Origin of the sequence: Paraburkholderia guartelaensis (genome assembly GCF_004353905.1) — a bacterium.
Lineage (GTDB): Bacteria > Pseudomonadota > Gammaproteobacteria > Burkholderiales > Burkholderiaceae > Paraburkholderia > Paraburkholderia guartelaensis.
The window spans coordinates 171,189-279,851 of sequence record NZ_SMOD01000010.1; the positions used below are offsets into that span (position 1 = coordinate 171,189).

At 65.5% G+C, this 108,663-nt stretch carries 104 protein-coding genes, 2 tRNA genes and 1 other RNA gene (1 of these 107 cut by a window edge); 47 read left to right on the forward strand and 60 right to left on the reverse strand.

What is annotated here, in order from left to right:
• From fabF to E1N52_RS15460, 8 genes are all read right to left on the reverse strand, one after another.
• Positions 1-764: the 5' portion of a beta-ketoacyl-ACP synthase II gene (fabF, locus tag E1N52_RS15425; RefSeq protein WP_133183606.1), read on the reverse strand. The gene continues 478 nt to the left of window position 1, outside the view; the window shows 764 of its 1,242 coding nt (coding positions 1-764); it begins with the start codon at positions 762-764; its stop codon lies off the left edge, out of view.
• A gap of 191 nt (positions 765-955) precedes the next feature.
• The gene (acpP, locus tag E1N52_RS15430; RefSeq protein ID WP_004197638.1) at positions 956-1,195 is read right to left on the reverse strand and encodes an acyl carrier protein; all 240 of its coding nucleotides are present in this window, start codon (positions 1,193-1,195) and stop codon (positions 956-958) included.
• Positions 1,196-1,362: 167 nt separating this feature from the next.
• Positions 1,363-2,112, reverse strand: coding sequence for a 3-oxoacyl-ACP reductase FabG (gene fabG / locus E1N52_RS15435; protein ID WP_133183608.1), 750 nt, complete (start codon positions 2,110-2,112; stop codon positions 1,363-1,365).
• A gap of 34 nt (positions 2,113-2,146) precedes the next feature.
• The gene (fabD, locus tag E1N52_RS15440; RefSeq protein WP_133183610.1) at positions 2,147-3,085 is read right to left on the reverse strand and encodes an ACP S-malonyltransferase; all 939 of its coding nucleotides are present in this window, start codon (positions 3,083-3,085) and stop codon (positions 2,147-2,149) included.
• A gap of 124 nt (positions 3,086-3,209) precedes the next feature.
• The gene (locus tag E1N52_RS15445) at positions 3,210-4,199 is read right to left on the reverse strand and encodes a beta-ketoacyl-ACP synthase III (protein ID WP_133183611.1); all 990 of its coding nucleotides are present in this window, start codon (positions 4,197-4,199) and stop codon (positions 3,210-3,212) included.
• The gene (gene plsX / locus E1N52_RS15450; protein WP_069262574.1) at positions 4,199-5,338 is read right to left on the reverse strand and encodes a phosphate acyltransferase PlsX; all 1,140 of its coding nucleotides are present in this window, start codon (positions 5,336-5,338) and stop codon (positions 4,199-4,201) included. The genes E1N52_RS15445 and plsX overlap by 1 nt, the downstream gene beginning before the upstream one ends.
• A gap of 134 nt (positions 5,339-5,472) precedes the next feature.
• Positions 5,473-5,652 (reverse strand): 50S ribosomal protein L32, encoded by a 180-nt coding sequence (gene rpmF, locus E1N52_RS15455; protein ID WP_018441573.1) that lies wholly within the window; start codon positions 5,650-5,652, stop codon positions 5,473-5,475.
• A 134-nt stretch (positions 5,653-5,786) separates the two neighbouring features.
• Positions 5,787-6,428, reverse strand: coding sequence for a DUF177 domain-containing protein (locus E1N52_RS15460; RefSeq protein WP_133183613.1), 642 nt, complete (start codon positions 6,426-6,428; stop codon positions 5,787-5,789).
• 445 nt (positions 6,429-6,873) lie between these two features.
• Between E1N52_RS15460 and E1N52_RS15465 the strand changes: the two genes are divergently transcribed.
• Entirely contained in the window at positions 6,874-7,512 is a 639-nt protein-coding gene (locus E1N52_RS15465) for a Maf-like protein (protein ID WP_133183615.1), read from the forward strand.
• Complete coding sequence (locus E1N52_RS15470) at positions 7,509-8,231, forward strand: SAM-dependent methyltransferase (protein ID WP_133183616.1); 723 nt, start codon at positions 7,509-7,511, stop codon at positions 8,229-8,231. Before E1N52_RS15465 ends, E1N52_RS15470 begins: the two co-directional genes overlap by 4 nt.
• A gap of 97 nt (positions 8,232-8,328) precedes the next feature.
• Here the strand turns inward: E1N52_RS15470 and E1N52_RS15475 are convergent, their stop codons facing one another.
• Genes E1N52_RS15475 through E1N52_RS15490 form a run of 4 tightly spaced genes read right to left on the reverse strand, consistent with a single transcriptional unit; the run spans position 8,329 to position 11,525 of the window.
• Positions 8,329-9,333: a S49 family peptidase gene (locus E1N52_RS15475; protein WP_133183618.1), complete on the reverse strand. Its 1,005-nt coding sequence runs from the start codon at positions 9,331-9,333 to the stop codon at positions 8,329-8,331.
• 39 nt (positions 9,334-9,372) lie between these two features.
• Positions 9,373-9,777, reverse strand: a complete 405-nt coding sequence (locus E1N52_RS15480) for a Rieske (2Fe-2S) protein (protein WP_133183620.1) — start codon at positions 9,775-9,777, stop codon at positions 9,373-9,375.
• Positions 9,774-10,433, reverse strand: coding sequence for an HAD-IA family hydrolase (locus E1N52_RS15485; RefSeq protein ID WP_133183621.1), 660 nt, complete (start codon positions 10,431-10,433; stop codon positions 9,774-9,776). Before E1N52_RS15485 ends, E1N52_RS15480 begins: the two co-directional genes overlap by 4 nt.
• Before the next feature lie 33 nt (positions 10,434-10,466).
• Entirely contained in the window at positions 10,467-11,525 is a 1,059-nt protein-coding gene (locus E1N52_RS15490) for an RluA family pseudouridine synthase (protein ID WP_133183622.1), read from the reverse strand.
• Positions 11,526-12,403: 878 nt separating this feature from the next.
• Here E1N52_RS15490 and E1N52_RS15495 point away from each other — a divergent pair.
• The 6 genes from E1N52_RS15495 (at position 12,404) to E1N52_RS15520 (ending at position 19,838) form a co-directional block, all read left to right on the forward strand.
• The gene (locus E1N52_RS15495; RefSeq protein ID WP_133183624.1) at positions 12,404-15,664 is read left to right on the forward strand and encodes an Rne/Rng family ribonuclease; all 3,261 of its coding nucleotides are present in this window, start codon (positions 12,404-12,406) and stop codon (positions 15,662-15,664) included.
• A 160-nt stretch (positions 15,665-15,824) separates the two neighbouring features.
• Positions 15,825-16,946: a GTP 3',8-cyclase MoaA gene (moaA, locus tag E1N52_RS15500; protein WP_133183625.1), complete on the forward strand. Its 1,122-nt coding sequence runs from the start codon at positions 15,825-15,827 to the stop codon at positions 16,944-16,946.
• Between the two features lie 7 nt (positions 16,947-16,953).
• Positions 16,954-17,586, forward strand: a complete 633-nt coding sequence (gene mobA, locus E1N52_RS15505) for a molybdenum cofactor guanylyltransferase MobA (protein ID WP_133183626.1) — start codon at positions 16,954-16,956, stop codon at positions 17,584-17,586.
• A gap of 107 nt (positions 17,587-17,693) precedes the next feature.
• On the forward strand, positions 17,694-18,998 hold the full coding sequence (moeA, locus tag E1N52_RS15510; RefSeq protein ID WP_133183627.1) for a molybdopterin molybdotransferase MoeA: 1,305 nt from the start codon (positions 17,694-17,696) through the stop codon (positions 18,996-18,998).
• Positions 18,999-19,065: 67 nt separating this feature from the next.
• Positions 19,066-19,341: a hypothetical protein gene (locus E1N52_RS15515; RefSeq protein ID WP_028212919.1), complete on the forward strand. Its 276-nt coding sequence runs from the start codon at positions 19,066-19,068 to the stop codon at positions 19,339-19,341.
• Positions 19,341-19,838: a GNAT family N-acetyltransferase gene (locus E1N52_RS15520; protein WP_133183629.1), complete on the forward strand. Its 498-nt coding sequence runs from the start codon at positions 19,341-19,343 to the stop codon at positions 19,836-19,838. The genes E1N52_RS15515 and E1N52_RS15520 overlap by 1 nt, the downstream gene beginning before the upstream one ends.
• 80 nt (positions 19,839-19,918) lie before the next feature.
• Here the strand turns inward: E1N52_RS15520 and E1N52_RS15525 are convergent, their stop codons facing one another.
• The 5 genes from E1N52_RS15525 to pncB form a co-directional block, all read right to left on the reverse strand.
• Positions 19,919-21,433: a DNA recombination protein RmuC gene (locus E1N52_RS15525; RefSeq protein WP_425468070.1), complete on the reverse strand. Its 1,515-nt coding sequence runs from the start codon at positions 21,431-21,433 to the stop codon at positions 19,919-19,921.
• A 14-nt stretch (positions 21,434-21,447) separates the two neighbouring features.
• On the reverse strand, positions 21,448-22,437 hold the full coding sequence (locus tag E1N52_RS15530; protein ID WP_133183632.1) for a 2-hydroxyacid dehydrogenase: 990 nt from the start codon (positions 22,435-22,437) through the stop codon (positions 21,448-21,450).
• A 104-nt stretch (positions 22,438-22,541) separates the two neighbouring features.
• Entirely contained in the window at positions 22,542-23,978 is a 1,437-nt protein-coding gene (locus E1N52_RS15535; protein ID WP_133183634.1) for a sodium:proton antiporter, read from the reverse strand.
• The gene (locus E1N52_RS15540; RefSeq protein ID WP_133183635.1) at positions 23,968-24,630 is read right to left on the reverse strand and encodes a LutC/YkgG family protein; all 663 of its coding nucleotides are present in this window, start codon (positions 24,628-24,630) and stop codon (positions 23,968-23,970) included. Before E1N52_RS15540 ends, E1N52_RS15535 begins: the two co-directional genes overlap by 11 nt.
• Positions 24,631-24,723: 93 nt before the next feature.
• Positions 24,724-25,926 carry a nicotinate phosphoribosyltransferase gene (gene pncB, locus E1N52_RS15545; protein ID WP_133183636.1) on the reverse strand — a complete coding sequence of 401 codons (1,203 nt, stop codon included), beginning with the start codon at positions 25,924-25,926 and terminating at the stop codon, positions 24,724-24,726.
• Between the two features lie 326 nt (positions 25,927-26,252).
• Here pncB and fdxA point away from each other — a divergent pair, with 326 nt between their 5' ends.
• The 8 genes from fdxA to E1N52_RS15585 all read left to right on the forward strand — a co-directional run bounded on the left by fdxA (position 26,253) and on the right by E1N52_RS15585 (position 30,616).
• The gene (fdxA, locus tag E1N52_RS15550; RefSeq protein ID WP_028206706.1) at positions 26,253-26,576 is read left to right on the forward strand and encodes a ferredoxin FdxA; all 324 of its coding nucleotides are present in this window, start codon (positions 26,253-26,255) and stop codon (positions 26,574-26,576) included.
• 144 nt (positions 26,577-26,720) lie between these two features.
• Positions 26,721-26,796 (forward strand) — tRNA-Asn (locus E1N52_RS15555).
• A 78-nt stretch (positions 26,797-26,874) separates the two neighbouring features.
• Positions 26,875-26,950: transfer RNA gene (locus tag E1N52_RS15560), tRNA-Asn, on the forward strand.
• Between the two features lie 152 nt (positions 26,951-27,102).
• On the forward strand, positions 27,103-27,594 hold the full coding sequence (locus E1N52_RS15565; RefSeq protein ID WP_133183638.1) for a CreA family protein: 492 nt from the start codon (positions 27,103-27,105) through the stop codon (positions 27,592-27,594).
• 27 nt (positions 27,595-27,621) lie between these two features.
• On the forward strand, positions 27,622-28,533 hold the full coding sequence (locus tag E1N52_RS15570) for an AraC family transcriptional regulator (protein ID WP_133183640.1): 912 nt from the start codon (positions 27,622-27,624) through the stop codon (positions 28,531-28,533).
• Between the two features lie 69 nt (positions 28,534-28,602).
• Complete coding sequence (locus E1N52_RS15575; protein WP_133183642.1) at positions 28,603-29,400, forward strand: AzlC family ABC transporter permease; 798 nt, start codon at positions 28,603-28,605, stop codon at positions 29,398-29,400.
• Complete coding sequence (locus E1N52_RS15580; protein ID WP_133183643.1) at positions 29,397-29,720, forward strand: AzlD domain-containing protein; 324 nt, start codon at positions 29,397-29,399, stop codon at positions 29,718-29,720. The genes E1N52_RS15575 and E1N52_RS15580 overlap by 4 nt, the downstream gene beginning before the upstream one ends.
• A 134-nt stretch (positions 29,721-29,854) precedes the next feature.
• Entirely contained in the window at positions 29,855-30,616 is a 762-nt protein-coding gene (locus E1N52_RS15585) for a DUF4088 family protein (RefSeq protein WP_133183644.1), read from the forward strand.
• 46 nt (positions 30,617-30,662) lie between these two features.
• Here E1N52_RS15585 and E1N52_RS15590 read toward each other — a convergent pair whose 3' ends face one another.
• Positions 30,663-32,897 carry an ATP-dependent helicase gene (locus E1N52_RS15590; protein WP_133183727.1) on the reverse strand — a complete coding sequence of 745 codons (2,235 nt, stop codon included), beginning with the start codon at positions 32,895-32,897 and terminating at the stop codon, positions 30,663-30,665.
• A gap of 194 nt (positions 32,898-33,091) precedes the next feature.
• Positions 33,092-33,604, reverse strand: coding sequence for a hypothetical protein (locus E1N52_RS15595; RefSeq protein ID WP_133183646.1), 513 nt, complete (start codon positions 33,602-33,604; stop codon positions 33,092-33,094).
• Between the two features lie 307 nt (positions 33,605-33,911).
• Here E1N52_RS15595 and E1N52_RS15600 point away from each other — a divergent pair, with 307 nt between their 5' ends.
• The 5 genes from E1N52_RS15600 (at position 33,912) to fumC (ending at position 40,376) form a co-directional block, all read left to right on the forward strand.
• The gene (locus E1N52_RS15600; protein WP_028206712.1) at positions 33,912-34,133 is read left to right on the forward strand and encodes an RNA-binding S4 domain-containing protein; all 222 of its coding nucleotides are present in this window, start codon (positions 33,912-33,914) and stop codon (positions 34,131-34,133) included.
• Positions 34,134-34,278: 145 nt separating this feature from the next.
• Entirely contained in the window at positions 34,279-35,688 is a 1,410-nt protein-coding gene (locus tag E1N52_RS15605; protein ID WP_133183647.1) for an MATE family efflux transporter, read from the forward strand.
• A gap of 228 nt (positions 35,689-35,916) precedes the next feature.
• Positions 35,917-36,879, forward strand: a complete 963-nt coding sequence (panS, locus tag E1N52_RS15610) for a ketopantoate/pantoate/pantothenate transporter PanS (RefSeq protein ID WP_133183648.1) — start codon at positions 35,917-35,919, stop codon at positions 36,877-36,879.
• 172 nt (positions 36,880-37,051) lie between these two features.
• Positions 37,052-38,728, forward strand: coding sequence for a phospholipase D family protein (locus tag E1N52_RS15615; RefSeq protein WP_133183650.1), 1,677 nt, complete (start codon positions 37,052-37,054; stop codon positions 38,726-38,728).
• Between the two features lie 238 nt (positions 38,729-38,966).
• Positions 38,967-40,376, forward strand: a complete 1,410-nt coding sequence (gene fumC, locus E1N52_RS15620; protein WP_133183651.1) for a class II fumarate hydratase — start codon at positions 38,967-38,969, stop codon at positions 40,374-40,376.
• A gap of 103 nt (positions 40,377-40,479) precedes the next feature.
• Here fumC and E1N52_RS15625 read toward each other — a convergent pair whose 3' ends face one another.
• The 3 genes from E1N52_RS15625 to E1N52_RS15635 all read right to left on the reverse strand — a co-directional run bounded on the left by E1N52_RS15625 (position 40,480) and on the right by E1N52_RS15635 (position 42,468).
• Positions 40,480-40,983 (reverse strand): acyl-CoA thioesterase, encoded by a 504-nt coding sequence (locus tag E1N52_RS15625; RefSeq protein ID WP_069262939.1) that lies wholly within the window; start codon positions 40,981-40,983, stop codon positions 40,480-40,482.
• A gap of 126 nt (positions 40,984-41,109) precedes the next feature.
• A complete protein-coding gene (locus tag E1N52_RS15630; protein WP_133183652.1) occupies positions 41,110-42,147 on the reverse strand; it encodes a GlxA family transcriptional regulator in 1,038 nt (345 codons plus the stop codon).
• 117 nt (positions 42,148-42,264) lie between these two features.
• Entirely contained in the window at positions 42,265-42,468 is a 204-nt protein-coding gene (locus tag E1N52_RS15635; protein WP_133183654.1) for a hypothetical protein, read from the reverse strand.
• A 161-nt stretch (positions 42,469-42,629) separates the two neighbouring features.
• Here E1N52_RS15635 and E1N52_RS15640 point away from each other — a divergent pair, with 161 nt between their 5' ends.
• Positions 42,630-43,352, forward strand: coding sequence for an ArsR/SmtB family transcription factor (locus E1N52_RS15640; protein ID WP_133183655.1), 723 nt, complete (start codon positions 42,630-42,632; stop codon positions 43,350-43,352).
• A 222-nt stretch (positions 43,353-43,574) separates the two neighbouring features.
• Positions 43,575-46,118 (forward strand): DUF6600 domain-containing protein, encoded by a 2,544-nt coding sequence (locus E1N52_RS15645; RefSeq protein WP_133183656.1) that lies wholly within the window; start codon positions 43,575-43,577, stop codon positions 46,116-46,118.
• A gap of 109 nt (positions 46,119-46,227) precedes the next feature.
• Here E1N52_RS15645 and E1N52_RS15650 read toward each other — a convergent pair whose 3' ends face one another.
• Together E1N52_RS15650 and E1N52_RS15655 are read right to left on the reverse strand one after the other, a co-directional pair.
• On the reverse strand, positions 46,228-47,199 hold the full coding sequence (locus E1N52_RS15650) for a thymidylate synthase (protein ID WP_133183658.1): 972 nt from the start codon (positions 47,197-47,199) through the stop codon (positions 46,228-46,230).
• Between the two features lie 305 nt (positions 47,200-47,504).
• Positions 47,505-48,890 carry a sigma-54 dependent transcriptional regulator gene (locus tag E1N52_RS15655; protein WP_133183659.1) on the reverse strand — a complete coding sequence of 462 codons (1,386 nt, stop codon included), beginning with the start codon at positions 48,888-48,890 and terminating at the stop codon, positions 47,505-47,507.
• 251 nt (positions 48,891-49,141) lie between these two features.
• On the opposite strand from E1N52_RS15655, the gene E1N52_RS15660 reads away from it, so the two are divergent.
• The 10 genes from E1N52_RS15660 to E1N52_RS15705 all read left to right on the forward strand — a co-directional run bounded on the left by E1N52_RS15660 (position 49,142) and on the right by E1N52_RS15705 (position 58,341).
• Positions 49,142-49,360: a hypothetical protein gene (locus E1N52_RS15660; protein ID WP_133183661.1), complete on the forward strand. Its 219-nt coding sequence runs from the start codon at positions 49,142-49,144 to the stop codon at positions 49,358-49,360.
• A gap of 76 nt (positions 49,361-49,436) precedes the next feature.
• Complete coding sequence (locus E1N52_RS15665; RefSeq protein ID WP_133183662.1) at positions 49,437-49,994, forward strand: hypothetical protein; 558 nt, start codon at positions 49,437-49,439, stop codon at positions 49,992-49,994.
• 121 nt (positions 49,995-50,115) lie between these two features.
• Positions 50,116-50,628, forward strand: a complete 513-nt coding sequence (locus E1N52_RS15670) for a hypothetical protein (protein WP_133183663.1) — start codon at positions 50,116-50,118, stop codon at positions 50,626-50,628.
• Complete coding sequence (locus tag E1N52_RS15675; protein ID WP_133183665.1) at positions 50,625-51,254, forward strand: hypothetical protein; 630 nt, start codon at positions 50,625-50,627, stop codon at positions 51,252-51,254. The genes E1N52_RS15670 and E1N52_RS15675 overlap by 4 nt, the downstream gene beginning before the upstream one ends.
• 27 nt (positions 51,255-51,281) lie before the next feature.
• The gene (locus E1N52_RS15680; RefSeq protein WP_133183666.1) at positions 51,282-52,859 is read left to right on the forward strand and encodes a beta strand repeat-containing protein; all 1,578 of its coding nucleotides are present in this window, start codon (positions 51,282-51,284) and stop codon (positions 52,857-52,859) included.
• A gap of 115 nt (positions 52,860-52,974) precedes the next feature.
• Entirely contained in the window at positions 52,975-53,697 is a 723-nt protein-coding gene (locus tag E1N52_RS15685; protein ID WP_028206727.1) for a C39 family peptidase, read from the forward strand.
• A gap of 13 nt (positions 53,698-53,710) precedes the next feature.
• Positions 53,711-54,556, forward strand: a complete 846-nt coding sequence (locus tag E1N52_RS15690; protein ID WP_133183668.1) for a peptidase C39 — start codon at positions 53,711-53,713, stop codon at positions 54,554-54,556.
• Positions 54,557-54,720: 164 nt separating this feature from the next.
• A complete protein-coding gene (locus tag E1N52_RS15695; protein ID WP_133183729.1) occupies positions 54,721-56,202 on the forward strand; it encodes a hypothetical protein in 1,482 nt (493 codons plus the stop codon).
• Between the two features lie 166 nt (positions 56,203-56,368).
• On the forward strand, positions 56,369-57,748 hold the full coding sequence (locus E1N52_RS15700) for a sigma 54-interacting transcriptional regulator (protein ID WP_425468071.1): 1,380 nt from the start codon (positions 56,369-56,371) through the stop codon (positions 57,746-57,748).
• A 95-nt stretch (positions 57,749-57,843) separates the two neighbouring features.
• Positions 57,844-58,341 (forward strand): dihydrofolate reductase, encoded by a 498-nt coding sequence (locus E1N52_RS15705; RefSeq protein ID WP_028206731.1) that lies wholly within the window; start codon positions 57,844-57,846, stop codon positions 58,339-58,341.
• Positions 58,342-58,436: 95 nt separating this feature from the next.
• Here E1N52_RS15705 and pmbA read toward each other — a convergent pair whose 3' ends face one another.
• A complete protein-coding gene (pmbA, locus tag E1N52_RS15710) occupies positions 58,437-59,807 on the reverse strand; it encodes a metalloprotease PmbA (RefSeq protein ID WP_133183671.1) in 1,371 nt (456 codons plus the stop codon).
• 239 nt (positions 59,808-60,046) lie between these two features.
• Between pmbA and yjgA the strand changes: the two genes are divergently transcribed.
• Positions 60,047-60,661, forward strand: a complete 615-nt coding sequence (gene yjgA / locus E1N52_RS15715) for a ribosome biogenesis factor YjgA (protein ID WP_281282671.1) — start codon at positions 60,047-60,049, stop codon at positions 60,659-60,661.
• The gene (gene mog, locus E1N52_RS15720) at positions 60,648-61,271 is read left to right on the forward strand and encodes a molybdopterin adenylyltransferase (protein WP_133183672.1); all 624 of its coding nucleotides are present in this window, start codon (positions 60,648-60,650) and stop codon (positions 61,269-61,271) included. Before yjgA ends, mog begins: the two co-directional genes overlap by 14 nt.
• A 47-nt stretch (positions 61,272-61,318) precedes the next feature.
• On the opposite strand, the gene orn is transcribed toward mog, so the two are convergent.
• Complete coding sequence (orn, locus tag E1N52_RS15725) at positions 61,319-61,948, reverse strand: oligoribonuclease (RefSeq protein WP_133183674.1); 630 nt, start codon at positions 61,946-61,948, stop codon at positions 61,319-61,321.
• 112 nt (positions 61,949-62,060) lie between these two features.
• Here orn and E1N52_RS15730 point away from each other — a divergent pair, with 112 nt between their 5' ends.
• The 3 genes from E1N52_RS15730 to E1N52_RS15740 are packed head-to-tail and all read left to right on the forward strand — an operon-like array spanning position 62,061 to position 64,623.
• Complete coding sequence (locus E1N52_RS15730) at positions 62,061-63,338, forward strand: M48 family metallopeptidase (protein WP_133183675.1); 1,278 nt, start codon at positions 62,061-62,063, stop codon at positions 63,336-63,338.
• The gene (gene rsgA / locus E1N52_RS15735; RefSeq protein ID WP_133183677.1) at positions 63,335-64,276 is read left to right on the forward strand and encodes a ribosome small subunit-dependent GTPase A; all 942 of its coding nucleotides are present in this window, start codon (positions 63,335-63,337) and stop codon (positions 64,274-64,276) included. Before E1N52_RS15730 ends, rsgA begins: the two co-directional genes overlap by 4 nt.
• A gap of 23 nt (positions 64,277-64,299) precedes the next feature.
• The gene (locus E1N52_RS15740; RefSeq protein ID WP_028206738.1) at positions 64,300-64,623 is read left to right on the forward strand and encodes a putative signal transducing protein; all 324 of its coding nucleotides are present in this window, start codon (positions 64,300-64,302) and stop codon (positions 64,621-64,623) included.
• Between the two features lie 76 nt (positions 64,624-64,699).
• Here E1N52_RS15740 and E1N52_RS15745 read toward each other — a convergent pair whose 3' ends face one another.
• The 6 genes from E1N52_RS15745 to rpsP form a co-directional block, all read right to left on the reverse strand.
• A complete protein-coding gene (locus E1N52_RS15745) occupies positions 64,700-65,638 on the reverse strand; it encodes a CobD/CbiB family protein (RefSeq protein ID WP_133183679.1) in 939 nt (312 codons plus the stop codon).
• Positions 65,639-65,788: 150 nt separating this feature from the next.
• Positions 65,789-66,511: a CoA pyrophosphatase gene (locus tag E1N52_RS15750; RefSeq protein ID WP_133183681.1), complete on the reverse strand. Its 723-nt coding sequence runs from the start codon at positions 66,509-66,511 to the stop codon at positions 65,789-65,791.
• Positions 66,512-66,596: 85 nt separating this feature from the next.
• Entirely contained in the window at positions 66,597-66,992 is a 396-nt protein-coding gene (gene rplS, locus E1N52_RS15755) for a 50S ribosomal protein L19 (protein WP_028206741.1), read from the reverse strand.
• Positions 66,993-67,142: 150 nt separating this feature from the next.
• Positions 67,143-67,910: a tRNA (guanosine(37)-N1)-methyltransferase TrmD gene (trmD, locus tag E1N52_RS15760; protein WP_133183683.1), complete on the reverse strand. Its 768-nt coding sequence runs from the start codon at positions 67,908-67,910 to the stop codon at positions 67,143-67,145.
• 67 nt (positions 67,911-67,977) lie between these two features.
• On the reverse strand, positions 67,978-68,751 hold the full coding sequence (rimM, locus tag E1N52_RS15765) for a ribosome maturation factor RimM (protein ID WP_133183684.1): 774 nt from the start codon (positions 68,749-68,751) through the stop codon (positions 67,978-67,980).
• A 96-nt stretch (positions 68,752-68,847) separates the two neighbouring features.
• Positions 68,848-69,111, reverse strand: a complete 264-nt coding sequence (gene rpsP, locus E1N52_RS15770) for a 30S ribosomal protein S16 (protein WP_028206744.1) — start codon at positions 69,109-69,111, stop codon at positions 68,848-68,850.
• Positions 69,112-69,363: 252 nt separating this feature from the next.
• On the opposite strand from rpsP, the gene E1N52_RS15775 reads away from it, so the two are divergent.
• Positions 69,364-70,497 (forward strand): PQQ-dependent sugar dehydrogenase, encoded by a 1,134-nt coding sequence (locus tag E1N52_RS15775; protein ID WP_425468072.1) that lies wholly within the window; start codon positions 69,364-69,366, stop codon positions 70,495-70,497.
• A 153-nt stretch (positions 70,498-70,650) separates the two neighbouring features.
• A complete protein-coding gene (locus E1N52_RS15780; protein ID WP_133183686.1) occupies positions 70,651-71,124 on the forward strand; it encodes an NINE protein in 474 nt (157 codons plus the stop codon).
• Positions 71,125-71,152: 28 nt separating this feature from the next.
• On the opposite strand, the gene E1N52_RS15785 is transcribed toward E1N52_RS15780, so the two are convergent.
• Positions 71,153-72,307: a PA0069 family radical SAM protein gene (locus tag E1N52_RS15785; RefSeq protein ID WP_133183688.1), complete on the reverse strand. Its 1,155-nt coding sequence runs from the start codon at positions 72,305-72,307 to the stop codon at positions 71,153-71,155.
• 113 nt (positions 72,308-72,420) lie between these two features.
• Positions 72,421-72,909, reverse strand: coding sequence for an Lrp/AsnC ligand binding domain-containing protein (locus tag E1N52_RS15790; protein WP_042261052.1), 489 nt, complete (start codon positions 72,907-72,909; stop codon positions 72,421-72,423).
• A gap of 176 nt (positions 72,910-73,085) precedes the next feature.
• Here E1N52_RS15790 and E1N52_RS15795 point away from each other — a divergent pair, with 176 nt between their 5' ends.
• The gene (locus E1N52_RS15795) at positions 73,086-74,372 is read left to right on the forward strand and encodes a D-amino acid dehydrogenase (protein WP_133183690.1); all 1,287 of its coding nucleotides are present in this window, start codon (positions 73,086-73,088) and stop codon (positions 74,370-74,372) included.
• Between the two features lie 81 nt (positions 74,373-74,453).
• On the opposite strand, the gene E1N52_RS15800 is transcribed toward E1N52_RS15795, so the two are convergent.
• The 6 genes from E1N52_RS15800 to E1N52_RS15825 all read right to left on the reverse strand — a co-directional run bounded on the left by E1N52_RS15800 (position 74,454) and on the right by E1N52_RS15825 (position 80,814).
• A complete protein-coding gene (locus E1N52_RS15800; protein WP_133183691.1) occupies positions 74,454-76,241 on the reverse strand; it encodes an acyl-CoA dehydrogenase in 1,788 nt (595 codons plus the stop codon).
• Between the two features lie 132 nt (positions 76,242-76,373).
• Positions 76,374-77,309, reverse strand: a complete 936-nt coding sequence (locus E1N52_RS15805) for an electron transfer flavoprotein subunit alpha/FixB family protein (protein ID WP_133183692.1) — start codon at positions 77,307-77,309, stop codon at positions 76,374-76,376.
• Between the two features lie 14 nt (positions 77,310-77,323).
• On the reverse strand, positions 77,324-78,073 hold the full coding sequence (locus tag E1N52_RS15810) for an electron transfer flavoprotein subunit beta/FixA family protein (RefSeq protein WP_133183693.1): 750 nt from the start codon (positions 78,071-78,073) through the stop codon (positions 77,324-77,326).
• 210 nt (positions 78,074-78,283) lie between these two features.
• Positions 78,284-79,081: a MetQ/NlpA family ABC transporter substrate-binding protein gene (locus tag E1N52_RS15815; RefSeq protein WP_133183694.1), complete on the reverse strand. Its 798-nt coding sequence runs from the start codon at positions 79,079-79,081 to the stop codon at positions 78,284-78,286.
• A 55-nt stretch (positions 79,082-79,136) separates the two neighbouring features.
• Positions 79,137-79,790, reverse strand: a complete 654-nt coding sequence (locus E1N52_RS15820) for a methionine ABC transporter permease (RefSeq protein WP_069262628.1) — start codon at positions 79,788-79,790, stop codon at positions 79,137-79,139.
• Complete coding sequence (locus E1N52_RS15825; RefSeq protein WP_133183695.1) at positions 79,780-80,814, reverse strand: methionine ABC transporter ATP-binding protein; 1,035 nt, start codon at positions 80,812-80,814, stop codon at positions 79,780-79,782. The genes E1N52_RS15820 and E1N52_RS15825 overlap by 11 nt, the downstream gene beginning before the upstream one ends.
• Positions 80,815-81,114: 300 nt before the next feature.
• Here E1N52_RS15825 and E1N52_RS15830 point away from each other — a divergent pair, with 300 nt between their 5' ends.
• Positions 81,115-82,005, forward strand: a complete 891-nt coding sequence (locus E1N52_RS15830) for an alpha/beta hydrolase (RefSeq protein WP_133183696.1) — start codon at positions 81,115-81,117, stop codon at positions 82,003-82,005.
• Positions 82,006-82,018: 13 nt separating this feature from the next.
• Here E1N52_RS15830 and E1N52_RS15835 read toward each other — a convergent pair whose 3' ends face one another.
• Positions 82,019-82,813 carry an enoyl-CoA hydratase gene (locus tag E1N52_RS15835; protein ID WP_133183697.1) on the reverse strand — a complete coding sequence of 265 codons (795 nt, stop codon included), beginning with the start codon at positions 82,811-82,813 and terminating at the stop codon, positions 82,019-82,021.
• A 64-nt stretch (positions 82,814-82,877) separates the two neighbouring features.
• Positions 82,878-83,804, reverse strand: coding sequence for a histone deacetylase family protein (locus tag E1N52_RS15840; protein ID WP_133183698.1), 927 nt, complete (start codon positions 83,802-83,804; stop codon positions 82,878-82,880).
• 272 nt (positions 83,805-84,076) lie between these two features.
• Between E1N52_RS15840 and mltB the strand changes: the two genes are divergently transcribed.
• Positions 84,077-85,402 carry a lytic murein transglycosylase B gene (mltB, locus tag E1N52_RS15845; RefSeq protein WP_133183699.1) on the forward strand — a complete coding sequence of 442 codons (1,326 nt, stop codon included), beginning with the start codon at positions 84,077-84,079 and terminating at the stop codon, positions 85,400-85,402.
• A 68-nt stretch (positions 85,403-85,470) separates the two neighbouring features.
• Here the strand turns inward: mltB and cysM are convergent, their stop codons facing one another.
• The 17 genes from cysM to gyrA form a co-directional block, all read right to left on the reverse strand.
• Positions 85,471-86,373, reverse strand: a complete 903-nt coding sequence (gene cysM, locus E1N52_RS15850) for a cysteine synthase CysM (RefSeq protein ID WP_133183700.1) — start codon at positions 86,371-86,373, stop codon at positions 85,471-85,473.
• Positions 86,374-86,622: 249 nt separating this feature from the next.
• Entirely contained in the window at positions 86,623-86,970 is a 348-nt protein-coding gene (locus E1N52_RS15855; protein ID WP_133183701.1) for a ComEA family DNA-binding protein, read from the reverse strand.
• Between the two features lie 73 nt (positions 86,971-87,043).
• A complete protein-coding gene (gene rfaD, locus E1N52_RS15860) occupies positions 87,044-88,036 on the reverse strand; it encodes an ADP-glyceromanno-heptose 6-epimerase (protein WP_133183702.1) in 993 nt (330 codons plus the stop codon).
• A 105-nt stretch (positions 88,037-88,141) separates the two neighbouring features.
• Positions 88,142-89,146: a D-glycero-beta-D-manno-heptose-7-phosphate kinase gene (gene rfaE1 / locus E1N52_RS15865; protein WP_133183703.1), complete on the reverse strand. Its 1,005-nt coding sequence runs from the start codon at positions 89,144-89,146 to the stop codon at positions 88,142-88,144.
• Positions 89,118-90,515 (reverse strand): UDP-glucose dehydrogenase family protein, encoded by a 1,398-nt coding sequence (locus E1N52_RS15870; RefSeq protein ID WP_133183704.1) that lies wholly within the window; start codon positions 90,513-90,515, stop codon positions 89,118-89,120. The genes rfaE1 and E1N52_RS15870 overlap by 29 nt, the downstream gene beginning before the upstream one ends.
• Positions 90,516-90,599: 84 nt before the next feature.
• Entirely contained in the window at positions 90,600-91,775 is a 1,176-nt protein-coding gene (lapB, locus tag E1N52_RS15875; RefSeq protein WP_133183705.1) for a lipopolysaccharide assembly protein LapB, read from the reverse strand.
• Between the two features lie 64 nt (positions 91,776-91,839).
• Complete coding sequence (locus E1N52_RS15880; RefSeq protein WP_028208175.1) at positions 91,840-92,133, reverse strand: lipopolysaccharide assembly protein LapA domain-containing protein; 294 nt, start codon at positions 92,131-92,133, stop codon at positions 91,840-91,842.
• Positions 92,134-92,426: 293 nt separating this feature from the next.
• A complete protein-coding gene (locus E1N52_RS15885; protein ID WP_027817382.1) occupies positions 92,427-92,750 on the reverse strand; it encodes an integration host factor subunit beta in 324 nt (107 codons plus the stop codon).
• A gap of 25 nt (positions 92,751-92,775) precedes the next feature.
• A complete protein-coding gene (gene rpsA / locus E1N52_RS15890; protein WP_258365450.1) occupies positions 92,776-94,506 on the reverse strand; it encodes a 30S ribosomal protein S1 in 1,731 nt (576 codons plus the stop codon).
• Between the two features lie 181 nt (positions 94,507-94,687).
• Entirely contained in the window at positions 94,688-95,383 is a 696-nt protein-coding gene (gene cmk, locus E1N52_RS15895; protein ID WP_133183706.1) for a (d)CMP kinase, read from the reverse strand.
• A gap of 28 nt (positions 95,384-95,411) precedes the next feature.
• Entirely contained in the window at positions 95,412-96,716 is a 1,305-nt protein-coding gene (gene aroA, locus E1N52_RS15900) for a 3-phosphoshikimate 1-carboxyvinyltransferase (RefSeq protein WP_110387991.1), read from the reverse strand.
• 82 nt (positions 96,717-96,798) lie between these two features.
• On the reverse strand, positions 96,799-97,743 hold the full coding sequence (locus E1N52_RS15905; protein WP_133183707.1) for a prephenate dehydrogenase: 945 nt from the start codon (positions 97,741-97,743) through the stop codon (positions 96,799-96,801).
• 31 nt (positions 97,744-97,774) lie between these two features.
• Complete coding sequence (hisC, locus tag E1N52_RS15910) at positions 97,775-98,896, reverse strand: histidinol-phosphate transaminase (RefSeq protein WP_133183708.1); 1,122 nt, start codon at positions 98,894-98,896, stop codon at positions 97,775-97,777.
• 129 nt (positions 98,897-99,025) lie between these two features.
• Positions 99,026-100,111, reverse strand: coding sequence for a prephenate dehydratase (gene pheA / locus E1N52_RS15915; protein WP_133183709.1), 1,086 nt, complete (start codon positions 100,109-100,111; stop codon positions 99,026-99,028).
• A 62-nt stretch (positions 100,112-100,173) separates the two neighbouring features.
• Positions 100,174-101,256, reverse strand: a complete 1,083-nt coding sequence (gene serC, locus E1N52_RS15920; RefSeq protein ID WP_133183710.1) for a 3-phosphoserine/phosphohydroxythreonine transaminase — start codon at positions 101,254-101,256, stop codon at positions 100,174-100,176.
• 219 nt (positions 101,257-101,475) lie between these two features.
• Complete coding sequence (locus E1N52_RS15925; RefSeq protein WP_069262944.1) at positions 101,476-102,084, reverse strand: DUF2059 domain-containing protein; 609 nt, start codon at positions 102,082-102,084, stop codon at positions 101,476-101,478.
• A gap of 196 nt (positions 102,085-102,280) precedes the next feature.
• Positions 102,281-104,890 carry a DNA gyrase subunit A gene (gene gyrA / locus E1N52_RS15930; RefSeq protein WP_133183711.1) on the reverse strand — a complete coding sequence of 870 codons (2,610 nt, stop codon included), beginning with the start codon at positions 104,888-104,890 and terminating at the stop codon, positions 102,281-102,283.
• Between the two features lie 564 nt (positions 104,891-105,454).
• On the opposite strand from gyrA, the gene ompA reads away from it, so the two are divergent.
• From ompA to ssrA, 4 genes are all read left to right on the forward strand, one after another.
• The gene (gene ompA, locus E1N52_RS15935) at positions 105,455-106,099 is read left to right on the forward strand and encodes an outer membrane protein OmpA (RefSeq protein WP_042260999.1); all 645 of its coding nucleotides are present in this window, start codon (positions 105,455-105,457) and stop codon (positions 106,097-106,099) included.
• Between the two features lie 214 nt (positions 106,100-106,313).
• On the forward strand, positions 106,314-107,012 hold the full coding sequence (ubiG, locus tag E1N52_RS15940; protein ID WP_133183712.1) for a bifunctional 2-polyprenyl-6-hydroxyphenol methylase/3-demethylubiquinol 3-O-methyltransferase UbiG: 699 nt from the start codon (positions 106,314-106,316) through the stop codon (positions 107,010-107,012).
• 86 nt (positions 107,013-107,098) lie between these two features.
• Positions 107,099-107,821: a phosphoglycolate phosphatase gene (gene gph / locus E1N52_RS15945; RefSeq protein WP_133183713.1), complete on the forward strand. Its 723-nt coding sequence runs from the start codon at positions 107,099-107,101 to the stop codon at positions 107,819-107,821.
• Positions 107,822-107,922: 101 nt separating this feature from the next.
• Positions 107,923-108,292: a transfer-messenger RNA gene (ssrA, locus tag E1N52_RS15950) on the forward strand.
• Between the two features lie 141 nt (positions 108,293-108,433).
• Here the strand turns inward: ssrA and E1N52_RS15955 are convergent.
• Positions 108,434-108,663 (reverse strand): ATP-binding protein (locus E1N52_RS15955; RefSeq protein WP_165979312.1); only part of this gene is annotated, 230 nt, incomplete at its 5' end.

The window sequence follows — 108,663 nt, forward strand, 5'->3', positions numbered from 1 at the left end:
TAGATCTTCGCGCCGCGCGCCTTCGCGTGTTCGTACTCTTCGAGCACCATCACGCCAGCGCCTTCGCCGAGCACGAAGCCGTCACGGTCCTTGTCCCATGGACGGCTGGCCGTCGCCGGATCGTCGTTGCGCTGCGACAGAGCGCGCGCCGCCGCGAAGCCGCCGATACCGAGCGGCGACACGGTCGATTCCGCACCGCCCGCGATCATCACGTCGCAGTCGCCGTATTCAATCAGACGCGAGGCTTCGCCGATGCAGTGCAGGCCGGTCGTGCAGGCCGTGACCATCGCCAGATTCGGGCCTTTGAGGCCGTACTTGATCGACAGATGGCCCGAGATCATGTTGATGATCGAGGCCGGCACGAAGAACGGCGAGATGCGGCGCGGGCCGCGGTTGAGCAGTTCGGTTTGCGTGACTTCGATCATCGGCAGACCGCCGATGCCCGAGCCGACGTTCACGCCGATCCGTTCCGCGTTCGCTTCGGTGACTTCGAGACCGCTGTCCTTGATCGCCTGCATGCCCGCCGCGATGCCGTAATGGATGAACGTATCCATATGGCGCGCTTCTTTCGCCGGCATGTAGTCTTCGACGTTGAAGCCCTTCACTTCGCCGGCAAAACGGGTCGAGAAGTTCGTAGCGTCGAACTTCGTGATGTTGGCGATGCCGGACTTCCCGGCGACCAGATTGGCCCAGCCGTCGGCAACATTATTGCCAACAGGCGAAATCAGCCCCAGGCCTGTAACAACAACTCGACGACGGCTCACGGTAACCCCTTATCCATAGATGACAAAAACAAAAGCCACAGAGGCCACAGGAAATGCTCCTGTGAGCCCTGTGGCTAGTTGACCGGCAGATGCCCCGCAGCGAGTGCGGCAGGCGTATGCGGTTTCACGGGCGAGCGTCCTCGCGGGCCGCCAGCGCACTGCGTTGCGCGGCCCAGGCGGGAATCTGGCGCTTAAGCCTTGACGTTCGCGCGAGCGTAGTCGATCGCTTGCTGAACCGTCGTGATCTTCTCGGCTTCCTCGTCCGGGATTTCCATGCCGAACTCGTCTTCGAGAGCCATGACCAGTTCGACGGTGTCGAGCGAGTCGGCGCCCAGATCGTTCACGAACGAAGCTTCGTTCTTGATTTCAGCTTCGGCGACGCCCAGTTGCTCGGCGACGATCTTCTTGACGCGCTGTTCGATGTTGTCCATTACCCCTCCAAGGGAAAAAAGTTAGCTCATGAATGCGAGTGCGCGCATTTTATCAGGTTTGACCTGGCTGAAAAGCGGCGCTCAAGGTTCCGGAAGGCTATCCGCGACGGCGCTTGCGCAATGTTTTGCATCAAGCGCATCAAGGCGCGGATAGTACCTGAATCCGGTTAAGACATATACATGCCGCCGTTCACGTGCAACGTCGTGCCCGTGATATAGGCCGCCTGCGGCGACGCGAGGAACGCGACCGCATGCGCGATGTCGTCCGGGCTGCCGAGGCGGCCCAGCGGAATCTGCTGCTTGAGCGCGGCTTGCTGCTCCGCCGGCAGGTCCTTCGTCATGTCGGTGTCGATGAAACCGGGCGCGACGCAGTTCACGGTGATGCCGCGGCTGCCGATCTCGCGTGCGAGCGCGCGCGTCATGCCCGCCACGCCGGCCTTGGCGGCGGCGTAGTTGGCCTGGCCCGGGTTGCCCGACGAGCCCACCACCGAGGTGATGTTGATGATGCGGCCGCCCTTCGCCTTCATCATCGGGCGCAGCACGGCGCGCGAGAGGCGGAAGACCGACTTCAGGTTGGTGTCGATGACCGAGTCCCACTCGTCGTCCTTCATGCGCATCGCCAGGTTGTCCTGCGTGATGCCCGCATTATTGACGAGGATCGCAAGACCGCCGAATTCCTTGACCGTTGCGTCGATGAGCGCTTCCGCCGCTGCCGCGTCGTTCACGTTGAGCACTGCGCCGCGGCCCTTGAGGCCCGCTTCTTCGAAGGCGGCCGAGATGGCCTGCGCGCCGGCTTCGCTCGTTGCCGTGCCGATCACCGTCGCGCCCTGGCGCGCCAGTTCCAGCGCGATCGCGCGGCCGATGCCGCGCGTGGCGCCGGTGACGATCGCGGCTTGATTGTCGAGAGTCTTTTCCATCGTTTGAATCCGTTATCGGTGGTGGCGTATTCGCTCAGGCCTTCAGAAGCGCGAGCGCCTCGTCGAGCGACTTCGGATCGAGCACCGAGGCGCCGACCAGGTTGCCGTCGATACGCTTGGTGAGGCCCGCAAGCACCTTGCCCGGACCGCATTCGACCACGTGCGTCGCGCCTTGCGCCGCGATGGCCTGCACGCACTCGACCCAGCGCACGGCGCCCGCGGCCTGGCGCACGAGCGCGTCGCGGATCTTCGCGGGGTCGGTCTCGAATGCCACGTCGACGTTGTTCACCACCGGAATTTGCGGTGCGTTCAGCGTGACGTTCGCGAGGTAGTCGCGCAGCTGGTCCGAGGCGGGCTTGAGCAGCGACGAGTGGAACGGCGCCGAAACCGGCAGCGGCAGCGCGCGCTTGGCGCCCTTCGCCTTGGCGATTTCACAGGCCTTCTCGACCGCGCCCTTGTGGCCCGCGATCACGACCTGCGCCGGCGCGTTGAAGTTCACCGCTTCGACCACGCCGCCGCTCGCAGCAGCGGCTTCCGTGCAGACTGCGCGCACGGTGTCGTCGTCGAGACCGAGCACGGCGGCCATGCCGCCCTCGCCCACCGGCACCGCGCTTTGCATCGCCTGCGCACGAAAACGCACGAGCGGCACGGCGTCGCGGAATGCGAGCACGCCGGCGGCGACGAGCGCCGTGTATTCGCCGAGGCTGTGGCCCGCGACGATGGCAGGCAGAGGCCCGCCCGCCTGCTGCCACGCGCGATAAACGGCGTAGGCGGCGGTGAGCATGACCGGCTGGGTGTTGGTGGTGAGATTGAGTTCTTCAGCGGGGCCTTCGGCGATCAGCTTGCCGAGGTCCTGGCCCAGCGCGTCGGACGCTTCTTGCAGCGTCTCGCGCACGACGGCGTTATCGGCAAAGGCGTCGAGCATGCCGACGGCCTGCGAGCCTTGTCCGGGAAAAACGAACGCGAATTTCATAACGTCCCCAAATTCGATCAATACGGGTGGGCAATGCGCTCGGATGGACCGCCGCCGGCTGCGCGCGACGTGTTCGTCGTGCGCCAGGACCGGCTGCGGGAGCGCGAGAGCCCGCTCAGGATGTTTAGAAGCGGATGACGGAGGCGCCCCAGGTGAAGCCGCCGCCGACGCCTTCGATCAGCACGTTGTGGCCGCGCTTGATGCGGCCGTCGCGCACTGCAACATCGAAAGCGAGCGGAATCGAGGCCGCCGAGGTGTTGCCATGCTCGCCCACGGTCACCACCATGCGCTCCGCGGGCAGGCCGAGCTTGCGGCAGGTGCCCTGCATGATGCGGATGTTGGCCTGGTGCGGAATCAGCCAGTCGACCTGGTCGGCGGAGAGCTGCGCCTTGTCGAGCGCTTCGATCGCGACCTTTTCGAGCACGTTCACGGCCAGCTTGAACACCGCCTGGCCATCCATGTGCAGGAACGCGTTGCCCGCGATCACGCCGCCGTGCACGTTGCCCGGCGTGCACAGGATGTGCGCGTAGCTGCCGTCGGCGTGCAGCGCGCTCGAAAGCACGCCCGGTTCGTTCGACGCCTGCAGGATGATCGCGCCTGCGCCGTCGCCGAACAGCACACAGGTGGTGCGATCGTTGAAATCGAGAATACGCGAGAAGGTTTCTGCGCCGACCACGAGCGCCGTGCGATGCTGGCCGCTGCGGATCAGGCTGTCGGCCACCGAAACGGCGTACGCGAAGCCCGAGCACACGGCCTGCACGTCGAACGCCGCACCGTGATTGCGGACGCCGAGCTTGTTCTGCAAGAGGCAGGCCGTGCTCGGAAAGACGAAATCGGGCGTGGAAGTGGCGACGATGATGAGGTCGATCGATTGCGGATCGACGTCGGCTGCCGCAATCGCACGCTGCGATGCCGCAAGCGCGAGATCGCTCGTCGTGACGTCGGGCGCGGCGAAGTGGCGCGCGTGAATGCCCGTGCGGGCCACGATCCACTCGTCGCTCGTTTCGACGCCTTTTGCGGCGAGCCGTTCGGCCAGTTCCTGGTTGGTGACGCGATCAGGCGGAAGGTAGCTGCCCGTGCCGATCACGCGGGAATAGAGAGTCGATTGAGCCATTATGCCTTCGAGGATGATGCGGCGCCGGGCGGTACCTCGCCCGCTGCCTGGCTGGGCGCACTGGTAGCCTGCCCCGCCTGCGCGGCTTGCACGTTCTGGGCGCCGCCGGGCTCGTCTGCCGCCTGTTCGAGCGAACCGGCGTTTTCTTCCATGGCGTGCGCGAGGCGCTCCAGCACGCCATTTTTGACGGCATCATACCCGCGATTGATCGCACACTCAAACGCGTAGGCATCGGCCGAGCCGTGGCTCTTGATGACGAGGCTCTTCAGGCCGAGCAGCGCCGCGCCGTTGTACTGGCGATGGTCAACCCGCTTCTTGAAGCGCATGAGCACGGGCAGAGCGGCAATCGCCATGAGCTTGGTGAGCCACGAGCGGCCGAACTCTTCCTTGATCATGTCGTTGAGCATCTGCGCGAGGCCCTCCGACGTCTTGAGCGCGACATTCCCAACGAAACCGTCACAGACGATGACGTCGACGGTGCCCTTGTAAATGTCGTTGCCTTCAACGTTGCCGCGGAAGTTCAGCGTGCTCGCGCGCAGGAGCTCGCCAGCGCGCTTGATGGTGTCGTTGCCCTTGATGACTTCTTCGCCGATATTCAGGAGCCCGATGGTTGGGCGATCCTTGCCCTCGAGCGCCGCGACGAGCGCGTGGCCCATCTCCGCGAACTGCAGCAGGTGCTGCGGTTCGCAGTCGACGTTCGCGCCGAGGTCGAGCATCGTCGTGTAGCCGCGCGGGTTTGGCAGCGCGAAGGCGATAGCCGGGCGTTCGATGCCAGGCAACGTCTTGAGCACGTAGCGCGAAACGGCCATCAGCGCGCCGGTGTTGCCGGCCGAGATGCAGGCTTGCGCCTCGCCCTCTTTCACGCGATTGAGCGCGACGCGCATCGACGAGTCTTTTTTCTTGCGCAGGGCGACTTCGACCGGATCGTCCATTTCGACGACCTCGGTGGCGGGCACGACGGTAAGCGCGGGATGGTCCGACGCCTTCAGCTTCTTCAACTGGGCGCGAACCGCCGACTCGACGCCAACGAGCATGAGATGCGCGTCGGGGTGCGAGCGGACGAAATGGACTGCGGCAGGCACCGTCACAGACGGGCCGTGGTCGCCTCCCATGCAATCTATCGTGAGCGTAACAGTCATGGAATGCGACGGATTTCAGGCATAAAAAAGCGGCAGTTGAATGCCGCCTTTTTGCCGAGCCGAAATATGGTCAAGCGAACGGAATCGTCAGATGCGGCGCCAGGTGCCAAACACCGCGCCGCACGCTGAAACGATTAGTCGTTCTTGGTCTTGACGACTTTCTTGCCGCGGTAGTAGCCGTTCGGGCTGATGTGGTGACGCAGATGCACTTCACCCGTGCTCGGCTCGACGGCCAGCGGCGCGCCCGTGAGGAAATCGTGCGAGCGGTGCATACCGCGCTTCGACGGCGACTTCTTGTTTTGTTGAACTGCCATGATAACTCCTGAAAATTTTCCGAATTCTAACACAGCCCGATCCGGCCGCCGCCACCCTTGGGGGATGGCCGGACTCCGGGCTCAGGCCCACGCGTCTGGTACTGCCTGCCCCGCGCAGCCGCCTAAGGCTTACCTTAGTGCTTGCTGCCGGGACCGTCCTTCTTGAGCGATTCGAGCGCCGCAAACGGGTTGACGCGCTCTTCCGGCTCGATTTCCTGCTCCGGCACGTCGTCTACGGAATCCACGCCTTCCGCGCCGTCGGGACCCGAGGCGAGGCTTTCGTGAATTTCCGGACAGACTTCGTGCTTCGGCACCAGCGGCAGCGCGAGCAACAGCTCCTCTTCGATCAAGTCGACGAGATCGAAATGGCGCGAGCCCACGATCACTTCGACTTCATCGTCGTCGAGCGGAAACTCGTCCGCCTCTTCTTCCGTCTGGACGATACGGAAGGTCGCATCCGCATTGAATGCCTGCTCGTAGGGAGCGAGGCACCGCTGGCACGTGAGCCACGCGCCACCGTGAACAGCCAGCCGCAGGTATGGCTGCGGCCCTTCGGTACCGTTGTCCTGCAATTCCTGCTGGGTAAAGCCCGCAGCCTGCCAGGTAAACGCGGTGTCGCGATCTGGCGCCTCGGCCGGGACTTCGTTTAACATGCGCGGCAGTTGCGAGACGCGCACGACGCCCGCTGCTTCACGCTCGCTGCGCGCGAATTCGAAGATATCGAAGTCACGCGGATTCAGTTCAGCGCCAGCAGGCTTACCAGAATGTTCGGTCATGTGCGCTCCCCTGCTTCAAGGCTTAGGGCGGGGCAAGCGATGCGCGAAAGCCGACAGCGGCTCACAGCGATCCAGCTTGTTCCGGCCTACATTAGCCCGTTTTGCCCGCGGTATTTGCCTATATTGGCCATCGACACGCTACTGCCGGCAAGGTCTTTCAAGCCTTGACACCTGAAAATACAGGCGCCCGCACAAGACGTGCGACGAGAGCATACCGATGAAAAGCCCAAAATCATATCGCCTTTATCTTTGTGAGTCAAACACTTAAGCTCGCGTACGCAAGTGTCTGTGCAAACGCGGTTTTCGGGAGCCTCTAGCGACGTTTTGCGGGAAATCCGCCCCCGTTTTCGGCACCCGAGCACCCGAAAATCGCCAGACCACAACCGCCTTTTCGCCAGCCACATTCGTAGTCACATTCGCAGCCGCTTTCATACTCCGAACGAACATGCAGGATTCTCCCTCGCAGGCCCCACGCACGGGCCGCCCCGCCCTCATCCTCGCCTCCAGCTCGCGCTACCGGCGCGAGTTACTCGAACGTCTGCGCATTCCCTTCGACACGGCCGTGCCCGCCGTCGACGAAACGCCGCACCCCGGCGAAACGCCCGAAGCGACGGCGCTGCGCCTGGCTGCTGCGAAGGCCCGCGCCGTGGCCGCCGCCCTGCCCTCCGGCGCCGCGCGCACGCTCGTGATCGGCTCCGACCAGGTCGCCACCTTCGATGGCCGACAGATCGGCAAGCCCGGCACGCACGAACGCGCGCTCGAGCAACTGCAGGCCATGCGTGGCCGCGAGGTGTTGTTCCATAGTGCCCTGAGCGTGCTCGACACCGCTACTGGCCAAACGGATACCGTCGATGTCGTCACGAAGGTGCGCTTTCGCGACCTGCCCGACGCCGCGCTCGACGCCTATCTGCGCGCCGAAACGCCTTACGACTGCGCGGGCAGCGCGAAAGCGGAGGGGCTTGGCATCACGCTGCTCGAAGCGATCGAATCGGACGACCCCACCGCCCTGATCGGCCTGCCGCTCATCGCGCTCACGCGCATGCTGCTTGCCGCGGGCTATCCGTTGCTGGAGACGCAAGCATGAGCCTGGGCACCCTCTATCTGATTCCCAACACGCTCGGCGAAGGCGACGACGACGCGCTCAACGCCGTCTTGCCCGCGCCCGTGCGCGAACGCGCGGGCGCGCTCGCCAGCTACATCGGCGAAAACGCGAAGACCACGCGCGCCTTCCTCAAGCGCGTGGGCACGACGCGCCCGATCCAGGAAATCGAGATCAGCGAACTCAATGTCAACACGCCCGCGGGCCAAGTCGACAAGCTGCTCGCCCCACTGCTTGCGGGCATCGACACGGGGCTCGTTTCCGAAGCGGGCGTGCCCGCAGTCGCCGATCCGGGCGCGCTGCTCGTGCGGCGCGCGCACGAGCGCGGCATCAAGGTGGTGCCGCTCGTGGGTCCGAGTTCGATTCTGCTCGCGTTGATGGCATCGGGCCTGAACGGCCAGAGCTTCGCGTTTCACGGCTACCTGCCCGTCGACGCGAACGAGCGCGTGAAAAAGCTGCGCGATCTGGAGCAGACCTCGCGCAAGGGCAAGCAGACTCAGATCTTCATCGAGACGCCCTATCGCAACCGCACGCTGCTCGACGCGCTGCTCGCGACCTGCGCGCCCTCCACGCTCGTGTGCGTCGCCGCCGATCTCACGCTGCCAACCGAGACGATCGTGAGCCGCGCCGTGTCCGACTGGAAAAAGAAGCCCGCGCCCGAATTGCACAAGCGGCCGGCGATTTTCCTGCTGCTCGCGCACTGAACGCTTCGGCGCGCCAAAACGAATCGGCCGCTGCGCAACCCTCGCGCAGCGGCCGATTTTTCTTGAGGACGACCGGAAGCTAACGTGTCGCCAGTGCTCAGTGCACCGACAGCTTGCCGCCCATCAGCAGCGAATGCATGGCCGCCGAGCCAATGTTCGCGCCCACGCGCTTCGCGACGCGATCGGTGAGACTCTGCTTGACCGTGTAATCGACGACGTCCGGCGCCTTGATCACCTCGCGCGCCACGTAATCAGTGTCACCGTAGCCGTCAGCCAGACCGAGCTCCACGCTCTTCTGCCCGGTCCAGAACAGGCCCGAGAAGATATCCGGCGAGTCCTTCAGGCGCTTGCCGCGGCCGGCCTTCACGGCGTCGATGAACTGCTGGTGGATCTGGTCAAGCATCTCCTGGGCGTGTGCGTCCATTTTCGGCGTGTCGGGCGAGAACGGATCGAAGAAGCCCTTGTTTTCGCCGGAGGTGCGCAGGCGCCGCTGGACGCCGAGCTTGTCCATGAGGCCGGTAAAGCCGAATCCGTCCATCAGCACGCCGATCGAGCCCACGATGCTCGCCTTGTTGACATAGATCTTGTCGGCGGCGGCCGCGACGTAATAGCCGCCCGAAGCGCACATGTCGCCCACCACCACGTAAAGCGGGATGGCCGGGTACTTCGTGCGCAGACGGTGGATCTCATCGTTGATGATGCCGGCCTGCACCGGGCTGCCGCCGGGGCTGTCGATATGCAGGATCACGCCCGCGGTGCCGTCGTCGTCGAAGGCGCTGTCGAGCGCGCTGATGATGTCTTCGGCGTTCGCCGGCGTGTCGGAGCCGATTTCGCCGTCGAGCGAAACGAGCGCCGTGTGGCGCCCTTCACTCTCCACGCGCGCGCCCGACAGATCCAGGATCGCCCACGCGATCACCACGAACACGGCGAGAAACGCGAAGCGAAAGAAGATACGCCAGCGCCGCGCCGCGCGCTGCTCGGTGATGGCCGCGAGCGCGATGCGTTCGAGCGCCTCGCGCTCCCAGCCAGGCGCGGGCGCGCCGCGGTCTGACGAAGCCGCTCGGGGCGCTTCGTTCGAATCAGGGGTCGGATTGTCGGACATGCGGGCGGCTTACGTTCGAAAGGGGTCGAAAGTCAGGAATCAGGTTGGGGTCGGACGCAAAGCATCGTCCGGCAGCCAGAATACCGCACGCCCCTCAGGCGTGTCGCGTTCCTCGACTTGCACGGGGCGCAAACGCCCGCCACGGCATGGGCCGCCGACGCACTTGCCCGTGTCGGGCTGGTAGATCGCGCCGTGCGTGGCGCACATCAGATAGAGCCCCGACGACTCGAAGAACTGGCCCTCGACCCAGTCGAGTTCCATCGGCACGTGCGCGCAGCGGTTCAGGTAGCCGTAGACCTCCCCGCCGTAGCGCACGAAAAACACCACGGCGTCGCCGCCCGCGTAAGTCGCAGTCATGCGCCGACCCTCGCCGCCCTCGGCGAGTTCGTCGGACGCGCATACGCGCACCGGCTCGAGCGCCGCTGTCTCGGGCGCCGTGCTCATGCGTTCTCCCGCAGCCAGCCCGCAAGCGCGGCCACGTCGGGCGCGACGAAGCGCGGCTCGAGCTTTTCGAGTGCGCCGGACGCATGCGCGCCATACGCCACGCCGATGGCGGCCGCGCCCGCATTGATCGCCATCTGCAGATCGTGGGTCGTGTCGCCGATCATCACCGTACGGCCCAGATCCTGCCCCAGTTCGCGCGTGAGCTCCTGGAGCATGGCCGGATGCGGCTTCGAGAAGGTTTCATCGGCGCAGCGGGTGCCGTCGAAGAGGCTCGTGAGCCGCGAATCCGCCAGCGCGCGGTTCAGCCCCACGCGGCTCTTGCCGGTCGCCACGGCGAGCAGGTAGCCAGTGTCGCGCAGTTCCGTGAGCATCTCGCGCACGCCTGCGAACAGCTCAGTCTGCTGATCCTTCAGCAAATAGTGGATGCGATAGCGCTCGACGAGCCGCGGGTAGTCGGCCGGATCGAGCGTGGGCGCGGCAATCTGCAGCGCCTCGCGCAGGCCGAGGCCGATCACGTAGCTCGCCGCCTCGTCGCCGGGCACGGGTAGGCCCAGGTCGCGGCACGCCGCCTGGATGCTGCGCGTGATATGGGCGGTCGAGTCCATCAAGGTGCCGTCCCAGTCGAACACAATCAGGTCAAATAACTCTCGAGCCATGCAGGACTTCTCCAAACGCTGTCAGATTCGGTGTCATTCGGGACGTGCCGCGCCAGGTCGCGCCGCGCCAGGCCGGGCCGCGTCGGTCGCCGCGCCTTCCTCGCGCTGCGCGCGCAGCGCGTCGACGAAGCTGCGGCAATCCGCCGGCAACGGCGCCTCGAACTGCAACGGGGCGCCCGTAATCGGGTGTGCGAGCTTCAATCGGTGCGCATGCAGAAACATGCGCTTGATGCCCGGCTTCGCGCCCGTGCGCGCGAGGTCCTTGTTGAGCGCGAAGTCGCCGTACTTGGCGTCGCCGACGATCGGCAGGCCGAGGTGAGCGAGGTGCACGCGGATCTGGTGCGTGCGGCCCGTCTTCAGCTCGGCTTCGAGGAGCGCGTAGCCCGGCCAGCGCTCAACGAGGTTGAATACCGTATGCGAGGGCAAGCCGTCCGGCTGCACGCGCACGCGGCGTTCGCCTTCCGGGGTCAGATACTTATGGAGCGGCTCTTTCACTGCGCGCCGACGGCCCCAGTCGCTCGCCCATTCGCCGTGAACGCAGGCGAAATAGCGCTTGTCGGTCTGGTTATCGCGCATCTGCGCATGCAGACCCACGAGCGCGGCGCGCTTCTTGGCGAGCATCAGCACGCCCGACGTTTCGCGGTCGAGCCGGTGGACCAGCTCGAGGAACTTGCCCTGCGGGCGCGCCTCGCGCAACTGCTCGATCACGCCGAACGCCACGCCGCTGCCGCCGTGCACGGCCACGCCGGCGGGCTTGTCGATGACGAGCAGCGCGTCGTCCTCGTAGATGATGGGAAACTGGGCCGCCGGCACGGGCGCGGCGCCGGCCGGCGCGCTCGATTGCGACGTGCGGATGGGCGGCACGCGCACGATGTCGCCTTCCGCGAGCCGATATTGCGCATCTACCCGACCCTTATTTACGCGCACTTCCCCGCTGCGCAAAATGCGATAGATGTGGCTTTTCGGCACGCCTTTGCAGACGCGCACGAGAAAATTGTCGATGCGCTGACCGGCCGCGCCCTCGTCGATTTCGACGAACGAAACCTGGTCGCTTGCGACCTGATTCTGGGATGTTTTGCCTAACCCTTTCATTCTGAATATAATTTGCCCAGCGCCGACGCAACGGTAGGCCATACGGCCAAATGTTCTGCGAACCACCCAATGGACACCCCAAGGGGGTTATCCTGGACTTGGACCACGCGGCGAGCGCAGGCTGCAAGCGATAAACGGTTATTTTACTTGCGCCCGGGGCTGGTTGCTCACCCCGCTTGATGAGAAGCAACGAGTTGCACGCACGGATCACCACTCCGGCAGGGACGGCGCCCACAGGCACGTTCGGTCAGGGGCGGCTCCGACGGTAACGGAACATTGGTATAAAGAATTTATCCGGCGCGTCCCGCCGCGTGGTCGAAGTGACCGCCGCAGGAGGCGCTGGTGGCGAAAATACGGCGAGCGCCCGAAGCGTCCCGGCAATGTGCGGGACACGGCGACGTCAAAAGTGGCGAGACACCCCGAGGGGGAAGACGGGCGTTCCTGAAAAGCTTCCCGTGCGCGGCCCTGATTGAATCTTGAGGCCGCGAACCTGATCCAGTCGCAAGCGCGCGCGGTTCGCCGCTGCGGCCGGCGTCTGTCACGGTCAGTGCGATGTGCACACGATGAACACAACCATCGGCACATCGACGGCCACGGCAGCAGGTGGATTGGAAGCGCAGGAAAACGTTGCCGTCGCGAACCCGCGGCATGTCTCGTCGCTTCTTGAAGACGTATTTCGCATGTGCCCACGCGGCCCCGTCCACGGCAACGCAACGCCGGACCGGCGCCCAGAAAAGGCAATTCTCCCCGCCATCGTTCCCGCTCCAGCGTGCTTGTGACAACACAATAAGGCGCGGCTCGCCGCTGCCCGCACCGTGCTGCCTGGCGTCACCGCCGCGCACCGTGCGGCTCGCGCGCGAACGCACTGGAGTCGTTCAATGAAACGAATGCTGTTCAACGCGACACAGCAGGAAGAACTGCGTGTCGCCATCGTCGATGGACAAAAGCTCATCGACATCGACATCGAAACCGCCGGGCGCGAACAGCGCAAAGGCAACATCTACAAGGGGATCGTCACCCGTATCGAGCCTTCGCTCGAAGCGTGTTTCGTCAACTACGGCGAAGACCGCCACGGCTTCCTGCCGTTCAAGGAAGTCGCCCGCCAGTACTTCCGCGAAGGCATCGACATGCGCGGCGCGCGCATTCAGGACGCCCTCAAGGAAGGCCAGGAACTGATCGTCCAGGTCGAGAAGGAAGAGCGTGGCAACAAGGGCGCCGCCCTCACCACGTTCATCTCGCTCGCCGGCCGCTACCTCGTCCTCATGCCGAACAACCCGCGCGGCGGCGGCGTCTCGCGCCGCATCGAGGGTGACGACCGTCAGGAACTGCGCGAAACCATGGCGCAGCTGCAACTGCCGGACGGCATGAGCATCATCGCGCGCACGGCCGGCATCGGCCGCTCCGCCGAAGAACTCCAGTGGGACCTGAACTACCTGCTGCAACTGTGGCGCGCCATCGAAGCCGCGTCGCAGGCCGGCCAGTCCGGTCAGCCCATGCTGATCTACCTGGAATCGAGCCTCGTCATTCGCGCGATCCGCGACTACTTCCAGCCCGACATCGGCGAAATCCTCATCGACACCACCGAGATCTATGACCAGGCGCGCGCCTTCATGGATATCGTGATGCCGGACAATGTCAATAAGGTGAAGCGGTATCACGACGACGTGCCGCTTTTCTCGCGTTTCCAGATCGAGCACCAGATCGAGACGGCGTATTCGCGCACGGTGCCGCTGCCCTCGGGCGGCGCGATCGTGATCGACCACACCGAAGCGCTCGTCGCCATCGACGTGAACTCGGCGCGCGCCACCAAGGGCGCCGACATCGAGGAAACCGCCGCGCGCACCAACCTCGAAGCCGCCGACGAAGTGGCGCGCCAACTGCGTCTGCGCGACCTGGGCGGCCTGATCGTGATCGACTTCATCGACATGGAGTCGGCCAAGAGCCAGCGCGAAGTCGAGCAGCGCCTGAAAGACGCGCTGCGCCACGACCGCGCCCGCGTGCAGATGGGCAAGATCTCGCGCTTCGGCCTGATGGAACTGTCGCGTCAGCGCCTGCGCCCCGCCCTCTCGGAAGGCAGCCACGTGACGTGCCCGCGCTGTAACGGCACGGGTCATATCCGCGATACGGAATCGTCGGCGCTTCAGGTCCTGCGCATCATCCAGGAAGAGGCGATGAAGGAAAACACCGCGGCAATTCATTGCCAGGTGCCGGTCGAAGTGACCGCCTTCCTGCTCAACGAAAAGCGTTCGGAAATCAACAAGATCGAGTCGCGCTTCAAGGTTGCGGTCGTTCTGATCCCGAACAAGCACCTCGAAACGCCGCACTACAAGCTCGAGCGCCTGCGTCACGACGACGCGCGCCTCGACGATCCGCGCGCCTCGTGGAAGATGGCCGAGGAAGCGGCTCGCGAACTCGAGTCGGAAACCGGCTACAGCAAGCGCACCGCCGAAGCCAAGCCGAAGCAGGAAGCCGCGGTGAAGGGCATCACGCCGGAGCGTCCCGCGCCGAGCGCGCCGGTCAAGCCGGCCGAAACCGCACCCGTCGCGGCGCAACTGGCCGTCACCCCCGCGGGCGGCGGTTTCTTTGGCTGGGTCAAGCGCCTCTTCGGCGGCGCACCGGCTGCGGCGCCCGCACCGGCACCGGTCGCTCAACCCGAAAAGACTGCCCGTCCGACCCGCGAAGCGCGTACCGAGCGCGGTGAGAAGACCAGCGGCGACCGCAACCGCAATCGCCGTTCCGGCGGCCGCGACGCGGCAGGCCGCGGCGAAAGCGCAGGCGGCACCCGCACCGGCCAGCCGGCTGGCCGCCGCGAGGAACGCGAGCCGCGCGAACAGCGTGAGCCGCGTGAAGCACGCGAAGGCCGTGGCACCCGCGAGCCGCGTGAGCCGCGTGAACAACGCGAACCGCGCGAGCAACGTGAACCGCGTGAAACCCGCGAAGCACGCGGCGAGCGCGAACAGCGCATCGAACGCGTCGAGCGCGGCCAGGAACGTAGCGACGTAACGGCGGAAGCCGGCGCCGCACGCGGTGAGCGTCAGGAACGTGGCGAGCGCCGCGAACGCGGTGAACGTGGCGAGCGCGGTGAGTCGCGTCGCCGTCAGCAAGCCGAGGCCGCTGAAGCCCAGGAAGCGCGTCTTGACGCCGCATCGGCAGGTGCCGAAGGCATCGAAGCGCCGCAGACGGAAGAACTGCCCGAAGGCGTGAGCGCGGGTGTCGACGAAGACGGCGTGCCGCGTGAAGGCGAAGAACGCCGCCGCCGCCGCCGCGGCCGCCGTGGTGGTCGCCGCGAGCGCGAGACGGATGCAGCAGGCCTCACGCCGGGTGCAGACGCACCGGAAGGCGAAGAGCAAGCCGCACCCTCTCAACCGGCCATCGAGCAGCCTGCCATTGCAGCCCAGGTGCATGAAGCACCGGCCGTAGAAGCGCGCACCGAGGCGGCTGTCGAGACTGTCGTGACCGCACAGCCGGCCGCAGCCGTCGTCGCCGAAGCCGGGCACGTGCCCGCCGCTGCCGTGACGACTACGCCGGTCGAAACCGTCGCGCCCGCTGCAGAGCAAGCTCCGGCTCCGGCCGAGCCGGCTCCGGCGCCCGTCGAAGCCGCACCGGTGAGCGTCGAAACCGCGCATGTGGTCGAGCCGAAGGCCGAAGAACCTGTGACGCCCGTTGCGCCCGTAGCGCCTGTCGCTCCCGTTGCGCCCGCCGCAGCGGAAGAACAGGTCGTGCCGGCAGCCCCGGTCGAGCCGGTCCAGGCCGAAACGCATCCTGTCGTGCGGGAAGACCGCGTCGAAGCGCCGCGGACCGAAGAGCCGGCCGCAGCAGCGCCCGTCGCTCAACCGGAGCCCGCGCAAGAAGCGGTAGCAGCCGCACCGGCGGTCGTCGCGATCACCGAGCCGGCTGCACAGCATCCGGCCCCGGTGGCAACGGCGGCGCCCGCGCCTGCGGCCAGCGCAGACACGCTGCGTCCGATGCTGGAATCGGCGGGTCTCGTCTGGGTCAATACCGACGCCGACAAGCTGCGCGCCGCGCAGCAGGCCGCCGCGCAACTGGTGAAGCCCGCACGCGCGCCGCGCGAACGCAAACCGCTGCCGCCGGTCGACAGCACGCCGATGCAGCAGGTCGAAACCAGCCGCCAGCCGTAAGCGCTGCAAGCGCAACTGGCCGCGCGCCGGACCTCGCGTCCGGCGCGCTCCCGAAAAGCCCGCCCTTCCGGCGGGCTTTTTTGATATATCAGCGTTCTCCCTTGTCTGTAGGCCGTTGCTGGTTCGGCTAAAATCGAACTAACGCGAGAACGAAGAGACCATGACACGACGCATCATCCCTGTTGCCGACGTTCGATCGCTGCCGCCCGAACTGCCCAGGCCGGCCGCGGGAGCCGTGCGCGCGCCTTCTGGCGCGGTCTTCGACGCGCTCGCCAGACCGCTGCGCGACCTTCGCATCTCGGTCACGGACCGCTGCAATTTCCGCTGCGTGTACTGCATGCCGCGAGCCGTGTTCGACAAGGACTACCCGTTTTTGCCCCATTCCGCGCTGCTTTCGCTCGAAGAAATCGAGCGGCTCGCGCGGCTTTTCGTCGCGCATGGCGTCACCAAGATCCGCCTCACGGGTGGTGAACCGCTGCTGCGCAAGAACATCGAATTCCTGATCGAGCGCCTCGCCGCGCTGCGCACGCCCGCAGGCGAACCGCTCGACATCACGCTCACCACCAATGGCTCGCTGCTTGCCCGCAAGGCGCGCGCGCTGCGCGACGCGGGCCTCACACGCGTGACGGTGAGTCTCGACGCCCTCGATGACGCCCTCTTTCGCCGCATGAACGACGCCGATTTCGCGGTGGCCGACGTGCTCGACGGCATTGCGGCGGCACAAGCCGTGGGTCTCGCGCCGATCAAGGTCAACATGGTCGTCAAGCGCGGCACGAACGACGGCGAGATCGTGCCGCTTGCACGGCATTTCCGCGGCACGGATGTGACGCTACGCTTCATCGAGTACATGGACGTGGGCACGTCGAACGGCTGGAACATGGCCGAAGTGCTGCCGTCCGCGGAAGTCGTCGCGCGCATCACCGAGCACTGGCCGCTCGTGCCGCTGGAGCCCCACAACGCCGCCGAAACGGCGCAGCGCTGGGGCTACGCAGATGGCGCGGGCGAGATCGGCGCGATCTCCAGCGTGACGCGCGCGTTCTGCGGCGACTGCACGCGCGCGCGCCTTTCGACCGAAGGCAAGCTGTACCTGTGCCTGTTCGCCTCGATGGGTTACGACCTGCGCGCGCTGTTGCGCAACGGCGCCACCGACGCGGCTATCTCCGGTGCGATCGCACAGGTATGGGAGGGCCGTGCCGACCGCTACTCGCAGTTGCGAGGCAGCGCGCAGGCACCGGCGGCCTCCGACGAGCGTCGCATCGAAATGTCCTATATCGGCGGCTGAGCAGCCCATGACGCCGACGAGCGCCAACCCCATCCCCTCTGCATCGATCACGGGCCTCGTGCTCGCGGGCGGCCGCGGCCAGCGCATGGGCGGCGCGGACAAGGGCTTGCAGATGCTGCACGGCAAACCGCTTGCAGCGCACGTGCTCACGCGCCTCGCGCCACAGGTCGGCGCCCTCTCGATCAGCGCAAACCGCAACGGCGACGCTTATGCGGCACTCGGCGCGCCGTGGCGAGCGAGCGTGCTCGCCGATACGCTGCCCGACTTCCCCGGACCGCTCGCGGGGCTCCTCGCTGGATTGCGCGCGGCGCAAACCGAATGGCTCCTCACGGCGCCCTGCGATTCGCCCTGGCTGCCAGCCGATCTCGCCGAGCGCCTGGGCCACGCCGCGCTCGCAGAGCGCGCCGACATCCTGACCGCGACCACAACGAACGCCGATGGCGAGGTCTCGCTGCACCCCGTATTCGCGCTCGTACGCACCTCGCTCGCCGACGACCTCGCCGCCTTCCTCGCCGCCGGCGAGCGCAAAGTGCGTGCGTGGTACGCGCGCCACACGGCTGCCGAAGTCGCCTTTGCCGATGAACGTGCGTTTTACAATATCAATTCCTTACAGGAACTGGCCGAACTCGAACGCGCCTGAATTGCAATCGGGCGGCGCCCGGCCAGCCGCCGTCCCCGGCACACGGCCGGCACGCCCGCCTGGACGATCGCCGCACACGCCGTGCGGATGCGACGCTTCCTCACTCGATGACCACGCTTAACCATCCCTCCGGCAGCGCCGGCTGCATCAGCCAGTACGATCCGCAAGCTTTGCCCGTCAGCGCCGCGCAGGCCATCGTGCTGCAGTGGGTGACGCGTCTTGCGGCGAGCGAACGCGTGCCGCTGCGTGAGGCGCTTGCGCGTGTGCTGGCCGAAGACGTGATTTCGCCCATCGACGTCCCCGCGCACGACAACGCCGCGATGGACGGCTACGCGTTCGACGGCGCGGCCCTGGCCGGCGCCTCCGGCAACCTCTCGCTCACCGTGTGCGGCAAGGCCTTCGCCGGTCACGCCTATCCGGGCGAAGTGGCCGCGGGTGCATGCGTGCGCATCATGACCGGCGCGCCGATGCCCACGGGCTGCGACACCGTCGTGCCGCAAGAGCTTGTGTCTGCGCAGGGCGACGTCATCACTTTCGAAGCAAACGCCGTCAAGCGCGGCGCGAACGCCCGCCGCAAGGGCGAGGATCTCGCGCGCGGCGGCGTGGCGCTCGCGGCCGGCCGCGTGCTGCGCGCCTCCGACATTGGCTTGCTGGCCTCGCTCGGTCTCGTCGAGGCGAACGTGAAGCAGCGCCTGCGCGTGGCCTATTTCTCGACCGGCGACGAATTGCGCTCGCCGGGCGAGCCGCTCGAGGCGGGCTGCATCTATGACAGCAACCGCTACGTGCTCGGCGCGATGCTACAGCGCCTGAACGTCGAGGCGATCGACCTGGGCGTCGTGCGCGACGACCCCGCGGCGCTCGCTGCCATGCTGAAACTCGCTGCCGAAACCGCCGATGTCGTGCTAACCTCCGGCGGCGTCTCGGTCGGGGAAGCCGATTTCACGCGCACCCAGTTGCAAACGCTCGGCGACGTCTCGTTCTGGGGCCTCGCCATGCGCCCCGGCCGCCCGCTTGCGTTCGGCCGCATCTGGTCGGGCGGTCGCCCTGGCACTGGCCGCGCGGCACTCCTGTTCGGGCTTCCCGGCAACCCGGTCGCGACGATGGTCTCGTTCTACCAGATCGTGCGCCCCGCCCTCATGGCGATGGCGGGCGCGCAAGCGCAGCCGGTCCCGCTCGTGCCGGCATTGAGCGATCAGCCGATCAAAAAGCGCGAGGGCCGCACCGAATTCCAGCGCGGCCTCGCGCGCCGCGACGCGAGCGGCCAGTGGCGCGTCGCGCCGACCGGCTCGCAAAGCTCGGGCGCGCTCAGCACGATGAGCGAGGCGAACTGCTTCATCGTGCTCGCCCACGAAGCCGGCGATCTCGATGCCGGCGACGCCGTCGACATCATGCTGTTCGATGGACTCGTCTAGCGCGGCGGCGCCCGAGAGGCCATCAAACGTAACCACACGTCCACACCTGCATAACGGACCGACTACTATGAAAAAACAGATCTCGTTCATCGCTGCGGGCCAGACCGCCAAGGCGCTCATCCTCGTGTACCTGACGTTCAGCGTGCCTATCGTGCTGCTCGGCGTGCTCGTGGCGTTCGTGCGCTATGGCTCGGTCGAACTCTCGACCATCTTCAGCGCGCTGCTGCTCAATGCGATCGTCGGCTTCATCCTGCTGTGGATCGCCTGCCACGCGTACAACTGGGTGGCCTCGCGCTTCGGCGGCATCGAGATCCATCTGTCCGACGTGCCCGAGGAAGCGTGATGGCCGCGACGATCCGCGCCGCCACGGCCGCCGACGTCGGCGCGATGCACGCGCTGATGTATGAACTCGCGGAATTCGAGAAGCTCACGCATCTGTTTACGGGCACGGCCGATGGCCTCGCCGACGCCCTGTTCGGCACGCGCCCGGCCGCGGAAGCGCTGGTGGCGGAAGACGCCGGCCGCATCGTCGGCTACGCGCTCTTCTTCCACAACTACTCGACGTTCCTGAGCCGCCGCGGTCTCTATCTCGAAGACCTCTACGTGCAGCCGTCGCAGCGTGGCACCGGCCTCGGCACGGCGATGCTGCGCGCGCTCGCGGCCATTGCCGTCGAACGCGGCTGCGCCCGCTTCGAATGGACCGTGCTCGACTGGAACACGCCGGCCATCGGCTTTTATGAAAAGCTCGGCGCGACCGTGCTGCCCGACTGGCGCGTCGTGCGCATGACCGGCGACGCGCTCGAAAAGCTCGCCGCGCCTGGCGAAACGGTCAGCGGGTAAGCCAACGCACTACATACGCTCGAATGCAAACGGGCCGCCTGGATCAGGCGGCCCGTTTTCTTTTGGCGCGCAGGTTGCTGTCACTCGTCGCCGAATCCCGCTTCGCTTTCTGCGTCGCCATTGCCATTACGCAGCGCTTCGCCGAGAAGATTCGCGGCGGCCTCGCCCGGCAACGCCTCGACGTCGCGCAGCTTGCGGTTCATCGCACGTGTGCGCACCTCCGCCGCCTCGATGGAACGCGTGACCGTTTCGAGCTGCGACTTGGTGCGCGCGAGCACGTCGCCGAACTTGCCGAACTCCGTCTTCACCGCGCCCAGCACCTGCCACACCTCACTCGAGCGGCGTTCGATCGCGAGCGTGCGAAAACCCATCTGCAGGCTGTTGAGGAGCGCCGTGAGCGTGGTCGGACCCGCCACGCTCACGCGGTAGTCGCGCTGCAGGACATCGGTCAAGCCCGGACGGCGCAGGATCTCGGCGTAAAGGCCTTCGGTCGGCAGGAACAGCAGCGCGAAATCAGTCGTGTGCGGCGGCGCGACGTACTTCTCGGCGATGGTGCGCGCCTCCGCGCGGATGCGCACTTCCAGCGCGCGCCCGGCCTCCTCGATCGCGAGCACGTCCGCGCGCTCCTGCGCATCGATGAGACGCTCGTAGTCTTCGCGCGGGAATTTGGCGTCGATCGGCAGCCAGACCGGCTCGCCTTGTTCCGCACCGCCCACGCCGCGTCCAGGCAGGCGAATCGCGAATTCCACGCGCTCCGTGCTCTTTGGCACCGTCGCGACGTTCTTCGCGTACTGGTCGGGCGTGAGCATCTGTTCGAGCAGCGCTTCGAGCTGCACTTCGCCCCAGGTGCCGCGCGTCTTCACATTGGTGAGCACCTTCTTCAGGTCGCCCACGCCCGCGGCCAGCGTCTGCATCTCGCCGAGCCCTCGATGCACCTGCTCCAGCCGATCGGAAACGAGCTTGAACGATTCGCCAAGGCGCTGCTCGAGCGTGGCGTGCAGCTTCTCGTCGACCGTGCGGCGCATTTCCTCGAGCTTCGCCGCGTTGTTCGCCTCGATGTCCTTGAGGCGCTGTTCGAGCGTCGCGCGCACTTCGGCGAAACGCCGGTCGTTGACTTCGGTGAGCTGTCCGAGCTGCTGCGTGAGCAGCGCGCCGAAGTGGCGCAGTGCGGCGCCCTGCTCGTCACGCGCCTGCTGAGCCTGCTGATGCAGGCTCTGGCGCACGGCGTCGAGCTGTTGCGTGTTGGTCGCCGTGAGTTTGGCGAGCTGCTGGGCGAAGCCGTCGATCTGGCTGTTCTGCACGGTCGCGATGCTGCCGAGTTGTGCCGCCAGCGCCTGCTGAACCTGCGCGAAGCCGCCGCCGAACTCGCTGCGCGAGCTCTGCGCCGTGCGCGCGATCTCATTGCGCAGCTCGCGCTCGATGCGCTCGGCCGCGCGCGCCTGCGAGTCGGTCGACGCGGCGAGGCGGTCGCTCAGTTGATCGAGCGCGTCGAGCGTGGCCTCGGCGTCGCCATCGCCATGGCCTTGACGCGCACGCAGCAGCGCCACGAGCGTCACGACGAACGCGATCGCCAACGCAACAATCGCCAGCGACATGACTGCGAGCGGACTCATTGACGGGCTTGCCCCAGCACAGCGGGGTTGATCGGATTGGGCGGCTGCCCGGCGCGCGGTCCCTCGCCGAGCGCGGCGATGAGGTTGTCGGCGGCGAGGTTCGCCATGGCGCGGCGCGTGGCTTCGCTCGCACTCGCGATATGCGGCGTGAGCACGACGTTCTCCACTTCGAGCAACGCCGGATGCACGCGCGGCTCGCCCTCGAACACATCGAGGCCCGCCGCCGCGATCTGGCGCGTGCGCAGCGCATGCGCGAGCGCCGCGTCGTCGACGATGCCGCCGCGCGCGATGTTGGTGAGCGTGGCCGTGGGTTTCATCAGCGCGAATTCGGCTGCGCCGATCGTGTGATGGTTGTCCGCCGTATACGGCAGCACGAGCACGACGTGGTCGGCCTGCTTGAGCAGGTCTTCCTTCGACAGATATTCCGCATTCAGCTCGCGCTCGATCTCAGGCGCGACGCGCGAACGGTTGTGATACACCACGCGCATGTTGAAGCCGCGCGCACGGCGCGCGAGCGCCTGGCCGATACGGCCCATTCCGATCACCCCGAGCGTGGCGCCATGAATATCCGAGCCGAGAAACGCGTCGAACGACCACTTGTCCCACTTGCCCGCGCGCAGGAAGTGCTCCGATTCCGTCACGCGGCGCGCGGCCGCCATCATCAGCGCCCAGCCGAAGTCGGCCGTGGTTTCGTTGAGCACGTCGGGCGTGTTGGTACCGAGAACATTGGCCGCGTTGAAGGCGGCCATGTCGAAGTTGTTGTAGCCCACGGCCATGTTCGACACCACGCGCAGGCGCGGCGCGGCAGCGAGCGTCGCGGCGCCGATCGGGTCGCCCGCGGTGAGCGCGCCGTCCTTGTCGGCGAGACGCTGATGCAGCGCCTCGGGCGAAAGCGCTTCGCCGTTGTTCCAGTCCACGTCGAAATACTGCTTGAGCCGGTCGATCACGTCGGGAAAGATCGGGCGCGCCACGAGAATCTTTTGCATCGTTGCTCTCCACACTTCAGTCGTTGTCCGTCATTGTTGCGCGTGACGGGGCGCTCAGGGAAGTCTCGCGTGCTTTTCGCAAACCGGCCCGCAAGCGGCCTGCGCTAGACGAAAAAGAGCCAGGTGGCCGCGAGAAACACCGGCGCGAGCAGCACGCCCGACCAGCCAAGATAGCCGAAGAAGCCGGGCATGCGCACGCCGCGCGACTGCGCGATCGCCTTCACCATGAAGTTCGGTGCGTTGCCGATATAGGTGAGCGCGCCCATCCACACCGCGCCCGCCGAGATCGCGGCGAGCGTTTTCGCGCCGCCGGACATGAGCGCGTTGGCGTCGCCGCCCGCGAGATTGAAGAACACGAGATAGGTGGGCGCGTTGTCGAGGAACGACGACAAGAGACCCGTCGCCCAGAAGTACATCGCTTCGTTGGGGCGGCCCGGTGCGTCGTTCACGAACCGGATCAGCGCGGCGAACGCGCCCGCCTCGCCCGCGCGCAGCATCGCGATGACCGGCGTGATCGTCACGAAAATGCCCGCGAAGAGCTTGGCCACCTCGACAATCGGCGCCCACTCGAAACCGTTGTCGGCGCGCGCCGCTTTCGACGTGAACGCGAGCGAAATGAGTGCGAGCGCAACGAGTCCTGCATCGCGCACGAGGTTCTGCAACTGCAGGTGCGCGCCCGCGACCTCGAAAACGATACCCGGACGCCACACGCCGCTCATCAGCACGAGTGCGACGAGTAGCGCGAGCAGCACGAAATTCGCCTTGCCGCCGATGGAGAGCGCATCCGTGTCCGGCGTCGGGTCGAGCGCAGCGGCGTGCACTTCCCCGGCGCGGCTGAAGTACCAGCTATCGAGCGCGTAGAACACCGCGAGCAGCACGCCGCACACGAACAGCATCGGCAACGCGAGATGCTGCGCAGTCCAGAAGAATCCCACGCCGTTGAGAAAGCCGAGGAACAGCGGCGGATCGCCAAGCGGCGTGAGCAGGCCGCCCGCGTTCGCGACGAGAAAGATGAAGAACACGACCACGTGCACGTTGTGCCGGCGGTTGTCGTTCGCGCGCAGAAGCGGGCGGATCAGCAGCATCGCCGCGCCGGTCGTGCCCATCACGCTCGCGAGCACGGTGCCGAGCGTGAGAATCGCCGTGTTCATGCGCGGCGATCCGCGCAGATTCCCGTACACGCAGATGCCGCCCGCTATCGTATAAAGCGCGCCGAGCAACACGATGAAGGGCAGATATTCGTCGACGACAGCGTGCACGAAAAGCGGATACGTCACGCCGACACCATGCGTGGCCGCGAACGGCAGCAGGAACGCGAGCGCCCAGGCCGCCGAAATCTTGCCGAAGTGGTGATGCCAGAACGTGGCCGCGAACATCGGGAAGAACGCGATCGAGAGCAGCATGCCGGCGAACGGCAGCGCCCAGGCGACGCTGAGCGATGCGCCGTCGAAAGCCGCCGCGTGTGCGTTCGCGCTGAAGAGCGTTAGAGCGGCAAAGAGCGTCCCCGCGCAAGCGCTCGCCGCGTTGCGCTTACGCGCCATGCACGACGATCACATGCACGCGATACGGCCCATGTGCGCCAAGAATGATGGTCTGCTCGATGTCGCCGGTGCGCGAAGGTCCCGAAACGAAGTTGACCGCGCGCGGCAGCTCTCCGCGTTCGGCGCGCATGAGCGCGAAGGCGTCTTCGTGGCCCGCGACGATGCGCGAAGCGGGCACGACGGCGATATGCGTTTCGGGCAGCAGCGCGCCAGAGGCCCACGTCTGGGGGCTGGAGAGCAGGACCAGTGTGCCGGTTTCGGCCGTGGCGCAAAAGCAGCCCGTGAGGCCGACGAGATCGCGATCTTCGGGCTTGCGGAATTGAACGACGAGACCCGCACCGGCCCAGTCGAACGATTCGAGCGTTTGCCACGCGACGGCCTGCATCGGCAGGCTGCGCTCGGCGAGATAACGTTGCGCGGCGGCGGGCACGTCGGCGAGCTGCTGGACTTCGTCGACGGTGCTCGACATCTTGCGCGCCTCGCCAACGAAGCGCGCAACGAGATCGCCTTCCAGCGGCGGGCGCGGACCCTCGGGATGAAGCGCGAGGTAGTCGGCCACGGCTTGCCGCTCGTGCGCCGCGGGCGTGGCCTCGCGTCCCTGCGCCGCGCGAATGCGCGCGAGTATGCTGCGGCGGGCGGCCGTCGTGTCCATGAACGTCCTCGTCAGATGAAGAAAGGCGACGCGCCGATTATACCGGGGCGTCGCCTGCGATCTGCGGATCAACCGTGCGCGTTTTTCAGACGCCTAGTTGCCCCCGCACTCTTCCTCCACGGGCTGCTCGATGCCGAACACCTGGCGCAGATAGGCGAGATACGCCTTGTCGTCGCACATGTTCTTGCCGGGCGAATCGGAGAGCTTGGCGACGGGCTGGCCGTTGCAGCGGACCATCTTGATGACGATCTGCAGCGGCTGATAGCCCAGGTCGTTCGTGAGGTTCGTGCCCACGCCGAACGCGAGGCGGCAGCGCTCGCCGAAACGCTCGTACAGGCGCAGCACCTTCGGAATGTCGAGCGCGTCCGAGAAGATCATCGTCTTCGTGCGCGGATCGCAGCGATTGTCCTCGTAGTGCTTGAGCAGGCGCTCGCCCCACTCGAACGGATCGCCCGAGTCGTGCCGCGCGCCGTCGAAGAGCTTGCAGAAGTACATGTCGAAGTCGCGCAGAAAGGCCTGCATGCCGTAGACGTCCGAGAGCGCAATGCCCAGGTCGCCGCGGTATTCCTTCGCCCACATCTCGAAGCCGAAGATTTGCGAGTCACGCAGACGCGGCCCGAGCGCCTGGCACGCCTGCAGGTACTCATGCGCCATCGTGCCGAGCGGCGTGAGGTTGTGCTTCATCGCGTAGTAGACGTTGCTCGTGCCCGTGAACTGCTCGCCGAGATCGTCCTTGAGCGTGAGGATCACCTCCTCGTGCCAGCGCTTCGAGAAGCGGCGGCGCGTGCCGTAGTCGGCGATCTTGCAGTCGGCGAATTCGGGCTTCGCGCCGAGCAGTTCGATCTTGTGGCGCAGACGCTCGCGCCCCTCCTCGTACTGCGGATGATGCTGCGTGTTGCGGAAGTACACCTCGTTGACGATCGCGAGCACCGGGATCTCGAAGAGGATCGTGTGCAGCCACGGCCCCTTGATCGCGATGTCGATCTCGCCATTGGCCTTGGGCGACGGCGTGACCGAGATGTACTTTTCGTTGAGGTGAAAGAGCGCGAGAAAGTCGATGAAGTCGCTCTTGATGAAGCGCATCTTGCGCAGGTATTCGAGCTCGGTCTCGGCGAAGCGCAGCCTGCACAGCTTCTGGATCTCGCTGCGGATCTCGTCGACGTAGGGCACGAGATCGACGTTCGGCGTGCGGCAGCGGAAACGGTATTCCACATTGGCCGCGGGGAAATGATGCAGCACCACCTGCATCATGGTGAATTTGTAGAGATCGGTATCGAGCAGCGAAGTAATGATCATGATGGGCCAGCCGGACTGCAATCGGATAGCGCCCGCGAAGCGGGAACCGGACACGCTGCCGGGCAGATGCCCACAGCGGCTCCGGGCGGCAGGCGCCAGCGGTGCGCCCATGTTACCCGAATGCCTGCGCGCGCCGTGTGCCCGCCGGCACGTCCCCTCGCGCGCAATGGGTAAAACGTTGCGGATCACCCTATCTTATAAACTAATCACGAAACGATCTAAGGACCGTTGCGGGCCTGTGGTTGGGGTAATTCCTCATCAGTTACAATAGCGCTTTTGGCGAAGCGCCAACCCCCCGATACAAAAAGCTTGCAGGAGCTGCCTGAATGACTCACGTTGTGACCGAAAGCTGCATCAAGTGCCGCTATACCGACTGCGTCGATGTGTGCCCGGTGGACTGCTTTCGCGAAGGTCCCAACTTCCTCGCGATCGACCCGGACGAGTGCATCGACTGCGCCGTGTGCGTTGCCGAGTGCCCGGTGAACGCCATCTACGCCGAGGAAGACGTGCCTGGCGACCAGCAATCGTTCATCGAGCTGAACGCCGACCTCGCGAAGGGCTGGCCGAGCATCACCAAGACCAAGGCCCCGCTGCCGGAAGCCGACGAATTCAAGGACGTGAAGGACAAGCTCGCGCTGCTTGCACGCTAATCGCAGGCTGATCGCTTGTTCGGGGTGTCTTCCCCGTCGCATGCGTGGACAGTCCCTTGCAGCGGATTGTCCTTAAAGTGATAGCGACAGGGTATTGACAGGCCAAGCCAGACCCCATAGAATCTCGTTCTCTGCTTTTGTTGATCCCCGATAGCTCAGTCGGTAGAGCGCCGGACTGTTAATCCGTAGGTCCCTGGTTCGAGCCCAGGTCGGGGAGCCAAGATTCGCAAAAGCCCGTTCGTGTTGATCACAACGGGCTTTTTCATGACGTAAAGCATTGTTGTAGTGGTACTGCTGTTCCCCGATAGCTCAGTCGGTAGAGCGCCGGACTGTTAATCCGTAGGTCCCTGGTTCGAGCCCAGGTCGGGGAGCCAAGATTCGAGGGGTTGCGTGTTTGCACGCAACCCCTTTTTCTTTTGGTGCGCGTATTCAACGCATTTCCCTCGCCCGGCGCACGCAGCATCGCTGCGTTTCACATCGCCCCGCCCTCCCCGATAATGTCGCTTCGTCATCTTCGGGAATCCGCATGAAATCCACCCGCCTTGCCGCTCGCTTCGCGCGCCCGCTCCTCGCCGGCGCAGGCCTTGTCGTCTTCGTCGCCGCCCACGCCGAGCAGATCGGCAGCGTGAACACCAACTTCCGCGTGACCGGCTCGGACAAGGTCGTTGTCGAGGCCTACGACGATCCGCAGGTGCCGGGCGTCACCTGCTACGTCTCGCGCGCACGCACAGGCGGCGTGAAGGGCACGCTCGGCATTGCGGAAGATCCGACCGAGGCATCGATCGCGTGCCGGCAGGTCGGGCCGATCTCGTTCGCAGGCCCGCTCAAACAGCAAGACGACGTCTTCAACGAGCGTATGTCGTTCCTCTTCAAGACGCTGCACGTCGTGCGCGTGGTCGACGCGAAGCGCAACGCGCTCGTGTACCTGACCTACAGCGACCGCGTGGTGAGCGGCAGCGCCAAGAACAGCGTGACGGCCGTGCCAGTGCCGGCGGGCACGAAGATTCCGCTGCGCTAAACTGGGGATCTGCACAGGATCTTCACCGTGACCGATTCCCGTTTTCGAGACTCCGCCCGCTACTGGCGCACGCCGCTTCTGCCCGGCGCGGATCTCGTCACGGCCGAATACAACGAACACACGTTCGCGCCCCACTGGCACGAGGCCTATACGATCCCCGTGATCGAGGGCGGCGCGGAATGTTTTCGCTATCGCGGCACGCAGCATGTCGCCGAAACCGGCAGCGTGCCGGTCATCAACCCCGGTGAGCTGCACACGGGCTCGCGCGCTGTCGAAGAAGGCTGGAGCTATCGGGTGATGTACGTGCCGATCGACTTTCTGCACGAACTCGCCGGCGAAATCGCCGGGCGCACGCAGCCGCTGCCGTGGTTCGACGCCGAGGTGATCCACGATCTCGATCTCGCGCACCGGCTTTCGCGCGCCCATCGGCTGCTGGAAGCCGACGCCGACTGGCGGCGCGCCGCGGCTGCGCCGGAATCCAGCGCAAGCGCCGTTTTGGCCGGCGGGGCGCCACCTTCGGTGCCCCGCTCCGACCTCCTCGCCGTGGAAGGCTCGCTACTCGACGCGCTCTCGACGCTGCTCACGCGCTACGGCCGCACCCGCGAGGCGGCGCTCAAGCACGGCCCGAACGATCCTCGCGTGGAAACGATGAAGGCGCTCCTCGCCGCGGATCTCGCCACGCCGCTGCGCGTGGCCGATCTCGCCCAGGCAGTCGGCCTCTCGCCATTTCACGCCACACGGCTCTTTACGCAGGCGACCGGGCTGCCGCCGCACGCCTGGCGCACGCAGCTGCGCCTGCAACGCGCGCTCGCCCCGCTGCGCGAAGGCGCCACGGTCGCCGATGTCGCCGCGGCGAGCGGTTTCAGCGACCAGAGCCATTTCACGCGGCACTTTCGGCGCATGTTCGGCGTGCCGCCCGGCCGCTGGCAGTCGTCCTGAACGCGCCAACCCGCATCCCGCCGCAAGAACGTACAAGCCACGCGTAAGGCGGCCCGCTATGCTGTCCCCATGTATCAGGAGGACAGTTTGACCACGCATCCCAACCGCCTTGCCGAATTCATTGCCGGCGCGCGCGACATGATCCCCATGATGATCGGCGCCGCGCCCTTCGGCGTGATCTTCGGCACGCTCGTCACCTCGGGCCCGCTTTCGCTCTGGCACGGCCAGTTCATGTCGCTCGCCGTGTTCGCCGGCTCCGCGCAGTTCATCGCGCTCGGGCTGATCGCTTCGCACGCGAGCTTCGCGGTGATTCTCGCCACCACGTTCATCGTGAACCTGCGGCACGTGCTCTATAGCGCGACGCTCGCGCCTTATGTCTCGCACCTGCCGCTGCGCTGGCGCCTCGTGCTCGGCGGCCTGCTCACCGACGAGGTCTTCGCCGTCGCGTGGGCGCATTTCCGCCGCCATCCGCCCGGCGATGACGTCTCGCCGTGGCATTTCTTTGGCTCGGGCGTTTCGATGTACCTGAACTGGCAACTCTGGACCGCAGCCGGCCTGCTGTTCGGCGCGGCGTTCCCGGGTCTGCAGTCGCTCGGCCTCGACTTCGCGATGGTCGCGACCTTCATCGCCATCGTCGTGCCGCAACTCGTCGCCCTGCGCTACCTCGCCGCCGCCGCGACGGCGGGCGCGCTCGCCTTTTTCTGGCAGGGCTGGCCGTACAAGCTCGGGCTGCTCGGCGCCGTGCTCGCCGGTGTAGTCGTGGGTGTCGTGCTCTCGCGCCCAGGCTCCTCGCGCGGCGCCCGCGCCGGCAGCGAGTCCACCCGCAAGTCCCCCAACGTCCAACGCACCGCAGGAGCCGGGCAATGAACTACGTCGTCCTGATTCTCGGCATGGCCGTCATCACCCTGGTCATTCGCACCGCGGTGTTCGTGCTCGGCGACCGGCTGGTGTTCCCGCCGCTGGTGCGCACCGCGCTCGGCTTCGTGCCCGTCACCGTGCTCACGGCCATCATCGTGCCGATGGCGGTGTCGCCCCACGGACAAGGCGCCGAGCTGACCTGGCGCAACCCGCAGCTCGTCGGCGCGCTCGCGGCCATCGTAGTCAGCGCGCTCACGAAGCGCCCGCTCCTCACCATCGCGATCGGACTCGGCGTGTTCTTCCTCTGGCAGGGCGTCGTCCTGCGCTAGAGGCTAGCGTCGCCCCTTACGCTCAAGTTTCACCCCGGAGCGCCGTTAAACCCGTCAGGGCCTGCTCTGGCGGGCCACTGCTCGAACGGCGAGAGCACGCGAAAAGCGACAAGGATTACACCGGGGCAACCACAATGGGGCATATCACCCTTAACCTGAAGGACGAAACGCTTGCGTCGCTGCGCAAGGATTTCGACGCGTTCCTGCGCGTCTCGCTCAAACTCGACCCGCAATTCGCCACGCCGGAATTCGAGGATTACCTGCGCGCGAAGCTGCTCGACAACATGACGCCGCTCACGGAGCACGCTGTCCAGCGGCTCCTGCAGGGCGGCCAGTACGCGTGGGCCAAGCGCACGCTCGACAAGGAATTCCCCGAGGTCGTCTCGATCCTGATGCGTCAGGCGGGCGAATTCGGTTTCGGCTTCGCGTCGCGGCCCGAGTGGACGCCCGACGAACTCTCGAAGCAGTGCCGCGACTGGGCGGCGGCCATCGTGAGCGAAGCCCAGGGCGACGACTCGCTGGTCGATCCGCTGGCGGCGCAGATCAAGTCGGGTGTGCAGGACATCCAGGCGCTCGAAGAGTCGATGCAAACGCCCGCGTGGCGGCTCACCGAGTCGCTGCGTCAGCGCGTGTACGAGGCGAAGATCGGCTGTGAACAGGCGAGCGGCAGCGCCGCGCGCGAGCGTCTGGGCGAGCTGCGCGGGCTGCTGAGGCTTGGCGTCACGCATGGCGTGTTCCAGAAGCAGGAAGCGCAACAGATCATGGAGTATCTGCGCCTGCTCAAGCCCGAGATTTTCGTCGAGGAGCCCGACGACGTGTTCACGCGCCTCGCCGCGTGGATGCGCAACTTCTTCATGCCGCCGCAGCGCAGCACTGCACGCGAGCAGAGGCGCTAAGCGCGGGCGCGCCGCCTGAAAACGGCGCGCGCCAGGCTCGCCTCCCCTAATCCCACATCTTCCTGAGCTTCGCGGCGATCTCGACCTTCGCCTGCGCGGCAGCGGCGAGTCCCGCCGCGCTCGGCGCGCTCGCCACGGGCGCGGGCGGCCACGCGCGCGATTCGAACAGCGGCAGCATGGGCGTGGCGATGAAGCGCGTGCGCGAGGCCCACACGTGCCGGTCGCCCGACGCCACCTGGTTGTGCACGTAAAAGCGCTGCGGCACGACGATGTGCAGATCTTCCTTCGCGCGCGTCATCGCGACATAGAGCAGCCGCCGCTCCTCCTCCAGCTCCTCATCGCTGCCCGCGCCGAGATCGGACGGAATGCAGCCGTCCACGCCGTTGAGCACGAACACGTTGCGCCACTCCTGACCCTTCGCCGAATGGATCGTCGAGAGGATCAGATAGTCCTCGTCGAGCAGCGGATCGGCGGATTCGGCACTCGTCGCGTCGGGAGGATCGAGCGTCAGTTCGGTGAGAAAGCGCTCGCGCGACGCATAGGTGCTCGCAATGCTCTCCATCTGCAGCAAGTCGGCGAGACGCACCTGGGCGTCTTCGTGATTGCGCTCGAGATGCGGCTCGTACCAGCGTCGCACACGCTCGAATTCGGCGGGCCACGGCGTCGAGCGCATCGAGAGGCTGTCGATGAGCGACGCAAACGCGGGCCAATCCTCGGCCGCGCGCGGCGGCGGCGCGAAAGCCGCGAGCGCCTCGGCGGCGCGATACGCGCCCGTGCACGCGGCCACCTGGTCGAGCAGGCGCGCGGCGTTGGCGGGACCGACGCCCGGCAGCAACTGCGTCACGCGAAACCCGGCCACGCGGTCGAGCGGATTTTCGGCCCAGCGCAGCACCGCCAGCACGTCTTTCACGTGTGCGGCGTCGAGAAAACGCAGTCCGCCGAACTTCACGAACGGGATATTGCGCCGCGCCAGCTCGATTTCGAGCATCGCGCTGTGGTGCGCCGCGCGAAACAGCACGGCCTGCTGCTTGAGTTTCATACCCGCTTCACGCGCCTCGAGAATCTGCTCGACGACGTAGCGCGCCTGGGTTGCCTCGTCGGCCACCGTGACGAGGCGCGGGCGCTGCTGCGAGGGGCGATCGGTCCACAGGTTCTTGGTGAAGCGCTCGGCGGCGGCGTCGATCACCGCGTTCGAGGCCGCGAGGATCGGCGCCGTCGAACGGTAATTGCGCTCGAGCGTCACCTGACGCGCGGGCGGGTCGAACTGCGCCGGGAAGTCGAGGATATTGCGCACGGTCGCGCCGCGAAACGAATAGATCGCCTGGGCGTCGTCACCGACCACGGTGAGGCCGCGGCCATCGGGCTTGAGCGCGAGCAGGATCGAGGCCTGCAGGCGGTTGGTGTCCTGATATTCGTCGACGAGGATGTGGTCGAAGCGGCCCGCGAGATCGGCGGCAATGGCCGGCTCCGCGGCCATGTGTGCCCAGTAGAGCAGCAGGTCGTCGTAGTCGAGGACGTTCTGCTTCTGCTTGGCGTCCACGTACGACGCGAACAGCGCGCGCAGCTGCGGCTCCCACTCGAGGCACCACGAGAACGAACGGTTGAGCACGTTGGCGAGCGAATCGCCCGTGTTGACCGCGCGCGAATAAATTGCGAGGCAAGTCGATTTCGAGGGGAAGCGCTTTTCCTTGGCCGAGAGACCCAGTTCGTGGCGCACCAGATTCATGAGATCCGCGGAATCCTCGCGGTCGTTGATCGTGAACGCGGGCGACAGGCCGATGTGATCCGCGTACTCGCGCAACAACCGTGCGCCGACGCCATGAAAGGTGCCCGCCCACGTGAGCCCTTGCGCGAGCACAGCGGCCGCGCCTGGCGCGCTTGCGGCGATACGCGCCACGCGCCGCGTCATTTCCTGCGCGGCGCGCCGCGAGAACGTGAGCAGCAGAATGCGGTGCGGGTCGGCGCCGCCCGCGATCAGATGCGCGACGCGGTGAGCGAGCGTGTTCGTCTTGCCCGACCCGGCGCCCGCGATCACGAGCAGCGGGCCCGGCAGCGCCGAACCCGGCGCATAGCCGGCTTCGCCGCCGTGCTCGACGGCCTCGCGCTGCGCGTCGTTGAGTTTTGCGAGCCACTCGGAAACGGCAGTGGCCGCTGCGGCACGCGCCGGGCTGGCATCGGAGACGGAGGAGTCGGCAACGGAAACGGTGGACACGGCGGGCGCTGGGACGATGAACGTGGCGAATCGGGAAGGAGCGACGCACACTGTATATCCATACACCATGCGTCCGCAAGCGCCTGATTCCATGGCGATCTGGCGGGATTTAACGACAACGCCACGGCGCGTTTCGCCGCCGCCGACACCCGGGAGCCGCCAAACAAAACGGCGGCGCCCGCTACCGGACGCCGCCGCTCACAAGCCTTGGCACAAGGCCGGCGCCCCCAAAGGCGCGGGCGCCGTTCGGCATCAGCCGATCGTTACTGCGACTGGCCGCCCTGCTGCTGGGCCGACATGCCGTTCATCTGGTCCTTCATTTCCGAGTCGTTGGCCTGACGATCGGCCTTGTGGTTGATCTTCGCGTCCTTCACCTGCGCCTTGTACTGCGACTTCGCCTGCTTCTTCGCGTCGCCGTACTCGGCGTTCGCCGACTTCTTCGCGCTGCGGTATTCGGCATTCGCCGCGGCGTTCGCATTGCGCTTTTGCACCAGCGGATCGGCGGACTGCGGTGCGGTCAAGGCCTGCGGCGCGGGCGCGGGTTGCGCGATCCCTGCGGCCGCCGGGGCCTGGCTCGGCGCCTGACCGGTCATCTGGCCTGGGGCCGCGCCCGGCGCCATGGCCGGTGCACCGGAAGGCGCCATCGTTGGGGCTTCGCCGGCCTGTGTCGCGCCCTGGGTCGCGTTTTGGGCATACGCGCCCTGCGCAAAAACGGCGGCAGTGGTCACGGCGGCAAAAGCGGCGGTAGCAGTAAGCAGCTTGGCGATCTGGGTCATGGCGTATCCTCTTTGCAGTGGTTCCGAAGGCGCTTTTGCGGTGGGCAAGCCCGCCACAATCGCGCCCCGGCTCGATGGAACCGCACAAGAAAAACTTGAGCGGCGCTGTCGATCCGGGTGAAACCATTTTGGTATGAAGATCGCCGTGGGGTCCCGCGACGTTACTCAACGTTTCATTTACTGACGAATTCATAACATCTGGCCCCTGGATGTGACGAATTCGATACAGACGCTGTGGCAGGCCGCCATCGCTTATGATGCTCACCCTTCGCGCGCTTGCCGCACGCCTTTCGAATTTGAACCCGCCATGCCCAACCTCGATTTCACGCTGACCGGCGACTACGTCGAACTGCACAACCTCCTGAAGATCACCGGACTCGCCGACAGCGGCGGCTCGGCCAAGCAGATCGTCGCCTCGGGCGCCGTGAAGGTGGACGGCGAAGTCGAGCTGCGCAAGACGTGCAAGATCCGCGCGGGCCAGGCCGTGCTGCTCGGCGACACGCGCATCGCCATCAAGGCGAGCGAGTAAACCCCGCCGGAACTTGCCCGCAGGCGCCGGCCATGCACCAGATTTGAGCATCTGGATCGACAAGGTCGCTGTCTCGCAATAAGCTTTCAGTTTTGACAGACGAACCCTGCCGCGCGGCGCGCTTTTCTCGCGCCGCTTGTTTTTCATGACTCGAACCACGCTATCCCGCCGCGCCGTTTCCGCGCCGCCCACGCTGCGCCGCCATGCCGCCGACACCGCCCGCCTCGCCGGGCCGCTTGCGATCGCCCAACTCTCGCAGATGGCGATGAGCGTGACCGATACGGTGCTGCTCGGCTCGCTCGGCGCCGACGCGCTCGCCGCGGGCGGACTTGGCGCGAACATGTTCTTCGTGGTGGTCACCGTGCTGCAAGGCGTGCTGACCTCCGTGAGCGTGAGCGTCGCCCAGGCGCGCGGCGCCGACAACGAAAGCCACGTGCCGCACATCTACTGGACCGGTTTCGCGCTATCCCTGCTGCTCTCGGTGCCGGCGTTCGCGCTGCTCTCGTTCGCCGAGCCGATCCTGCGCGCCCTCGGGGAGCCGACGCTGCTCGCACATCACATCGGCGAATACACGGCCGTGCTGCGCTGGGGCGCGCCCGCCAGCCTCATCGGCGTGGGGCTCATGCGCTCGTTCCTGCCCGCCATCGGCGCGGCGCGGCGCCTCCTGTGGGTGTCGATTGCGTGCGTGTTCATCAACGGCTTTCTCAACTTCGGCCTGATCCACGGTGCGTGGGGCCTGCCGCGCCTCGGCTTTCTCGGCTCGGCGGTGGCGACGACCATCACCGTATGGCTCACCGCGTTCGTGCTGATGGCGCTGCTGCACCTGCGGCCTTCGCACCAGCGCTTCGTCGTCGCGCGCCGGCCTACGGCACCGCTGATGGGCGAACTCTTCACGATCGGCTGGCCGGTTGCGATCACCTACGCGGTCGAAGCGACGCTCTTTCTCGCCACCGGCCTGCTCGCAGGCCTGCTCGGGGAGACGCCGCTCGCGGCGCACCAGATCGCCCTGAACGTGGCCTCCGTCACGTTCATGGTGCCGCTCGCGATCGGCCAGGCGGCCAACGTGCGCGTGGGTTACTGGTCCGGAGCGGGTGTGCCGAGCGCGGCGCGCCATGCGGGCTTTGTCGCGCTCGGGCTCGGCGTCGGCTTCATGTCGCTCTCGGCGCTCGTGATGGTGCTTGCGCCGCACTGGATCGTCGGGCTCTACCTGCATCTCGACGACCCGGCCAATGCGCACACGGTGTCGCTCGCCGCCACGCTGCTCGGCGTCGCGGCCATCTTCCAGATCGTCGACGGCGCGCAGACCGTGGGTTCGGGCTGCCTGCGCGGCCTGAAGGACACGCGCGTGCCGATGCTCGCGGCTACCCTCGGCTACTGGGGCATCGGCTTTCCGCTCGGCTACGCGCTCGCGTTCCACTTCGGCATGGGCGCGCTCGGGCTCTGGTGGGGGCTCGCGGCCGGGCTCACCACCGTCGCCGTGCTCATGACATGGCGCTTTCACCGGATGAGCCGACGCTCGCAGGCTCGCGCCGCCACAGCGAGCCATGCGGGGTGAAGCGCGGGTTGACGCGCGAGTTGAAGCGTTTACTTAACCGGCCGGGCCGCACCGGCTCGACCGGTTAAAATACGCGCCTGGCGCCGCAAGCGGCGTCCGTCCCACGAGGGCAAGAACAGTGCGCTGCACGGGACTGGAGACAACCGCGCCCCGCAAGCGCCGCCGGCCACCCCGGCACCGCTGGCCGCGCGAAGACACATAACGAACCCACTCACGGACCACACCCTCATGCTTGCCCCGATTACCCGACTCTTCCCGCTCTGGGCCGTCCTCGTTTCCTTGCTGGCCTACTTCGATCCGGGCCTCGTCGCGCCGATCGCGCCGCACGTCACGACGCTCCTGATGATCATCATGCTGGCGATGGGCGTCACGCTCTCGTTCGCCGACTTCCAGCGCGTCTTCACGCGGCCCGCGCCGGTCGCGGCAGGCATCTTCCTGCACTACCTCGTCATGCCGCTCGCCGCCTGGGCGATCGCCAAAGTGCTGCACATGCCGCCCGATCTCACCGCGGGCATGGTGCTCGTGGGCAGCGTGGCGAGCGGCACGGCATCGAATGTGATGATCTATCTCGCGCGCGGCGACGTCGCGCTGTCGGTGACGATCAGCGCGCTGTCCACCCTCGTCGGCGTCTTCGCGACGCCGCTCCTGACGCGCCTTTACGTCGATGCCTCGATCGTCGTCGACGTGCGCGGCATGCTCATGAGCATCCTGCAGATCGTCGGCCTGCCGATCGCCATCGGCCTCGTCGTGAACCGCCTTGCGGGCTCGCTCGTGCGCCGCGTCGAGCCCGCGCTGCCGCTCGTCTCCATGGTGTCGATCCTCGCGATCATCGCCGCCGTCGTGGGCGGCACGCATGCGAGCATCGCCACGGTCGGTCCGCTCGTCGCGCTCGGTGTGGTGCTGCACAACGGCATCGGTCTGCTCGGCGGCTACTGGGGCGGCCGCCTGCTCGGCTTCGACGAATCGGTGTGCCGCACGCTGGCCATTGAAGTCGGCATGCAGAACTCGGGCCTCGCCGCGACGCTCGGCAAGCTCTACTTCTCGCCGCTCGCCGCCCTGCCCGGCGCGCTCTTCTCTGTGTGGCACAACCTCTCAGGCTCGGTGCTCGCCGGCTACTGGGCAGGCAAGCCGGCGCGCGGCAGCACGCGCGAAGCGCAAGGCGCCGCGAACGCGTCGACCGAGCGCGTTTGATCAACTGCAGACGTTTCCGGCCGCGCGCAATCGTCAGTTGCTTGCGGCCCGGAAATTGCAAACGCAGTTGTGTCCGCCGCCGTAAGCCCGGCAGGCCGCTTCCCGTAGAATCCTCGCGAAGCCGTGCAATGAAAACGAACCATCATGCGGCGCGCCGCCATGGAGAATCCGTTTGCCCGCGCATCCCGCCCCGTCCGAAGCCGTTACGCAACGCGTGACCTCGCGTTGCGCCCCGCTCCAGGCCCCACGGCGAGCCTTCTTCGCGCTCGTTTGCCTCGCACTCGTCGCCGGTTGCGCGACACGGCCGCCCGCCACCGACTACCCGCGCGAGACGAGCGCAGCACTGCCGGCCCAGCAAGCCAGTGCCACGCCGCTAGGCACCGCGCTCGCTGCACCCGTTGCCGCTCATCCGGACGAATCGGGCTTTCGCCTGCTCGCCACCGGCACCGACTCGCTGCAGATGCGCGTCGCGCTCGCGCGCGCGGCGACGAAGACGCTCGACATGCAGTACTACATCGCCAACGAGGACACCACCGGCAAGCTGCTGCTCGGCTCGGCGCTCTATGCGGCCGATCGAGGCGTACGCGTGCGCATGCTGGTCGACGACCTGAATTTTCACGACATCGACCGCCTGATGGCCGCGCTCAACAGCCATCCGAACATCCAGATCCGCGTGTTCAATCCGTACGGCAGCACGAGCGAATCGATGTACCTGCGCACGCGCAACTTCTTCACGAACGTCGACCAGTTCACGCGCCGTATGCACAACAAGGCGACGATCGTCGATAACGAAATGGCGATCGTCGGCGGCCGCAATCTCGGCGACGAGTACTTCAACGCAAGCCCGACGATCGACTTCCGCGACCTCGATGTGCTGACGGCGGGCCCGGTCGCGCAAAGCGTCTCGGCAAGCTTCGACGAGTACTGGAACAGCTCGATCTCGTACCCCTTGCGCGTGCTCAATCATCAGAAGTTCGACGCACACGATCTGGACACTGCGCGCGACGACCTGCGCAAGCACTGGCGCGAGAGCGCCGAGCCCTACAATGCCAAGCCGCTCAACGCCACGCCGCTCGCGCAGCAGATCGCGGGCAACACGCTCGGGCTCGTCTGGGCAAAATGGGCGTTCGTGGCCGACTCGCCCGGCAAGATCGCGGGCAGCGAAAAAGGCGAGCTGGGCGACGCCATGCGCTCACTGCTCGATCGCATCCATCAGGCGCACAGCAGCGTGCTGGTGTTCTCGCCGTACTTCGTGCCGCACGACACGGGCGTGCAGACCATCCGCGCGCTCACCTCGCACGGCGTGCGCGTGGCGATCCTCACCAATTCGCTGGCCGCCACCGACGCCGTGGCGGTGCAGGCCGGCTACAGCCCCTACCGCGTACCGCTGCTCGAGGCCGGCACCGAGCTTTACGAGTTCAAGCCGCAGCAGGGCGAGCACACCGACGAGCGGCGCTTCGGCGTGGTCGGTTCGCGCTCGCGCGCGAGCCTGCACGCCAAGGCCTACGTGATCGACGACAGCACGCTCGTGATCGGCTCGCTCAATCTCGATCCGCGCTCTGCGCGCCTGAACACCGAGCTTGCGCTCACCATCGAGAGTCCGCCGATCGCGCATGAAGTCGCCGACCTGTTCAAGCGTGCGACCTCGCCGCAGGTGAGCTACCACGTCACGCTCGCGACGCCCGCGCAACTGGCGCTGCTCAAAGGCACGACGGTCACCTCGCGGCTCGTCTGGACCGACGAGGAGAACGGCATGATCCGCACCTACAACCTCGACCCTGGTGCGGGTTTCTACAGAAATGTCCTAACCGGGCTATTCTTGCTGTTGCCGGTCGATAGCCAACTGTGAAGCGGCTTTGAGCGCACGCCGCTATCGGGCGAGCAAAACGTAGAACGCTTAACTTACGTCGCACCGTCCGCCGACGAGCCAGCCGCGAAGCCGCTTGCGTCACATCTGTCACGCGAGAAGCGCAGCGCCGCCGCAGCCCAGCCACCACGCGGATCCGAACCCGTCACGAAAGCGGCGCCCTCCCACGCAGCGCAAGCCGCGCGAGCAGAAGGCACCGCCTCAATCACCGGAGTATCAAATGACCGCAAGCAACGAAAACGTCCGCATGGAGCGCGACACGTTCGGCGAGATCGCCGTGCCCGCCCAGCAGCTTTGGGGCGCGCAAACGCAGCGATCGCTGCAGAACTTCCGCATCTCCACCGAAAAGCAGTCGCCGGAATTGATCACCGCGCTCGCGACGATCAAGCGCGCCGCAGCCGAAGTGAATCTCTCGCTAGGCGTGCTCGACGAGACCAAGGCGCACGCGATCATGCAGGCTGCCGACGAGATCATCGCGGGCAAGCATCCGGGCGAATTCCCGCTCGCGGTGTGGCAGACGGGCTCCGGCACGCAGACCAACATGAACCTCAACGAGGTGATTGCGAACCGCGCGAGCGAAATTCTGGGCGGCGAGCGCGGCGAGGCGCGCAAGGTGCATCCGAACGACGACGTCAACCGCGGCCAGTCGTCCAATGACGTGTTCCCGACCGCGATGCACGTGGCTGCCGCCTACGGCATCGTCAAGCATCTGCTGCCGGCACTCAAGACGTTGCGCGATACGCTCGACGCGAAGGCAAAAGCCTTCGCAGACATCGTGAAGATCGGCCGCACGCACCTGCAGGACGCCACGCCGCTCACGCTCGGCCAGGAGTTCTCGGGCTATGTCGCGCAGCTCGATCACGGCATCAAGCACGTGGAATCCTCGTTGCCCCATCTCTACGAACTCGCGCAGGGCGGCACGGCCGTGGGTACGGGCCTGAACGCGCATCCGCAGTTCGCGCAGAAGGTGGCGGAAAGCATTGCGAAGCTGACGGGCGTCCCCTTCGTCACCGCGCCCAACAAGTTCGAGGTCATGGCAGCCGCCGACGCGCTCGTGTTCGCACACGGCGCGCTCAAGACGGTGGCTGCGAGCCTCATGAAGATCGCCAACGACATTCGCTGGCTCGCAAGCGGCCCGCGCTGCGGCCTGGGCGAATTGTCGATTCCGGAGAACGAACCGGGCAGCTCGATCATGCCGGGCAAAGTGAACCCTACGCAGTCCGAAGCAGTGACGATGCTCTGCTGCCAGGTGTTCGGCAACGACGTCGCCGTGAATATGGGCGGCGCGAGTGGCAACTTCGAGCTGAACGTGTTCCGCCCGATGATCGCGCACAACGTGCTGCAGTCCATCCGCATGCTCGCCGACGGCGCGCTCAGCTTCAACGATCATTGCGCGGTGGGGATCGAACCGAACCGCTCGCGCATCGACACGCTGCTCAACGAATCGCTCATGCTCGTGACGGCGCTCAATCCGCACATCGGCTACGACAAGGCCGCGCAGATCGCCAAGAAGGCGCACAAGGAAGGCACCACGCTCAAGGCCGCCGCGCTCGCGCTCGGACACGTGACCGAGCAGCAGTTCGACGAGTGGGTGAAGCCCGGTGAGATGGTGGGCAATACGAAGAAATAAGCTTTATTTGCACGGCTGAAATGCAAAACGGGCGGCGTGGTTCAGACCTTCGCCGCCCGTTTTTTCATGCTGGCGCAACAGCGTGCCTGCGTATCAAACCTGCTTAAACCTGGCCTTTCGCCACTTCCTCGGGCTTGAGTTCGACGATCGCGTCGAGTGCCTCCTTCACGTCGAGCGCGTACTTCGCGAGGCGCTTCTGCTCGTCCGTTTCCGGCACATACGTGGGCACGGGAATCGGATTGCCGTTTTCGTCGACGGCCACGAACACGATCAGGCAGTCGGTAGTGAGGCGCAGCTGGCCGCTCTTCGGGTCGCCGGCATGCACGGTGATGTGGATGTGCATCGACGTGCGGCCCGTGGCGACCACGCGCGCACGCAGTTCGACCATGTTGCCGACGAGAATCGGCCGGCGAAAGCGGATGTTGCCCACGCTCACCGTCACGCAATAGCGGCCGGACCAGACCGCGGCGCACGCATAAGCCGTCTCGTCGATCCACTTCATCAGCGCACCGCCGTGCACTTTGCCGCCGAAGTTCACCGAAGTCGGCTCGGCGAGGAACCGGAACGTCGTTTCCGAACGGTCCAGCGGCTGGGTAGGCGTCTTCATCTCGGCTTGGCTCATGGCGAAAAGCCGCATACGGCGGCTCGTATAGTGGGGTAAGGAGGCGTCGATTATACGAGCGCAACAAGACATACAGTCGCGGCCGCCTGCGAAACGCTATCAGCGATATTTTCAGCTCGCCGCGAATCGCGCCCGATAATCGAGCGGCAGCACGCCATAAGACCTTTCGAACGCGCGCCGCAAATTTTGCTCGGTGCCGAAACCGCAGTCGGCCGCAATGCGCTTGAGCGGCCGGCGCGACTGCACGAGCGCGTGCGCGGCGGCTTCCACGCGCATCGCCGCAACCGTGCGCGCCGGGGTGCGCCCCACCGCATCGACGTAGCGTCGCGCGAACGTGCGCGGGCTCATGCGCGCTTCCTCGGCCAGACGCTCGACGCTCAGCTCGCCGTGCAGATTGGCGGCCATCCAGCCGTGCAGCGCGTCGAATTCCGCGCCCGCGCTGGCCTGAGCCGCGAGCGCCTCGCTGAACTGCGACTGGCCGCCGGGCCGCTTCATGAACACGACGAGGCGGCGCGCCGCCTGCATCGCGACCGCATGGCCGCAGTCCTCCTCGATCAGCGCGAGCGCGAGATCGATGCCCGCCGTCACACCCGCCGACGTCCACACCACGCGGCCGTCGCGCTCGTCGCGGATGAAAATCGGCTCGGGATCGACTTCGACGCGGGGAAAGCGCCGCGCCAGCTGGGCTGCGTTGCGCCAATGCGTGGCCGCGCGGCGGCCGTCGAGCAGGCCCGCCGCGGCAAGATAGAACGCGCCCGTGCAGACCGAGGCGACGCGACGCGCGTACGGCGCGGCCGCCGCGATCCAGGCGACGAGTTCGGGTTGCAGCGCGGTGGTGGTGTCCGCAGTGTCGTAGATAGGGATGCCGGGCACGATCAGCGTGTCGATCGTGGCGGGGTCGAGCGTGTCGAGCCGCTCGGTCACGATGGGCATGCCCGCGAAGGTGGGCAGCACGCCGCCCGCAACCGAGGCGAGCGTCGTGCGGTAGGCGCAGGGCTCTGCGCCGCTGGTGCCGCTCGCGGCGCGCATCGCCAGTTCGGCACGCCAGAACGCCTCGACGGGACCGCAGGCGTCGAGCAGCACGAGCTCGGGCGCGACGGCGAACACGACATGGCGTGCAGCGGCGTGGGACGGCGGTTGAGACGGCATGGCGGCAAACTCGGTGCTGACGATATGTCCGCATCATCGCATGCGCGCGTTTGGCAGTCAGGTCAAAGTGACATCAAATACTGCCAGGCAATCGACACCGGGATGGCGCTCGGCCATTCACTTGTGGAACGTAACGCCCTCGTCGATCGTGCCGTACATCGTGATGCCGCTCGCACCGCTCGACGGCGGCGCGGAACCGCCTGCACAGGCGGCGCACAAGGCGGCGAGCGCGGCGGCGGCAAAAAGAGCGAAGAAGCGTTTCATAAAAGGCCAAGCCAATTGCGTGGGAATAAACGATTTTAGCGCGGCGCTCCTGAGCATCGCAGTACGCACCTCCGCAGGTAACGCTTTGGCCCCATCGGAGAGCCATCGAGTGGCTGCAATCGACACTTCAGCTTAGACTGAAACGTCGAATGCGCTATTTCGCTAAAGTAACGGTGTGGGCGACGTCAGCCGCCATCGCAAAACACGAAGGAGCCACCATGAACCTTCCCGCCACCGACGAATCGAGCCACTTCCCCGGCCTCGCACGCGTTGCCGCACTGCTCGCCGATCCGGGCCGCGCCGCCATGCTGTGGGCGCTGATGGACGGCAGCGCGCGGCCCGCAGGCGAACTCACCATGATCGCGGGGCTGTCGCCTTCGGCGGCGAGTGGCCACCTCGCGCGCCTGACCGACGGCGGGCTCCTCGCGCTCGACGTGCGCGGCCGCCACCGCTACTACCGGATCGCCAACCCCGAGATCGCTGCGGCGATCGAAGCGCTCATGAACGTCGCGCAGGTGTCCAACGCCGTCACCGCGCAGCGCCCGGCGCCCCGCCCCGCGCGCACGGTGCCGCTGGAGATGCGCCATGCGCGCACCTGCTACGACCACATGGCCGGCGAAGTGGCCGTGCAGGTCTTTGAGCGTCTCGTGGAAGGCGGCCTGCTGGTGCGTGACGGCGACACGCTCGAAGCCACGCCCGACGGCGCAGCGCGTCTCGCAGCCTGGGGCGTGGACGTGGCGGCGCTGCGCGCGCGGCGGCGGCGCTTCGCCTGCACCTGCCTCGACTGGAGCGAGCGCAGGCCGCACCTGGGCGGCGCACTCGGCGCGGCGCTGCTCGATTCGTGGACGCATGGCGGCTGGATCGAGCGCACGAGCCGCCCGCGCGTGCTGCGCATCACGCCCAAGGGACAGCGCGAGTTCGACGCGCTCGTAGGCGCTTGAAGCAGCGGGCGCATGCGCCGAATTGGCTGACAAATACCCGACAAAATCGCCGATTTCGTGCGTAAAAGTGCGCGTTTCGCCCGCGGTCACACGTTCTGTTACATCTGGTGTATAAGCCTTAACAAATCCGTGTGCATGGAAACAAGCCCGCCAGATACAGTGCCCTGCATGGGGTGGCGCTAAAGGACCCAAGCGCCGAATCCCATCGACAGGAGAACAAAGATGACAACGCGCACACCTACGATCACGCAGTTTCGGCGCACCTCGCGCCGCACGCTGTTTGCGCTCGCTGCACTCGCGGCGCTGAACCTTGCCGCAACGCCTGCGGTCTTCGCGCAGGCGGCGCCGCCCGATGCCGCGACGGCCCCCGCCGCCACGGGCGGCGACCCGCCCAGCCGCGTCGCGCGTCTGGACTACATGTCCGGCGCCGTGACCACCGAGCCGGCCGGCGCAAGCGACTGGTCGTACGCGCAGCTCAACCGTCCTCTCACGACCGGCGACCAGCTCTGGAACGACGCCAATGGGCGCTCGGAACTGCACATCGGCTCGACGGCGGTACGCCTCGGCGCGCAGACGAGCCTCGACGTCCTCAATCTCGACGATCAAACCGCGCAGCTCAAGGTCGCACAGGGCACGCTTTCGACGCGTGTGCGTGAAGTGCCGCCCGGCTCCTCGTATGAAATCGACACGCCGAACCTCGCACTCGGCGTGACGAGCCCCGGCGACTATCGCGTGGATGTGGCGCCCGACGGCAGCACCACGACTGTCACCGTGCGCAGCGGGAGCGTGACCGTCTACGGCGAAAACGGTCAGACGCCGATGACGGCCGGCCAGCAGATTCGCTTCGCCGGCACCGACCTGCAACAGGTGGCAAGCGACCAGGCACCGCCGCCGGACGCCTTCGACCAATGGGGGCTCGCGCGCGACGCCGCGGAGGACCGCTCGGTCTCGGCGCGCTATGTCTCGCGCGACGTCCCGGGCTACCAGGACCTCGACAACAACGGCACGTGGCGCAGCGATCCGCAATACGGCGAAGTCTGGACGCCGAACTCGGTGCCCACGGGCTGGGCGCCGTACCACGACGGCCATTGGGTGTGGCAGGCGCCGTGGGGCTGGACGTGGGTCGATGACGCGCCCTGGGGCTTCGCGCCGTACCACTATGGGCGCTGGGCGTACGTCGACGATTCGTGGGCGTGGGTGCCCGGGCCGATCGTCGAAAGCGCGCCGCCTGTCTATGCGCCGGCGCTGGTCGCATTCGTGGGCGGCGGCGACGGCGGCACGGACTGGGGCGTCAACCTCGCGGTAGGCGGCGTCGCGGCCGCGGGCGTCGCGTGGTTCGCGCTCGGGCCGGGTGAGCCGTGGCATCCGCACTGGGGTGGCTGGAGCCCGCACTACTACGAACGCGTGAACCAGACTGTCGTCGTCAACAACTACCGGCGCGACGTCAACATCACGAATATCAACGTTCACAACACCTACGTGAACTATCGCGCGCCGGGTGCGGTGACGGCTGTGCCGGCCACGGCGTTCGTCCACGGTCAGCCGGTTTCGCGGTTCGCGCAACATGTCGATCCGCAGCAATGGCGTAATGCGCGTATCGACCCGGGCACGCCCGGCATCGCGCCTGTGAAGGGCAGCTTCGGGCCCAACATGCGCCGCGCTGATTACCGGCCGCCAGCGACGCTCAATCAGCGCCAGGTCGTAGCCACGCGCGCGCCGGTTGCGCCGCCCGCGTTCCACGACAACCTCGCGCAGCGCTTCGCCCACTCCGGCGGCACGGTGCCGGGTGCGGGCGCGCCTGTGGTGCGCGTCTCGGCGCCGGCGCATGCGCCCTCCTCGCCGTTCTCTCCGGCGGCTCACGGCGCGTGGCCCGAGCAGAACGTGCGCGTCGTGCCGCCGCATTCACCGGTGATGGGCGCGACGGGCAGGCCGTCGGCCCCGCAGGCGCAAGCCGGCCGTCCGGGTATGCCTGGCGGCGCGCCCCAACCGGGCGCCGCAGTTGCCAACGCCATGCCGCGTGGCGCCGAGCATGGCCAGCCGGGCATGCCGCCCGCTGCCGCGCAGGAACATGGTGTGCCGCGTCCGCCGCAGTTTGCGGGCCGGCCCGAAGGCGGTGCGCCCGCAGCCGGTCAGCCTGGTCCGGGCGCGATGAACGCCGCGAACGCGGCGCGCGGCGAAGCGCATCAGCCGGCCTGGACGCAGCCGCACGCGCCGATGGCCACGCGTGGCCAACCGGGCAACGAGGCAGGCAGGCCGCCCGCCGTCGCGATGCAGGAGCAGCGTGACGCGGCGCGTGGCCAGCCGCAGGCGCAAGCGCAGCAACGGATGCCCGAGCCGGCCGCGGCGCAACACGGCCCGCAAATGCCGCCGCAAGCGGAGGCGCGGCCGGCACAGCAGGCCGAGGCGCGCCCCGAGTTCCATCCGCAGGCGCAAGCTCAGCCGCAACCGCAGCAGCGTGCCGAGGCCCGTCCGCAGCCGCAGCCCCAGCCGCAGCAGCGTGCTGAGGTTCGTCCGCAACCGCAGCCCCAGCCGCGTCAGGAATTCCACCCGCAGCCGCAGCCGCAACCGCAGCAGCGCGCCGAAGCCCGTCCGCAGCCGCAACCGCAGCCGCACCCGGAATTCCATCCGCAGCCGCAACCCCAGCCGCAGCAGCACGCGGAGGCTCGCCCGCAACCGCAGCCCCAACCGCGTCCGCAGCCGCAGCCCGCGCCTCATCCGCAAGAGCGCGCAAGCGGCAACAATCACGACGATCACCACCACGGCTGATCACCGCGCCGCCAACGAAAAAGCCCGCGAACGTTGCCGTTCGCGGGCTTTTTTCATGGCGCGGTCATACCGGCCGCTAACGTGAGTGCATACGGTGAATGCAAGCGCCTCACACCGCCATCGGCGCGGTGAGCGGCTCGTGATGCCGGTAGTTGACGAGCGAGAAGTCGGACGGCTCGACCTTTTCGAGCCACTCCGGCTCGTAGACGCCCGTCTTCGCGTACTCGGGCACGCGCTCGGAGATGGCCAGGCGCGGGCTCGCGTAGGGTTCCCGGCGCAACTGCTCGTTGAGCATATCGAGCTGGTTCTCGTAGATGTGGGCGTCGCCGATGAAATACGTGAACCAGCGCGGCGTATAACCGGTCAGCCGGCCGACGAGGTGCAGCAGCACCGCGCCTTCGGTCAGGTTGAACGGCGTGCCGAGGCCCACATCGTTGCTGCGGATATAGAGGCACAGCGAGATTTCGCGCTTCGTCGGGTTCGGCAGGAACTGATACAGCAGGTGGCACGCCGGTAGCGCGATCTCTTCGAGCACGGCCGGATTCCAGCCATGAAACAAAATTCGCCGGTCGGTGGGGTTGCTCATGATCGTATCGAGGCACTGACGCAGCTGATCCACCGCCTTGTAAAGCAGCACCTTGGAGCGGCCATCCTCGGTAAATTCTGCCACGCGCGCGTAGCCTCGCGATTGGGCGTCGGCGAGCTGTGCGGCGGCATCGGCATCGAGCACTTTGTAAGCTGGCCAGCGCCGCCATTGCACGCCGTACACGTCGCCCAGGTCGTCCGTGCCCTGACGGTACGGGTTGGCGAGCCACTGGGCGTTCTCGTTCGCGTTGGCGTCCCAGACCTTGCAGCCCAGCGCCCGGAAGTCGGCTGCGCTGCGCGAGGCGCGCATAAATCCGATCAACTCGCCCACCGCCGACTTGAACGCCAGCTTCTTCGTCGTCACCGCGGGAAAGCCTTCCTGCAGGTCGAAGCGCAGCATGGCGCCCGGCTGGCTGATCGTGCGAATGCCGGTGCGGTTTTCCTGCCAGGTGCCGGTGTCGAGAATCGAGCGGACGAGCTCGAGATACTGTTTCATGCGCGGTTCCCTCGTCGGGCACGTGGCGCCCGGTTCGGATTCAGGATGGAAAAGAAGGATTTTACCCGGCGCGCGCCTCCCGGGTTGGCCGCGCCCAAAGCGCGAGCCCATCACACAACGGGGGACAAGGGCGGAACGCCCACAGGACGGGCTATGACGAGCCCAAAGACATGCTCGCAGCGCAGCAAGGCGCGGCGAGTTGAAACGCCACGGCAATGGCCCGGCAGAAGCGCCGGCGCGCGGTCAATGCGCGGAGCACGAAAGCGCCGCTCGCCTCAATCAACGCTAGTCAACCGCGATCAACCTCAACCGCCCGAAGCCAGGCCGCCCGGATGCGGCGCGAGCGGCTCGCTTTCCATATGGCGCATGCCATGCGCGCACAAGAGCCGGTACAGGGTCACGCGCGAGATGCCGAGTTCCTGGGCGGCGTCGCCGAGGCGGCCGCGGTGGCGCAGCAGCGCGAGTTCGATGGCCTGGCGCTCGGCGGCTTCGCGCGCCTGGGCGAGCGAGACCGGCACCACCTCGACGTAATCGCCGAGTTCGAGGTCGCGCGCCGTGATCGCACGGCCCTCCGACATCACGATGGCGCGCCGCACGCGGTTGATCAGCTCGCGCACGTTGCCGGGCCAGCTGTAGTTGTGCAGGGCCGCGATCGCGTCGGGCGAAAAGCCGCGCAGACGCCGGCTGCCGTCCTTCTTGAAGCGTTCGAGCATGTGCCGCGCGAGCAGCTCGATGTCCTTGCCACGCGCGCGCAGCGGCGGCTCGTCGATCTGCAGCACGCACAGACGGTGATACAAGTCCTGGCGAAAACGCCCTTCCACCATCGCTGCGCGCATGTCGACGTGGGTGGCCGAGATGATGCGCACGTCCACGGGAATCGACTGGTGGCCGCCCAGGCGCTCGATCTTGCCTTCCTGCAGGAAGCGCAGCAGGCTCGCCTGGCTCTCCATGGGCAGGTCGCCGATTTCGTCGAGAAAGAGCGTGCCGCCGTTGGCCGATTCGACCCGGCCGACCTTGCGCTGGCTCGCGCCCGTAAACGCGCCGCGCTCGTAGCCGAACAGCTCGGACTGCAGCAGGTGCGGAGGAATGGCGCCGCAGTTGATCGGCACGAACGGCGCGCTACGGCGCGCCGAGCGCTCGTGGATCGCCACAGCCGTAAGTTCCTTGCCCGTGCCCGACTCGCCGGAAATGAACACCGGCGCATCGGTCAGCGCGACCTTGCGGATCGAGCGGAACAGCGCCAGCATCGCCTCGCACGAGCCGACCATTTCGCCTTCCGAGCCGCCCGTGGTGTCGTTCGAGGCGACTTCGCCAAGCGAGACCATGCCATACGCATGGCCGACGGAATCGACGATGCGGTCGCCGTTCCAGGGGACCGTTACGTAATCGAAACAGTAATCGCGCACCAGACGGCGCAGCGTTGCGTCCTGCAGTTGCCCCGTCGTGGTCGCCGCGACCCAGCCGACGTTGGGCAGCGTGAGGCATGGCTCGAACGAGCCGATTTCGTGCAGATGAAATTCGCTTGAGAGATCGAGCAATCCGCCCGCCGGCATACCCGCACGGAGGGCCCGCCGCGCGTCCCGCGCGTTGCCGACGATTTCCACCTGCCAGCCACGCTCGTGGAACCGCTCGTTCAACGCATCGACCGGTTTTCGCGTCACGTACACCAATTGCCGCGTTGCAGGTTCCATTATTCAGATCCTCTTGCCAACACCATCGTTTGGGAATGACGGCACGCACCTGAATGTACAGACACGCAGCAAAAAGCGGCTTTCGCGTACCTGAAAAAACAGCGAACGCGCATGCTTTTGCTGACAGTGAATCCCCGAGTTGTGGCGTGTGTGTCAACTTGCCCAGTTGCGGGCGTTTTCTTTAGGCATTACGGCTTTTTCTGAAGCTTACTATAGGCTCGTGGCACTTGGATAGAATTTATGCAGGAGGAATGGATAAGGGACCGATGGAAATGTTTCCACTGGTTTTCCGGCATTTTGTCAGTGCAGAAATAATTACGGATGTTTCTTTTCTCTCAATCGTTAAGCGCTTGACGCGCAAACGTTCTCCTTTGAAACCCTATCGCAATGCAAACGGGTTTAAACAGCCTCACGTTTCAGCGCTGAAACATTTTGGCGAATATCCGCCATTCAAAATTTGCAGAGAATAGTGCGGTTCGAAGCGTATCAATGGATTGCGGGCGATGGCACACGTTTCGCTAAATGTCTCGCACCAGGAGATACGCCATGCGATTCAACATCCAGCAGGTCCGGCGCAGTGTCATCGGCTACGGCAGCGCATGTGCCGCCATGCTCGTTCCCGCCGCCCTCCTCGTCCTCTCTCCCGGTGCTCGCGCACAGACAGTTGACGATGCGCCTGCAGCGCCAGTCGCGGTTGCCAGCGTCGCGAACGCCGCCCCGGATGTCGTTCCTGCAACACCTGCGGCACTCGTTCCCGCCACGCTTGAAGTGAGCACGCCGGCCGGCGGCGCCCCCTCGACGGACACAGACTCGACCAGCGCCGCGGCCGCCAGCGGCCACGCCCCGGCCGACCCCGTCGCGTTTGGCAACGACGGCGGCAACGACGGCGCCTTCGCGGGCATCGGTTCTCTCGACGATCAGACGCTTTCGCGCCAGCGCGGCGGCGCCGTCGGCATGGTGATGGTGGCGGCCACCCCGCAACTGATGCGCGGCAGCAACAACGTGACGCTCTGGGACGAAATCGCGCCGCCCGCACCGCTGCCGATCCCCGTCGACGCCACCCAGAACGCGCAGGGCAACGTCGCGAGCTACACGAGAAAGTAACGATGAGATAGCACCCGTGCCGCTTGCGGCGCGGTGTCCGGTTCGCTGCGAATGCGCGAAGCCAGGACAAAAGGACCGGACAAGGCGCCAATGCGCCGACTCCGTCCAGGAGGAGACCAGCATGAGAGCACGCAACTCGACGCGCGGCACAAGCCGCCGCGCAGTCCGCCGCTCGGTCCAGGTCGTCGCCGCCCTGTGCGGCGTCCTGGTTGCGAGTGTCACGGCGGACGTGGCCGCCCAGCAGGTCACGAACCCCGGCGATGTCATTGTCGAACGTGACATCACCCCGCGCAGCGCCTTCGACAACGTGCCGAAGAGTCAGGACCCGGTGCTCGTGCGCGCCACGACCTTTCCCAAGAACAGCTTCGACCCGGCGATGGCGACGCTCGTCACCGACACGGATCTCACCAACGCGCACGGCTCGAGCGGCGTGAACGCGAACGGCGCATTGAGCGCGCAGACCGCCGGCGTCCAGGCGCTCACACGCATCCTCACGGGCAGCGCGACCGGCTCGAACGTGGCGGCAGGCGCCGGTGCGACCGCCGGCGTCGGCGCCGGCCTCGGCGGCACGATTTCCTCGACGATCACAGGCGCGCTCGCCCCACTCACGGGCGCCATGGGAGGCATGAAATGAGCCGTTCGATCCAGACGTCGCGCACGTTGCGCACTGCGCTTCCCAGCGCGCTCGTCTGCGCTGCCGCGCTCGCCTTCGCCGGCGCCGCGCAGGCCCAGGTGAGCGTCGGCGCGATCGCGAGCATCGCCCCGGGCGCCGCCACGTCGACGACCGGCGCGCTCACGGTGAACGAAACCGCGGGCCTCGACAACGCGCAGGCCAACCAGCTGACGATCACGACCGGCAACGTGTCGATCAACGTGAACGGCGACGAACAGCTCGCCAGCGTGACGGCGCAGCTCAAAGGCGCGAGCGCGACGATAGGTGCAGGAGCTTTTGCGAACACGAACGGCGCAATGATGGTGAATCAGTCGGCGGGCGTGGGCAATATCCAGCGCAACACTGCTCTCATCAGCAGTGGTGCGATTGGTGTAGTGGCAGTCTCGGACGGGGAGCTGTCCAAGGCGGCTGCTCAAAACGGCGGTCAGGGGCAAATGGCCCAGGCAGGGGGTATTCGTGAGGTACGCATCGACAATGCGGCATTCAGGAATGCGACGGGCCTCGTGCAGGTGAACCAGACGGCCGGCGCCGGTAACGCTACGGCAAACAGTTTTGTGCTCCGTCCCCCGGCGGGCACTCTTTTTTAACTGACCACTCAGTATCGGAGCGAAATCATGAAGCGCACCCTCATAGCAGCGGCAGTTCTTGCGTCGGCGGTAGGTTCCGCTCACGCAGCAAATTCGGCGTATCTCTTCAACGCCACAGGCGTCACCGAATACGTCGGCATCGACGGCTTCGTCAGGCTGTTCGGCTGCGTGTCGGTTTCGAGCACGGCCGGCGCCGTCATCAATAACACCCAAACCACGAGCGGCGGCACGCTTCTTCCGCAAGCACAGAGCTATACGAGCGGCAAGGTCACGACGACGTTCAACAATACGGACTGGAGCGTGACGGGCACCGGCAACAACTCGTTCTACAAGTATTCGAACTCGAGCAATTCGAGCATGTCGTCCTCGTCGAGCAGCTCGTCGCACACGCATGACGTCAATGCGTCGACGACGAAGTCCTCGTCGAGCAGCTCGACCTTCGGCAAGACGCTCAACGCAAGCGTGAGCGCCGACTATCACGTCGCGACCGACAACGGCGGCACGCACAATCACACGACCGCCAGCACCTATAGCGACACGGGCAGCGCGGCCCTCGGCACGAGCTACAGCAGCGTGGGCAACAACACGTCGACGAAGTCGCAAAGCGGCAATGGCAGCCTCCAGGCCAACGCCTCGTGGTCGCACACCGGCAATCACAAGAACGGCTCGGCCGGCATCAACCTCAGCGGCTCGGAAAGCACGTCGCACACGACGACCAACGCGCATAACAACAGCGACACGACGAACGTCGGCGCAGCGTGGGCCGTGAACAACAACAAGAACACCAGCAACAGCTCGACCACGGCCAACACGGCTTATGCCGACGGCACGGGCAGCGCTGCGCTTTCGGCGAGCGTGAGCGGCACGAGCTCGAAGACGAAGAATTCTTCGGACACGTACGCCCACACGTACAGCACGTCGAGCACGAGTTCGGATTCGCATCAGCATTCGTCCTCGAAGAGCTCGAGCTCGAACAGCGGCTGGGGCTATAACGTGAGCGACACGCTCAACACGGTCGACGAGCACACCACGGGCTCGATCACGCAGCACTACAACACGCAGGCAGCGGGCACGCTCGACGCCAACACCGGCAGCGGCGCAGCAACCGGCGTGACGGGCAACCTCGGCGTGAACATCGCGGAAGGCATCAACAACGCACAAAGCAACGACGTCGCGCTCGCTTCCGTCGACATGGGCAACGTGTTCGGCAACGCGCAGATCTTCAACAACCAGGCCTCCAGCGGTACGGCCAACGTGAAGAACTTCAATCTGAACGCGTCGGTCGGTGACGGCTCGCTCGCCAACGTTTCGGGCAACGTCGGCGTGAACGTCGCATCCGGTATCGGCAACGCGCAGAACAACAGCCTCGCCGGCTCCGTGACGACTGCAACCAAGGGCGACTTCTCGACGGTTGCGATGGTCGCGACGGACAACAACTCGCAAAACGCCGCCATGTCGGCAACTGGCCAGTTCCAGGGTACGGCCAGCCTCGGCGCCAATACGCTCACCGGCGCGCAAGGCAACATCGGCGTGAACATTGCCGGCGGCATCGGCAACCTGCAGCACAACGGCATGGCAATCGCCGCGATGAACAACGGCCACTAAGCACGGCTGGTAGCACCGCAGGAACTGGGCTCGCCCCAGGCAGAAAACGCAGCAAGCAACGCGCGCCGGCTGTCCCACCGCAGCCGGCGCGCATACCAGAAGGTAGGAGACCACCATGTCCGGGCCCGTATCGACCCCGGCGTCAAGGATGTTTGTCGTCGCGCTGACGCTCTCGGCCAGCGCGGCCCTTGTGCCTGTGCATGCGCAGCAGTCGACGCTAGACGCGACCCACCTCATCGGCGTGCCGGTGAAGCTTCCGGTCCACTCGATGCGCGACCTTCGCTATCGCAGCATCGTCAGCCAGCAGTATGACTACAGCTGCGGCGCCGCCGCACTCGCCACACTGCTCAAGTACGGCTACGGCATCGACATCCCCGAACCTGAGTTGATCCGCCAGATGATGGTGTTCTCCACACCCGAGGTGGTCGTCAAGAACGGCTTCTCCATGCTCGACATGAAGAAGTTCGTCGAGACGATCGGCTTGCGCGGCCGCGGTTTTCGCGTCAACACCGACGCGCTCTACCACCTGCAGATTCCCGTGCTGGTGCTCATGAACATCGATGGCTATGAGCACTTCGTGATCGTCAAGCACGCCGAAAACGGCCGCATCTTCATTGCGGACCCCGCGCTCGGCAACCGTATCGTCGCCGAAGACGACTTCGCCAAGACATGGAACGGCCTCGTCTTCGCGGTGCTCGGCAAACCGTTCCTGGAGGATTCTCCGCTGTTGCAGAACAACGAGTCGCTAGCGCTCAAGCTGCGTGAAAACGCCCTGCTCAACGGCACTGCGGCGACTCCCTTCTTCGAATACGGCCTCGATAAGGCCGTCATGTTCTGAAGTACGAAGAATCATGAAACGCAACCTCTCACAGTGTGGCATCGCGGCAGCCGTCTCCGCGCTCGCCTGCGCTTTTTCGAGCGGTGCGCTAGCGGCCGAAGGCATCGGCTTGCCGCAGCCGGTGCCGGCGTTTCTCGCGAACGCCGACGGACAGGCGCAAGGCATCCGCTGCGAAGCCGTCGGCGACGACGTGCTCGCGCATCAGACCGGCAAATATGCCGGCAGCGACATGATTTCCGGGTTCGTTCTGAACCTGCTTTCTCAATGGCAATTGCCAAACGGCGCGACCGCAGTCGCGCAAGGCGCGCTCTCGGTCGCCCAGAATGCGGCCAACCAGGTGAGCGCGCAGGTGAAGACGTATGCAACCGTGATCGACCCGACGCAGGGCGGGACCACGGGCACAAACAGCGGCGCCAATCCAAACGCGACGGCCACCGGCGGCCAGAACGTCTCGATCAACGGCGTCTCGCAGATCACTCAGGTGGCCGGCAACGGCAATACAGGCGCCAATGCCGCAACCATCTCCTATGACAACAACGCGCCGCAACTCGCGAGTCTGCCAGGCGCACTCAACCAGTCGAGCGCGTCGGCATCGAACGCGACCGGCAGCATAAAAGCGGGCATCTCGTTCGGCAGTAACGGCGTCAACGTGACGCTGCAAACGCCGGCGGGCGTCGCCACGCAGAACATCGTGCCGGGCAACATGCAGCAGGCCGGCGCGATCGCCCAGTTACTCCAGGTCGCAGGCAACAACCAGCAGGTCGCCAACCAGTTGCAACTGAGTCTGCAGACGCAGCAGATGACGTCGCAAATGATCCGGCAGACCGGCGTATTACAGGCTCTGCGAAATCTCCACTAACCGAGGGCTCATAACGAGACGTACCAGCAAGGAGACCACCACGCGGGCAAGGACCCGCGCGAGAAGCAGCACTTTGAACGAGGAGCATCGACGTGCGCGGGCGTGGAACCAGGGGGTTCCGCCGGGCGCCCGCATTCGATCCCGGGGGAAGAACAATGAAGATGATGTCAAGGGCGGCCGCGCCACATGTGTCGCTGGCCGCCATTCCAGCAGCCGTTTTACTATTCGCGCTCTCGCAATCCGCCCACGCGCAGGCGCTACAAAGCCAGTCGATCGAAGACCGCCTGAATACGCTCATGCGCGTCGTCGACGAGCAGCAGAGGCAAATCCAGTCACTGGAGCGCCAGGTGACGAACCTCGAAATGGCGCAACGCGGCCGCGGCATGCCGGGTGCGGGCGCGCCTGACGCCGCCTCGGACGCGACGGTCGCGGAACAGCCGGGCGCGGACGGTCTGCCTGTGCCCTTGCCGCCGCTCGCCCAGGCGCTGCCGGGCGCGACTGCGCCGGGTTCGCTCACCGGCACGGCCACGGGCGTGCCCGTGAATCCGCCCTCGCCCGACGCGGGCGCGACCAATGGTGCGACCGGCACCTCGGCCGCGAGCGGGCCGCAGCAGGGCGCGCCGGTCGGCGTCAACCCCAACGCCGGCAGCCCGACTGTGGGCGAGACGCAAAAGAGCGCCGAGCCGTCGCGCACACAAGCCGAAGAAGCGGTCGTGCAACGCGAGCACGCGCCGCTCTTCGACCACAAGCTGACGTTGGACTGGGGCATCAGCGACAGTTACTACGATCGCCGCCAGCTGCAGCTTTCGGGCTTTCTTGCTCTCGACGCGATCTTCCTCGGCAACATCAATCTGGGGCAGACCAAGTCGCACACGATCACCGCCGACCTGGACACGCGCTACGGCCTCACCGATCGCATGAGCATCGATGTGGACGTGCCTTACGTCTACCGGCACAGCACGTTCATCGTGGGTGGCGCGGGCGGCTCGGCCAGCACGCTCACGGACGCATCGGTCAATTCGAACGCGATCGGCGACGTGAACTTCGGGATCTACTACCAGTTCCTGAAGGAAACCAACAGCATCCCCGACGTGGTCGGCAGCCTGCGCGTGAAGACGGACACCGGCACCTCGCCGTTCGGCATCAAGGTTCAGCAGATCACGCCCGACAACACCAATCTCGTCGCCCCCAGCAAGCTGCCTACAGGCACGGGCTTCTGGAACGTCACGGCCGGCATCTCGGTGCTGAAGACCTACGACCCTGTGGTGCTGTTCGGCAGCTTCTCGTACACGTACAACATCGCGCGCTCGTTCGCCGACATCTCCTCGGTGATCGGGCAGACCGAGCCCGCCGAAGTGAAGCTCGGCGACATCATCCAGTTCGGCGGCGGCGTCGCGCTCGCCTTCTCCGACAAGGACTCGGCGAGCATCTCGTACACCATGGCCATCGAGCCGCAGTCGAAGACCAAGTCGCCGGGCGGCACCTGGACCGGCGTGCCGGGCAGCGAGACGACAGCCTCGGTGCTCAACTTCGGCCTGAATCACGTGGTCAACAAGCACCTGACGATCAACGGCGCGGTTTCCGTCGGGCTCACGCCCGATGCACCGAACTTCGTCGTCGGCGTGCGTTTCCCCTACACCTTCTGATGACATGAGGCCGATCGTGCGCGAATCCTCACATCTGGGCGCAACTGTGACACCGCTCGCTGGAGCCGGGCAGCGTCTCGCCGTGGGCGGGCCGCCGCTTGCCGGGGATGATCCCGACGCCGGCCGCGCACGCGACGCGAAGCCCGGGGCGGGGCTCGAACGCACCTTGCTGTATGTCGCGCGCACGCCCGACCCGCTGCTCTGTGCCTACCTCAAGAGCCGCGGCTGGGAAATCGCGAGTGCGCGCACGGTGCACGAGGCCTCGCGCCTCGTGAAGCCGGAGGCGGCCTATGCCGGCATCGTCGATCTCACGGGTTTCGCCCCGCGCGAGTTCGCGGGCCTCGAGACGATCCTGCGGCTGCAGCAGGTGGGATGGATCGCGCTCACCGACGATTCGCGCCTCACCGACGCCGAAGTGCGGCGCCTGATCCGCCACTACTGCTTCGACTACGTGCATGTGCCGGTCTCACATGCGACGCTCGACTACCTCGTCGGCCACGCGTTCGGCATGGTGTCGCTGTGCGATCTCGACACGCCGGGCGCCGCCGCCGCGAGCCAGGACGAAGACGAGATGGTCGGCACCTGCGAAGCGATGCAGCAGCTCTTTCGCACGATCCGCAAGGTGGCCAACACCGACGCTACCGTGTTCATCTCGGGCGAATCGGGCACCGGCAAGGAACTCACGGCGCTCGCGATCCACGAGCGTTCCGCGCGGCGCAAGGCGACCTTCGTGCCGATCAACTGCGGTGCGATCCCGCATCATCTTCTGCAATCCGAACTGTTTGGCTACGAGCGCGGCGCGTTCACGGGCGCGAACCAGCGCAAGATCGGGCGCGTCGAATCGGCCAATGGCGGGACGCTCTTTCTCGACGAAATCGGCGACCTGCCGCTGGAAAGCCAGGCAAGCCTGCTGCGCTTTTTGCAGGAAGGCAAGATCGAACGCCTGGGCGGCCACGAGCAGATTCCGGTGGACGTGCGCATCATCTCGGCCACGCACGTCGATCTCGAGGCGGCCATGCGCGACGGACGCTTTCGCGCGGACCTCTTTCACCGCCTGTGCGTGCTGCGCGTGGACGAGCCGCCGCTGCGCGCGCGCGGCAAGGACATCGAAATTCTCGCTCACCACGTGCTGCACAAGTTCAAGCAGGACAGCGCACGCCGCATCCGCGGCTTCACGCCCGATGCCATCGAGGCCCTGTACAACTACAACTGGCCTGGCAACGTGCGCGAACTCATCAACCGCGTGCGCCGTGCGATCGTGATGGCCGAAAGCAAACTGATCTCCGCGGAGGATCTCGATCTCGCGCACTTCACCGCGCAGCAGACGGTCACGCTCGCGCAGGCGCGCGAGGCCGCGGAGCGGCGCGCGATCGAGGCGGCGCTGCTGCGGCACCGGCACCGGCTCACGGAGGCCGCTGCCGATCTCGGCATCTCGCGCGTGACGCTTTACCGGCTGATGGGCGCGCACGGCCTGCGCGACGAAAAGACGTTCTTCGGCGGCGAAGCGGAGAACCAGGCGGAATTGCCGCCCGACGCGCAGGACTGAAACAGCGATTGCGCAGAGGAAGCGCGCCGGGGCGTCCGGCGCGCTCAGGTAGAATCGCTGCGAACAGCTTACAAACTCGCACCTCTACCCTTTCGATGACGACGCTCACCCTCATCGTCGCCCGCGCCCGCAACGGCGTGATCGGCCGCGACAACGCGCTGCCCTGGCGGCTCCCCGAAGACCTCGCGTTCTTCAAGCGCACCACCATGGGCGCGCCCATCATCATGGGCCGCAAAACGCACGAATCGATCGGCCGCGCCTTGCCGGGCCGCCGCAACATCGTCGTGACGCGCGACGCGGGCAAGCGCTTTCCCGGCTGCGACACCGCCACGAGCCTCGACGAGGCGCTCGCCCTCGCGGCACAGGATCAGGCGCCCACGGCGTTCCTGATCGGCGGCGCGCAACTCTATGGCGAAGGACTCGGGCTCGCGCATGAACTCGTGGTGACCGAAATCTCCGCGGACTTCGAGGGCGACGCCACCTTTCCCGCGCCCGACCCCGACGTCTGGCAGGAAACGTCGCGCGAGACGCTGCACGCGAATGCGCCGAACGACTTCGATTTCGCGTTCGTGCGATACGTGCGGCGGGATTGATCGACTGGGGCGCGGATCGCGGCATCCCAAAGCAAAACGGCACGCCAGGGCGTGCCGTTTTTCATTGAGCCTGCGGAAAAGGCGCTAAAAGCCGCTTACTGGCCCGCCACCGTCATCCGCTCGATCAGCACCGAGCCGGTCTGACGCGTGCCGCGCGCGAGCGTATCCGCGCCCACGGCGACGATGTGGTGGAACATCTCCTGCAGCGTGGAAGCCACCGTGATTTCCTCCACCGGATACTGGATTTTGCCGTTCTCGACCCAGAAGCCCGACGCGCCGCGCGAATAGTCGCCCGTCACGAAGTTCACGCCCTGCCCCATCAGTTCGGTCAGCAACAGGCCCGTGCCGAGCTTTTTCAGCATCTCCTCGAAGTCGTCCTCGGGCTTCGTGAGCGAGCTCTGGAACTGCAGGTTGTGCGAGCCGCCGGCGTTGCCCGTGGTCTGCATGCCGAGCTTGCGCGCCGAATACGACGACAGGAAATAGCCCTGCACGATGCCGTCCTTCACGACTTCGCGGCGCTGCGTGCGCACGCCCTCTTCGTCGAACGGCGCGCTGCCGGCCGCGCGCGGCACATGCGGGTCCTCGACGATCTGGATGTGCGGCGCGAAGACCGGCTTGCCAAGGCTGTCGACGAGGAACGACGTCTTGCGATAGAGCGCGCCGCCGCTCACGGCCTGCACGAACGCGCCGAGCAGGCCTGCGGCGAGCGGCGCCTCGAACAGCACCGGCACCTTGCGCGTGTCGAGGCTGCGCGCGTTCAGGCGCGAGAGCGCACGCTCGGCCGCATAGCGCCCGACGGATTCGGGGGAGGCCAGCTCGGCCGCGTTGCGCCGCGAGGTGTACCAGTCGTCGCGCTGCATGTTGCGGCCAACGCCTGCGATAGGCGCACACGAAACGTAGTGGCGCGAGTACGGGTAGCCGTGCATGAAGCCGCCCGAGGTCGCGAGCACGAACTGGGAATGCTGTGCCGACACGCTCGCGCCTTCGGAGTTCTTCACGCGCGGGTCGACGGCGAACGCCGCGTCTTCGGCGCGGCGCGCGATTTCCACGGCCTCGTCGGCGGACAGATTCCACGGGTGATAGAGGTCGAGGTCGCGCGGCGCGGTTTCGAGCAGATCGCGCTCGGCGAGGCCCGCGCAGTCGTCGTCGGCGGTGAAGCGCGCGATGTTGTACGCGGCCGCCACCGTGTCCTTGAGCGCCTGCGGCGAAAAGTCCGAGGTGCTCGCGTTGCCGCGCTTGTTGCCGATATAGACGGTCACGCCGACCATCTTGTCGCGGTTGTGCTCGATCGTCTCGACCTCGCCGCGGCGCACCGAGACGGACAAGCCGTCGCCTTCGGAGATCTCGGTCGCGGCGTCGCTCGCGCCGAGCGCGTTGGCGTGCCGCAGGATGTCTGAGGCGATCTCCTTCAGCTCGTCCTGGGTGTGCGGGAAAAAGCGCTGCCGGGCTTCGATGTCTGCTGCCATTGTCGTTACGGTCCGGTTCTGGGCCACGCGTTGCCGCGGCCCGCTGGTGTCGTGTTTCGCTGGTGTCGATTCAGGTGCTTCGGAACGCGCTGCGTTCGCAAAGCGCATCCCGCGATCATAGCAAGGTATGTGAACACGCATCACAGGCGCTTTCGTCGCCTGGCCGCCGACGCTGCCGGCACGGCCGTCCGCCGCCTTCCAGCCCGAGCCGCGCGCCCGCGCACGCTACAATACGCACCATGAAACGCAAAACCCGCATTCAACCGATGAACGACGCTGTCGCCGAGCAGGACGACAACGGCTACGATCGCCCGAGCAAATCGCAGCTCAAGCGCGACATGGAAGCGCTCCAGGAACTCGGCCAGGCCCTCGTGGATCTGCCTAAAGACGCGCTCAAGCGCATGCCGATGACCGAAGACCTCGCGGACGCCGTCCACGAGTGCCGCCGCATCACCGACCACGAAGGCAAGCGCCGCCAGCTCCAGTACGTGGGCCGCATGATGCGCGGCCTGACCGAAGCCGAAGTCGCCGCGCTGCGCACGAAGCTCGATGAGCACCGCGGCGTGAACAAGGCCGCCACGGCGCGCCTGCACTGGATCGAGCGCACGCGCGACAAGCTGCTCGCCGACGACGCCGCGCTCACCGAATTCATCCGCCAGTATCCCGCCGCCGACCCGCAGGAAGGCCGCACGCTGATCCGTAACGCCCGCCGCGAGCAGGAGCAAAGCAAGCCGCCCAAGTCCTTCCGCGAGCTGTTCCAGTGGATCAAGGACGTGAGCGCCCAGGGCGCCGGCGAGAGCGAAGACCACGAAGACGAGCGTGCCGACGAGGACCGCGAAGATGACGAAGCCTGAACGCAGCCATCCTGACGAACTCGTGATCGGCCTCGTGTCGGTCAGCGACCGCGCGACGAGCGGCGTCTACGAGGACAAGGGCATTCCGTCGCTGATGGAGTGGCTCGGCAGCGTGCTGAAAACGCCGTGGCGCGCCGAAACGCGCCTGATCCACGACGACGCGGCGACGATCTCCGCCACGCTCACGGCGCTCGTGGACGGCCTCGGCTGCGACCTCGTGTTGACGACGGGCGGCACCGGACCCGCGCGCCGCGATGTGACGCCCGAGGCGACGCTCGCGGTGGCGACGAAGGAAATGCCGGGCTTTGGCGAGCAGATGCGCCAGATCAGCCTGAATTTCGTGCCGACGGCCATTCTGTCGCGCCAGGTTGCCGTGATCCGCGAGAACGACGACCACGCGGCGCTCATCATCAACCTGCCGGGGCAGCCGAAGTCGATCAAGGAAACGCTGGAAGGCTTGCGCGACGATCAGGGCGCCGTGAAGGTGCCGGGTATTTTTGCTGCGGTGCCGTATTGCATCGACCTGATCGGCGGCCCGTACATCGAAACCGATCCGAACGTCGTGACGGCGTTCCGGCCCAAGAACGCGCAGCGAGCGCCGCGCGCTTAACACTCGAACTACAACGATCGCGCAGCTGCTGCGTGTCTCAACAGCGCTCAGAGCGCCGGACCGGCCTCGCCCGCGGCCACGTCGGGCACGATGCCCGGCGCCGGAACGAGGAAATGCTCGCGGTAGTACTTGAGTTCGTCGATCGACTCGTGGATATCGGCGAGTGCCGTGTGCATCGCGCGCTTCTGGAAACCCTTGTAGATGGTCGGCTGCCAGCGGCGGCACAGCTCCTTGAGCGTGCTCACGTCGAGATTGCGGTAGTGGAAGAAGCGCTCAAGCGTGGGCATCCAGCGCGCCATGAAGCGGCGGTCCTGGCAGATCGAGTTGCCGCACATCGGCGACTTGCCCGGCGGCACGTATTGCGAAAGGAACGCCATGATCTGCTCGGTCGCGCTTTCTTCCGTGACGGTCGAGGCGCGCACGCGCTCGGTGAGGCCCGAGCGGCCGTGCGTGTTGCGGTTCCATTCGTCCATGCGGTCGAGCACCGACTCCGGCTGATGAATGGCCAGCACGGGGCCTTCCACGAGCTTGTCGAGCGTCGAGTTCGTCACCACCACAGCGATCTCGATGATGCGGTCGTTGTCGGGATCGAGTCCCGTCATTTCCATATCGAGCCAGATCAGGTTCATGTCGGTGCGCTCGATGAGCGGCGCGCCGGCAGCGGTAATGTCAGTCATGAAAGGCAACCCGGAGAGCGTTGGAGGCGCGGCGCGTGCGCAGCATCGACAGGATGCGATGCCCGGCCGGCGAGAACATATAATTGTCGCATAGATACCACGGACTTCCTGGATGCCTAATCTGTCCCCCTCCCCTGCGCTGTACTTCAGCGTGCTCTTCGTCGTCGGCGTGCTTGCCATGGTCGCGACCAAGCTCTGGCTCGCATCGCGCCAGATCCGCTTCGTGGCCGCCCACCGCGGTGCGGTGCCCGCGCAGTTCACCGCCACCATCCCGCTCGCCGCGCACCAGCGTGCCGCCGACTACACGGTCGCGCGCACGCGCCTCGGCATGATCGAGATCGTGCTCGGCGCTGTGGTGCTGATCGCGCTCACGCTGCTCGGCGGCGTGCAGGCGCTGGACCTCGGCATCTCGGATGCGATCGGGCGCGATTATGTGGGCCAGATCGCGCTGATCGGCGCCGTGCTCGCCATTTCCGGCGTGGTCGAGCTGCCGCTCGACTACTACCGCCAATTCGTGGTCGAGGAACGCTTCGGCTTCAATCGCATGACGAAGCGCATCTTCATCATGGACCGCATCAAGGGGCTCCTGATCGGCGCCGCGTTCGGCATTCCGCTTCTCTTCGTCGTGCTCTGGCTCATGAAGCAGGCAGGCAGCCTCTGGTGGCTCTGGACGTGGGCCGTATGGGTCGCCTTCCAGATGCTCGTGCTGGTGCTCTACCCCACCTTCATCGCGCCGCTCTTCAACAAGTTCGAACCACTGCGCGATGAAGCGCTGCGCTCGCGTATCGAGGCGCTCATGCAGCGCTGCGGCTTCGCGGCCAAGGGCCTGTTCGTGATGGACGGCAGCCGCCGCTCCGCGCACGGCAACGCCTATTTCACGGGCTTTGGCGCGGCCAAGCGCATCGTGTTCTTCGATACGCTGCTCGCGCGCCTCTCCGGCAGCGAAATCGAGGCCGTGCTCGCGCACGAGCTGGGTCACTTCAAGCGCCGTCACGTGATCAAGCGCATGGTCGTCACGTTCGCGATCAGCCTCGCGCTGCTCGCCCTGCTCGGCTGGCTCTCGCAGCGCGTGTGGTTCTACGAGGGGCTCGGCGTGCGGCCGTCGCTGCTCGGCGGCAACGAAGGGCTCGCGCTCGTGCTGTTCTTCCTCGCCGTGCCCGTGTTCCTGTTCTTCGTCACGCCGCTTGGCAGCCTCTCCTCGCGCAAGCACGAGTTCGAAGCCGACGCCTTCGCCGCCACGCAAACCGACGCGCAGCATCTCGTCAACGCGCTCGTGAAGCTCTACGAGGACAACGCGTCGACGCTCACGCCCGACCCGCTCTATACCGCGTTCTACTACTCGCATCCGCCGGCTTCGCAGCGGATCGACCGACTGCTCGCGCACGCATGAACCGGCGCGCAACCAAAGCCGCCGGCAACGCAAAAGCTGCAGGCGCCACGCTGCACGGCGTGGTGATCGCCGCCCACGGGCGCCACTATCTCGTCGCGCCCGACGGCGGCGGCGCGCACCTGCAATGCTTCCCGCGCGGCAAGAAGAGCGAGGTCGCGGTAGGCGACCGCGTCGAGTATCAGTCGACCTCCGCCGACCAGGGCGTGATCGTCGCGATCGGCGAGCGGCGCAACCTGCTCTATCGCTCCGACCAGTTCAAGTCGAAGCTCTTCGCGGCGAACCTCGACCAGTTGCTGATCGTCCTCGCCACGGAACCGCACTTCAGCGAGGATCTGCTCGGGCGCGCGCTCGTGGCCGCCGAGGCCAACGACCTCAAGCCGCTCATCGTGCTCAACAAGATCGACGTGGAGGCCGCGCTGCCGCTCGCGCGCCAGCGCCTCGAACGCTATCGTGCGCTGGGCTATACCGTGCTGGAGGTTTCGGTGAAGGGCCGCCCCGAGGAAGCACACGCGGTGCTGGCCGAGCATCTGCACGGCCATCAGACGATCCTGCTCGGCCAGTCGGGCATGGGCAAGTCGACGCTCGTGAACCTGCTGATTCCCGACGCCGAAGCGGCCACGCGCGAGATTTCGACGGCTCTGAACAGCGGCCGCCACACTACGACGTTCACGCGGCTCTACACGCTGCCCGAGGGCGGCGCTCTGATCGACTCGCCGGGCTTCCAGGAGTTCGGCCTCTATCACCTCACCGAAGGCAAGCTCGAGCGCGCGTTCCCCGAGTTCCGGCCGCTGCTCGCGCACTGCCGCTTCTACAACTGCCATCATCTGCACGAGCCGGGCTGCGCGATTCTGGAAGCCGTCGACGACGGCCGTATCGCGCCCGAGCGCCAGGCGCTGTACGCGCAGCTCATACACGAGATCAGCCAGGTCGTGCGCTGACGCGCCGCCTGCCCCCAACGCCTATGCTCAAGCTCGTGCGCGCGCCGAATCTGCTGATCGCCCAGCACTGGATGAACATCCTGGCGACGGCGGGCGTGCCCTGCGAGCTGCACAACCGCTACCTGAGCGGCGCGATGGGCGAGATTCCAGCCGAGCAGTGCGCACCCGAACTGTGGCTCGTGGACGAACGCGACGAGAAGCTCGCCCGGCGTCTGATCGACGAAGCCGTGAACGGGCCGCCGCCGGGCTCGCCCACGTGGCGCTGCGCGCGCTGCGGCGAGGTGCTCGAAGCGCAGTTCACCGTGTGCTGGAATTGCGGACGCGATCGCGACGTGCGCGACGAGTGACGTCAGATGCTGACCCAAACGAAAATGGGCCGCTGGAAGCGGCCCATTTGCATTTCTGCGATTCAGCGTCGGGCGCTCAGAGCCAGACGGCGATCGTCAGCATGAGCAGCAGGATCATCCACAGGATCACGGCGCGCCACACGAGGCCCACGGCCGATTGCAGCGTGCGCGGCGTGCAGTCGTCGCCCACCGTGTACGGACCGCCCTCGCCCGGCTGCGCGAGCACATCGACGCTGGACTGCTCGGCGAGCGGGCCCGACAGGCGCGCGCCCAGCGCGCCGCTGCCGGTGGCGAGCAGCACGCCTTCGTTGGTGTCGGGCCACTGGTTCGTGTGGTTGCGCCAGGCGTAGATCGCGTCCTCGAAGTTGCCGACGATCGCAAAGCCCAGCGACGTGAGCCGCGCCGGCACCCAGTCGATCACGAAGAACACATGCTGCGCGAAGTTCGAGAACGCCTCGGTGCGGTCCTCGGCCGGACGCGCCCATTCGCGCGCGAGGTATTCGGCGATGCGGTACAGCACGGCGCCCGCGGGTCCGATCGGCACGAGAAACCAGAAGAACACGCCGAACACGTGCCGGTGCGAAGCGATCACCGCGTGAATGAGCGTGTGGCGCACGATCTCGCTCACAGGCATGTCCACGGCGTCGATGCCGGTCCATTCGTGGAGGATTTCACGCGCGCGCGGCACGTCGTCGTTGTTCAGCGCGAGATGGATGTCGGTGAAATAGTGGCTGAACTGGCGAAAGCCGAGCGTGAAGTACACGACCACCACGTTCCACAGGAACGCGAGCACGAAGCTGATGTGGTACAGCACGTAGTAGACGAGCGCCGTGGCGAGCGTCCACGGCAACACGACCACGAGCCACGCGATGAGCCCATGCTTCTGCTTGCCGGCGTCGAAGCCGTGAGCGGCCCACTCCGCATTGAGGCGCACGAGCGCCATGACCGGATTATTGGGCGACAGCGCCCGCACCTGTTCGATGACGAGAGCCAGCAATACGGAAAAGAAGGTCATGCGACGCGCCGTGCAGATCGAGTTGCGAAAGGGGTTTTATGAAAGTGTTGCAACGATATCACAGGGCCAGATGTGCCTGACCATCGCCGGCAATTCGGGCGGCAAACTCGCAACAGTGCGCGGCGGCGCTTGCACGCGCCGCCAGACGTGTTACGCGAGCAGGAAACGGTAGAAGTTGCGCAGCATACCGGCCGTCGCCCCCCAGATGAAATGCGAGGAGCCGACGCCGGAAGCGATGACGGGTTCGGGCACGTCGAGGTCCGGCGAATTGCGGTCCGGATACGGCATCGCATAAAAGCGCCGCTCGCCGCCCTCCCAGCGGAACACGCGCACCTGGTGATGCACCGGGTTCATGAGAAAGCTGAGCGGCACCTCGAAGATGCTCGCCACTTCGAGCGAGTCCGCGGCGAGACTGAACGGCTCGTGCACGAGACCGACCACGGGCGTGACTCTAAAGCCGGTGCCAGTGAGGTAATCGGGCAACGCGCCGAGCACCTCGACACGCCCGGGGTCGAGGTTCACTTCCTCGTGCGCCTCGCGCAGCGCGGCGGCGATCGGCGTGGGGTCGGAAGGTTCGCGGCTGCCGCCGGGAAAGCTCACCTGGCCCGCGTGATTGCTGAGGTTGTCGGCGCGCTGCGTGAGCAGCACGGTCAAGCCGCCCGGGCGCATGGCGATGGGCATGAGCACGGCGGCTTCACGCGGATCGCGCATCTCGGCCAGACGGGCTTCCTGCGGTTCGGGGTCCCACGGCAGGCGCTGCTCGAAGCGCGTGCGCAAGCCGGCGGCGGTCAGACGTTCCGCGGCGACTTGCGGAAGGCTTGCGCCCGTCGATTCGATCGGCAGGCTTTCGGGTTCAAATACTGGGCGGATCAACGGGCGTCTCGGATTACACGTACACGAGATTATTTTGCGGCCAAAAAGAAAAAAGCACCCCGGAGGGTGCTTTTTCTTACAGCTTTTACGCCTGGTCGGCCGGAGCAGCTGCGCGGTCTTTCGACACCAGCTTTTCCTTGATACGTGCCTTCTTGCCCGACAGGTTGCGCAGGTAGTACAGCTTCGCGCGACGAACGTCGCCGCGGCGCTTCACCACGATGCTGGCCAGCAGCGGCGAGTACGTCTGGAACGTACGCTCGACGCCTTCGCCCGACGAGATCTTGCGCACGATGAACGACGAGTTCAGGCCGCGGTTACGCTTCGCGATCACGACGCCTTCGTATGCCTGAACGCGCTTGCGGTTACCTTCAACCACGTTCACGTTGACGATCACCGTATCGCCGGGGGCGAATTCGGGGATGGTCTTCTCGCCCAGCACGCGCTGGATTTCTTCCTGCTCGAGTTTTTCAATCAGATTCATGGATTGACTCCGTATGCCATCTTGTCGGCGTTCGTACCTGTGCAGGGTTGGCTGCACTACGGCCCCGATAGAGGATGGATTCACAACTGGCGCCGTTCACGCATGAAGCGGCACCGCCTTTTGCGCCCCTTGTCGCGCACGCCCGAAGCCTTACGCTTCGTTCGAGCCCTTCGCGAGACTAGCGAGCCACGCCTCGTCGGCCCGGCTCAACATCTTGTTCTTTCTGGCCCGCGCGATCAGATCGGGCCGCTTGTTCCACGTGTTGCGCAACGCCTCGCGGCGACGCCATTGCTCGATTTCCGCATGATGGCCGCCAAGCAGCACATCGGGCACGCGCACGCCGTCGTATTCCTCGGGGCGCGTGTAATGCGGGCAGTCGAGCAAACCGTCGACGAAGCTGTCCTGCACCGCCGAAAGCGCATCGCCAAGCACGCCCGGCAGATTGCGCACCACGGCGTCCATCAAGGCCATCGCGGGCAATTCGCCCCCCGAGAGCACGAAGTCGCCGAGGCTCACTTCTTCGTCCACGCAGCGGTCGACGAGACGCTGGTCGATCGCTTCATAGCGGCCGCACAACATCACGAGACCCGGCTCCTGCGCGAACTGCATGACGCGTTCGTGCGTGAGCGGCTTGCCTTGCGGCGACATCAGCAGCACCCGCGGAGCGCTCACGCCGGCTTGCGCCTGCGCGGCCTTCGCCGCGTCGATCGCCGCTTCGAGCGGCTTGGCCAGCATGACCATGCCGGGGCCGCCGCCGTAAGGGCGGTCGTCGATCGTACGGTAGTTGTCGGTCGTGAAATCACGCGGATTCCACGTGCGCAACGTGTAACGCTGCTGCTTCGCCGCCCGGCTGGTAATGCCCCAGTCGGTCAGCGCGCGGAACATCTCGGGAAAGAGCGTGACGACATCGAACTGCATCGCTCTCTCCGTTCAGCGAAATTGAATCAAGGCGCGCGGCGAGGTTGCCACAGCGTTGCCGCGGTGCTTAGTAGTCGGCTTCCCAGTCGACGACGATACGCTTCGCCGCCAGGTCCACCGACTTCACGAACACGCCTACAAACGGGATCAGGCGCTCGCCGGTGACCGGCTTGCCATCCTTGTCCGTGGACGCATACGTGACACGCAACACCGATTGCGCGCCATTGTCGATCAGGTCGGCGACCTTGCCGAGCTCGACACCCGCTTCGTTAGCGACGTCGAGGCCGATCAGGTCGACCCAGTAATATTCATCGGCTGCGGGCGCCGGGAATTCGGCCCGGCTCACGTACACGCGCGCGCCGCGCAACAGCAGCGCGGCATCGCGGTCGTCCAGCCCTGAAAGCTGGCCAACGACGCTGTCACCATGAACCTTGGCGCTCACGCGCACCGCGGAATGACGCTCGCGATGCGCCTGACCCTCGCGGCCCTTGAGGAGCCACCAGCGTTTAGCGGAAAGCAGCGCCTGGCTATCCTGCGCGTGCGGCGCGATCTTCAGCCAGCCCTTGAGGCCATAGGCGTCGATCACGGCGCCGACTTCAACGGCGTCGGCAGGCCAACTCGCTTCGGTTTCGGCGCGCAGGCTCCCGGTTGTCCCGGTCGCGGGCGCAGCTTTCGCGGCGCTCTCGCGTGCAGGCTTGCGCACGAACGCGCCGAACGACGGCGCGCCGCGGGCCGCAGCCTTGCCGGCGCCGCTGGTCGCAGCGCTTGTTGCAACTTCGGGCGCCCCGCTTTCCGACGCGTCGTTCGCCTTTACGGCAGATTTAGCGTCATGCGCGGACATCGGCACCCCTTGCGACCAGCTTGAAATCGCATACGCAACTCATGCAGCGCGTACGCGGGTAAAACACAGGCAACAACTGAAAAGACGCTTAAAGACTTAAGCAGCCGGCGCAGCGGCGGCGGTCTTTTGCGCTTCCTTCACGAGGCGCTCGACGGCCGGCGACATTTGCGCGCCGTTTTCCTTCCAGTACGTCACGCGATCTTGAGCGATACGCAGCGTTTCACCCTTGGTGGCGACCGGGTTGTAGAAGCCCACGCGCTCGATGAAACGGCCGTCGCGACGGTTGCGCGAGTCGGTTGCGACGATGTTGTAGAACGGGCGCTTCTTCGAGCCGCCGCGTGCCAGACGGATGATGACCATACTAAAATCCTTGAAAACCGGGGGTTCGGGACTACTGAAACATGCGATTATAGCCCGAAACCGGAGGCATAACAAACACTTAACGGGAATTTGCGCTCGGGCGCGGTGAAAGCAGCAGGACACGGCGGTCAAATTGCGGCCCATGCCCACGATGGGCGGGCCCTGGAGCGAATTGTGGCGACTTTCGGACGACTCGTGCAATGGCTGCGTCGCGTTTGTGGCGGCGGCGTGGGTGGCAGCTCCTTTTTTCCGGTGTCTCGCGAGTCGGCCCGACGCTTCGCAGCGGCGTGGCTCGCCTTTGCCGCCGCCCTGCTCGCGGCGCCGTTCGCTCAAGCGGCGCTTCCCATCGACCGCATCAAGCTGCCGCCGGGCTTCCACATCGAGGTGCTGTCCGCCGACTTGCCCGGTGCGCGCGAAATGACGCTGTCGGAAAACGGCACCCTATATGTGGGGAGTATGGGCGGTGACGTCTACGCGCTCGAACTCAAGGACGGCCGGGCCATCAAGCGCCATATCGTGGCCTCGGGACTGACGATGCCGGTGGGCGTGGCCTGGCGCAACGGCGCATTGTACGTCTCGGCGGTTTCGTCGATCGTGCGGCTCGACGACATCGACCGTCATCTCGACGATCCGCCCAAAGCCGTCGTCGTCACGGATTCGCTGCCCACCGAGCGCCACCACGGCTGGAAGTTCATCGCCTTCGGCCCCGACGGCAAGCTCTATGTACCGCAAGGCGCGCCGTGCAACGTCTGCCTGCCGGCAAGCGACCCGCAGCGCGTGCATTTCGCGATGATCGGCCGCATGGACCCCGACGGCTCGCACTACGAGACCATCGCTCGCGGCGTGCGCAACACGGTCGGTTTCGCGTGGCATCCGCAGACGCACGAACTCTGGTTCACCGACAACGGCCGGGACATGCTCGGCGACGACATCCCCGACGACAAGCTCAACCGCCTCGCGCATGTGGGCGAGGACTTCGGCTTTCCGTATTGTCACGGCGGCAATGTCGCCGACCCCGAGTTCGGCGCAGGCCATCCGTGCAGCGGCTTCACGCCGCCGGTCCTCAAACTCGGCGCGCACGTGGCGTCGCTTGGCATGCGCTTCTATACCGGCCCGATGTTCCCGGCCGATTATAAGAACAGCATTTTCATCGCCGAGCACGGTTCGTGGAACCGCAGCAAAAAGGTCGGCTATCGCGTGGTGCGCGTGAGCGCCAACCCCGACGGCACGAACGCACGCCAGGACGTGTTCGCGCAGGGTTGGCTCAACTCCGACGAAACCCAATGGGGCCGCCCCGCCGACGTGCTGCCGCTGCCCGACGGATCGCTCCTCATCAGCGACGACTATGCGGGCGCGATTTATCGCGTGACCTACGCCAAACCGTGACGCGACTGCCACGTTAAAGATGCAGCCATGGTGCCGGGCATAAGCGTGCGCTTGTGCTGCAAGCCCGGCGTGCGGCATACAATGCCCGGCGGCCCGTGTGCGTTCGACGTGATGCGCCCATGACGGCCGAACGTCCACGCTTCGCCCGAGCCCATGCCCAACGACAAGAACCCCGCACGCTTTCGCTCCAAGACGCTCACCGCCGCCCTCGCCTTCCTGTTTGGCAGCCTCGGCGCACACCGCTTCTATCTGTACGGCCCGCGCGACGTGTGGGGCTGGGCGCATCTGCTCGGCACGCTCATCGGCATTCCAGGCGTGATGCTGCTCGTCGCAACCGAACGCTCCTCGATTCCTGGTTGGGTGCTCGCCGTGATCGGCGCGGTCTCCGTCATCTCGGCGTTTCTGGCGGCGATCGTCTACGGGCTGCGCCCCGACGCCAAATGGGACGCGCAGTTCAACGCCGCGTTTGTCGAGAAAGGCCGCACGAGCCGCTCGGGCTGGACGGTGATCTTCATCGTGATCTTCTCGCTGCTGATTGGCGCGTTCCTGCTGATGACAGGACTCGCGCTCTCGTTTCAAACGTATTTCGAGTCGCAGGTCGAAGCCGCGAAGGCGCTCTCGCAGTAAATCGCGCCGTAAATCGCGCGGTAACGGCTCAGAACAGGTCGAGCTGCGGCTTCTCGCGCACGGTCTTCGACTGCACGAACGCCGACATGTCCAGGATACCGTGGCGCCGCTCGTTGAGCCCGAGGCGCTTCACTGCATTGTGAAAGCGCTGCTTGAGCAGGTCGGCCCACAGCCCCGTGCCCTTCATGCGCTGCGAAAACGCCGACTCGTAATCCTTGCCGCCACGCATGTCGCGCACGCGGCTCATCACGCGATCCGCGCGCTGCGGGAAGTGCGCCGCCAGCCAGTCCTGAAAGAGCGGCGCGACCTCCCACGGCAGGCGCAGTACGATGTAACTCGCGCTTGTCGCACCGGCCTCGGCACAGGCTTCGAGCACGCGCTCCATGTCGGGCTCGGTCACGAACGGAATCACGGGTGCGATGCTCACGCCTACCGGCACGCCGGCTTCGGCTAGCGTGCGGATGGTGCGCAGTCGCCGCGCGGGTGTCGCCGCACGCGGTTCGAGCGTGCGGGCGATATCGGCGTCGAGCGTGGTGATCGTGATCGCCGCCATGAACTGCTTGCGCTCGGCCATCGGCGCGAGGAGGTCGAGATCGCGCTCGATCAACGAGGATTTCGTGATGGCCGCGAACGGATGCTGCCGCTCGGCCAGCACTTCGACGACTCGGCGTGTGATGCGCATGTCGCGCTCCACCGGTTGCCAGGCGTCGGTGTTGACGCCCAGAGCAATCGGCTCGGGCTCGTACGACGGCTTGGCGATTTCCCGCGCGAGCAACTCCGCTGCATTGACCTTCGCGTAGATGCGGCTCTCGAAATCGAGGCCCGGCGAGAGACCGAGATAGCTGTGCGTGGGCCGCGCGAAGCAATAGATGCAGCCATGCTCGCAGCCCCGGTAAGGATTAAGCGAGACGTTGAACGGAATGTCCGGCGACTGGTTGCGCGTGAGGATGCTTTTCGCGCGCTCTTCGAAGACTTCGGTGCGCAGCTTGGGCTCGCCCGTTTCATCGCCTTCGCCATCGCCCTCCCCGCCGACACCCGTCTGCTGCCAGCCGTCGTCGAACGCTTCGCGCTGGTCGACTTCGTAGCGCCCTTGCAGGTTCGTGACCGCGCCGCGCCCCTTGCGCACCGTGGGCGGCGCAACGGGATACCAGGCGTCGGGATCGGGATGATGGGAGTCGGTCACGGCTAGAGAAAATGGACATGAAAACGCGGATCGATACTGTATAAATATACAGTATCGATCCGCGTTGTCGAGTCCTAAAAAAGGGGGCGCTTTCAGCCGCCGCCGTTACCCGTTCATTCCCCCACGGCGATGGTCAGCGTCTCCTTGATCTCTTCCATCACCACGTAGCTCTTCGACTGCACGGCGCCCGGCAGTTGCAGCAGGATGTCGCCGAGCAGCTTGCGGTAGTCGGCCATCTCGCCGATGCGCGCCTTGATGAGATAGTCGAAGTCACCCGAGACGAGATGGCATTCGAGCACCTCGGGAATCTTCTGCACCTCGCGGCGGAACTGGTCGAACATGTTGCCGCTCTTGTGGTCGAGCGTGATCTCCACGAACACGAGCAGCGCCGCGCCCAGCACCGAGGGATTCACGCGCGCGAAGTAGCCGGTGATCACGCCGTCGCGCTCCATGCGCTTCACGCGCTCGATGCACGGCGTGACCGACAGCCCGACCTGCTCCGCGAGGTCCTTCATGGCCATGCGACCGTCTTCCTGAAGCAGTTTCAGGATGCGGTGATCGAGCCGGTCGAGCGCGCGGACCGGTTGGCGCTGCGTTCTCATGATTTCTTCCCGAAAATCTGAAAAATACGATAACAAAACCTAGACGCACAACAATAGCATAGCTACAAATACTGGCTACACCCGAATTTTCATGCCTTCTTCCCTATCGGTGCCAAAACACGGCTTCCGGGGACCCGGCAACGCGGCGTAGCTCAACGAATCTATATGGAGCAGCTATGCGAGTCGTCGTGTTGGGCAGTGGTGTGGTCGGTGTGGCCAGCGCCTGGTATCTCGCCCGCGCGGGCCACGAAGTCACGGTGATCGACCGCGAGGCCGGTCCCGCACTCGAAACCAGTTTCGCCAATGCCGGCCAGATCTCGCCGGGCTATGCCGCACCGTGGGCCGCGCCGGGCGTCCCGCTCAAGGCGATCAAATGGATGTTCGAGAAGCACGCGCCGCTCGCCATTCGTCTGGACGGCACGAAGTTCCAGCTGCAGTGGATGTGGCAGATGCTGCAGAACTGCACGGCCGAACGCTACGCGCTCAACAAAGGCCGCATGGTGCGTCTCGCGGAATACAGCCGCGACTGCCTGCAGGCGTTGCGCGCCGATACGGGCATTCAGTATGAAGGCCGCACGGGCGGCACGCTCCAGGTGTTCCGCACGCAGCAGCAGTTCGACGGCGCGGCGAAGGACATCGCCGTGCTCGAAGACGCGAACGTTCCGTACGAACTGCTCACCGCGGCCGAACTCGGCCGCGCCGAACCCGCACTTGCGGCGGTGTCGGGCAAGCTCACGGGCGGCCTGCGTCTGCCCGGCGACGAAACCGGCGACTGCCAGATGTTCACCACGCGCCTCGCCGCCATGGCCGAACAACTGGGTGTGAAATTCCGCTACAACACGCCGATCGACGGTCTCGCCATGCAGGGCGACCGTATCGCGGGCGTGCAATGCGGCAGCGAGCTGGTGCGCGCCGATTCGTTCGTGGTCGCACTCGGCTCCTTCTCGACGAAGATGCTCGCGGGTCTCATCAAGATTCCGGTCTATCCGCTCAAGGGCTATTCGATCACGGCGCCGATCGTGAATGCGAGCGCCGCGCCGGTTTCGACCGTGCTCGACGAAACCTACAAGATCGCGATCACGCGTTTTGACGACCGCATCCGCGTGGGCGGCATGGCCGAGATCGTCGGCTTCGACAAGACGCTCAAGCAAGCCCGCCGCGAAACGCTCGAAATGTGCGTCAACGATCTGTTCCCGGGCGGCGGCGACACGACGAAGGCCACCTTCTGGACGGGCCTGCGTCCGATGACGCCGGACGGCACGCCGGTTGTCGGCCGCACGCCGATCTCGAACCTGTTCCTGAACACGGGTCACGGCACGCTCGGCTGGACGATGTCGTGCGGCTCGGGCCAGTTGCTCGCCGATCTGATCTCGGGCAAGCAGCCCGCCATCCGCGCCGACGATCTTTCGGTGCACCGCTATCTCGGCGACACGCAAGGCTCGCATCGCCCGGCTTATGCCTGAAGCAATTCACGTGGCTTGAACGAACACGGCGCCTCCAGGGCGCCGTGTTTCATTTTTCGCTTTGAGTAGCGCGCGGCTGCGTCAGAACTGATCCTCCGCCAGCGCCAGCACGCCCTCGCTGCCGTTTGCGCTGACGATCGCCGCTTCGAGCGCCACCGCCTGCGGCAAGACATGTTGCGCGAAGAACTGCGCCGTGGCGATCTTCGCGCCATGAAACTTTGGGTCCGCCTGCATGAGACGCTGCGAGGCGAGCATGGCGCGCGCCATCTGCCAGCCGCCCAGCACGATGCCCGCGAGCTTCAGATACGGCACGCTGCCCGCGAACACCGCGTTCGGATCGCTTTTCGCCTTCGCGAGCACGAAGTCCACGGCCGACGCCAACGCATCCTTGCCGAGCGCGAGATGCTTGCGCATCGACTCGAACGCCGCGCCTTGTTGTGCGGCCAAGGCGTCGACGGTCTGCGCGATATCGGCAAGCAGCGCCTTTGCCGCCGCGCCGCCGTCGCGCAGCGTCTTGCGCCCGATGAGATCGTTCGCCTGGATCGCCGTCGTGCCCTCGTAGATCGGCAGGATGCGCGCATCGCGGTAGAACTGCGCCGCGCCCGTTTCCTCGATGAAGCCCATTCCGCCATGCACCTGCACGCCGAGGCTCGTCACTTCCAGCGCCAGTTCGGTGCTCCAGCCCTTCACGATCGGCACGAGGTACTCGTAGCGCGCCTGATGCCGCGCACGGGCCGCCTCGTCGGGGTCGCCGTGCGCGCGGTCGCTCTCGCCTGCCGCCACATAAGCGAGCGCACGCGCGGCTTCGGTGAGCGCACGCATCGTGGCGAGCATGCGGCGCACGTCGGGGTGATGGATGATGCTCACGGCCGCTTTCGCGGAACCATCTACCGGGCGGCTCTGCACGCGCTCCTTCGCGTAGGCGAGTGCCTTCTGGTACGCGCGGTCGGAGACGGCCACGCCCTGCATGCCCACCGCAAAACGCGCCGCGTTCATCATGATGAACATGTATTCGAGGCCGCGATTCTCTTCGCCGATCAACTGGCCAATCGCGCCGCCGTGGTCGCCGAACTGCAGCACGGCGGTCGGGCTCGCCTTGATGCCGAGCTTGTGTTCGATCGACACGCAGTGCACGTCGTTTCGCGCGCCCAGCGTGCCATCGTCGTTCACGAGAAATTTCGGCACGATGAAGAGCGAGATGCCCTTCACGCCTTCGGGCGCCGTGGGCGTGCGCGCGAGCACGAGATGGACGATGTTCTCCGCCATGTCGTGCTCGCCCCACGTGATGAAGATCTTCGTGCCGAACACCTTGTACGTGCCGTCACCTTGCGGCTCGGCGCGCGTGCGCACGGCGGCGAGATCGGAGCCCGCCTGCGGCTCGGTGAGGTTCATCGTGCCGGTCCAGTCGCCGGAGATGAGCTTCGGCACGAAGCGCTGCTTTTGCGCTTCGCTGCCAGCGGTAAGGAGCGCTTCGATGGCGCCGTCGGTCAGCAGCGGACACAGTGCGAACGAAAGATTCGCCGCGTTGAGCATTTCCACGCATGGCGTGCCAACGAGCTTCGGCAAACCTTGTCCTTCGTATTCCTGAGGATGCTGCACGCCTTGCCATCCGCCTTCCACGTATTGCCGGAATGCCGCCTTGAAACCGGGCGTGGCGTGCACGTTGCCGCTTTCCCAACGGCTCGGATTGCGGTCTCCTTCGGCGTTCAGCGGCTCGAGCACTTCGCCGCATAGCTTCGCGGCTTCGTGCAACACCGCTTCGACCGTTTCGGGCGTGGCGTCTTCGCCGCCCGGCAACTTCGCGATTTCTTCGAGGCCGGCCAGTTCCTTCATGACGAACAGCATGTCGCTCGTGGGCGCCTGGTACATTTCTGTCTCCTCCTGTCGGTATGCGGTTCCTCAAATGACAAAGGGGCGCTGCTGCGCCCCTTTGTTGCTTCGTCTCACGCCACGCGTTCAATCATGATACGCGGCGCTCGTCGCTAGTTACACCGGCCGGATTCAGCCGAGTTCCTTCACGAGTTCCGGCACGACCGTGAACAGGTCGCCCACGAGGCCGTAATCGGCCACGCTGAAGATCGGTGCTTCTTCGTCCTTGTTGATCGCGACAATGACCTTCGAGTCCTTCATGCCGGCCAGATGCTGGATCGCACCCGAGATGCCGACCGCCACATACAGTTGCGGCGCGACGATCTTGCCGGTTTGACCGACCTGGTAGTCGTTCGGCACGTAGCCAGCATCGACGGCTGCGCGCGATGCGCCGAGCGCGGCGTTGAGCTTGTCCGCGAGAGGTTCGAGAACCTTCGTGTAGTTCTCGCCGCTGCCCAGACCCCGGCCGCCCGAGACGATGATCTTCGCGCTCGTGAGTTCCGGACGGTCGAGCTTCGTGACTTCACGGCCGATGAACTGCGTGAGGCCGCTGTCTGCCGCGGCTTCGATCTTCTCGACTGCTGCGCTGCCGCCTTCGGCTGCGACCGGGTCGAATCCCGTCGTACGGACAGTGATGACCTTGATCGGATCGATCGATTGAACGATCGCGATGGCGTTGCCCGCGTAGATCGGACGCTCGAACGTGTCCGGCGAATCCACGGCGGTGATGTCGCTGATCTGCGCGACGTCGAGCTTCGCGGCGATACGCGGCGTGACGTTCTTGCCCGCTGCCGTTGCCGGCGCCAGGATGTGCGTGTAGTTCTTGGCGATGGCGAGGACCGTCGCTTCGACGTTCTCGGCGAGACCCTGCTCGAGTTGCGGCGCATCGGCCAGCAGCACCTTTGCAACGCCTGCGATCTTCGCGGCTGCGTCGGCAGCAGCTTGTGCATTGTGGCCCGCGACCAGCACGTGCACGTCGCCACCAATTTTCTGTGCTGCGGCGACCGTGTTCAGCGTCGCGGCCTTGATCGAGTGATTGTCGTGTTCAGCAATAACCAGATTCGTCATTTTCGTCTCGCTCCTTACAGCACCTTGGCTTCCGTCTTCAGCTTCTCGACCAGCGTCTTCACGTCCGGCACCTTCACGCCTGCGCTGCGCTTGGGCGGCTCGGCAACCTTCAGCGTCTTCAGACGCGGCGTGACGTCGACGCCCAGGTCTTCCGGCTTGACGGTTTCCAGCGGCTTCTTCTTCGCCTTCATGATGTTCGGCAGCGTGACGTAGCGCGGCTCGTTCAGGCGCAGATCCGTCGTAACGACTGCGGGCAGCGTCAGCGACAGCGTTTCAGCACCGCCGTCCACTTCGCGCGACACGGTCGCCTTGCCGTCGGCAACGACCACCTTCGAGGCAAACGTAGCCTGCGGCAGGTTCGCCAGCGCGGCGAGCATCTGGCCGGTCTGGTTCGAATCGTCGTCGATAGCCTGCTTGCCGAGGATGACCAGTTGCGGCTGTTCCTTGTCGACCAGCGCCTTCAGGAGCTTCGCCACAGCCAGCGGCTGGAGGTCTTCATTCGACTCGATGAGGATCGCGCGATCCGCGCCGATGGCCAGCGCCGTGCGCAGCGTTTCCTGCGCTTGCGTCACGCCCGCCGAAACGGCGATGACTTCCGTCGCCACGCCCGCTTCCTTCAGACGCACCGCCTCTTCCACGGCGATCTCGTCGAACGGGTTCATCGACATCTTCACGTTGGCGATGTCGACGCCCGTGCCATCCGACTTCACACGAACCTTCACGTTGTAATCGACTACGCGTTTGACTGGCACAAGGACTTTCATTCACATGCTCCGAAGTTACGAATACGTCAACCTGGCGGACATTATAGCGATAGCCCTGTCGGGCCGATCTGCCACCAGCAATTTTCACGAACCACCGCTGCCGCACCCCGGTCGTCAGTAGCGAACGATCGTGCGATTTTACGGTGGAAAAAACCCGGGCATCAAGCCCGGGCGCCGAAAAATATCTCTAATTTCACGGCCCGGAGGGTTCTACCAGGAGGTGATGACCGCCCCGCCGAACGTCGTTTCGACGTAGTGCTTCACTTCCGGCGAGTGGTACGCGGCGACCAGTTTTGCCACCCAGGGCTTGTTGCGGTCGGCCTCGCGGATCGCGAGGATATTCACGTACGGCCCCTTCGGGTCTTCGATTGCGATCGCGTCCTGTTTCGGCTTCAGGCCCGCTTGCATGGCGAAGTTCGTGTTGATCGCGGCGGCGTCCACGTCGTCGAGCGAACGCGGAATCTGCGCGGCGTCCAGTTCGACGATCTTCAGCTTCCTGGGGTTTTCCACGACGTCGAGCGGCGTCGCCTTCAAACCTGCGTCGGCGCGCAACTTGATGAGACCCTGGCTCTGAAGCAGCAGCAACGCACGGCCGCCATTCGTCGGATCATTCGGCACCGCGATGCGAGCGCCCGGCTTCAGTTCGGAGAGCGATTTGATCTTCTTCGAGTAGATGCCCATCGGGAACGTAACGGTGTCGGCGATCTTGATCAGCTTGTAGCCGCGATCCTTCACCTGCGCGTCGAGATACGGCGCGTGCTGGTAGCTGTTGGCGTCGAGGTCGCCGCCCGCGAGCGCCGCATTCGGCTGCACGTAGTCGGAGAACTCGATGATCTTGATGTTCAGGCCGCTCTTCGCGGCCACGCTCTTCACGACTTCCATCACCTGCTCGTGCGGGCCGCCCGTTACGCCCACCTTGATGGTTTCGTCCGCGTGCGCAGCAAGCGGTGCGATGAGCGAAGCCGCGCCAAGCGCCGCCGCGAGCCGGATCATGAAACGACGTTGCATACCAAACCTTTGTCTTGTGTAGTTATGTTGATCGAGAAACCGCTTGTTTTAAGGCTTATTTATGGCTCAGGCGCCGCACGAGCCAGTCGCCGAACGACTGCACGAGTTGCACGAACACGATCAGGATCACGACCACGATCAGCATGACTTCGGGTTCGAAGCGCTGATAGCCGTAGCGGATGCCGAGGTCGCCAAGACCGCCGCCGCCGATGGCGCCAGCCATCGCCGAATAGCCGACGAGCGAGATGAACGTGATGGTGAGCCCCGCCACGACGCCCGGCAGCGACTCGGGCAGCAGCACCTTGAAGACGATCTGGCTCGTGCTCGCGCCCATGGCCTGGGCGGCTTCGATCAGGCCGCGATCGACTTCGCGCAGCGCCGTTTCGACGAGCCGCGCGATGAACGGTGCAGCGGCAATGGTGAGCGGCACGACGGCTGCCGCCGTGCCGATCGACGAGCCGACCACGAGGCGCGTGAACGGAATCACGGCAACGAGCAGAATGATGAACGGCGTGGAGCGCACGGCATTGACGATCACCCCCATCACGCGATTCGCGGCGATGTTCTGCAGCACGCCGTTGCGATCGGTGAGATAGAGCAGCACGCCGAGCGGCAGGCCGATGGCCGCGCCCACGAGTCCCGAGATGCCCACCATGACGAGCGTCTCCCAGAACGACTGGACGAACATGTCGAACATTTCACTCCACATGGGACAGTTCCTCCACCACGACACCTTGTTCGCGCAGCCACGCCATGGCCTGCGCCACCTTCACCGGATCGCCGCCCGCGAGCACCGCGAGCGAGCCGAACGCCTGCCCCTGGATCTCGTCGATCTGGCCGTGCAGGATGTTGAAATCGAGTTCGAAGCGGCGAATCGTCTCCGAAAGAACCGGCTGGTCGACGCCCGTGCCCTTGAACGCGAGGCGCAGCAAGTGGCCGCTGCCCTTCGCGAGATGCTCGGCCACGCGCGCCTTGAGCGCGGGCGGCAGCTCCTGGGCGATCACATCGCCGAGCAGCGCGCGCGTGACTTCGTGGCGCGGCTGCAGGAACACGTCGATCACGGGGCCGCTTTCCACCACGCGGCCCGCATCGAGCACGGCCACGCGGTCGCAGACCTGTTTGATCACTTCCATCTGGTGCGTGATCATCACGATGGTCAGGTTCAGTTCGCGATTGATCTTGCGCAGCAGGTCGAGAATCGCGCGCGTGGTTTCGGGGTCGAGCGCCGAGGTCGCCTCATCCGAAAGCAGCACCTTCGGCTTGCTCGCGAGCGCGCGCGCAATACCCACGCGCTGCTTCTGGCCGCCGCTGATCTGCGAGGGATAGCGGTCTTTCTGCGCGGAGAGGCCGACGAGTTCGAGCAGCGGCAGCACCGTCGCTTCGATTTCGGCGCGCTTCACGCCGGCCAGTTCGAGCGGCAGCGCGACGTTGTCGAACACGGTGCGCGACGACAGCAGGTTGAAGTGCTGGAAGATCATGCCGATCTCGCGGCGCGCTTCGCGCAGTTGGGCCGACGAGAGCGACGTCAGCGTGCGCCCATTGACGACGATGTCGCCTTCGGTGGGCCGCGTGAGCAGGTTGATGGTGCGCACGAGCGTGCTCTTGCCTGCGCCGCTGCGCCCGATGATGCCGAACACTTCGCCCGGCGGAATCGTCAGATTGACGTTGTGCAGCGCCTCGATCCAGCCTTGCGGGCCGGCGAAGCGCTGGGAAACGTTTCGAATTTCGATCATGGAAGAAAAGCAAAACGGCGGGTGTGCCGCGCGCCGCTCGCGCAGGCCGCTCTTTTCAGTAGCGGAAAACGCGTCGCGCCGGCAGACAGCCGCCGTTTGATGGACTGGATTTAGCGCACTATTTTACCCTGGCACGCAAAATTCCTTTTAATAATCAATTTCGATATTTTCATAACTCATTTGCATTAGAGGGTTCTGGCAGCGCGTGGCCGCCCGCGCGGCCGCTACACTGCTGCCGACAGGCTGATACCGAAAACGACCCGCCACCCACCACCGCGTAAAGCCCAAACAGGGAGCGAGATGGAGACCAGTCAGAACATCGCCATGGCGCAAGCCGCCGAACCCGCCAAGCTAGCGACGCTGCGTACGCGTGACGGCGTCGAACTGCCACTCTACGTCTGGCGCGCGAGCGCGCCGCCGCGTGCGGCCATCGCGCTGATTCATGGTCTGGCGGAACACGCGGGCCGCTATGCGGCGCTCGCCGCGCGGCTGAACGCCGCGGGCATCGATGTCTACGCAATCGACCTGCGCGGTCACGGGCAAGCGCCTGGGCGCCGCACCTGGATCGCTCACTTCGACGAATATCTCGACGACGCCGAGGCGCTCCTCGCCCATGCGAGCGCGCAATGCGCGACACAGGGCACACCACTCTTCCTGATGGGACACAGCATGGGCGGAGCAATCTCCGCGCTCTACGCCGTCGAGCGCCTGCCGCAATCGCGCGTGCCGCTCGCGGGTCTGCTGCTTTCGAGCGCGGCGCTCGCGCCGGGCCGCGACGTGCCCGCGTGGAAAATCGCTGCGAGCCGCGTGATCAGCGCGATCTGGCCGACCTTTCCGGCCATGAAGATCGACGCCGCGCTGCTCGCGCGCAGGCACGAAGTGGTCGAAGCCAATCGCGCCGATCCGCTCGTGCATCACGGCGCGATTCCCGCCCGCACGGGAGCGCAATTGCTGGAAGCGATGAAGCGCATCGAGGCCGGCCGCGCCCAACTGCGGCTACCCGTGCTGATCTGGCATGGCACCGAGGACAAGCTCACCGAGCCCGAAGGCAGCCGCGCCTTCGCTGCGAACGTGGGATCGCCCGATCGCACACTCACGCTATATGAAGGCAGCTACCACGAAACGCTCAACGACCTCGATCGGGAGCGCGTGATCGGCGCGCTGATCGACTGGATCGACCGGCACTGCTGAGCGGTCAGGCGCGCTACTTCGCGCCGCGTTTCTCGATGAACGCCTGCACGCCGTCGAGCGCGGGGTCGGTCATCATGTTGCAGGCCATGGTCTGCCCGGCCAGTTGATACGCGGCGTCGATGCCCATTTCGAGCTGCCGGTAGAAGAGGCCCTTGCCTGCCTCGACCGCCTCGCGCGGCTTCGCACAGATGCTCGCGGCCAGGGCGGTCACGGCGGCGTCGAGTTCGTCGGCGGGCACCACGCGATTCACGAGGCCTTCGCGCAACGCCTTGTCCGCATCGATGAACTCGCCCGTCATCAGCATCTCGAAGGCCGCCTTGCGCGAGACGTTGCGCGAGAGCGGCACGGCGGGCGTCGAGCAAAAGAGCCCGAGGTTGATGCCCGACACCGCAAAGCGCGCCGAGTCCGCCGCCACCGCCAGATCGCACATCGCGACGAGCTGGCAGCCCGCCGCCGTCGCCACGCCCTGCACGCGCGCGATGACGGGCTGCGGCATCTTCTGAATGGCGTTCATCATCTTCGAGCAGCGCTCGAACAGCTTCGCGTAGTACTCGTGCGAGGGCGCCGCGCGCATTTCCCTGAGATCGTGGCCCGCGCAGAACGCGCGCCCCGCCGCTGCGATCACGACCACGCGCGCGTCGGATTTCGCTAACGCCGTGAGTTCGCCCTGCAATGCATCGATGAGTGCTTCGGAAAGCGCATTGAACGCATCCGGGCGGTTCAGCGTGAGGCGCACGACGCCCGGCACGCCATACGCGTCGCGCGTGACATCGACAAGCGACGGCGATGAAGAGGGAATGGCACTCACGATGCGTGTCTCCTTCGTTCGAATGTGTGCGATGCGGGCCAGCGCTCAGGGCCGCGCAGGCCGCCTAGATATCCGCCAGCGCGCGCAGATGCGCCACCACGCTGCGGCCAAGCGCCGAGAGGTTATAGCCGCCTTCGAGGCTGCTCACGATGCGCCCCTTCGCATAGCGGCCCGCGATCTCGCGAATCTGGTCCGTGATCCACGCGAAGTCGTCCTCCACGAGCCCCATGTTGCCGAGGTCGTCTTCGCGATGCGCGTCGAAGCCCGCCGAGACGAACACCATCTCCGGCTTGAACTCGTGCAGCCGCGGCAGCCACATGATGTCGATGGCCTCGCGCACTTCCATGCCTTTCGTGCGCGCCGCGATCGGCAGATTGACCATGTTCGGCGCCGGATTCTCGGCACCCGAGTACGGATAGAACGGATGCTGAAAGAAGCTGCACATCAGCACGCGCGAGTCGCCCGCGAACGCCGCCTCGGTGCCGTTGCCGTGATGCACGTCGAAATCGACGATCGCCACGCGTTGGAGGCCATGGACTTCGAGTGCATGGCGCGCCGCGATCGCGATGTTGTTGAAGAAACAAAAGCCCATCGCGCGCGCGGGCTCCGCGTGATGGCCGGGCGGGCGCACGCTGCAGAATGCATTCTCGTAGCGCCCGGCGAGCACCGCGTCGGTGGCCGCGATCGCCGCGCCCGCCGCACGCAGCGCCGCCTGCCACGTGTGCGGATTCATCAGCGTGTCGGGGTCGATGCTCGCGTAGCCTTCCTTGGGCGCCAGGTTGCGGATGAAGTCGATGTGCGCCTGGGTATGCACGCGCAGGAGGTCCGCCTCGGTCGCGAGCGGCGCGGATTCGTCGCGCTCGATCAGCGCGTCGATGCGGCTCGAGATCAGCTGGTCTTCGATCGCTTGCAGACGCGCGGGGCATTCAGGATGCCATTCGCCCATCTCATGCAGCAGAAAATCGGGGTGAGAGAAGAAACCGGTCGTCATGAGTCGCACTCGCCGCGGGCTTCGCGCATGCGCGCGGCCGCGGGTCTCCTTCTGTCTGTCGGCCAGAGTTGGCGCTTTAGCGCCTTACTCTGGTCCCATGCAATCTGGTTGCGTTTGTCTGGCGGCGCGCCGGCCGGCGCGCGAACAGACACCACGTTACCACAGCGACCTGGTGCTCACGCGCCACGCCGGCGCGCAACGGCCCGATTCCCGCAAGGCGCTCGGTTATACTGCCCGGGTTCTTCCTGGACCGCTCTCCCCCCCTCTCTCTCATGACCCTCAAGACCGCTCTGTCCGCCTCCAGCAGCCCACGTCGCACGACCCTCGCACTCGCGCTTTGCGTCGCGGCGTCGTTGTGCACCGGCGCGGCGCGCGCGCAAACTGCCGCGCCGAAATCGCGACAGACGCCGCTCACGCTCGCACAGGCACAGCCGCAAACGCCGACGCAGGGCCAGACGTTCGAAGAGGAAATCGTCCCGCAGCGCTACGCGAACAATCCGGACGTCGACGGCTTCATCAACGACATGGTGGCGCGCTACGACTTCGATCCCACCGCACTGCATGCGCTTTTCGCCAGCGCGAATTATTCGGCGACGGCGGTGAAACTCGTCACGCCCTCGCCGGTTCCGGGGGTGAAGAACTGGCGCGCATATCAGGCTCGCTTCCTCGACCCGGTGCGCATCAATGCGGGCGTGCGCTTCTGGCGCGCGAACCAGGCCACGCTGCAGCGCGCGTCGGAAGAGTTTGGTGTGCCGCCCGAGGTGATCGTCGGCATCATCGGTGTGGAGACGATCTACGGCCGCTACATGGGCAACTTCCGCGTGCTCGATGCGCTGACCACGCTCGCCTTCGATTATCCGAACACGCCGAACCGCGCCGAGCGCATGGCGACGTTCCGCAAGAATCTCGAGGACTACCTCGTGTGGACGCGCGACGCGCAGATCGATCCGTCGTCGGTGCTCGGCTCGTACACGGGCGCGATCGGCATTCCGCAGTTCCTGCCGAGCAGCATCGTGCAGTACGCGGTGGACTACGAGGGCAACAATCACATCGACCTGCGCGGGAGCACGGCCGACGCGATCGGCAGCGTGGCGAACTATCTGCGGCAGAACGGCTGGGAATCGGGGCGCCCTGTGGTGTGGAATATCGCCACCGATGCGGGCAGCCTCGGCATCGCACAGGCCGCCGCCGACGGCAAGCCCGAACCGCGCTGGCCGCTGAGCCAGTTGCTGCGCTCAGGCCTCGTGCTCGACCAGCCGGACGTGGATATCGCCGCCGAGGCAAGCACACCTGTCACGGTGATCGACCTGCCCTCGCCTGGCCGCGGCACCGAGTACAAGCTCGGGCTCAAGAACTTTTATGTGCTGACGCGCTATAACCGGAGCTTCTTCTACGCGCTCGCGGTGTATCAGCTGGGCATGCGCGTGAAGGCGCAGATGCTGGCGACGCAGCCGGGCGTGGGTGTGGGCCCGGCGAACGGAAATGGTGGGAATGGCAGCAATGGCGGCGTCAACGGCGGGAACGGAAATGGCAACGGCAACGGCATGAACAGCGCCCCGAATGGCACTGGCACGACGCCACCCGCGCAGCAAGACTAACTTCAGCGGCACAAAGCAAAACGGCCTTCGGAAACATCGAAGGCCGTTTTTTTATGTCCACGCTTTAATCAGGCGGGGAACACACCCGTCGAGAGATACCGGTCGCCACGATCGCAGACGATGAACACGATCGTCGCGTTCTCGAGCTGGCGCGCGAGACGCATCGCCACCTCACATGCGCCGCCCGACGAGATCCCCGCGAAAATGCCTTCGACCGACGCAAGACGGCGCGCCATGTTCTCGGCGGCGGCCTGGCTCACGTTCTCCACGCGATCCACGCGGCTGCGGTCGAAAATTTTCGGCATGTACGCTTCCGGCCACTTGCGAATGCCCGGAATGCGCGAGCCTTCTTCCGGCTGCGCGCCGACGATCTCGATCGCCTGATTCTTTTCTTTCAGGAACTGGGACGTGCCCATGATCGTGCCGGTCGTGCCCATCGACGAAACGAAGTGCGTGATGCGCCCTTCGGTGTCGCGCCAGATTTCCGGGCCGGTGGTCTCGTAGTGCGCAAGCGGATTGTCGGGATTGGCGAACTGGTCGAGGATGATGCCCTTGCCGTCGCGCTGCATTTGCTCGGCGAGGTCGCGCGCATATTCCATGCCGCCCTTGACCGGCGTGAGCATGATTTCGGCGCCGTAGGCCGCCATGCTCTGGCGGCGCTCGACCGAGAGGTCCTCCGGCATGATGAGGACCATCTTGTAGCCGCGGATCGCCGCCGCCATGGCGAGCGCGATGCCCGTATTGCCGCTCGTCGCTTCGATGAGCGTGTCGCCCGGCTTGATGCGGCCGCGTTCTTCGGCTTTACGGATCATCGAGAGCGCCGGGCGGTCCTTCACCGACCCAGCCGGGTTGTTGCCTTCCAGCTTGGCCAGCACGACGTTGTTGCGGGCGCGGATTTCGTCGTCCGGCAGGCGGACGAGCTGCACGAGCGGCGTATTGCCGATCGTGTCTTCAATGGTCTTGTAGGGCATGGGAATGGCGGTGAGGCGCGATGACGTGATCCATTGATTCTAAACCACGTGGGCAGCGACCGCAGAGGACCCATAACGCTCGTATGGACGCAGGCTGCCGACCCCGCCTCCATGCGCGGCAAAAAGCCCGCGGCCCGGGCCGCGGGTCAACGTCGCGGGTCGACATCACCTGAGCGACACCTGAAGGAGACTGCACCGCGCGACGGTGAAGCACGACGCGCGGGGTAACACGCAAGCGCAAGCGGACTGCTACTTCTTGACCGCCACGGCAGCCTGCGGTCCGCCCGCCTTCGCGGGCGTTGCCTGCGCAACCTTCGCCTGCGCCGCCTGGGGCTGCGCGGGGCCGATCGCCAATCCTTCGGCCTGCAAACGTTCGACGGTATGGCCGCCCATGCCCTTTACGCGCTTGCCGAGGTCACTGGCATCCTTGTACGGGCCGTGCGTGCTGCGCTCGTCGAGAATCGCCTTGGCGCGCGCGGGCCCAACGCCCTTGATGCCGCGAAGCGCGTCTTCGTTGGCAGTGTTGACGTCCACGGCCGCGAAGGCGTGGCTGAATACGGCCAGAAGCGCGGCCGCCGCAAGGACTTTTCGGAACATGCTGGATCTCCCTGAAAACGCCGGCGACCATCGCCGGCGAGGAGAGTCCAGTTTATGAAGTCAGGGCTTCGCGTTACACCTGGCCAGAAAGCCAACGTACGTAACGATCCACGCCTTCCTGCACCGTCAGGAACGGCGCGTCGTAGCCCGCTGCGCGCAGCTTCGACTGGTCCGCTTGCGTGAAGCACTGATACTTGCCGCGCAGCGCATCGGGGAACGGGATGTACTCGATCAGCCCTTCCTTGACCTGCTCCGCGAGCGAGAGCGCGGGCTTGCCTTCCATCGCGCGCAGCGTGTTCACCACGGTCGTGGCGATGTCGTTGAACGGCTGGGCGCGGCCGCTGCCCAGGTTGAAGATGCCCGTCTTCTCCGGATGATCGAAGAAGAACAGGTTGACCTTCACCACGTCCTCGACGGAGACGAAGTCGCGCGTCTGCTCGCCCGGCGCATAACCGTTGTATTCGCCGAACAACTTCACCCGGCCTTCGGCGCGGAACTGGTTGAAGTTGTGGAACGCCACCGACGCCATGCGCGCCTTGTGCGTTTCACGCGGACCGTACACGTTGAAATAGCGAAAGCCCGCAATCTGGCTTTGCGCCGTGGGCAGCACGCGGCGGATCACCTGGTCGAACAGGAACTTCGAATAGCCGTACACGTTCAGCGGCGCTTCCACGTCGCGCTCTTCGACGAAGCGCGTCGAGCCGCCGTAAATTGCCGCCGACGACGCGTACAGAAACTGCACGCGCTGCGCGAGGCACGCGTCGAGCACGGCGCGGCTATAGCGGAAGTTGTTGTCCATCATGTAGCGGCCGTCGGTTTCCATCGTGTCCGAACAGGCGCCTTCGTGGAACACCGCGCGCACATCGCCGAAATCGCCGCGCGTGAAGCGCTCGACGAACTCGGTCTTGTCGATGTAGTCGTCGATCTCGCAATCGACGAGATTCCTGAACTTGTCCGCGCGGGTGAGATTGTCGACGGCGATGATGCGGTCTTCGCCGCGTTCGTTCAGCGCCTTGACGATGTTGCTGCCGATGAAGCCGGCCGCGCCGGTGACGATGAGGGTCATGATAGGTCTGCGGTGACGAGGTTCACGCGAGGTTGATGCCCCGCCGGAAAAACGCTGCGGAAATTCCGGCCGGGGTGCGAGCGCTGCGCGCTCGCGTGCACAACGTTATTGAAAGAGTTCGTCGTAATCGACGGTGGCCGTACCGAGCTTGCCGACCACGATGCCGGCCGCGCGATTCGCGAGCGCAACGCCTTCGACGAGCGGCAAGCCCGCGCCCAGCATGACCGCGACGGTCGCGATCACCGTGTCGCCGGCGCCCGAGACATCATACACTTCGCGCGCATCGGCCGCCGCGTGCAGCGCGCCGTCATCGGAAAAGAGCGTCATACCCTCTTCGGAGCGCGTGAGCAGCAGCGCATCGAACTGCAGTTCGCGGCGCAGTTTCGTCACGCGCGCGTGCAGATCCTCTTCGGACTTCCAGGTGCCCACCACTTCGCGCAGCTCCGCGCGGTTCGGCGTGATGAGGCTCGCGCCGCGATAGCGCTCCCAGTCGTCGCCCTTGGGGTCGACGAGCACCGCCTTGCCCGCGGCACGCGCCTTCGCGATCATCTGCGTGACGTGCGTGAGGCCGCCCTTCGCGTAGTCGGAGAGCAGAATCACATCGTGCGTCGGCAGCAGCGCGTCGAAACGCGCGAGGCCGGCGAGCAGGATCTCGTGCGCGGGCGTGTTTTCGAAGTCCACGCGCAAAAGCTGTTGCTGGCGCGAAAGCACACGCAGCTTGATGGTGGTCGGCAACGCGGGATCGCGCTCGAGATACGCGTTCACGTTGCTTTCGTCGAGCAGTTCGACGATGCGCTCACCCGGTTCGTCATGGCCCACCACGCACAGGAGGCCTGCATGCGCGCCGAGCGCCGCCGCGTTGCGCGCGACGTTCGCGGCGCCACCCAGGCGGTCTTCCTTGCGCTGCACGTGCACGACCGGCACCGGCGCTTCCGGCGAAATGCGGTTGACGTCGCCGAACCAGTAGCGGTCGAGCATGACGTCGCCCACCACCAGCACGCGCGAGGTGGCGAGCTTCTCGCGCGGCACGACGCGCACTTCGGGCGCGATAGTGGCAGCAAGCGCGGCGACGGGCGCGGCTTCAGGCTGCGGAGTTTGCGAGATTGACATGGGGCCGCCCAATCGAGTGATAGTCAATGCCGAGCTCCGCCATGGCGTCGGGCTCGTAGAGATTGCGTCCGTCGAAGATACGCGGTGCCTTGAGCACCTTCTTCAAATGCGCGAAATCGGGCGCCTTGAAGGCGGTCCATTCGGTGACGATCACGAGCGCGTCGGCGCCCGTGAGCGCGTCGTCCTGGCTCGACGCGAACGTCAGGCGCTCGTGCTGCTCCGGCGCGTGCGCGAGATCGAGCGCGAATACGCGCTGCGCCTCTTCGGCCGCGACCGGGTCCCACGCCGCCACCGTGGCGCCGCGCGAGAGCAGGTCGGCGATCAGACGGCGGCTCGGCGCTTCGCGCATGTCGTCGGTGTTCGGCTTGAACGCGAGGCCCCACACCGCGAAGTGCTTGCCGGTGAGGTCGTCGCCGCACACCCGGGCGATCTTCTTCACAAGCACTTCCTTCTGCCCGTGATTGACTTCCTCGACGGCTTCGAGCACGCGCAGGTTCTGGCCCGACTCGGCAGCCGTGCGGATCAGCGCCTGCACGTCCTTCGGGAAGCACGAGCCGCCATAGCCGCAGCCCGCATAGAGAAAGTGATAGCCGATACGCGGATCGGAGCCGATGCCGCGGCGCACCGACTCGATGTCTGCGCCCACGCGGTCGGCGAGATTCGCCATCTCGTTCATGAACGAGATGCGCGTGGCGAGCATGGCGTTGGCCGCGTACTTCGTGAATTCGGCGGAGCGCACATCCATGTAGATCGTGCGTTCGTGATTGCGGTTGAACGGCGCGTAGAGGCGCTTCATCTTCTCGCGCGCGGCGGTGCCGTTCTCGTCCTCGTCGAGGCCGATGATGATGCGGTCCGGGCGCATGAAGTCGTCCACGGCCGCGCCCTCTTTCAGGAACTCGGGGTTCGAGACGACCGAGAAGCGGTGATCCACGCTTTGCGAGAGGCCGCGCTTCGCCAGTTCTTCGGCCAGCACGCCGTGCACGCGCTGCGCCGTGCCGACCGGCACCGTCGACTTGTCGACGACCACCTTGAAGCCGTTCATGTGACGGCCGATGCTGCGCGCCGCTTCGAGCACGTACTGGAGATCGGCCGAGCCGTCTTCGTCGGGCGGCGTGCCCACGGCGATGAACTGCACCTCGCCGTGCTCGACGCTCGCCGCGATGTCGGTGGAAAAGGTAATGCGCCCGGCCGCGCGATTGCGCGCGATGAGTTCGAGCAGGCCCGGCTCGTGAATCGGGACGCCGCCGCCATTCAGGATGTCGATCTTGCGCGGATCGACATCGAGGCAAAACACGTCGTGGCCGATTTCGGCAAGACACGCACCGGTGACGAGGCCGACGTAGCCGGTACCGACAATGGTGATCTTCATAGGCGCTCCGGTGACAGATGCGAATGTTGGAATGACTGGGGGCGCGGCCGGCCAGGTGCCGGGCTAAGCGCGCGCCCTTAAGGCTCAGCTCGACGCGGGAACCGGCTCGACGCGGCGCGGCGCATAGGTTTCCCAGCCGCTGCAGCCCGGACACTGCCAGTAGAAGAGGCGCGCCCGGAAGCCGCAGTTCTGGCAGGTGTAGCGAGGCAGGTTCTTGGTGCGCTGCTGGAGCAGCTTGCGCATCAGTTCGAGTTCGCTGCGGCGCGGCTCTTCGGCCGTGGCCTGCTGCGCTTCGAGCAGGCGCGACATGCCGGCGAGATTCGGCGACTTCTGCATCTGCGTGCGGGCGAGCGCGTGCGCCGCATCGGGGCCGCGCAGCGCGGCGACATACTTGTAGGCGACATCGAGCAGATCGTTCGACGGATACGCGTCGACCCACGTCGTGAGCAATTGTGCGCCCTCTTCGGCGCGGCCGAGCGTCTCGTAGGCCTTCATGACCTTTTCGGCCACGAGCGGCAGATAAGCGGGGTTTTGCGCTTCGACTTCGCGCCAGTGCCCAAGCGCACTCTCGCAATCGCCGCTTGCCGCGTCGACGTCGCCCGCGAGGATCGTCGCGCGCACGTTCTGCGCGTTGGCCTTGAGCGCGAGCGCCAGCTGACGGCGCGCTTCGTCGGGCTTTTTCTGCTGGAGCGCTTCCTGCGCGAGTTCGCAATGGAACTGCGCGATCTCGAGGTCGAGCGACGCCGCGCCCATCGTTTCGAGATGACGCGCCGTGTCGATGCAGCGGTTCCAATCCTTCTCGATCTCGTAGATCGCGAGCAGTGCGCGCTGTGCACCGAGTGCGAAGTCGCCCGACTTGAGCTTGCCGAAGGTCTCTTCGGCGCGGTCGAGCATGCCGGCCTTCAGAAAATCCTGGCCGAGTTCATAAAGCGCGTGGTCGCGCTCGTTTACGGGCAGGTCGGAACGCGAAAGCAGGTTCTGATGCACGCGGATCGCGCGGTCGGTCTCGCCGCGGCGGCGAAACAGATTGCCGAGCGCGAAGTGCAACTCGACGGTTTCGGGGTCGAGCTTGGCGACCTCGATGAACGCGTCGATGGCCTTGTCCGGCTGCTCGTTGAGCAGAAAATTCAGGCCGCGAAAATACGAGCGCGGCAGGTTGGCGCTTTCGGAAAGCAGTGCCTTCAGGTCGTAGCGCGACGCCATCCAGCCGAGCGCGAAAGCCACGGGAATGACGAGGAGCCACCAAAAATCGAGATCCATGCGAGCGATGGTATGAGCGGAAAATCAGCCGCACGCGTTCAGGCGCGCGGCACGGCAATACAAATCAGATGAGCGGCGGCAGCGGCGGCTCGACGCTCGGCGTGGGCGTTTCACGCGCCACGCGCAAGTCGCGTTTGAGGCGGCCGTTTTCCATGCGCAGCCGGAACACGCCGGGCAGCGCGGAAAGCAGCCCCGCCAGCAGCCCCACGACAAAAAACGCGAGGCCGATCAGGATCAGCGGGGCCTGCCACGAATATCCGGCCAGAAAGTTCAGCGTCGCGGTTTGCGTGTTGGCGAGCGCAAGTACGAGCAGCAGTACGAACACCAGCACACGGATCACCCAGGCGATCAATCTCATTGAAGGATTCTCTTGGCAGTTGAGAAAGGCGCCGGCACGGCGGACATGCTGCGTCGCAGCACAAGCCGCGCCGAAGTGTCCCGTATTGTAATTGAACGGCTCGCGGGCCGACACGTGTGCGCGAGCGCCGAGCGTGGCAATCCAGCTTGCCGGAACTAACCGCGTCGAAAAAACGCAGACGAAAAAAAACGCCGGGGTTATTCACCCCAGCGCTTTTTACCGGTCCATGCATTCTGGCCATCTGGCATTGACCGCCGACGACCGCAATCGCCTGATCGAAAACGATCCAACGCTTACAGGTCGTCGTCCGGCTCGTCCGCCTTCAGCGGCTCGCCCGAATTACGGTCCACGCGCTCGCGCAATTCCTTGCCCGGCTTGAAGTGCGGCACGAACTTCTCAGGCACCAGCACCTTTTCACCCGACTTGGGATTGCGGCCGACGCGCGACGGCCGACGATTCAGGCCGAAGCTGCCAAAGCCACGAATTTCGATGCGATGGCCCTTGGCAAGCGCCTCGGACATCGCATCGAGCATCGTCTTGACCGCGAAATCCGCGTCCTTGAGAACAAGTTGCGGAAATCGCGTAGCCAGCTGCGCGACCAATTCAGATTTGGTCATACTTCAGCTTGCCCCCGTTTGAGGCTTACTGGTTCTGGCCGTCGAGCTTGGCCTTCAGCAGCGCGCCGAGATTGGTCGTGCCGGTAGCAGCCTGACCCGAATCAGCCGACATGCTGCGCAGTGCTTCCTGCGTCTCAGCCGAGTCCTTCGCCTTGATCGACAGGTTGATGCCACGCGACTTGCGATCGATGTTGATGATCATCGCGTTGACCTTGTCGCCTTCCTTCAGCACGTTGCGAGCATCTTCCACGCGGTCTTGCGCGATTTCCGAAGCACGCAGGTAGCCTTCGACGTCGGCGTTCAGCGTCACGACTGCGCCCTTGGCGTCAACCGACTTGACCACGCCGTCGACGATCGAACCCTTGTCGTTGACAGCAACGAAGTTGCTGAACGGGTCGCCTTCGAGCTGCTTGATGCCGAGCGAAATGCGTTCCTTCTCGACGTCGATGCCCAGAACCACGGCTTCGACTTCGTCGCCCTTCTTGTACTTGCGAACGGCTTCTTCGCCAGCTTCCGACCACGACAGATCCGAAAGGTGAACCAGACCGTCGATGCCGCCAGGCAGACCGATGAACACGCCGAAGTCGGTGATCGACTTGATCGCGCCCTGGAGCTTGTCGCCCTTCTTGAAGTTGCGGCTGAAGTCATCCCACGGATTCGGCTTGCACTGCTTCATGCCGAGCGAGATGCGGCGGCGGTCTTCGTCGATCTCGAGGACCATGACTTCGACTTCGTCGCCCAGCTGGACAACCTTCGACGGAGCAACGTTCTTGTTGGTCCAGTCCATTTCCGACACGTGAACCAGGCCTTCGATGCCCGATTCGACTTCGACGAACGCGCCGTAGTCGGTGATGTTCGTGACCTTGCCGAACAGACGCGTGCCCGACGGGTAACGGCGCGAGATGCCTTCCCACGGATCGTCGCCCAGTTGCTTGATACCGAGCGAAACGCGGTTCTTTTCCTGGTCGAACTTGAGGATCTTCGCGGTGACTTCCTGGCCAACCGAGAGAACTTCGCTCGGGTGACGCACGCGACGCCATGCGATGTCGGTGATGTGCAGCAGGCCGTCGATGCCGCCGAGGTCCACGAACGCGCCGTAGTCGGTGATGTTCTTGACCACGCCGTTGACGATCGCGCCTTCCTTCAGCGTTTCGAGCAGCTTTGCGCGCTCTTCGCCTTGCGTGGCTTCGATCACTGCGCGGCGCGACAGCACGACGTTGTTACGCTTGCGGTCGAGCTTGATGACGCGGAATTCGAGGGTCTTGCCTTCGTACGGCGTCGTGTCCTTGACCGGACGCGTGTCGACGAGCGAACCCGGCAGGAACGCGCGGATGCCGTTGACCATGACGGTCATGCCGCCCTTGACCTTGCCCGTGATCGTGCCGGTCACGAGTTCGTTGTTGTCGAGAGCCTTTTCCAGCGACAGCCACGAAGCGAGACGCTTCGCCTTGTCGCGCGACAGGATGGTGTCGCCGTAGCCGTTTTCCAGCGCGTCGATCGCGACGGAAACGAAATCACCCGCCTGAACCTCCACTTCGCCCTGGTCGTTCAGGAATTCCTCGATAGGAATATAGGCCTCGGACTTCAGGCCAGCGTTGACGACCACGAAGTTGTGGTCGACGCGCACGACTTCAGCGGAGATGACTTCGCCGGCGCGCATGTCCTGGCGGGTCAGCGACTCTTCGAACAGAGCCGCAAAGGATTCGGTATTGGGGGTGGAGGTTTGCAGGTCGGACATAAAAATCTGGATTTGCATGGTTTTCGCTGCCCTGCCAGCCAGTTTTGACTGCCGGGCGTTGAGGCCGGAACACTATGCTCGCGGCGCAGATGCAAAAGCCATACGGGGTTAAAGGGTTTAACACACGCCCTGTTTCTTTCCAGGGCACCAACTGGCACTGCTTACTGCTTTCTTTACTGCGCTTTGCCGCGTTCGTTGACTACCGTACCGGCCGCAGTTGGCTCGACTCCTGGTACCACTGCACCACCTGTTCGACCGCCTGGTCGACGGAGAGCGCCGAGGTATCGAGAAGCTGCGCATCCGCTGCAGGCTTGAGCGGCGCAGCCGCGCGGTTACTGTCGCGCGCGTCGCGTTCACGCAAATCCCGAAGCAAGTCATCCATATTAGCAGAAAAACCTTTTTGGATCAATTGCTTATGCCGGCGGGCCGCGCGGGCCTCCACGCTGGCCGTCAAAAACACCTTCAGAACGGCGTCCGGGAAGATCACGGTGCCCATGTCGCGGCCGTCCGCGACGAGCCCGGGAAGCTTGCGAAACGCCCGCTGGCGCGCCACGAGCGCGGTACGCACGGCAGGATGCGCGGCGATCATCGAGGCGCGGTTGCCCACTTGCTCGGCACGGATTTCGTTCGAAACGTCGACGCCGTCGAGCTGCGCAAGCCCCTCGCGGAACGTGATATGGAGATCGTCGATCAGCTTCGCAAGGCTCTCGGCGTCATCGGCAGCAATCGCGTAGCGCACGCTCGCGAGCGCCGCCAGCCGGTACAGCGCGCCGCTGTCGAGCAGGTGAAAGCCGAGTTGCGCGGCGACCAGCGCGGCCACCGTGCCCTTGCCGGAGGCGGTCGGGCCGTCGATCGTGATGACGGGCGTCGGATAAAAGGGACGGGTCGATTTCATGCGGCAAAGGTACTCGGCTTCATTTGAATCAAGGTTGCGCGAGCGCGAGGAAGCGCTCGAAATAATCGGGGAACGTCTTGCCGACGCACTTCGGGTCGTTGATGCGCACCGGCACGCCGCCGAGGCTCACGAGCGAGAAGCACATCGCCATGCGGTGATCGTCGTAGGTGTCGATCGCGGCGTTCGGCGTGAGTTTCTCGGGCGGACGCACGATCAGGTAATCCGGGCCCTCTTCCACGTTCGCGCCCACCTTGCGCAGTTCCGTGGCCATCGCGGCGATGCGGTCGGTTTCCTTCACGCGCCAACTCGCGATGTTGCGCAGCGTCGTCGCGCCATCGGCGAAGAGCGCCGCCACGGCGATCGTCATGGCCGCGTCGGGAATCAGGTTGAAGTCCATGTCGATGGGGTCGAGCTTGCCGTGATCGTTGCCGATCCCGCGCACCTCGATCCAGTCGTCGGCGACCGTGACGTTCGCGCCCATGCGCATGAGCGCCGCGGCGAACGCAACGTCGCCCTGGATGCTCGAGCGCCCCACGCCTTCCACGCGCAGCGGGCCGCCGCCGATCGCGCCAGCGGCGAGAAAATACGACGCCGAAGACGCATCGCCTTCCACCATGATCTTGCCCGGCGACTGATAGCGCACGCCTGCCGGGATCTCGAAGCGATGCCAGCCGTGGCGCTCGACCTTCACGCCGAAGCGCTCCATCAGCTTGATCGTGATTTCGATGTAGGGCTTGGAGATCAGCTCGCCGTCCACTTCGACGATCGTCACGCCGTCCTTGGCGCGCACGAGCGGCAGCGTCATCAGAAGCGCGGTGAGGAACTGGCTCGACACGTCGCCGCGCACGCGGATGGGCGCCTCGACCGAAATCGGCGCCGGGCGGATGCGCAGCGGCGGATAGCCTTCGTTTTCTTCGTAATCGATCTTCGCGCCGATCTGGCGCAGGCCGTCCACGAGATCGCCGATAGGCCGCTCGTGCATGCGCGGCACGCCGTGAATGCGGTAGTCGCCGCCATTCACCGCGAGCGCGGCCGTGAGCGGACGCACCGCCGTGCCCGCGTTGCCAAGAAAGAGATCCGCGCGCACCGCCTGGAACGCGCCGCGCGTGCCCTGCACGACGCAGGTGTCGTCCTCGCGCTTGAGCTTCACGCCGAGCTTTTCCAGCGCGTCGAGCATCACGCGCGTGTCGTCGGAGTCGAGCAGGTTCGTGATGGTCGTTTCGCCCTCGGCCAGCGCTGCGAGCAGCAGCACGCGGTTCGAGATGCTTTTCGAGCCGGGCAGACGGATCGTGCCGGACGCACGGGTGAACGGTCCGAGATCGAGGTGTTCCATGAGCGTGTCCTGAGAATGCCTGGTGTTACCTGAGATTGCCTGAGGTTGCGGCGCTCGCGCCGTCGGTCTGGGTCCTGCTTGCTTATTTGCCTGGTGCTGTATCGATGGCCGCCGCCGCGCCCTTGCCGCCGCGTTCCTGCCACGCCTCGCGCGCCGCGCGCGAACGCGCGAACACGGTTTCGAGCGCAACGCCGTCGCCGGCGTCGATGGCCGCGCGCAGCTTCGCCAGCACTTCAGTGTAGCCGTCGAGTTCTGCGAGCAGCGCCGCGCGGTTCGCGAGGCACACGTCGCGCCACATTTCGGGGCTCGACGCGGCAATGCGCGTGAAGTCGCGGAAGCCGCCCGCTGCGAACGAGAATTTCAGCTGCGCGTCGGGCGAAGCGAGAATCTGGTCGACGAGCGCAAAAGACAACACATGCGGCAGATGGCTCACCGAAGCGAACACGCGATCGTGCTGCGCGGCCGGCATCTCGCCGATCACGGCGCCCGTGGCGCGCCACATCGCGGCAATGCGCTCGACCGAAGCCGGTGCGTTTTCCGCAAGCGGGCACAGCACGACGTTGCGGCCCACGTAGAGATCGGGCAACGCGGCATCGACGCCGCTCGACTCGCGCCCGGCGATCGGATGTCCCGGCACGAACTGGGCGACGCGCACGCCGAGCGCAGCGCGGGCCGCGGCGATCACGTCGCTCTTGGTGCTACCGGCGTCGGTGACGATGGTTGCTTGCCCCAGGTGCGGCGCGATGCGCTCGAGCAGCGCCTGGGTTTGCGCGACGGGAGCCGCGATCAGCACGATGTCGGCGCCGTCCAGCGCGGCGGCGAGTGCCGTTTCGTCGTCGAGCGTCGCGGCGGCGTCGATCACGCCCAGTTCGAGCGCGCGCGAGACAGACTGCGCGCTGCGGCCCACGCCGATCACCTGCGCGCCTTCGCCGCCGTGCGAACCGCGCTCGCGCAATGCGCGTGCAAGCGACCCGCCGATCAGGCCCACGCCGAAAATCACCAGTTTGTTAAACGAAAACGCGCTCACGACGTCACCGAAAAAAGTAAAGAATGCGCGCTCACGGCGCGCCTAGCGCTCGCTCGAGGGCCGCGACGAATGCCGCGTTCTCCTCGGGCAAGCCGATCGTCACACGCAGCCATTGCGGCAGGCCGTAGTTGCCAACCGGACGCACAATCACCGCTTGCTTGAGCAGCGCGAGATTCACGCGCTCGCCGGCGCCGTCGTCCGTTGCGTCCTTCGCCACGCGCACCAGCACGAAATTGCCGTCCGACGGCACGTATTCGAGGCCGAGGCGCTCGAACGCCGCGGTGAGCGTGCGATAGCCTTCGGCGTTGAGCGCCGCGCTGCGCTCGAGGAACGGCGCATCGCCGAGCGCCGCGATGGCGGCTGCCTGCGCGAGCGTGTTGACGTTGAACGGCTGGCGCAAACGGTTGAGCAGATCGGTCAGCTCCGGCTGCGCGATCGCAAAGCCGATGCGCAGGCCGGCGAGTCCGTAGGCTTTCGAGAACGTGCGCGAAACGAGCAGGTTCGGATAGCGGCGCACCCACGCGATCGAGTCATAGCGCTTCTCAGCCGCGAGGTATTCCGTGTACGCCTCGTCGAGCACAACCGCGACATGCGCGGGCACCTTCGCGATGAACGCCTCGAGCTTCGCGCCATCGACGAACGTGCCGGTCGGGTTGTTCGGGTTCGCCACGAACACGAGACGCGTGTCTTCGTCGATCGCCGTCAGCATCGCATCGAGATCGTGACCGTAGCGCACAGCCGGCGTCACGATATGGCGAGCGCCGAGGCCCTGGGTCGCAAGCGCATAGACCGCGAATGAGTACTGCGAATACACGATCGACTGACCGCGCTCGACGAACGCATGCGCGGCCATTTCGAGAATGTCATTGCTGCCGTTGCCGAGCGTGATCCACTCGGGCGGCACGGCGTAGCGCGCGGCCAGCGCAGCCTTCAGCTCGAACGCGTTCGAATCGGGATAACGGCCCAATTCGCTCGCAGCCTGCACGATCGCGCGTTGCGCCGATTCGGGCATACCAAGCGGATTCTCATTCGACGCGAGCTTCACGATGCGCGCTTCGTCGAGCCCGAACTCGCGAGCGACTTCGGAAATCGGTTTGCCGGCGATGTATGGCGCGATTGCGCGCACATACGAGGGGCCGAATTGCGTGGTCATGCGTCTCTCCAGGGCTCAAGGCGCCGGGCGTACAACGGTCTCATCCAGACAGATCGGGAAAGGCGCGCCGCCCGGCATCCTCATGCGGCGGGCGGCGGTTGGCGGCGGGCCGCCCGCACCTTCCGAGCTTTAGCGTGCGCGCGGATACGAACCGAGGATCTTCAGATACGCGGCTTTCTTGCTGAGTTCGTCGAGCGCGGCGGCCACGGCGGGTTCGTCGCGGTGACCTTCGAAGTCGATGTAGAAGTAGTACTCCCACGTGCTGCCAAGGCGCGCCGGCCGCGACTCGAATCGCGTCATCGACACGCTGTGACGCGCGAGCGGCTCGAGCAACTTGTACACCGCGCCCGGCTCGTTCTTCACCGACACGATCATCGAAGTCTGGTCGCGACCCGTCGCGCCAGCCGGCTGCTTGCCGATCATGACGAAGCGCGTGCGGTTGTGCGGATCATCCTGGATCAGCGCGTTCGCAATCAGGAGACCGTAGTGCGTGGCGGCGCGATCGCCCGCAATCGCGGCGACCGTCGGGTCGGCGGCGGCAAGACGTGCGGCCTCCGCATTGCTCGACACGCTCTGACGCTCGAGCTGCGGCGCGTTCGCCGTCAGCCAGTGCTGACACTGTGCGAGCGCCTGCGGATGCGCGCACACGCGCGTAACACCTTGCAGGTTGCCGCTTTGCGTCATCAGATTGTGCTGAATCGGCAACGCGATTTCGCCGCCGATGACGAGCTGCGTTTCGAGGAACAGGTCGAGCGTGCGCGAAACGGCGCCCTCGGTCGAGTTCTCGACCGGCACGACGCCGAACTCGGCTGCGCCCGCCTCGACCGAGCGGAACACCTCGTCGATCGACGGACACGGCAGGCCTTCGATCGACTGACCGAAGTACTGGTACATCGCCTGTTCGCTATAGGTGCCGACCGGGCCGAGGAACGCAGCCGAAATCGTCTTTTCGAGCGAACGGCTCGCGGCCATGATCTCGCGCCAGATCGCGCTGATGTGATCGTTGCCGAGCGGACCGTCGCTCATGTTCTGCAGGCGCTCGATGACCTGAAGCTCGCGCTCCGGGCGAAACACCGGCGCGTTGAAATGCTTCTTGACCTCGCCTACTTCGAGCGCGACCGAGGCGCGCTGGTTCAGGAGCGCGATGAGCTGCGCGTCGATTGCATCGATGCGTTCGCGCAGCGGCTTGAGTTGGGAGTTGAGTTCGTCGTCCATGCGTGAAACCGGCAATCTGAAAGGATGCGCGCGGCGCCGCTTCGCCCGTGAGCGAGGAGCGCTTACGCGTGCTTCGCCTCGAATTCCTTCATGTACTCGACCAGCGCATTCACTGCTTCGAGCGGCACCGCGTTGTAAATCGATGCCCGCATGCCGCCGACGGACTTGTGGCCCTTCAGCTGCAACAGCCCGCGCTCTTTGGCGCCGGCGAGGAAATCTGCGTTACGTGTTTCGTCGGCGAGGAAGAACGGCACGTTCATCCGCGAGCGCGCGCGGCGCTCCACCTTGTTGATATAGAAGCTGCTTGCGTCGATCGTGTCGTAGAGCAGCTTCGCTTTTTCCACATTGCGCGCCTCGATGACTTCAAGGCCGCCTTGACGCTTCAACCACTTGAACACGAGCCCGGCGATATAGATCGCGTAGGTCGGCGGCGTGTTGAACATCGAGTTGTTCGCGGCCACGGTCTTCCATTCGAACGCCGAAGGACAGATCGGCATCGAACGGTCGAGCAGGTCTTCGCGCACGATCACCACCGTCACGCCCGCCATGCCGATGTTCTTCTGCGCGCCGCCGTAGAGCACGCCGTACTTGGCGATGTCCATCGGGCGCGACAGGATATGCGACGAGGCGTCGGCCACGAGCGGAATGTCGCCGAGGTCGGGAATCTCGAAGGTCTCGACGCCGTCGATCGTCTCATTCGTGCACAGGTGCACATAAGCGGGGTCGTCGGAGAGCTTCCACTCGCTCTTCGGCGGCGAATGCGTGAAGCCGGCTTCGGTGCGGCCCGTCGCGGCGATATGCGCTTCGCCGTACTTGAGCGCTTCCTTCTGCGACTTCTGCGACCACGAGCCAGTGACGACGAAATCGGCGCGCGGCTTCGAACCAAACAGGTTGAGCGGCACGATCGCGTTTTCGCCGATGCCGCCGCCCTGCAGGAACAGAATCTGGTGGCTTGCGGGCACCTGCATCAGCTCGCGCAGATCGAGCAGCGCCTCGGCGTGGATCTGCATGAATTCCGGGCCGCGATGGCTCATTTCCATCACGCCCATGCCGCTGCCGTGCCAGTCGAGCATTTCGTCAGCGGCCTGACGCAGGACTTCTTCTGGCAACGCTGCCGGTCCGGCTGAGAAGTTGTAGACGCGCATCGTAAAGAGATCCCCGAGGCAGGCGCTGTGGCAAAAACCGCCGGAAAACGCGCCAGAAAAAGAAAATGGCCGCTTGCGCTTCTCGCGCAAACGACCATTATCGCATTGTCGCCGGGAACCCGCCACGCACGGCGCGGCGGTGGGCTCTCCAGTCTATGCGGCCGATCCGGCCCCGCTACCGTACATCATGGCTGCGGACCAGAAGGGCTATTGCCAGGCTTACTTGCCGACCTTGACCGAAGCGACTTCCTTGTCGGCCTGGTCGCGCGTTGCCTTGATCGACTGCGGCATGTACTTCTGCATCAGGCTGTTCACGACATCGCGGCCAACCTGGTCTTGAACCTGAATGAACTTGCGGCCGGTCGGGCTGCGGTAGAACGTGGTCAGGTCCTTGATTTCCTGCGTGCTGTAGTACTTCGCGTAGGCGTCGTACTGAGCTTGCATGGCGTCCGTCTTGAACGAGTCGGTCGCGAAGACCTGGCCTGCCGAGTCAACCAGCTTCGGCACGGCGTTCTTCTGCAGCGACGGAACAGCAGCTTGCTTCTGCTTGTCCGTCATCGTCTTGTTTTCCGAGAGCGCGTCCGACAGGATCGCCGGGACGAGCTGCTTGGCTTGCATCTGGGCGCTGTTGCCGATTGCGCCGACGAGCTTCTGTGCGTCGATCGCGTCGAGCAGGTCCTTGATCGCGGCTTGCTTGGCCGGATCGACGGGTGCTGCAGCCGCTGCCGGTGCCTGGGGGGCGGGCGCCTGGTTCTGGAGCGCCTGAGCCATGGCAAACGTCGGCACGAGAGCGGCCAGCAACATCACCTGCTTGAATCGTTTTTGCATCATTACTCCCTTTGAGAAATTAATCGATTTGCGCTGCCGTGCGGACTGCGGGGCGCCGCGTTGCGTTATGCGCCCGCTCACCCGTCCGCCCGACATACCATTCATTTCGCTGACACTAACAAGGTTCGCTGAAACCCACCTTAAAGCCCGCGTAAGCGCATCGATTGAACGCACTTCAGCGGGCCAGGATGACGTATCACTCTTCGCCTTCGCCCGGTTCGCCCTCACCTTCGGCGTCCGCTTCTGCGTCCGCTTCGGCGACCTGCTGCAGTCCGGAAAGCTTCGTACCTTCGTCAAGGCTGATGAGTGTAACACCTTGCGTTGCACGGCCCATTTCGCGAATTTCCGACACGCGGGTGCGAATCAGAACGCCCGTGGTGGTGATCAACATGATCTGCGCTTCGGAGTCGACGAGTGTGGCCGCAACCACCTTGCCGTTGCGCTCCGACGTCTGGATCGCGATCATGCCCTTCGTCCCGCGGCCGTGGCGCGTGTACTCCGTGATCGGGGTGCGCTTGCCATAACCGTTTTCTGTCGCGGTGAGCACCGACTGCTGCTCGTCGCCCGCCACGAGCAGCGCGATGACCTGCTGATTGTCTTCGAGCTGCATGCCACGCACGCCGCGCGCTTCGCGGCCCATCGGGCGCACGTCGTTCTCGTCGAAGCGCACCGCCTTGCCGGCGTCGGAGAACAGCATGACGTCGTGCTCGCCGTCGGTGATCGCAGCGCCGATCAGGTAGTCGCCGTCGTCGAGACCGACCGCAATAATACCCTTGCGCAGCGGGCGGCTAAAGGCTTCGAGCGGCGTCTTCTTTACCGTGCCGAGCGCTGTAGCCATGAAAACAAACTTGTCGGCCGAGAATTCCTTGACCGGCAGCACGACCGTGATCTTCTCGCCATCCTGCAGCGGGAACATGTTGACGATCGGACGGCCGCGCGAGTTGCGCGAACCCTGCGGCACTTCATACACCTTCACCCAGTACACGCGGCCGCGATTCGAGAAGCACAGGATGTGGTCGTGCGTATTGGCGATGAAGAGCGTGTCGATCCAGTCGTCGTCCTTCATCGACGTTGCCTGCTTGCCGCGACCTCCGCGCTTCTGGGCGCGATATTCCGACAACGGCTGCGATTTCACATAACCGGCGTGCGACATGGTCACGACCATGTCCTGCGGCGTGATCAGGTCTTCGGTGTTGAGCTCCGTGGCGTTCATCTCGATCTTCGAGCGGCGGGCGTCGCCGAATTCGCTCTTGATCGAGGTGAGTTCGTCGGAGATCATGGTCGTTACGCGCTCGGGGCGCGCGAGGATGTCGAGCAGGTCGGCGATCTGCGCCATGACTTCGCGGTACTCGCCGATGATCTTGTCCTGCTCCAGGCCGGTCAGGCGCTGGAGGCGCATTTGCAGGATTTCCTGCGCCTGCGTGTCGGACAGACGGTAGAGGCCGTCGGCCTGCATACCATATTGCGGGTTCAGACCTTCCGGACGGTAGGCTTCGCGCCCACCCGCCGCGGCATTGTCCTGCTCCGCGCGCGTCAGCATCTCGCGCACGAGCGACGAATCCCACGAGCGGTTCATCAACTCCTGCTTCGCGATAGGCGGCGTCGGCGCGGCCTTGATGAGTTCGATGAAGTCGTCGATGTTCGCGAGTGCGACAGCGAGACCTTCGAGCACGTGGCCGCGTTCGCGCGCCTTGCGCAGTTCGTACACCGTGCGACGCGTGAGCACTTCGCGGCGATGCGAGAGGAAATGCTCGAGCATTTCCTTCAGGTTCAGCAGCTTCGGCTGGTTGTCCACCAGCGCGACCATGTTCATGCCGAACGTGTCTTGCAGCTGCGTCGCCTTATACAGATTGTTGAGGATGACCTCGGGCACTTCGCCGCGCTTGAGCTCGATCACGACACGCATGCCGCTCTTGTCGGATTCGTCGCGAATATCGGAAATGCCTTCGAGCTTCTTCTCGTTGACGAGCTCGGCAATGCGTTCGAGCAACGAACGCTTGTTCACCTGATACGGCAGCTCGTCGACGATGATCGCCATGCGCTGGCCGCGATCGATTTCCTCGAAGTGCGTGGCCGCGCGCATCACGACGCGGCCGCGGCCGGTGCGATAGCCGTCGCGCACGCCTGCGACGCCATAAATAATGCCGGCGGTCGGGAAATCGGGCGCGGGGATGATCTCGATCAGTTCGTCGATCGTTGCATGCGGGGTCTTCAGCAGATGCTGGCAAGCGTCGACGACTTCGTTGAGATTGTGCGGCGGAATGTTCGTGGCCATGCCGACCGCGATACCCGACGAACCGTTGATGAGCAGGTTCGGAATGCGCGCGGGCAGGATCTGCGGCTCGCTCTCGCTGCCGTCGTAGTTCGGCCCGAAGTCGACCGTTTCCTTGTCGATGTCGGCCAGCAGCTCGTGGCCGATCTTCGCCATGCGGATTTCGGTGTATCGCATGGCGGCGGCGTTGTCGCCGTCGATGGAGCCGAAGTTACCCTGGCCGTCGACCAGCATGTAGCGCAGCGAAAAGTCCTGCGCCATCCGCACGATCGTGTCGTAGACAGCCGTGTCGCCGTGGGGGTGGTACTTACCGATGACGTCGCCGACGATACGGGCCGACTTCTTGTAAGCGCGGTTCCAGTCGTTATTCAGCTCGTGCATTGCGTAGAGCACGCGCCGGTGGACAGGCTTCAGGCCGTCACGAACATCCGGAAGTGCTCGCCCGACGATCACGCTCATCGCGTAATCGAGATACGAGCGGCGCATTTCCTCCTCGAGGGAGATTGGCAGAGTCTCTTTGGCGAATTGATCCATTATCGATGTCTTATTTGGGCACGCGGTGTGCTAGCGCCTCGCCCCAACTGGAAGAGCGAAGGGTCGCCGCAGTCACCGCGAGACGCCCAGCTGTCGCATGGACGCCGCGGACGCAGCGCATCACGCGATTCTACCATGCACGACGCCCTCGCCCGCCGCCTGCGTATACCTATTAGAGGGGTGAAGCCGAAGCGCTCAAAAGCGGCTTGAGCGTGGCGCAAACGCCGCAGTGCGAACCGGAATCAGATGCATCGCGACTGATTTGGATGACAATGTGTGACGCTCCCGCTACCCAGGCGCAATACCAGGTAAAATTAAGGGAACTTTTTTGTTGCGGGCGTACCACGTTCGACCGGCAGCAGTGAAAGGGGCGGATTTTTTTTATCGTCGGAGGGGAACGATATGGCAAAATGCCAACGCACAAAGTTAGACACTGCTCGAAGTCTACACAACGCAAAGCGTTCCCCACAACTTGCCAATGTTATACTTCGAGCAATGTATGACTTGTCTTCGTCATATGGCTCGCAGTAAACCTGCGGTAATCTCAATTTCGAGAGGAGAAATATGAATAAACTTTCAAAGCTCGCGTTCATTGCAGCTACCGCAGTTGTGGCTGCATCCGCTCAGGCACAATCGGTGCCGGCGTCGCGACAAGCCGTCAATGACAACTGGGTGAATGGTACCGGCGAATACGTGTGGATGAACGGCACGAACGAGCTTTGCTGGCGCGATGCATTCTGGACGCCGGCCACCGCCAACGCCAAGTGCGATGGCGCCCTGGTCGCCCAGGCACCGCAGCCGCCGGTCGCTCCGCCGCCGCCGGCCATCACCAGCCAGAAGATCACGTACCAGGCTGACGCCCTGTTCGACTTCGACAAGGCCATCCTGAAGCCGGCTGGTAAGGAAAAGCTGGACGACCTGGCAAGCAAGATCCAGGCTCTGAACCTCGAAGTCGTCGTCGCGACGGGCTACACCGACCGTATCGGCTCGGTTGCCTACAACGACCGTCTGTCGCTGCGCCGTGCGCAAGCCGTCAAGTCGTACCTGGTCAGCAAGGGCGTTCCGGCAGAGCGTATCTACACGGAAGGCAAGGGCAAGCGCAACCCGGTTACGACGGGCTGCAACCAGAAGAACCGCAAGGCTCTCATCGCCTGCCTCGCACCGGACCGTCGCGTGGAAGTCGAAGTCGTCGGCACGCAAAAGCAGTAATCGCGAGCTCTCGACCGCAAGTCTCAAAAGCCCCGCTTCGGCGGGGCTTTTTTTATCCCGCGTTTTATCCTTATTTCTTTTCGCCTGTTTCCGCGCGGCTTCGTCGTTTTGGAAAGGTTGACGGCACTGCGTGGCATTTTGCCGCCCTGCGCACCCGCCTATATACTCGGGGTTTATTCTTTCCAGCCCGCACCGCGCTTCAGGCTGCCACGACATGACGAATGCCGATCCCCACGAGCTGCAGAAATTCAGCGATCTCGCTCATCGCTGGTGGGACCCGAACGCCGAATTCAAGCCGCTGCACGAACTCAACCCTATTCGCCTGAGCTGGATAGACAGCCATGCGCATCTGCCGTCCAAGCGTGTGCTCGACATCGGGTGCGGTGGCGGCATCCTCTCCGAATCGATGGCGGGACTTGGCGCAACGGTGAAAGGCATCGACCTTTCGCGCGAAGCGCTCGGCGTGGCCGACCTGCATAGCCTCGAGAGCGGCGTGACGGTGGACTACGAGCTGATCGCAGCCGAAGCGATCGCCGCGCGCGAGCCTGCGTCGTTCGACGTCGTGACCTGCATGGAAATGCTCGAACACGTGCCGCAGCCCGCCGAGGTCGTGAAGGCCTGCGCAACGCTCGTGAAGCCTGGCGGCTGGGTGTTCTTTTCGACGCTCAATCGCAACGTGAAGTCGTATCTTCTCGCCGTGATCGGCGCGGAATACATCGCCCAGATGCTGCCCAAGGGCACGCACGACTACGCGCGCTTCATCCGCCCCTCGGAGCTTGCCGCGTTCGTGCGCGACGCCGGCATGCACGTCGCGGAGATCAAGGGCATCACGTATAACCCGCTTACGCGGCACTTCGCGCTTTCGAACGATTCCAGCGTCAATTACATGATCGCTTGCCGGCGCGGCGCCTGACGGCTCTTGCGCGAGCGGCGCCGCCGGATCACCCTGCTCCGGCGGCATTTCCTGCACACCGGCGCGCCGCGCCATCGCTTCCAGACATGAACTCACCCACGAACGCCCAATCTGCCGCGGACAGCGCCGCAGCGCTTGCCGCCTGCGACGCCGTGCTGTTCGACTTCGACGGCACGCTCGCCGATACGGCCCCCGACCTCGCCGCCGCCGTCAACCAGATGCGCCACGCGCGCGGCCTCGCGCCAACGCCGCTCGAAAAGCTGCGTCCGCTCGCTTCGGCGGGCGCGCGCGGCCTGATTGGCGGCGCGTTCGGAATTGGCCCCGACGATCGCGAGTTCGCCGCCATGCGCGAGGAGTTTCTCGCCAACTACGAGGCGAATCTGCGCATCGAGACGGCGCTCTTCGCGGGTATCGACGCGGTCCTCGACGACCTCGACGCCCGCGGCGTGCGCTGGGGCATCGTGACCAACAAGGTCGCCCGTCTCACCGAGCCGCTCGTGAAGCTGATGCATCTGGACACGCGCGCAAGCTGCGTGGTGAGCGGCGACACGACACCCTATTCCAAGCCGCATCCGGCGCCACTGCTGCACGCGGCAGAGGCGCTCGGCATTACGCCGCAACGTGTGGTGTATGTCGGCGACGATCTGCGCGACGTGCAGGCGGGCGCCGCGGCGGGCATGGCGACGATCGCCGCCGCCTACGGCTACTGCGGCAACGACGTGCCGCCCTCGCATTGGAATGCACACTATGTCGCCGACACCACGGCGACGCTGTTCGCCCTGCTCCAGCACATCGGCAAGCCGGCCTGAGGCGCAGCCACACCGCCTTTGCGCAGGGACAGCCCGCGCACCCTTGAACCGGGCGCGGTTCGCCTCATATGGCGAACTATGGGATAATTGTCCCTTCCTCTGGGGCCGACCTGGTTTCGACAGGGGTTATGAAGTAATCAGGGCATGCCGAGGACCCGTCACCTCGTTAATCAATGGGAAAAACGTAACTGCAAACGACGATACGTTCGCACTGGCAGCCTAACGGCCGCCGTCCTCTGCCTGGCTCACTGACGGGCTAGCGTCGCAAGACCGGTAGCAATACCGCCAGAGGTCATTTACGTCAGTTAAGCCTTGGTGGCGTCACGACGCCAAGGTCGAAAATCTAGTGAATCGCCGTAGCGCAGCGTGTTCGTCCGCGTCGCTCCGGTTAAATCAAATGACAGAACTACGCATGTAGAACTGGTTATGGACTGCTTCTGGACGCGGGTTCGATTCCCGCCGGCTCCACCAGATATTTCGGTTCGTCCACGACGAATAGACTCGAGCCCCGGCGCCGCAAGGCTGTCGGGGCTTTTTGCTTTCCACCCCCGATGGGCAGTTCAAACTCCTCCACTTGTGGGCGGCTAAATTCCCCCAGGCAGGACGAGCGGATTATGCGTCGGATTCCTCAGTGACGGCAAGCCTGGCAGCGGCTTCACGGAGACGATAGCTCTTGCCTTCAAACTCGAGGAGTTTGGAGCGATGCAGCAGACGGTCAAGGATCGTCGAAGCCATGGTGCTGTCGCGAAGGTAGCGCCCCCAGTCCTGGACGACGCGGTTGGACGTGACGAGGATGCTGCGGCGTTGCTTGTAGCGTTGATGGACGAGGGTCTGCAGCAGTT

Coding starts and splice junctions, on each gene's coding strand:
- yjgA (WP_281282671.1), top strand. CDS start 60,047: ATGAAACGCAAAACCCGCATTCAACCGATGAACGACGCTGTCGCCGAG.
- E1N52_RS15690 (WP_133183668.1), top strand. CDS start 53,711: ATGAAACGCAACCTCTCACAGTGTGGCATCGCGGCAGCCGTCTCCGCG.
- E1N52_RS15485 (WP_133183621.1), bottom strand. CDS start 10,433: ATGGCTCGAGAGTTATTTGACCTGATTGTGTTCGACTGGGACGGCACC.
- E1N52_RS15640 (WP_133183655.1), top strand. CDS start 42,630: ATGAACCTTCCCGCCACCGACGAATCGAGCCACTTCCCCGGCCTCGCA.
- aroA (WP_110387991.1), bottom strand. CDS start 96,716: ATGGAACACCTCGATCTCGGACCGTTCACCCGTGCGTCCGGCACGATC.
- E1N52_RS15675 (WP_133183665.1), top strand. CDS start 50,625: ATGAGCCGTTCGATCCAGACGTCGCGCACGTTGCGCACTGCGCTTCCC.
- gyrA (WP_133183711.1), bottom strand. CDS start 104,890: ATGGATCAATTCGCCAAAGAGACTCTGCCAATCTCCCTCGAGGAGGAA.
- E1N52_RS15540 (WP_133183635.1), bottom strand. CDS start 24,630: ATGGACACGACGGCCGCCCGCCGCAGCATACTCGCGCGCATTCGCGCG.
- orn (WP_133183674.1), bottom strand. CDS start 61,948: ATGACTGACATTACCGCTGCCGGCGCGCCGCTCATCGAGCGCACCGAC.
- rpsP (WP_028206744.1), bottom strand. CDS start 69,111: ATGGTCATCATCCGTCTGGCACGCGGCGGCTCGAAGAAGCGCCCGTTC.
- rfaD (WP_133183702.1), bottom strand. CDS start 88,036: ATGACCCTCATCGTCACCGGCGCGGCCGGCTTCATCGGCAGCAACATC.
- E1N52_RS15880 (WP_028208175.1), bottom strand. CDS start 92,133: ATGAGATTGATCGCCTGGGTGATCCGTGTGCTGGTGTTCGTACTGCTG.
- rsgA (WP_133183677.1), top strand. CDS start 63,335: ATGAACCGGCGCGCAACCAAAGCCGCCGGCAACGCAAAAGCTGCAGGC.
- E1N52_RS15530 (WP_133183632.1), bottom strand. CDS start 22,437: ATGCAAAAGATTCTCGTGGCGCGCCCGATCTTTCCCGACGTGATCGAC.
- E1N52_RS15535 (WP_133183634.1), bottom strand. CDS start 23,978: ATGGCGCGTAAGCGCAACGCGGCGAGCGCTTGCGCGGGGACGCTCTTT.
- E1N52_RS15630 (WP_133183652.1), bottom strand. CDS start 42,147: ATGCCGTCTCAACCGCCGTCCCACGCCGCTGCACGCCATGTCGTGTTC.
- plsX (WP_069262574.1), bottom strand. CDS start 5,338: ATGACTGTTACGCTCACGATAGATTGCATGGGAGGCGACCACGGCCCG.
- E1N52_RS15665 (WP_133183662.1), top strand. CDS start 49,437: ATGCGATTCAACATCCAGCAGGTCCGGCGCAGTGTCATCGGCTACGGC.
- gph (WP_133183713.1), top strand. CDS start 107,099: ATGAACTCACCCACGAACGCCCAATCTGCCGCGGACAGCGCCGCAGCG.
- E1N52_RS15925 (WP_069262944.1), bottom strand. CDS start 102,084: ATGCAAAAACGATTCAAGCAGGTGATGTTGCTGGCCGCTCTCGTGCCG.
- trmD (WP_133183683.1), bottom strand. CDS start 67,910: ATGCAGTTCGATGTCGTCACGCTCTTTCCCGAGATGTTCCGCGCGCTG.
- ubiG (WP_133183712.1), top strand. CDS start 106,314: ATGACGAATGCCGATCCCCACGAGCTGCAGAAATTCAGCGATCTCGCT.
- E1N52_RS15605 (WP_133183647.1), top strand. CDS start 34,279: ATGACTCGAACCACGCTATCCCGCCGCGCCGTTTCCGCGCCGCCCACG.
- E1N52_RS15705 (WP_028206731.1), top strand. CDS start 57,844: ATGACGACGCTCACCCTCATCGTCGCCCGCGCCCGCAACGGCGTGATC.
- ompA (WP_042260999.1), top strand. CDS start 105,455: ATGAATAAACTTTCAAAGCTCGCGTTCATTGCAGCTACCGCAGTTGTG.
- E1N52_RS15520 (WP_133183629.1), top strand. CDS start 19,341: ATGGCCGCGACGATCCGCGCCGCCACGGCCGCCGACGTCGGCGCGATG.
- E1N52_RS15685 (WP_028206727.1), top strand. CDS start 52,975: ATGTCCGGGCCCGTATCGACCCCGGCGTCAAGGATGTTTGTCGTCGCG.
- E1N52_RS15730 (WP_133183675.1), top strand. CDS start 62,061: ATGCCTAATCTGTCCCCCTCCCCTGCGCTGTACTTCAGCGTGCTCTTC.
- E1N52_RS15870 (WP_133183704.1), bottom strand. CDS start 90,515: ATGAAGATCACCATTGTCGGTACCGGCTACGTCGGCCTCGTCACCGGT.
- E1N52_RS15885 (WP_027817382.1), bottom strand. CDS start 92,750: ATGACCAAATCTGAATTGGTCGCGCAGCTGGCTACGCGATTTCCGCAA.
- E1N52_RS15820 (WP_069262628.1), bottom strand. CDS start 79,790: ATGTGGAGTGAAATGTTCGACATGTTCGTCCAGTCGTTCTGGGAGACG.
- moaA (WP_133183625.1), top strand. CDS start 15,825: ATGACACGACGCATCATCCCTGTTGCCGACGTTCGATCGCTGCCGCCC.
- E1N52_RS15645 (WP_133183656.1), top strand. CDS start 43,575: ATGACAACGCGCACACCTACGATCACGCAGTTTCGGCGCACCTCGCGC.
- E1N52_RS15840 (WP_133183698.1), bottom strand. CDS start 83,804: ATGACGACCGGTTTCTTCTCTCACCCCGATTTTCTGCTGCATGAGATG.
- E1N52_RS15815 (WP_133183694.1), bottom strand. CDS start 79,081: ATGCAACGTCGTTTCATGATCCGGCTCGCGGCGGCGCTTGGCGCGGCT.
- E1N52_RS15580 (WP_133183643.1), top strand. CDS start 29,397: ATGAACTACGTCGTCCTGATTCTCGGCATGGCCGTCATCACCCTGGTC.
- E1N52_RS15800 (WP_133183691.1), bottom strand. CDS start 76,241: ATGTACCAGGCGCCCACGAGCGACATGCTGTTCGTCATGAAGGAACTG.
- pmbA (WP_133183671.1), bottom strand. CDS start 59,807: ATGGCAGCAGACATCGAAGCCCGGCAGCGCTTTTTCCCGCACACCCAG.
- E1N52_RS15745 (WP_133183679.1), bottom strand. CDS start 65,638: ATGACCTTCTTTTCCGTATTGCTGGCTCTCGTCATCGAACAGGTGCGG.
- E1N52_RS15825 (WP_133183695.1), bottom strand. CDS start 80,814: ATGATCGAAATTCGAAACGTTTCCCAGCGCTTCGCCGGCCCGCAAGGC.
- mog (WP_133183672.1), top strand. CDS start 60,648: ATGACGAAGCCTGAACGCAGCCATCCTGACGAACTCGTGATCGGCCTC.
- E1N52_RS15475 (WP_133183618.1), bottom strand. CDS start 9,333: ATGTCCGACAATCCGACCCCTGATTCGAACGAAGCGCCCCGAGCGGCT.
- E1N52_RS15655 (WP_133183659.1), bottom strand. CDS start 48,890: ATGGAACCTGCAACGCGGCAATTGGTGTACGTGACGCGAAAACCGGTC.
- E1N52_RS15495 (WP_133183624.1), top strand. CDS start 12,404: ATGAAACGAATGCTGTTCAACGCGACACAGCAGGAAGAACTGCGTGTC.
- E1N52_RS15830 (WP_133183696.1), top strand. CDS start 81,115: ATGGAGACCAGTCAGAACATCGCCATGGCGCAAGCCGCCGAACCCGCC.
- E1N52_RS15805 (WP_133183692.1), bottom strand. CDS start 77,309: ATGACGAATCTGGTTATTGCTGAACACGACAATCACTCGATCAAGGCC.
- fdxA (WP_028206706.1), top strand. CDS start 26,253: ATGACTCACGTTGTGACCGAAAGCTGCATCAAGTGCCGCTATACCGAC.
- E1N52_RS15810 (WP_133183693.1), bottom strand. CDS start 78,073: ATGAAAGTCCTTGTGCCAGTCAAACGCGTAGTCGATTACAACGTGAAG.
- E1N52_RS15480 (WP_133183620.1), bottom strand. CDS start 9,777: ATGAGCACGGCGCCCGAGACAGCGGCGCTCGAGCCGGTGCGCGTATGC.
- E1N52_RS15460 (WP_133183613.1), bottom strand. CDS start 6,428: ATGACCGAACATTCTGGTAAGCCTGCTGGCGCTGAACTGAATCCGCGT.
- E1N52_RS15445 (WP_133183611.1), bottom strand. CDS start 4,199: ATGGCTCAATCGACTCTCTATTCCCGCGTGATCGGCACGGGCAGCTAC.
- E1N52_RS15590 (WP_133183727.1), bottom strand. CDS start 32,897: ATGGTGTATGGATATACAGTGTGCGTCGCTCCTTCCCGATTCGCCACG.
- fabG (WP_133183608.1), bottom strand. CDS start 2,112: ATGGAAAAGACTCTCGACAATCAAGCCGCGATCGTCACCGGCGCCACG.
- E1N52_RS15565 (WP_133183638.1), top strand. CDS start 27,103: ATGAAATCCACCCGCCTTGCCGCTCGCTTCGCGCGCCCGCTCCTCGCC.
- fabD (WP_133183610.1), bottom strand. CDS start 3,085: ATGAAATTCGCGTTCGTTTTTCCCGGACAAGGCTCGCAGGCCGTCGGC.
- mltB (WP_133183699.1), top strand. CDS start 84,077: ATGACCCTCAAGACCGCTCTGTCCGCCTCCAGCAGCCCACGTCGCACG.
- pncB (WP_133183636.1), bottom strand. CDS start 25,926: ATGATCATTACTTCGCTGCTCGATACCGATCTCTACAAATTCACCATG.
- hisC (WP_133183708.1), bottom strand. CDS start 98,896: ATGACCACGCAATTCGGCCCCTCGTATGTGCGCGCAATCGCGCCATAC.
- E1N52_RS15740 (WP_028206738.1), top strand. CDS start 64,300: ATGCTCAAGCTCGTGCGCGCGCCGAATCTGCTGATCGCCCAGCACTGG.
- rpmF (WP_018441573.1), bottom strand. CDS start 5,652: ATGGCAGTTCAACAAAACAAGAAGTCGCCGTCGAAGCGCGGTATGCAC.
- E1N52_RS15595 (WP_133183646.1), bottom strand. CDS start 33,604: ATGACCCAGATCGCCAAGCTGCTTACTGCTACCGCCGCTTTTGCCGCC.
- E1N52_RS15515 (WP_028212919.1), top strand. CDS start 19,066: ATGAAAAAACAGATCTCGTTCATCGCTGCGGGCCAGACCGCCAAGGCG.
- E1N52_RS15795 (WP_133183690.1), top strand. CDS start 73,086: ATGCGAGTCGTCGTGTTGGGCAGTGGTGTGGTCGGTGTGGCCAGCGCC.
- mobA (WP_133183626.1), top strand. CDS start 16,954: ATGACGCCGACGAGCGCCAACCCCATCCCCTCTGCATCGATCACGGGC.
- E1N52_RS15575 (WP_133183642.1), top strand. CDS start 28,603: ATGTATCAGGAGGACAGTTTGACCACGCATCCCAACCGCCTTGCCGAA.
- E1N52_RS15465 (WP_133183615.1), top strand. CDS start 6,874: ATGCAGGATTCTCCCTCGCAGGCCCCACGCACGGGCCGCCCCGCCCTC.
- E1N52_RS15660 (WP_133183661.1), top strand. CDS start 49,142: ATGGATAAGGGACCGATGGAAATGTTTCCACTGGTTTTCCGGCATTTT.
- E1N52_RS15600 (WP_028206712.1), top strand. CDS start 33,912: ATGCCCAACCTCGATTTCACGCTGACCGGCGACTACGTCGAACTGCAC.
- E1N52_RS15625 (WP_069262939.1), bottom strand. CDS start 40,983: ATGAAGACGCCTACCCAGCCGCTGGACCGTTCGGAAACGACGTTCCGG.
- E1N52_RS15490 (WP_133183622.1), bottom strand. CDS start 11,525: ATGAAAGGGTTAGGCAAAACATCCCAGAATCAGGTCGCAAGCGACCAG.
- rfaE1 (WP_133183703.1), bottom strand. CDS start 89,146: ATGTCAATCTCGCAAACTCCGCAGCCTGAAGCCGCGCCCGTCGCCGCG.
- E1N52_RS15470 (WP_133183616.1), top strand. CDS start 7,509: ATGAGCCTGGGCACCCTCTATCTGATTCCCAACACGCTCGGCGAAGGC.
- E1N52_RS15680 (WP_133183666.1), top strand. CDS start 51,282: ATGAAGCGCACCCTCATAGCAGCGGCAGTTCTTGCGTCGGCGGTAGGT.
- acpP (WP_004197638.1), bottom strand. CDS start 1,195: ATGGACAACATCGAACAGCGCGTCAAGAAGATCGTCGCCGAGCAACTG.
- E1N52_RS15670 (WP_133183663.1), top strand. CDS start 50,116: ATGAGAGCACGCAACTCGACGCGCGGCACAAGCCGCCGCGCAGTCCGC.
- moeA (WP_133183627.1), top strand. CDS start 17,694: ATGACCACGCTTAACCATCCCTCCGGCAGCGCCGGCTGCATCAGCCAG.
- E1N52_RS15780 (WP_133183686.1), top strand. CDS start 70,651: ATGCCCAACGACAAGAACCCCGCACGCTTTCGCTCCAAGACGCTCACC.
- cysM (WP_133183700.1), bottom strand. CDS start 86,373: ATGCCCTACAAGACCATTGAAGACACGATCGGCAATACGCCGCTCGTG.
- rplS (WP_028206741.1), bottom strand. CDS start 66,992: ATGAATCTGATTGAAAAACTCGAGCAGGAAGAAATCCAGCGCGTGCTG.
- rimM (WP_133183684.1), bottom strand. CDS start 68,751: ATGTCCGCGCATGACGCTAAATCTGCCGTAAAGGCGAACGACGCGTCG.
- E1N52_RS15650 (WP_133183658.1), bottom strand. CDS start 47,199: ATGAAACAGTATCTCGAGCTCGTCCGCTCGATTCTCGACACCGGCACC.
- fumC (WP_133183651.1), top strand. CDS start 38,967: ATGACCGCAAGCAACGAAAACGTCCGCATGGAGCGCGACACGTTCGGC.
- E1N52_RS15635 (WP_133183654.1), bottom strand. CDS start 42,468: ATGCTCAGGAGCGCCGCGCTAAAATCGTTTATTCCCACGCAATTGGCT.
- E1N52_RS15790 (WP_042261052.1), bottom strand. CDS start 72,909: ATGAGAACGCAGCGCCAACCGGTCCGCGCGCTCGACCGGCTCGATCAC.
- pheA (WP_133183709.1), bottom strand. CDS start 100,111: ATGGACGACGAACTCAACTCCCAACTCAAGCCGCTGCGCGAACGCATC.
- cmk (WP_133183706.1), bottom strand. CDS start 95,383: ATGAAATCGACCCGTCCCTTTTATCCGACGCCCGTCATCACGATCGAC.
- E1N52_RS15525 (WP_425468070.1), bottom strand. CDS start 21,433: ATGTCGCTGGCGATTGTTGCGTTGGCGATCGCGTTCGTCGTGACGCTC.
- E1N52_RS15585 (WP_133183644.1), top strand. CDS start 29,855: ATGGGGCATATCACCCTTAACCTGAAGGACGAAACGCTTGCGTCGCTG.
- E1N52_RS15855 (WP_133183701.1), bottom strand. CDS start 86,970: ATGTTCCGAAAAGTCCTTGCGGCGGCCGCGCTTCTGGCCGTATTCAGC.
- lapB (WP_133183705.1), bottom strand. CDS start 91,775: ATGGATCTCGATTTTTGGTGGCTCCTCGTCATTCCCGTGGCTTTCGCG.
- rpsA (WP_258365450.1), bottom strand. CDS start 94,506: ATGCAAATCCAGATTTTTATGTCCGACCTGCAAACCTCCACCCCCAAT.
- E1N52_RS15695 (WP_133183729.1), top strand. CDS start 54,721: ATGTCAAGGGCGGCCGCGCCACATGTGTCGCTGGCCGCCATTCCAGCA.
- serC (WP_133183710.1), bottom strand. CDS start 101,256: ATGCGCGTCTACAACTTCTCAGCCGGACCGGCAGCGTTGCCAGAAGAA.
- panS (WP_133183648.1), top strand. CDS start 35,917: ATGCTTGCCCCGATTACCCGACTCTTCCCGCTCTGGGCCGTCCTCGTT.